This window comes from Mesorhizobium sp. M1143 (assembly GCF_040318435.1).
Lineage (GTDB): Bacteria > Pseudomonadota > Alphaproteobacteria > Rhizobiales > Rhizobiaceae > Mesorhizobium.
Genome location: NZ_JAMYMJ010000001.1, coordinates 168513 through 279006, shown reverse-complemented (window position 1 = coordinate 279006; position 110494 = coordinate 168513). Strand labels below are relative to the sequence as shown.

Annotated in this window: 110 protein-coding genes and 2 pseudogenes (2 of these 112 only partly in view); 66 read left to right on the top strand and 46 right to left on the bottom strand. The window is 63.2% G+C overall.

The window, feature by feature from the left end; genetic code table 11:
* Window positions 1-161, top strand: partial view of a hypothetical protein gene (locus NKH35_RS01410; RefSeq protein WP_023695785.1) — the 3' portion only. 106 nt of this gene lie to the left of the window's left edge; the window shows 161 of its 267 coding nt (coding positions 107-267); the start codon falls outside the window, past its left edge; the stop codon is at window positions 159-161.
* Between the two features lie 37 nt (window positions 162-198).
* Window positions 199-336 carry a hypothetical protein gene (locus NKH35_RS01405; RefSeq protein ID WP_023695786.1) on the top strand — a complete coding sequence of 46 codons (138 nt, stop codon included), beginning with the start codon at window positions 199-201 and terminating at the stop codon, window positions 334-336.
* Window positions 337-888: 552 nt separating this feature from the next.
* On the opposite strand, the gene NKH35_RS01400 is transcribed toward NKH35_RS01405, so the two are convergent.
* Window positions 889-1293 carry a Kazal-type serine protease inhibitor domain-containing protein gene (locus tag NKH35_RS01400; protein ID WP_023695788.1) on the bottom strand — a complete coding sequence of 135 codons (405 nt, stop codon included), beginning with the start codon at window positions 1291-1293 and terminating at the stop codon, window positions 889-891.
* Window positions 1294-1777: 484 nt separating this feature from the next.
* Between NKH35_RS01400 and NKH35_RS01395 the strand changes: the two genes are divergently transcribed.
* The 3 genes from NKH35_RS01395 (at window position 1778) to NKH35_RS01385 (ending at window position 3173) form a co-directional block, all read left to right on the top strand.
* Window positions 1778-1990 (top strand): cold-shock protein, encoded by a 213-nt coding sequence (locus NKH35_RS01395; protein WP_006202520.1) that lies wholly within the window; start codon window positions 1778-1780, stop codon window positions 1988-1990.
* A gap of 352 nt (window positions 1991-2342) precedes the next feature.
* Entirely contained in the window at window positions 2343-2555 is a 213-nt protein-coding gene (locus NKH35_RS01390) for a cold-shock protein (protein ID WP_023672019.1), read from the top strand.
* Between the two features lie 192 nt (window positions 2556-2747).
* On the top strand, window positions 2748-3173 hold the full coding sequence (locus NKH35_RS01385; RefSeq protein ID WP_023672020.1) for a BA14K family protein: 426 nt from the start codon (window positions 2748-2750) through the stop codon (window positions 3171-3173).
* 67 nt (window positions 3174-3240) lie between these two features.
* On the opposite strand, the gene NKH35_RS01380 is transcribed toward NKH35_RS01385, so the two are convergent.
* The 3 genes from NKH35_RS01380 to NKH35_RS01370 form a co-directional block, all read right to left on the bottom strand.
* Complete coding sequence (locus NKH35_RS01380) at window positions 3241-3879, bottom strand: MBL fold metallo-hydrolase (RefSeq protein WP_023695789.1); 639 nt, start codon at window positions 3877-3879, stop codon at window positions 3241-3243.
* A gap of 230 nt (window positions 3880-4109) precedes the next feature.
* A complete protein-coding gene (locus NKH35_RS01375) occupies window positions 4110-4424 on the bottom strand; it encodes a hypothetical protein (protein ID WP_023672022.1) in 315 nt (104 codons plus the stop codon).
* A 145-nt stretch (window positions 4425-4569) separates the two neighbouring features.
* Window positions 4570-5463 (bottom strand): branched-chain amino acid aminotransferase, encoded by an 894-nt coding sequence (locus tag NKH35_RS01370; RefSeq protein ID WP_023695790.1) that lies wholly within the window; start codon window positions 5461-5463, stop codon window positions 4570-4572.
* Window positions 5464-5706: 243 nt separating this feature from the next.
* Here NKH35_RS01370 and NKH35_RS01365 point away from each other — a divergent pair, with 243 nt between their 5' ends.
* The 4 genes from NKH35_RS01365 to NKH35_RS01350 all read left to right on the top strand — a co-directional run bounded on the left by NKH35_RS01365 (window position 5707) and on the right by NKH35_RS01350 (window position 9695).
* Window positions 5707-6240 carry a MarR family winged helix-turn-helix transcriptional regulator gene (locus NKH35_RS01365; RefSeq protein ID WP_023683723.1) on the top strand — a complete coding sequence of 178 codons (534 nt, stop codon included), beginning with the start codon at window positions 5707-5709 and terminating at the stop codon, window positions 6238-6240.
* The gene (locus NKH35_RS01360; protein ID WP_023672025.1) at window positions 6227-6946 is read left to right on the top strand and encodes a response regulator; all 720 of its coding nucleotides are present in this window, start codon (window positions 6227-6229) and stop codon (window positions 6944-6946) included. The genes NKH35_RS01365 and NKH35_RS01360 overlap by 14 nt, the downstream gene beginning before the upstream one ends.
* Before the next feature lie 88 nt (window positions 6947-7034).
* Window positions 7035-8450 carry an ATP-binding protein gene (locus NKH35_RS01355; protein WP_023672026.1) on the top strand — a complete coding sequence of 472 codons (1416 nt, stop codon included), beginning with the start codon at window positions 7035-7037 and terminating at the stop codon, window positions 8448-8450.
* A gap of 222 nt (window positions 8451-8672) precedes the next feature.
* Window positions 8673-9695, top strand: a complete 1023-nt coding sequence (locus tag NKH35_RS01350) for a glycosyltransferase family 4 protein (protein ID WP_023683722.1) — start codon at window positions 8673-8675, stop codon at window positions 9693-9695.
* Between the two features lie 10 nt (window positions 9696-9705).
* Here NKH35_RS01350 and NKH35_RS01345 read toward each other — a convergent pair whose 3' ends face one another.
* From NKH35_RS01345 to NKH35_RS01335, 3 genes are all read right to left on the bottom strand, one after another.
* Window positions 9706-10065, bottom strand: a complete 360-nt coding sequence (locus NKH35_RS01345; RefSeq protein WP_023672028.1) for a tRNA-binding protein — start codon at window positions 10063-10065, stop codon at window positions 9706-9708.
* A 6-nt stretch (window positions 10066-10071) separates the two neighbouring features.
* The gene (locus NKH35_RS01340) at window positions 10072-10572 is read right to left on the bottom strand and encodes a type III secretion system chaperone family protein (protein WP_006202532.1); all 501 of its coding nucleotides are present in this window, start codon (window positions 10570-10572) and stop codon (window positions 10072-10074) included.
* 316 nt (window positions 10573-10888) lie between these two features.
* Entirely contained in the window at window positions 10889-11191 is a 303-nt protein-coding gene (locus NKH35_RS01335; RefSeq protein ID WP_352913149.1) for an accessory factor UbiK family protein, read from the bottom strand.
* Window positions 11192-11588: 397 nt separating this feature from the next.
* Here NKH35_RS01335 and NKH35_RS01330 point away from each other — a divergent pair, with 397 nt between their 5' ends.
* The 9 genes from NKH35_RS01330 to NKH35_RS01290 all read left to right on the top strand — a co-directional run bounded on the left by NKH35_RS01330 (window position 11589) and on the right by NKH35_RS01290 (window position 19421).
* Window positions 11589-11828: a BrnA antitoxin family protein gene (locus NKH35_RS01330; protein WP_352913147.1), complete on the top strand. Its 240-nt coding sequence runs from the start codon at window positions 11589-11591 to the stop codon at window positions 11826-11828.
* A 103-nt stretch (window positions 11829-11931) separates the two neighbouring features.
* On the top strand, window positions 11932-12816 hold the full coding sequence (gene lgt, locus NKH35_RS01325; protein WP_352712019.1) for a prolipoprotein diacylglyceryl transferase: 885 nt from the start codon (window positions 11932-11934) through the stop codon (window positions 12814-12816).
* Window positions 12813-13877 (top strand): class I SAM-dependent methyltransferase, encoded by a 1065-nt coding sequence (locus tag NKH35_RS01320; RefSeq protein ID WP_352913145.1) that lies wholly within the window; start codon window positions 12813-12815, stop codon window positions 13875-13877. The genes lgt and NKH35_RS01320 overlap by 4 nt, the downstream gene beginning before the upstream one ends.
* A 151-nt stretch (window positions 13878-14028) precedes the next feature.
* Window positions 14029-14823: a peptidoglycan editing factor PgeF gene (pgeF, locus tag NKH35_RS01315; RefSeq protein ID WP_023695793.1), complete on the top strand. Its 795-nt coding sequence runs from the start codon at window positions 14029-14031 to the stop codon at window positions 14821-14823.
* A complete protein-coding gene (locus tag NKH35_RS01310; RefSeq protein WP_023672036.1) occupies window positions 14823-15974 on the top strand; it encodes a M24 family metallopeptidase in 1152 nt (383 codons plus the stop codon). Before pgeF ends, NKH35_RS01310 begins: the two co-directional genes overlap by 1 nt.
* Window positions 15975-16029: 55 nt before the next feature.
* Window positions 16030-16617, top strand: a complete 588-nt coding sequence (locus NKH35_RS01305) for a hypothetical protein (RefSeq protein WP_023737819.1) — start codon at window positions 16030-16032, stop codon at window positions 16615-16617.
* A gap of 141 nt (window positions 16618-16758) precedes the next feature.
* A complete protein-coding gene (locus NKH35_RS01300; RefSeq protein ID WP_023686119.1) occupies window positions 16759-17694 on the top strand; it encodes a ribose-phosphate pyrophosphokinase in 936 nt (311 codons plus the stop codon).
* A 93-nt stretch (window positions 17695-17787) separates the two neighbouring features.
* Window positions 17788-18303, top strand: coding sequence for a hypothetical protein (locus NKH35_RS01295; protein WP_352913143.1), 516 nt, complete (start codon window positions 17788-17790; stop codon window positions 18301-18303).
* Between the two features lie 146 nt (window positions 18304-18449).
* Window positions 18450-19421 (top strand): Bug family tripartite tricarboxylate transporter substrate binding protein, encoded by a 972-nt coding sequence (locus NKH35_RS01290; protein ID WP_352913141.1) that lies wholly within the window; start codon window positions 18450-18452, stop codon window positions 19419-19421.
* 36 nt (window positions 19422-19457) lie between these two features.
* Here the strand turns inward: NKH35_RS01290 and NKH35_RS01285 are convergent, their stop codons facing one another.
* Complete coding sequence (locus NKH35_RS01285) at window positions 19458-20330, bottom strand: AraC family transcriptional regulator (RefSeq protein ID WP_023825359.1); 873 nt, start codon at window positions 20328-20330, stop codon at window positions 19458-19460.
* 202 nt (window positions 20331-20532) lie between these two features.
* Here NKH35_RS01285 and NKH35_RS01280 point away from each other — a divergent pair, with 202 nt between their 5' ends.
* Together NKH35_RS01280 and NKH35_RS01275 are read left to right on the top strand one after the other, a co-directional pair.
* Window positions 20533-21774 (top strand): MFS transporter, encoded by a 1242-nt coding sequence (locus tag NKH35_RS01280; protein ID WP_352913139.1) that lies wholly within the window; start codon window positions 20533-20535, stop codon window positions 21772-21774.
* Window positions 21775-21916: 142 nt separating this feature from the next.
* Window positions 21917-22831: an alpha/beta fold hydrolase gene (locus tag NKH35_RS01275; RefSeq protein ID WP_023711148.1), complete on the top strand. Its 915-nt coding sequence runs from the start codon at window positions 21917-21919 to the stop codon at window positions 22829-22831.
* Window positions 22832-22929: 98 nt separating this feature from the next.
* Here the strand turns inward: NKH35_RS01275 and NKH35_RS01270 are convergent, their stop codons facing one another.
* Window positions 22930-23772 (bottom strand): alpha/beta fold hydrolase, encoded by an 843-nt coding sequence (locus tag NKH35_RS01270; RefSeq protein WP_352913137.1) that lies wholly within the window; start codon window positions 23770-23772, stop codon window positions 22930-22932.
* A 150-nt stretch (window positions 23773-23922) separates the two neighbouring features.
* Between NKH35_RS01270 and NKH35_RS01265 the strand changes: the two genes are divergently transcribed.
* Complete coding sequence (locus tag NKH35_RS01265) at window positions 23923-24354, top strand: MarR family winged helix-turn-helix transcriptional regulator (protein WP_352913135.1); 432 nt, start codon at window positions 23923-23925, stop codon at window positions 24352-24354.
* A 22-nt stretch (window positions 24355-24376) separates the two neighbouring features.
* Here the strand turns inward: NKH35_RS01265 and NKH35_RS01260 are convergent, their stop codons facing one another.
* The 4 genes from NKH35_RS01260 to NKH35_RS01245 form a co-directional block, all read right to left on the bottom strand.
* On the bottom strand, window positions 24377-25138 hold the full coding sequence (locus tag NKH35_RS01260) for a glutamine amidotransferase (protein ID WP_023831422.1): 762 nt from the start codon (window positions 25136-25138) through the stop codon (window positions 24377-24379).
* Between the two features lie 79 nt (window positions 25139-25217).
* Window positions 25218-26219: a rhamnose ABC transporter substrate-binding protein gene (locus NKH35_RS01255; RefSeq protein WP_023831423.1), complete on the bottom strand. Its 1002-nt coding sequence runs from the start codon at window positions 26217-26219 to the stop codon at window positions 25218-25220.
* Window positions 26220-26265: 46 nt separating this feature from the next.
* Window positions 26266-27255, bottom strand: a complete 990-nt coding sequence (locus NKH35_RS01250; protein WP_023831424.1) for an ABC transporter permease — start codon at window positions 27253-27255, stop codon at window positions 26266-26268.
* Window positions 27252-29813: an ATP-binding cassette domain-containing protein gene (locus tag NKH35_RS01245; protein ID WP_023831425.1), complete on the bottom strand. Its 2562-nt coding sequence runs from the start codon at window positions 29811-29813 to the stop codon at window positions 27252-27254. The genes NKH35_RS01250 and NKH35_RS01245 overlap by 4 nt, the downstream gene beginning before the upstream one ends.
* 241 nt (window positions 29814-30054) lie before the next feature.
* Here NKH35_RS01245 and NKH35_RS01240 point away from each other — a divergent pair, with 241 nt between their 5' ends.
* From NKH35_RS01240 to NKH35_RS01210, 7 genes are all read left to right on the top strand, one after another.
* Window positions 30055-31287, top strand: coding sequence for an ROK family transcriptional regulator (locus tag NKH35_RS01240; RefSeq protein WP_245266130.1), 1233 nt, complete (start codon window positions 30055-30057; stop codon window positions 31285-31287).
* 265 nt (window positions 31288-31552) lie between these two features.
* Window positions 31553-32197, top strand: a complete 645-nt coding sequence (locus tag NKH35_RS01235) for a 50S ribosomal protein L25/general stress protein Ctc (protein WP_023686131.1) — start codon at window positions 31553-31555, stop codon at window positions 32195-32197.
* Between the two features lie 21 nt (window positions 32198-32218).
* Window positions 32219-32959, top strand: coding sequence for an aminoacyl-tRNA hydrolase (pth, locus tag NKH35_RS01230; protein ID WP_023724958.1), 741 nt, complete (start codon window positions 32219-32221; stop codon window positions 32957-32959).
* 95 nt (window positions 32960-33054) lie between these two features.
* On the top strand, window positions 33055-34158 hold the full coding sequence (gene ychF / locus NKH35_RS01225; RefSeq protein ID WP_023806003.1) for a redox-regulated ATPase YchF: 1104 nt from the start codon (window positions 33055-33057) through the stop codon (window positions 34156-34158).
* A 202-nt stretch (window positions 34159-34360) separates the two neighbouring features.
* A complete protein-coding gene (gene corA, locus NKH35_RS01220; RefSeq protein ID WP_023806004.1) occupies window positions 34361-35335 on the top strand; it encodes a magnesium/cobalt transporter CorA in 975 nt (324 codons plus the stop codon).
* 77 nt (window positions 35336-35412) lie between these two features.
* Window positions 35413-35874: a MaoC family dehydratase gene (locus NKH35_RS01215; RefSeq protein ID WP_023670033.1), complete on the top strand. Its 462-nt coding sequence runs from the start codon at window positions 35413-35415 to the stop codon at window positions 35872-35874.
* On the top strand, window positions 35871-36335 hold the full coding sequence (locus tag NKH35_RS01210) for a MaoC family dehydratase (protein ID WP_352913132.1): 465 nt from the start codon (window positions 35871-35873) through the stop codon (window positions 36333-36335). The genes NKH35_RS01215 and NKH35_RS01210 overlap by 4 nt, the downstream gene beginning before the upstream one ends.
* 115 nt (window positions 36336-36450) lie before the next feature.
* Here the strand turns inward: NKH35_RS01210 and NKH35_RS01205 are convergent, their stop codons facing one another.
* The 5 genes from NKH35_RS01205 to petA all read right to left on the bottom strand — a co-directional run bounded on the left by NKH35_RS01205 (window position 36451) and on the right by petA (window position 41153).
* On the bottom strand, window positions 36451-36996 hold the full coding sequence (locus NKH35_RS01205) for an adenine phosphoribosyltransferase (protein WP_013529989.1): 546 nt from the start codon (window positions 36994-36996) through the stop codon (window positions 36451-36453).
* A gap of 9 nt (window positions 36997-37005) precedes the next feature.
* Complete coding sequence (locus NKH35_RS01200; RefSeq protein WP_023686136.1) at window positions 37006-38151, bottom strand: alpha-hydroxy acid oxidase; 1146 nt, start codon at window positions 38149-38151, stop codon at window positions 37006-37008.
* Between the two features lie 185 nt (window positions 38152-38336).
* Window positions 38337-39209, bottom strand: a complete 873-nt coding sequence (locus tag NKH35_RS01195; protein ID WP_023670029.1) for a cytochrome c1 — start codon at window positions 39207-39209, stop codon at window positions 38337-38339.
* A gap of 23 nt (window positions 39210-39232) precedes the next feature.
* A complete protein-coding gene (locus NKH35_RS01190) occupies window positions 39233-40576 on the bottom strand; it encodes a cytochrome b (RefSeq protein WP_023670028.1) in 1344 nt (447 codons plus the stop codon).
* 16 nt (window positions 40577-40592) lie between these two features.
* Complete coding sequence (gene petA, locus NKH35_RS01185; RefSeq protein WP_023670027.1) at window positions 40593-41153, bottom strand: ubiquinol-cytochrome c reductase iron-sulfur subunit; 561 nt, start codon at window positions 41151-41153, stop codon at window positions 40593-40595.
* 314 nt (window positions 41154-41467) lie between these two features.
* On the opposite strand from petA, the gene NKH35_RS01180 reads away from it, so the two are divergent.
* Window positions 41468-41812, top strand: coding sequence for a cupin domain-containing protein (locus tag NKH35_RS01180; protein ID WP_023683696.1), 345 nt, complete (start codon window positions 41468-41470; stop codon window positions 41810-41812).
* Between the two features lie 20 nt (window positions 41813-41832).
* On the opposite strand, the gene NKH35_RS01175 is transcribed toward NKH35_RS01180, so the two are convergent.
* Genes NKH35_RS01175 through NKH35_RS01155 form a run of 5 tightly spaced genes read right to left on the bottom strand, consistent with a single transcriptional unit; the run spans window position 41833 to window position 46847 of the window.
* Entirely contained in the window at window positions 41833-42141 is a 309-nt protein-coding gene (locus NKH35_RS01175) for a DUF6665 family protein (RefSeq protein ID WP_023670023.1), read from the bottom strand.
* A 1-nt stretch (window position 42142) separates the two neighbouring features.
* Entirely contained in the window at window positions 42143-42619 is a 477-nt protein-coding gene (locus NKH35_RS01170; RefSeq protein ID WP_023733361.1) for a GNAT family N-acetyltransferase, read from the bottom strand.
* Between the two features lie 3 nt (window positions 42620-42622).
* Window positions 42623-44506: an ABC transporter ATP-binding protein gene (locus NKH35_RS01165; RefSeq protein ID WP_352913130.1), complete on the bottom strand. Its 1884-nt coding sequence runs from the start codon at window positions 44504-44506 to the stop codon at window positions 42623-42625.
* Window positions 44507-44516: 10 nt separating this feature from the next.
* A complete protein-coding gene (locus tag NKH35_RS01160) occupies window positions 44517-46412 on the bottom strand; it encodes an ABC transporter ATP-binding protein (protein ID WP_023724967.1) in 1896 nt (631 codons plus the stop codon).
* A 27-nt stretch (window positions 46413-46439) separates the two neighbouring features.
* Window positions 46440-46847 (bottom strand): hypothetical protein, encoded by a 408-nt coding sequence (locus tag NKH35_RS01155; RefSeq protein WP_352913129.1) that lies wholly within the window; start codon window positions 46845-46847, stop codon window positions 46440-46442.
* Between the two features lie 445 nt (window positions 46848-47292).
* Here NKH35_RS01155 and NKH35_RS01150 point away from each other — a divergent pair, with 445 nt between their 5' ends.
* Together NKH35_RS01150 and soxR are read left to right on the top strand one after the other, a co-directional pair.
* A complete protein-coding gene (locus NKH35_RS01150; RefSeq protein WP_352757715.1) occupies window positions 47293-47751 on the top strand; it encodes a tRNA (cytidine(34)-2'-O)-methyltransferase in 459 nt (152 codons plus the stop codon).
* 144 nt (window positions 47752-47895) lie between these two features.
* On the top strand, window positions 47896-48342 hold the full coding sequence (gene soxR, locus NKH35_RS01145; RefSeq protein ID WP_023683689.1) for a redox-sensitive transcriptional activator SoxR: 447 nt from the start codon (window positions 47896-47898) through the stop codon (window positions 48340-48342).
* On the opposite strand, the gene NKH35_RS01140 is transcribed toward soxR, so the two are convergent.
* Entirely contained in the window at window positions 48339-48596 is a 258-nt protein-coding gene (locus NKH35_RS01140) for a hypothetical protein (protein WP_023683688.1), read from the bottom strand. The two genes, soxR and NKH35_RS01140, sit on opposite strands and share 4 nt — an antisense overlap.
* A 273-nt stretch (window positions 48597-48869) precedes the next feature.
* Here NKH35_RS01140 and hemF point away from each other — a divergent pair, with 273 nt between their 5' ends.
* The 3 genes from hemF (at window position 48870) to NKH35_RS01125 (ending at window position 50701) form a co-directional block, all read left to right on the top strand.
* A complete protein-coding gene (gene hemF, locus NKH35_RS01135; RefSeq protein ID WP_352887034.1) occupies window positions 48870-49784 on the top strand; it encodes an oxygen-dependent coproporphyrinogen oxidase in 915 nt (304 codons plus the stop codon).
* 238 nt (window positions 49785-50022) lie between these two features.
* Complete coding sequence (locus tag NKH35_RS01130; protein WP_352789604.1) at window positions 50023-50283, top strand: DUF1344 domain-containing protein; 261 nt, start codon at window positions 50023-50025, stop codon at window positions 50281-50283.
* Window positions 50284-50515: 232 nt separating this feature from the next.
* Window positions 50516-50701, top strand: coding sequence for a DUF1059 domain-containing protein (locus tag NKH35_RS01125; RefSeq protein WP_023670013.1), 186 nt, complete (start codon window positions 50516-50518; stop codon window positions 50699-50701).
* Between the two features lie 6 nt (window positions 50702-50707).
* On the opposite strand, the gene NKH35_RS01120 is transcribed toward NKH35_RS01125, so the two are convergent.
* From NKH35_RS01120 to NKH35_RS01110, 3 genes are read right to left on the bottom strand one after another with little or no spacing between them, the layout of a single operon-like run.
* Window positions 50708-51979 (bottom strand): CCA tRNA nucleotidyltransferase, encoded by a 1272-nt coding sequence (locus tag NKH35_RS01120; protein ID WP_352913127.1) that lies wholly within the window; start codon window positions 51977-51979, stop codon window positions 50708-50710.
* Window positions 51976-52608, bottom strand: coding sequence for a CoA pyrophosphatase (locus NKH35_RS01115; RefSeq protein ID WP_352913192.1), 633 nt, complete (start codon window positions 52606-52608; stop codon window positions 51976-51978). Before NKH35_RS01115 ends, NKH35_RS01120 begins: the two co-directional genes overlap by 4 nt.
* A complete protein-coding gene (locus NKH35_RS01110) occupies window positions 52608-53237 on the bottom strand; it encodes a DUF1285 domain-containing protein (protein ID WP_023670010.1) in 630 nt (209 codons plus the stop codon). Before NKH35_RS01110 ends, NKH35_RS01115 begins: the two co-directional genes overlap by 1 nt.
* Before the next feature lie 146 nt (window positions 53238-53383).
* Between NKH35_RS01110 and NKH35_RS01105 the strand changes: the two genes are divergently transcribed.
* Genes NKH35_RS01105 through NKH35_RS01090 form a run of 4 tightly spaced genes read left to right on the top strand, consistent with a single transcriptional unit; the run spans window position 53384 to window position 60213 of the window.
* A complete protein-coding gene (locus tag NKH35_RS01105) occupies window positions 53384-54388 on the top strand; it encodes an AAA family ATPase (RefSeq protein WP_023670009.1) in 1005 nt (334 codons plus the stop codon).
* Window positions 54388-55302: a DUF58 domain-containing protein gene (locus NKH35_RS01100; RefSeq protein ID WP_352744271.1), complete on the top strand. Its 915-nt coding sequence runs from the start codon at window positions 54388-54390 to the stop codon at window positions 55300-55302. The genes NKH35_RS01105 and NKH35_RS01100 overlap by 1 nt, the downstream gene beginning before the upstream one ends.
* A complete protein-coding gene (locus NKH35_RS01095; RefSeq protein ID WP_352913125.1) occupies window positions 55299-58124 on the top strand; it encodes a DUF4159 domain-containing protein in 2826 nt (941 codons plus the stop codon). Before NKH35_RS01100 ends, NKH35_RS01095 begins: the two co-directional genes overlap by 4 nt.
* Before the next feature lie 4 nt (window positions 58125-58128).
* On the top strand, window positions 58129-60213 hold the full coding sequence (locus NKH35_RS01090) for a hypothetical protein (protein WP_352913123.1): 2085 nt from the start codon (window positions 58129-58131) through the stop codon (window positions 60211-60213).
* A gap of 186 nt (window positions 60214-60399) precedes the next feature.
* Here NKH35_RS01090 and clpS read toward each other — a convergent pair whose 3' ends face one another.
* From clpS to NKH35_RS01070, 4 genes are all read right to left on the bottom strand, one after another.
* Window positions 60400-60705: an ATP-dependent Clp protease adapter ClpS gene (gene clpS, locus NKH35_RS01085; protein ID WP_023670006.1), complete on the bottom strand. Its 306-nt coding sequence runs from the start codon at window positions 60703-60705 to the stop codon at window positions 60400-60402.
* Window positions 60706-60838: 133 nt separating this feature from the next.
* Entirely contained in the window at window positions 60839-61186 is a 348-nt protein-coding gene (locus NKH35_RS01080; protein ID WP_023713954.1) for a hypothetical protein, read from the bottom strand.
* A 153-nt stretch (window positions 61187-61339) separates the two neighbouring features.
* Window positions 61340-61570 carry a hypothetical protein gene (locus tag NKH35_RS01075; protein WP_023670004.1) on the bottom strand — a complete coding sequence of 77 codons (231 nt, stop codon included), beginning with the start codon at window positions 61568-61570 and terminating at the stop codon, window positions 61340-61342.
* A gap of 39 nt (window positions 61571-61609) precedes the next feature.
* Complete coding sequence (locus NKH35_RS01070) at window positions 61610-61912, bottom strand: hypothetical protein (RefSeq protein ID WP_023733365.1); 303 nt, start codon at window positions 61910-61912, stop codon at window positions 61610-61612.
* A 258-nt stretch (window positions 61913-62170) separates the two neighbouring features.
* Here NKH35_RS01070 and NKH35_RS01065 point away from each other — a divergent pair, with 258 nt between their 5' ends.
* The 3 genes from NKH35_RS01065 to NKH35_RS01055 all read left to right on the top strand — a co-directional run bounded on the left by NKH35_RS01065 (window position 62171) and on the right by NKH35_RS01055 (window position 64791).
* Window positions 62171-62887, top strand: a complete 717-nt coding sequence (locus NKH35_RS01065) for a response regulator (RefSeq protein WP_023670002.1) — start codon at window positions 62171-62173, stop codon at window positions 62885-62887.
* Window positions 62884-64293 carry an ATP-binding protein gene (locus NKH35_RS01060; protein ID WP_023733366.1) on the top strand — a complete coding sequence of 470 codons (1410 nt, stop codon included), beginning with the start codon at window positions 62884-62886 and terminating at the stop codon, window positions 64291-64293. Before NKH35_RS01065 ends, NKH35_RS01060 begins: the two co-directional genes overlap by 4 nt.
* A gap of 93 nt (window positions 64294-64386) precedes the next feature.
* Window positions 64387-64791 (top strand): YciI family protein, encoded by a 405-nt coding sequence (locus tag NKH35_RS01055; protein WP_023733367.1) that lies wholly within the window; start codon window positions 64387-64389, stop codon window positions 64789-64791.
* Between the two features lie 27 nt (window positions 64792-64818).
* Here the strand turns inward: NKH35_RS01055 and NKH35_RS01050 are convergent, their stop codons facing one another.
* Together NKH35_RS01050 and NKH35_RS01045 are read right to left on the bottom strand one after the other, a co-directional pair.
* The gene (locus NKH35_RS01050; protein WP_352913121.1) at window positions 64819-66294 is read right to left on the bottom strand and encodes a pyridoxal phosphate-dependent decarboxylase family protein; all 1476 of its coding nucleotides are present in this window, start codon (window positions 66292-66294) and stop codon (window positions 64819-64821) included.
* 19 nt (window positions 66295-66313) lie between these two features.
* Window positions 66314-67399 (bottom strand): PLP-dependent cysteine synthase family protein, encoded by a 1086-nt coding sequence (locus tag NKH35_RS01045; RefSeq protein ID WP_023686154.1) that lies wholly within the window; start codon window positions 67397-67399, stop codon window positions 66314-66316.
* 202 nt (window positions 67400-67601) lie between these two features.
* Between NKH35_RS01045 and NKH35_RS01040 the strand changes: the two genes are divergently transcribed.
* The gene (locus tag NKH35_RS01040) at window positions 67602-69629 is read left to right on the top strand and encodes a transcriptional regulator (RefSeq protein WP_050588536.1); all 2028 of its coding nucleotides are present in this window, start codon (window positions 67602-67604) and stop codon (window positions 69627-69629) included.
* A gap of 97 nt (window positions 69630-69726) precedes the next feature.
* Here the strand turns inward: NKH35_RS01040 and choV are convergent, their stop codons facing one another.
* From choV to NKH35_RS01025, 3 genes are all read right to left on the bottom strand, one after another.
* Window positions 69727-70908, bottom strand: a complete 1182-nt coding sequence (gene choV, locus NKH35_RS01035) for a choline ABC transporter ATP-binding protein (protein ID WP_023669996.1) — start codon at window positions 70906-70908, stop codon at window positions 69727-69729.
* A complete protein-coding gene (gene choW, locus NKH35_RS01030) occupies window positions 70905-71759 on the bottom strand; it encodes a choline ABC transporter permease subunit (RefSeq protein ID WP_023669995.1) in 855 nt (284 codons plus the stop codon). The genes choV and choW overlap by 4 nt, the downstream gene beginning before the upstream one ends.
* A 136-nt stretch (window positions 71760-71895) precedes the next feature.
* Window positions 71896-72831: a choline ABC transporter substrate-binding protein gene (locus NKH35_RS01025; RefSeq protein ID WP_023686157.1), complete on the bottom strand. Its 936-nt coding sequence runs from the start codon at window positions 72829-72831 to the stop codon at window positions 71896-71898.
* Window positions 72832-73068: 237 nt separating this feature from the next.
* Here NKH35_RS01025 and NKH35_RS01020 point away from each other — a divergent pair, with 237 nt between their 5' ends.
* From NKH35_RS01020 to NKH35_RS00995, 6 genes are all read left to right on the top strand, one after another.
* Window positions 73069-73680 (top strand): thymidine kinase, encoded by a 612-nt coding sequence (locus NKH35_RS01020; RefSeq protein WP_023683669.1) that lies wholly within the window; start codon window positions 73069-73071, stop codon window positions 73678-73680.
* 14 nt (window positions 73681-73694) lie between these two features.
* Window positions 73695-74873, top strand: a complete 1179-nt coding sequence (locus NKH35_RS01015) for a glycosyltransferase (RefSeq protein ID WP_023695820.1) — start codon at window positions 73695-73697, stop codon at window positions 74871-74873.
* Between the two features lie 84 nt (window positions 74874-74957).
* A complete protein-coding gene (locus tag NKH35_RS01010; protein WP_023686160.1) occupies window positions 74958-75341 on the top strand; it encodes a c-type cytochrome in 384 nt (127 codons plus the stop codon).
* 299 nt (window positions 75342-75640) lie between these two features.
* Window positions 75641-76729, top strand: a complete 1089-nt coding sequence (locus tag NKH35_RS01005; RefSeq protein ID WP_023669990.1) for a hypothetical protein — start codon at window positions 75641-75643, stop codon at window positions 76727-76729.
* Between the two features lie 26 nt (window positions 76730-76755).
* Window positions 76756-77901, top strand: a complete 1146-nt coding sequence (locus tag NKH35_RS01000; RefSeq protein ID WP_352913118.1) for a hypothetical protein — start codon at window positions 76756-76758, stop codon at window positions 77899-77901.
* Window positions 77902-77925: 24 nt separating this feature from the next.
* Window positions 77926-79836: an ATP-binding protein gene (locus NKH35_RS00995; RefSeq protein ID WP_352913117.1), complete on the top strand. Its 1911-nt coding sequence runs from the start codon at window positions 77926-77928 to the stop codon at window positions 79834-79836.
* A 68-nt stretch (window positions 79837-79904) separates the two neighbouring features.
* On the opposite strand, the gene NKH35_RS00990 is transcribed toward NKH35_RS00995, so the two are convergent.
* Complete coding sequence (locus tag NKH35_RS00990; protein ID WP_023701543.1) at window positions 79905-80042, bottom strand: hypothetical protein; 138 nt, start codon at window positions 80040-80042, stop codon at window positions 79905-79907.
* Window positions 80043-80169: 127 nt separating this feature from the next.
* Between NKH35_RS00990 and NKH35_RS00985 the strand changes: the two genes are divergently transcribed.
* The 3 genes and pseudogenes from NKH35_RS00985 to NKH35_RS00975 all read left to right on the top strand — a co-directional run bounded on the left by NKH35_RS00985 (window position 80170) and on the right by NKH35_RS00975 (window position 84607).
* Window positions 80170-81474, top strand: coding sequence for a DUF6638 family protein (locus tag NKH35_RS00985; RefSeq protein WP_023737791.1), 1305 nt, complete (start codon window positions 80170-80172; stop codon window positions 81472-81474).
* Window positions 81475-81490: 16 nt separating this feature from the next.
* Window positions 81491-82615 carry a DUF2333 family protein gene (locus tag NKH35_RS00980; protein WP_023686165.1) on the top strand — a complete coding sequence of 375 codons (1125 nt, stop codon included), beginning with the start codon at window positions 81491-81493 and terminating at the stop codon, window positions 82613-82615.
* Between the two features lie 312 nt (window positions 82616-82927).
* A pseudogene (locus tag NKH35_RS00975) lies at window positions 82928-84607 on the top strand (formate--tetrahydrofolate ligase).
* Window positions 84608-84681: 74 nt separating this feature from the next.
* On the opposite strand, the gene NKH35_RS00970 reads toward NKH35_RS00975, so the two are convergent.
* Window positions 84682-85320, bottom strand: a complete 639-nt coding sequence (locus NKH35_RS00970; RefSeq protein ID WP_023823385.1) for a cysteine hydrolase family protein — start codon at window positions 85318-85320, stop codon at window positions 84682-84684.
* A 127-nt stretch (window positions 85321-85447) separates the two neighbouring features.
* Here NKH35_RS00970 and NKH35_RS00965 point away from each other — a divergent pair, with 127 nt between their 5' ends.
* Window positions 85448-86443, top strand: coding sequence for a helix-turn-helix domain-containing protein (locus NKH35_RS00965; protein ID WP_352913115.1), 996 nt, complete (start codon window positions 85448-85450; stop codon window positions 86441-86443).
* 15 nt (window positions 86444-86458) lie between these two features.
* On the opposite strand, the gene NKH35_RS00960 is transcribed toward NKH35_RS00965, so the two are convergent.
* Window positions 86459-87016 carry a sugar O-acetyltransferase gene (locus NKH35_RS00960; RefSeq protein WP_352521370.1) on the bottom strand — a complete coding sequence of 186 codons (558 nt, stop codon included), beginning with the start codon at window positions 87014-87016 and terminating at the stop codon, window positions 86459-86461.
* Between the two features lie 153 nt (window positions 87017-87169).
* On the opposite strand from NKH35_RS00960, the gene NKH35_RS00955 reads away from it, so the two are divergent.
* The 4 genes from NKH35_RS00955 to NKH35_RS00940 all read left to right on the top strand — a co-directional run bounded on the left by NKH35_RS00955 (window position 87170) and on the right by NKH35_RS00940 (window position 91460).
* Window positions 87170-87631: a membrane protein gene (locus NKH35_RS00955; RefSeq protein WP_023669981.1), complete on the top strand. Its 462-nt coding sequence runs from the start codon at window positions 87170-87172 to the stop codon at window positions 87629-87631.
* The gene (locus NKH35_RS00950) at window positions 87628-89019 is read left to right on the top strand and encodes an FAD-containing oxidoreductase (protein WP_023699692.1); all 1392 of its coding nucleotides are present in this window, start codon (window positions 87628-87630) and stop codon (window positions 89017-89019) included. Before NKH35_RS00955 ends, NKH35_RS00950 begins: the two co-directional genes overlap by 4 nt.
* Before the next feature lie 115 nt (window positions 89020-89134).
* On the top strand, window positions 89135-90313 hold the full coding sequence (locus NKH35_RS00945; protein ID WP_352913113.1) for an MFS transporter: 1179 nt from the start codon (window positions 89135-89137) through the stop codon (window positions 90311-90313).
* A 91-nt stretch (window positions 90314-90404) separates the two neighbouring features.
* On the top strand, window positions 90405-91460 hold the full coding sequence (locus tag NKH35_RS00940; RefSeq protein ID WP_352913111.1) for a succinylglutamate desuccinylase/aspartoacylase family protein: 1056 nt from the start codon (window positions 90405-90407) through the stop codon (window positions 91458-91460).
* A gap of 1 nt (window position 91461) precedes the next feature.
* Here the strand turns inward: NKH35_RS00940 and NKH35_RS00935 are convergent, their stop codons facing one another.
* Window positions 91462-92232 carry an isocitrate lyase/PEP mutase family protein gene (locus tag NKH35_RS00935; protein ID WP_352913109.1) on the bottom strand — a complete coding sequence of 257 codons (771 nt, stop codon included), beginning with the start codon at window positions 92230-92232 and terminating at the stop codon, window positions 91462-91464.
* A 321-nt stretch (window positions 92233-92553) separates the two neighbouring features.
* Between NKH35_RS00935 and NKH35_RS00930 the strand changes: the two genes are divergently transcribed.
* Entirely contained in the window at window positions 92554-94743 is a 2190-nt protein-coding gene (locus NKH35_RS00930; RefSeq protein WP_352913108.1) for an anthranilate synthase, read from the top strand.
* 23 nt (window positions 94744-94766) lie between these two features.
* Window positions 94767-95696, top strand: a complete 930-nt coding sequence (locus NKH35_RS00925; RefSeq protein WP_196813681.1) for a cation diffusion facilitator family transporter — start codon at window positions 94767-94769, stop codon at window positions 95694-95696.
* 259 nt (window positions 95697-95955) lie between these two features.
* Here the strand turns inward: NKH35_RS00925 and NKH35_RS00920 are convergent, their stop codons facing one another.
* Both NKH35_RS00920 and NKH35_RS00915 read right to left on the bottom strand, forming a co-directional pair.
* Window positions 95956-96660: a DUF4272 domain-containing protein gene (locus tag NKH35_RS00920; RefSeq protein WP_023733380.1), complete on the bottom strand. Its 705-nt coding sequence runs from the start codon at window positions 96658-96660 to the stop codon at window positions 95956-95958.
* Window positions 96661-96688: 28 nt separating this feature from the next.
* Window positions 96689-97777 (bottom strand): hypothetical protein, encoded by a 1089-nt coding sequence (locus NKH35_RS00915; RefSeq protein WP_023733381.1) that lies wholly within the window; start codon window positions 97775-97777, stop codon window positions 96689-96691.
* Window positions 97778-97877: 100 nt separating this feature from the next.
* On the opposite strand from NKH35_RS00915, the gene NKH35_RS00910 reads away from it, so the two are divergent.
* The 5 genes and pseudogenes from NKH35_RS00910 (at window position 97878) to NKH35_RS00890 (ending at window position 101510) form a co-directional block, all read left to right on the top strand.
* A complete protein-coding gene (locus NKH35_RS00910) occupies window positions 97878-98306 on the top strand; it encodes a DsrE family protein (RefSeq protein WP_023686179.1) in 429 nt (142 codons plus the stop codon).
* Between the two features lie 73 nt (window positions 98307-98379).
* The gene (locus NKH35_RS00905; protein WP_023686180.1) at window positions 98380-99159 is read left to right on the top strand and encodes an SDR family NAD(P)-dependent oxidoreductase; all 780 of its coding nucleotides are present in this window, start codon (window positions 98380-98382) and stop codon (window positions 99157-99159) included.
* A 79-nt stretch (window positions 99160-99238) separates the two neighbouring features.
* Complete coding sequence (locus NKH35_RS00900) at window positions 99239-99547, top strand: putative quinol monooxygenase (protein WP_352913106.1); 309 nt, start codon at window positions 99239-99241, stop codon at window positions 99545-99547.
* 80 nt (window positions 99548-99627) lie between these two features.
* The gene (locus NKH35_RS00895) at window positions 99628-100713 is read left to right on the top strand and encodes an AbrB family transcriptional regulator (RefSeq protein WP_352913104.1); all 1086 of its coding nucleotides are present in this window, start codon (window positions 99628-99630) and stop codon (window positions 100711-100713) included.
* Window positions 100714-100758: 45 nt separating this feature from the next.
* A pseudogene (locus tag NKH35_RS00890) lies at window positions 100759-101510 on the top strand (SDR family NAD(P)-dependent oxidoreductase).
* Between the two features lie 56 nt (window positions 101511-101566).
* On the opposite strand, the gene NKH35_RS00885 reads toward NKH35_RS00890, so the two are convergent.
* Complete coding sequence (locus NKH35_RS00885; RefSeq protein WP_023733384.1) at window positions 101567-102463, bottom strand: LysR family transcriptional regulator; 897 nt, start codon at window positions 102461-102463, stop codon at window positions 101567-101569.
* Window positions 102464-102609: 146 nt separating this feature from the next.
* Between NKH35_RS00885 and NKH35_RS00880 the strand changes: the two genes are divergently transcribed.
* Complete coding sequence (locus NKH35_RS00880; protein WP_023691628.1) at window positions 102610-104145, top strand: MFS transporter; 1536 nt, start codon at window positions 102610-102612, stop codon at window positions 104143-104145.
* Between the two features lie 10 nt (window positions 104146-104155).
* On the opposite strand, the gene NKH35_RS00875 is transcribed toward NKH35_RS00880, so the two are convergent.
* Genes NKH35_RS00875 through NKH35_RS00865 form a run of 3 tightly spaced genes read right to left on the bottom strand, consistent with a single transcriptional unit; the run spans window position 104156 to window position 106418 of the window.
* Window positions 104156-104470: a nuclear transport factor 2 family protein gene (locus NKH35_RS00875; RefSeq protein ID WP_031262101.1), complete on the bottom strand. Its 315-nt coding sequence runs from the start codon at window positions 104468-104470 to the stop codon at window positions 104156-104158.
* The gene (locus NKH35_RS00870) at window positions 104470-105246 is read right to left on the bottom strand and encodes an esterase family protein (RefSeq protein WP_023733386.1); all 777 of its coding nucleotides are present in this window, start codon (window positions 105244-105246) and stop codon (window positions 104470-104472) included. The genes NKH35_RS00875 and NKH35_RS00870 overlap by 1 nt, the downstream gene beginning before the upstream one ends.
* 5 nt (window positions 105247-105251) lie before the next feature.
* Entirely contained in the window at window positions 105252-106418 is a 1167-nt protein-coding gene (locus NKH35_RS00865) for an ATP-grasp domain-containing protein (RefSeq protein ID WP_023686186.1), read from the bottom strand.
* Window positions 106419-106900: 482 nt separating this feature from the next.
* Here NKH35_RS00865 and leuA point away from each other — a divergent pair, with 482 nt between their 5' ends.
* Both leuA and NKH35_RS00855 read left to right on the top strand, forming a co-directional pair.
* Window positions 106901-108577, top strand: a complete 1677-nt coding sequence (gene leuA, locus NKH35_RS00860; protein WP_023683640.1) for a 2-isopropylmalate synthase — start codon at window positions 106901-106903, stop codon at window positions 108575-108577.
* Window positions 108578-108770: 193 nt separating this feature from the next.
* Window positions 108771-110494: the 5' portion of a tetratricopeptide repeat protein gene (locus NKH35_RS00855; protein WP_023733388.1), read on the top strand. It continues 46 nt past the right edge of the window; 1724 of the gene's 1770 nt are visible here — the first part of the coding sequence; the start codon lies at window positions 108771-108773; its stop codon lies off the right edge, out of view.

Below are 110494 nucleotides of genomic sequence, written 5' to 3'. Positions count from 1 at the left end.
AGACCGCCGAGCTGTTTCAGATCAAGAGCAGATTGCCGGTCAAGGATGGCTCGCCGCAATATCGCATCCGCAGCGAGGAGGAGACCTATGAGCGGGTCACCACGGAAGACAACCTCGAAGTAGCGGACGCCCCGGCTGTCCCCGACAGCCCGGCCGTCTGACACCGCACCCACCCAGCACGTACGAAGGAGCAGACAGATGGCCAAGGGTCAGCAGCGCAGCAATCGCGAAACGCGCAAGCCCAGGAAAGACAAGGTGGTGGCCAAGGCCGCCTCCCCGTTCGGTTCCTCGGTCAAGCAAGCCGAGAGCAGCCTGAAGCCGAAGTCGAAGGGCTGACCAGCCAGGGGCGCGCCTGGCGCCTGCCGGCAATGGACTGACGATCTCGGACTGACGATCTCGCGCAAAACTCTGCAACGGAGGCGTGCTTGACGTTCTTCATCGAGCCGCTCGCGCGACGCCGACGAAGCCACGCTCGACAAGGTATCGCTGGACGCGCCGAACCTGCGCGCCGCCCTGCAGGGCGCCACCGCGCTGTTCCACAGCCTCGCCATGCCACAGATCCCCGACCGTCTGCGCATTTGCGACGAGGACGGCGCAGAGCTTTATGCCGGCCCGGCCGACGGGGCGTATTCGGCGTAGGCAACCACTCCGATCCGCGACCTTGCCTTCTCCCTTGGGGGTGAGAAGCGGTCCGCGCAGCAGACGAAAAGCCGATTGTTGGCTTTTCGAGTTTCGAACGCCCTGAGCCTGCGAAGGACCAAGGGTGGTCCGGTCCACCCGCCCGGTCCCCGCTGCTTCGCAGGGTCCCGGCATTCGCCGCCTTTTATCGTGCCAGTGGGACGGTGAATTCGCCTCCGGCGGACTCACCCGACAGGGGAGAAGGAAAAATCAGCAGGGGCCGTCCTCGACGACGCGGTAGTCGGCGGCACGGGCCTCGCAGGCGTTGGGAAAGGTGCGCAGCTCGCCATGGCGGCGGGCGCAGACCGGGGCGTATTCGCGCGTGCAGAATGTCGGCTCTTCGCCGCCACCACCGCCGTCGCGGCAAGGGCCGTCGCGAACGATGCGGTAGCCTTCCCGTTCGGCAAGGCAGGCATTGGCGAAGGTCTGGCGGTCACCGCCGCGCCGCGCGCAGACCGGCTCGTATTGCCTGGTGCAGAATTCCGGTTCCGGCCGTGGCGGGCGCGGACGTGGTCCCGGCCCGTCATCGACGACGACGGTGCAGGCCGCAAGAAGACCCGACAGGAAGAGAATAATAAAACCCTGGCGCGAGAAGATCGTCGCAAGAAATCTCATGAATATGCCTCCCTCGAGCCCCCCGTCCCCGGCGCAAAACGCGCCTGCCGATCCTCGCCATTCCCTTGCCAAATGCAACCCCCGTTTGCGGCGCGGGAGCCATGCGATGCCCGGCCCGCGCATTGCTTTGGCCCTGGACCAGACCGCTGGACCATGCGTGGCCGGGCTCTGGCTGATGAACTCTTAAGAACCCAGGTTTATCGAAGCGCCTTCGTTGGGATGCGTCGATGGACGCGGCCCGCGGCGCTATCTTGCAACGATCACGTTTCCGTGCGATAAATTTTGTGTTCGGGCATTTGCGACCCGGAGAGCGGAACGTTTTGGACGACCTTTCCCCGATACTGTGAATCTCTGACGGCCCCGTTTTCGGCGGGGGGTTTTACCATGCGCAAATGCAGGACTGCCGAAGCAACCACCGGGACTTGCCCACGATGCCAGGCGGCGGGCAAACCACAAGACTGACACGGGTGAAGGAGTTTCCCCAATGGCCCAGACCGGCACCGTTAAATTCTTCAACGCGACCAAAGGCTTCGGCTTCATCACGCCCGACGGCGGCGCCAAGGATGTGTTCGTCCACATTTCCGCGATCGAGGCCTCGGGCCTGCGTACCCTCGTCGACGGCCAGAAGGTCACCTTCGACGTTGAACCCGACCGCATGGGCAAGGGTCCGAAGGCGGTCAACCTCCGCGCGGCCTGAACCGGCGGTGCCCGCGCGCCCGTCAGGGCGCTCGAAAAAGCACCTAAAGCGTGTTTGAACCGGCTTTGTCAGCCGTCCAGAGTTTCGAAGGCGCGACGTTTCCCGTTGCGCCTTTTTCATGACCGCCGTCGCCGGAGGCAAAGGACGCTTTATCGGTCAATGCCGTGGCTGATCGCCGGAGCAATCGTCTGGCGCGAATTGCCTTCGGTGCCACGATCTATTTGACCAGCCTTCAGCGTTGCCGCCGTCGCCAAAACTTTCTCTTGCCGATAGCGCTAAAATAAAGGACAAATTTCCCTTCGGGCATTTGCCGGCCCGAAACTGGACTTTATGGGATCAAAGGGAGCTTCCCATGCCGCAGACCGGCACCGTCAAATTCTTCAATCATGCCAAAGGCTTCGGCTTCATTACGCCCGACGACGGGCAGAAGGATGTCTTCGTTCATATTTCGGCCGTGCAGGCTTCGGGTCTTTCCGGTCTGGAGGATGGACAGAAAGTGACATTCGACACCGAGCCGGACAAGCGCGGCAAGGGTCCGAAGGCCGTCAACCTGTCGGTCGGCTAAGCTGGCTCAAGACAGTCCGGACGGAGATTGACGAGGCGGAGCGCCTTGCGTACGCGCTTGGTTTTGCCGCAAGAACTGGATCGTATCAGCCAATTCCGTTCAGCCCCCGTTCAGCCACGGTCTTCTATTAATCGTCCCCTAGGCTGGACCGCATCCCCGAAAACTATCCGGGCCGGCACGAAGGAGACCAAAATGAATCGCATTTTCAAGACCGCCATCCTGGGCGCCGCTCTGGCCGCGACCACCCTCGCCACCTTGCCTGCCGCCAATGCCAAGGACTGGAACCGCTGGCATCATGGCCATGGTCGTCATCATAATGGCGACGCGCTTGCGGCCGGTGTCGTCGGCCTTGCGGCCGGCGCTCTGATCGCCGGTGCGCTGAGCAACCCGCAGCCGCGCTACAGCAGCTATGACGACGATTACGACTACCGCGAAGTGCGGCCGGCGCCGGTGCGCCGTTACTATGCCGAACCGCGGGTCGTCTATGCCGACCGCTATGCCGAGCCGTGGACCCGCGACTGGTACGAATACTGCTCGGACCGCTACCGGAGCTTCAATGCCCGCAGCGGCACGTTCACCGGCAATGACGGTGAGCAGCATTTCTGCGTCGCGAATTGAGCTTCCCTGTCCCACAAAAAGCGCTGACCGCAAGGCCAGCGCTTTTTTTCTTGGCAGAAAGACATCGCTAAGTCAGGAAGGGATTGGTCCGCCTTTCCTCGCCAAAGCGGCCACCCGGGCCGTGGCCGCAGATGAAGCCGATCTCGTCACCGAGCGGCAAAAGCTTGTTCTTAATCGAGGCGATCAGCGCCGCATGGTCGCCGCCCGGCAGGTCGGTGCGCCCGACCGAGCCGCGAAACAGCACGTCGCCGACATGAGCGAACTTCGCCGCGCGATTGTAGTATACGACATGGCCGGGCGCATGGCCGGGGCAGTGCAGCACCTCGAACATATGTGAGCCGAACGAAACCGTCTCGCCCTCTGCGAGAAACCGGTCGGGCACGCAGTTGCGCGCCCCGGCAATGCCGTAGCGCTGGCCCTGGTTCTCGAGATTGTCGAGCAATAGCTTGTCGGCTTCGTGCGGGCCGATGATCTCGATGCCGAGTGCTTCCTTCAGCTCCATGGCGCCGCCGGCGTGATCGATGTGGCCATGGGTGATCCAGATCGCAGCGGCGGTGATCGCATTGTCCTTCAGCACCGCCAGCACCTTGTCGATGTCGCCGCCCGGATCGACGACGACGCCATGCTTGTCATCCATGTCGAACAGGATGGTGCAGTTCTGCTGGAAAGGCGTGACCGGCACGATGCCGGCATTGAGCTGACCCATGATTGTCCTTTCGCTGTTCCAGCGTGATGTAGAGGCGCGGGCGAAGGCCGTCCACTGCTGAAAGGCAAACAGTCCGTCCTAAAACAGAAATGGGCGGCCCAACGGCCGCCCATTTGACGAAGCCTGAGTCTCGAGCAATTCCAGGAAAAGTGTAAAGCGGTTTTCCGTCCGGAATTGCGTAAAACAACAAACTAGATCATTCGCCGTGAAACGGTGAATGATCTAGAGGCTTACTTCTTCATCGCGCCCATGACCGCACCGATGATGCCGGTCAGGATGGCGCCGCCGCCGGCGCCGCCGAGCAGGTTTTTGAGGTTCAGCGTATCACCCAATCCGCCCGCTGCCGTGGCAGCCGCTGCCGGGTCGGCCGTACCGCCGAGCAGGCTGCCGAGGATCGCCGCGCCGCCGACGCCGCCAACGGCGCCGCCGAGGATTTTGGTCAGCTGGCCCATCGCCGCATTCTTCAGCGCAACGCCGACCGCCTGACCACCGACAACACCTGCAATTACCTGCACAACGAGCGCAATGAGCGTATTCGTATCCATGTACCTAGTCCCTCCATAGCTGCCAGCCTCCCGGGCCGACACCATCATGAGACGCTGAATTATACGAAAGTCAAATGCACAGATGCTGAAATAAAGGGGCCGGCCTCAAAACCGCCCCTGCTTGCGAAAAAAGCTGTGACTTTCGTTATTCTGCGGCTATCGCATGCTTAGGTTGCACCGCAGCAGAATAGTCGTTCATCAAAGTCTTGGCGATCTCGCCGACCTCGAATCGGTAGGGACCGATCTCGGAGACCGGCGTCACTTCCGCTGCCGTTCCGGTGAGGAAGCACTGTTCCAAGCCTTCGAGTTCCTCAGGCATGATGGCGCGCTCGACGACTTCAAGGCCGCGGTCCTTGGCGAGGCCGATGACGGTGCGGCGGGTGATGCCGTCGAGGAAGCAATCGGGCTTCGGCGTGTGGATCTTGCCATCCTTGACGAAGAAGATGTTGGCGCCCGTTGCTTCGGCGACCTGGCCGCGCCAGTCGAGCATCATGGCATCGGCATAGCCCTTGGCCTCGGCGGCATGCTTGGACATGGTGCAGATCATGTAGAGGCCGGCGGCCTTCGACTTCGACGGCGCGGTGCGCGGATCGGGCCGGCGCCATTCCGCCAGATCGAGACGGATGCCCTTGAGCTTCTGCGCCGGGTCGAAATAGCTCGGCCATTGCCAGATGGCGATGGCGCAGTTGATGCGGCTGTTCTGCGCCGACACGCCCATCTGTTCGCTGCCGCGCCAGGCGATCGGCCTGACATAGGCATCCTGGAAACCCTGCTTCTTCAGAAGCGTGGTCGAGGCGTCATTGAGCTCGGCCACGGAATAGGGAATATTGAAGCCGAGCAGGCGCGCCGATTCATGCAGACGCTCGGTGTGCTCATTGAGCTTGAAGATGGCACCGCCATAGGCGCGCTCGCCCTCGAAGACGGCGCTGGCATAGTGCAGGCCGTGGGTCAGCACGTGGATCTTGGCGTCGGCCCATTTGACGAACTCGCCGTTGATCCAGATGAAGCCGTCCAGTTGGTCGAAGGGAACGGATGCCATGGAAACCTCCCGCGGGCGGCGACCCGCATATCATTGGTGTTGTTTTTGTTGCGCGACAGCCGCGTCGGGCGGCCCTTGAAGCGTAAGCGGAGAATCGAACTCTGGCAAACTCAGGAAGTTCCGGAAAAACCGCACTCCCTTCCCTTTTCGTTCGCAATCCGCCCAAAAGCTTGCCAAAAATTACCATTGCAGGGGAATTACGTCAATAGTACTGACATATTTCCCTCTATGGACGGAGAAATGATGACGGATCGAAGCCCAGCTGCCGGAAAACCGATCAAGACGCCGATCACCGACGAGGACGGCATCGACTTCGCCATCATCGAACTGTTCTTCTTTGCGTATCGCGATTTCACTTCCGATCCGGACCAGATCCTGGCCGATTACGGCTTTGGCCGCGCCCATCACCGGGTGCTGCATTTCGTCAACCGCCGGCCGGGACTGACGGTCGCTGAACTGCTCGACGTGCTCAAGATCACCAAGCAGAGCCTGGCGCGGGTGCTCAAGCAGTTGATCGACACCGACCATATCGTGCAATTGCAGGGTCCGCGCGACCGCCGCCAGCGGGAGCTCTATCCGACAGCCAAGGGGCGCGCCCTGGCGCTGGCCCTGGCGCGGCCACAGTCACGCCGCATCCGTGCTGCATTGGAAGATTCCGGAGCCAGCGAGCGTCCCTTGATCGAACGATTCCTGGAAGCCATGGTCAATCCGGAACTAAGGGCGCAGATCGACATTGTGCCTGCAAACATGTCAGGGAAAAGCCATGGAGACCATTGAGAGGGTGGACCAGCCGACGGCGCCGGACGATGACGCGCCGCATCTGCTTGTGGTCGACGACGACACCCGCATTCGCAATTTGCTCAAGCAGTATCTGACCGAAAATGGTTTTCGCGTCACAGTCGCCGGAAATGCCGGCGAGGCCAGGCGAAAGCTTGCAGGACTCGACTTCGACCTCCTTGTCCTCGACGTCATGATGCCCGGAGAGACCGGCGTCGACCTCACCAAGGCGCTGCGGGCGGAGAAGAACGTACCGATCCTGATGCTCACCGCGCTATCGGAAACCGACAGCCGCATCACTGGGCTCGAGGCCGGCGCCGACGACTATCTGCCCAAGCCCTTCGACCCGCGCGAACTGATCCTGCGCATCAATAACATTCTGCGCCGCGGCGGCCCGGCGACGACGCCCAAGGTCGAGCAGCTGGTCTTCGGCCCCTACACCTTCCAGATCGCCAGGCGCGAGCTGAAGCGGGGCGGCGAGGCGCTGAAGCTGACCGACCGCGAGCAGGAGATCTTGGCGATCTTTGCCGCGCGGGCCGGCGAAACGATCCCGCGTCACGAGCTTGTCGGCGACGATTCGGAAGTCGGCGAGCGCACCATCGACGTCCAGATCAACCGCCTGCGCCGCAAGATCGAGCGCGATCCGTCCAATCCGGTATGGCTGCAGACGGTGCGCGGTATTGGGTATCGGCTCAGCGTGGAATAGAATGCCGCTGACGGCCGCCCTTGGCCATAGATGTGTGGCCATCGACCAGCGGCATCGACCAGCGGCCATTGACCCAGCGAAAGGACAAATGGCGACCACGCAACTGGAACGGCCGGAACAGGGCGGCTTTGGCGCGCGCGTATCACGCGCGCTGAAAGCAATGCCGCGTGCCTGGAAGCGGTTCTGGCGGCTGGTTGCGTTCTATATGCCCAAGCGGCTTTATGCCCGCTCGCTGATCATCGTCATCGCGCCGATGATCCTTCTGCAGTCGGTCGTCGCCTTCGACTTCATGGAACGCCACTGGGCAACCGTGACGCAGCGCCTGTCGCAGGCCACCGTGCGCGACATCGCCGCGATCATCGACATGATCGAGACCTATCCGCACGATGGCGACTACGCGAACATCATCCGCATCGCCCAGGACCGCATGCAGTTGAAGGTCGACCTCTTGCCGCCCGACCCGTTGCCGGCGCCTGGACCCAAGCCCTTCTTCTCGATCCTTGACGACGTCCTTTCCACCGAGATCACCCGCCAGATCAACCGCCCGTTCTGGATCGACACGGTCGGCAATTCCAACATCGTCGAGGTCCGCATCCAGCTCGAGGGCAAGGTGCTGCGCGTCTTCGTGCGCCGCAGCCAGGCCTATGCCTCCAACACCCACATCTTCCTGATCTGGATGGTCGGGACGTCACTGGTGCTGCTGACGATTGCCATCCCCTTCCTTCGCAACCAGATCCGGCCGATCCTGTCTCTGGCCGAGGCCGCCGAAAGCTTCGGCAAGGGCCGGCCGATGCCGCGCGATTTCCGCCCACGCGGCGCCGAGGAGGTTCGCCGGGCCGGCTTTGCCTTCATCCAGATGCGCGAGCGCATCGAACGCCAGCTGGAACAGCGCACCGCCATGCTGACCGGCGTCAGCCACGATCTCAGAACCATCCTCACCCGCTTCAAGCTGCAGCTGGCGCTGGCCGGCGGCAAGCCCGAGACCAAGGCCGCGCTCAACCAGGACATCGACGACATGCAGTCGATGCTGGAAGGCTATATCGCTTTTGCCCGCGGCGAAGCGTCGGAAGATGCCGGCCATTTCGATCTCGAGGCCTATTTCCAAAAGCTCGGCGAGGAGGCGTCGCTGCACAAGCGCAAGCTATCGACCGTGCTTGCCGGTGATCCGGACGTGCATGTGCGCCCGCACGCTTTCGCCCGGCTGTTGTCCAATGTCGCCGGCAATGCCTTGCGCTATGCCAAGACGGTGGAGATCAGCGCCGATCACGGCCGCGGCTCACTCGTCGTCACCATCGACGATGACGGTCCGGGCATCCCGCCGGAAAAGCGCGAGGACGTGTTCAAACCGTTCGTGCGGCTCGACGAGGCGCGCAACCTCGACGCCAGCGGCACCGGCCTTGGTCTCTCTATCGCCCGCGATATTGCCCGCAGCCATGGCGGCGACATCATGCTGGAAGACAGCCCGCTCGGCGGCCTGCGGGCGGTGATCAAGGTGCCCGCCTGACCAAAGCATGATCTGGAAGTCGGGCTCGGCCAAAAACCACCTTCATCCGCGCGTCATGAAACCATGGTCAAGAGCGCGCATGAAGCGCGCGACCTCAGTTGATTCGGCTCAGCCGCCTTACTTCGACCTCGTGCCTGCCCGGGTGCGGTGGAGCGAAGCGAGGGCAGCCGGGCCGTACCGCTATCGCATCAAGGCAACCGTCGACCCGAGCAAAGGACCGCCATGCGCATCCTGATGGTCACCGACGCCTGGCGGCCGCAAGTCAACGGCGTCGTCCACACGCTGGAGCGGCTCACCGAAACGCTGAAAACCTTCGACGTTGCGGTCGACTTCCTGACCCCGAACATCTTTCGCACCTTGCCGTTGCCGACCTACCCCGACATCAGGCTGGCGCTGACCACGCCCGGCCATGTCGCGCGGCTGATCGAGGCTCGCAAGGCCGACCATATCCATATCGTCACCGAAGGCCCGCTCGGCATCATGGCGCGGCGCTATTGCCGCAATGCCGGCCGTCCCTTCACCACCAGCTATCACACCCGCTTTCCCGAATATCTCAGCGCCCGCCTGCCGGTGCCGGAGAGCTGGGCCTATCGCTGGCTGCGTGATTTCCACAATTCCGGACAAGGCACGCTGGTCGCCACCCAGTCGCTGGCGGAGGACCTTGCGTCGCGAGGCTTCACCAAGCTCAGGCCGTGGACGCGGGGCGTCGACACCGATCACTTCCGCCCCGACAAGAAGAAGGACCTCGGCTTCCCTGGCCCGGTATTCCTGTGCGTCGGCCGCGTCGCCATCGAGAAGAACCTGAGCGCCTTCCTCGATCTCGACTTGCCCGGCAGCAAGGTGATCGTCGGCGAAGGACCGGAACTGGCCAGGCTCAGGGCGAAGTACCCGCAGGCGCATTTCCTCGGCCATCGCCCGAACGATGAGCTGGCCGAGATCTACGCCTCGGCTGATGTTTTCGTCTTCCCCAGCCGCACCGACACGTTCGGCAACGTCATCATCGAGGCGCTGGCCAGCGGCACGCCGGTGGCCGCCTATCCGGTCACCGGACCGATCGACATTGTCGGCGACGGCATCGGCGGCGCGGTGTCGACCGATCTGCGCGAGGCCTCGCTCGCCGCGCTCAATGTCGACCGCGCCGAGGCGCGCGAACGCGCCATGCGCTACAGTTGGAAAGCCTGCGCCGAAATGTTCATGGACACGGTCGAAGAGGCGCTGAGCACAAGGCGCAAGCTGGCCGCCTGACGCAATCTTCCTAAAACAACCTGCCGCCGTCCGGCACCTTGCGCTCGATGGCGCCAAGGACCACGGCGCCTTCCTCATCAGGGAAGCCGAGCGTGAGCACTTCCGACATGAACGGACCGATCTGGCGCGGCGGGAAATTCACCACCGCAAACACCTGCCGTCCCACCAGCGTTTCCGGCGCATAGTATTTCGTGATCTGTGCCGAGGATTTCTTCACGCCGATCTCAGGGCCGAAATCGATCTTCAGCTTGAACGCGGGTTTGCGCGCCTCGGGGAAAGGCTCGGCCTCGACGATCGTGCCGGCACGGATGTCGACACGATCAAAATCGGCAAAGCTGATCTCGGGCTTGCGCGCGCTGCTCGAACTCATGGAAGCTCAGGCGTTGCCATAGGTCTCGAACAGGACACCGGCCAGCGCATCCTTGGCCGAGGTTCCCGACCAGACAACGAACTGGAAGGCCTGGAAATAGCATTCGCAGGCTTCAAGCGCCGACGACAAAAGCACCTCGACCTGCTGGCTCGACGGTTCGACCCCGCCGGCGAGCAGCAGTGACTGGCGAAACATGATCGCGCCCTCCTGCTCCCAGAGATCGAAATGGCCAAACAGCATCTGCTCGTTGATCAGCGACAAAAGCCGCATCACTTCCAGCGCGCGGGCTTCCGGCACCTTGATGTCGAAAGCACAGGCCAGATGCAGCGCCTCGAAGTCCTCCATCCACGAGAAGGAGACGTGATAATCGGTCCAGCTGCCGGCAACCGAGATCGAGATTTCGTCATCGCCGGCCCGTTCGAAGGACCAGTCATTGTTATGGGCGACCTGCTCGATGACATCCACCGGATGGATTTCGCGGGAGAATTCGAGTTCGAGAAGTTCCATGGAATGCTTCCTGTGTTCAGGGGAGCGCCACACGCTCCGCGGGGCACACACGACGAACAATCTTGTCTTGAACTCGGACGGCCAGGACTTCACGACACAAAGACCCCGGACCGGACCCCACCGCCCGGCCGCATGACCCTGCTCCGAATCATGCAACAAATTCAGTCTATTGATCGGGAGTCGCGTGAACAGCCTAATTTTTCGCACTGCGTCATCAGCATGTGGAAAGGCGCTGTCACAAAGATTCATGCATTGCCGGTAAACGATTCACGGCAAAGCATTTTTTCGGATTGTGCTTTGTGGAAAAGTTCAAATTTTATTTTTTTGCTTTGGGCTTTGCCGCAGCCGCAGGTGCGGCCTGTCCGGTCAATTCGGCAAGCCTGGCCTCGAGCGCGTCGATGCGGGCGGCCAGCCTGGTGTTTTCTTGGCGGGCCTTGGCAGCCATGTCGCGGGCAGCCTCGAACTCCTCGCGCTGCACCACATCCATGGTGTTGAGGATGCGCTCGGCCTGCCCCTTGAAGGCAGTCTCCACCTCGCGGCGCACGCCTTGTGCGGCACCCGCGGCATCGGTCATCAGCTTGGCGAATTCATCGAGAATGCGGTTCGGTCCGGTCGACATGGCAAATCCTCGCTTGCTGGAATTGACGTAGTGGCACTGCCTGCGGAATGCAAGAACGTTGAAGCTGGTGCGGCTTCATGTCGGACGCGATTTGGCTCACGGTCCGGCCGACAGATTGCTATTATCGCAAATGGATTCTTGGAACGACGGTTGCCGTGACGGACAGTGCGGACTTGGAGAAGCGCTTTGCAGCACTCGATGCAGCACTCGCAAAGGGCATTTCGGATGCCAGTGCGGGCCGGGTCTAGCCTGGCGACGAGGTGCTGGACAGGCTTGAAGCCAAATACAGGGCAATGGCAGAGAGAACCAAGTGAAGTTACTGGTCTTCACAGACCAGCGGCCTAGTTTTCCTCACGACTTGCTCCAGGCAAGAGTCACTCTCATTCAGGATCAACCAATGGCAACGCCCCCGCGCCGACCGACCAATCCGATGGAAGCCGCTGAAGCGGCCTTCAAGCCGGTCAAGAGACCCGCGCCTCCCATTCGCGAACCCTCCGCCGCACCAAACGTTCGCGAGCTTGTCTCGATCAGGATCGATCGCGCCGTGCTCGACCATTTCCAGGAAGATGGCCCCGGCTGGCAAGACAGGATCAACGATGCGCTCAGGCAATTGGTCGCCGGCAAGCCGCAGGGTTGAGCCCGTTATCTCTGACGATCAGGCTGTCGTCACCTTGCCTTGACCCCGCCAAAACCCTGCCGCATGGTCCGCGCCCTAACGCGAGCCCTCCCGGGAGATCCTGTTGAACGACTATTTCCTGCTGCCGATGGCGTCGCTGTCCTTCCCCAACATCGACCCGATCCTGGTTCAGATCGGCCCGCTGGCGGTGCACTGGTACGGCATCGGCTATATCGTCGGCATCCTGTTCGCCTGGTGGTACGCCAAGCGGCTCATCACCAACACAAGGCTGTGGCCTGATGGCGTCTTGCCGATGAAGCCGATCGACCTCGACGATTTCATCGTCTGGGCTGCCGTCGGCGTCGTGCTTGGCGGCCGCACCGGCTATGTGCTGTTCTACGATTTAAAGCGCTATATCGACCACCCGCTCGACATCTTCGCCGTCTGGCAGGGCGGCATGTCGTTCCATGGCGGCCTGCTTGGCGTCATCCTCGCCATGACGCTGTTTTCCCTCAAGCGCGGCATCCGCACCTGGACGCTGTTCGACGTGGTGGCAGCCGGCGTGCCGGTCGGGCTCGGCCTCGTCCGCATCGCGAACTTCGTCAATGCCGAACTCTGGGGTCGCGTGACCGACGTGTCGTGGGGCGTCGTCTTCTGCAACGAGCGTCTCCAGCAGACCGTGGCGGGTTGTGTCGCGGGCCTGGAGCCTCGCCATCCGAGCCAGCTCTACGAAGCGCTGCTCGAGGGCGCGGTGCTGTTCCTGGTCCTGCGCTTCCTCACCCATTCGCGGCTGAAGCTGAAGACGTCGCGCTTTGTCGGCGGCGCCTTCATTTGCGGCTACGGCCTGTCACGCATCTTCGTCGAGTTCTTCCGCGAGCCCGACCAGCAGCTCGGCTACCTCCTCGGCGGCTGGCTCACCATGGGCATGGTGCTGTCGCTGCCGATGGTGCTGGCCGGCATCTGGGCGATGGCCACCGCCAAACCGGCGCCGCAACCACAGCCGGCATGACACGGCTGAAGACCCGCATCGTCGACCTGATCGGCGCGCTCGGGCCCCTCCCCGTCAACAAGTACATGGCGCTCTGCCTTTTCGATCCCAGCGACGGCTACTACACCACGCGCGAGCCGTTCGGCGCCGCCGGCGACTTCGTCACCGCACCCGAGATCAGCCAGATGTTCGGCGAACTCGTCGCCGTATGGCTCTATCAGGCCTGGCTGGCGATCGGCCGACCGCTGCCGGTCACCATCGCGGAGATCGGGCCTGGCCGCGGCACGCTGATGAAGGACATGCTTCGCACCCTGACGCGGCTCGATCCGGCTATCGCCGCCGGAGCGTCCTTCGCTCTGGTCGAGACCAGCCCGCGGCTAACCGAAATCCAGAAGCAGACGCTTGCCGAAAGTTCGGTTGAGCTCGGCTGGCACGAAACCATCGCCACACTACCGCAGGCGCCGTTGCTGATTGTCGGCAACGAATTGTTCGACGCTGTGCCGATCCGCCAGTTCATCCGCGCCGGCGCCGGCTGGCGCGAACGGGTGATCGGCCTCGATGTCTCAGACGAGTTGAGCTTCTTCGCCGGCGCCGGCTCGGTCGAGGCGATGCTGCTGCCGGAAGACGCCGCCGAGGCGCCACAAGGCTCTATTTTCGAAATAGCACCGGCCCGCGCGGCACTGATGGCGACCATTGTCGAACGCATAGCCGACCACGGCGGCGCCGGGCTGTTCCCTGATTACGGCCATCTCCAGCCCGGTTTCGGCGACACATTGCAGGCCGTGCGCAGGCACGCCCCCGAAGATGTGCTGGCCAATCCCGGCGAAGCCGATCTCACCGCCCATGTCGACTTCGCGGCACTGGCCGCCGTCGTGCGGGCGCATGGCCTCGATGTGGAATTGGCGACGCAGGGCGACTTTCTGCTTGGTATGGGATTGCTTGAGCGAGCTGGGCAGTTGGGCAGCCAGGCAAGCCAAGAGGCACGACAAACCATTGCCGATGCCGTCGAGCGCCTGGCCGGACCCGACGGCATGGGCACGCTGTTCAAAATCCTGAAAATCCTGCCGCATCAGCCAGTCTGACCCTCAGAGATCGTTACAAGCCGTCCCGCCATGTCGCTTGTGGTCGCATGCCTGCTTTTGGCCAATGCAAAGTCGACGCAGCAGCACTGTCGCAATCACTCGGCCGAACTTCGCCTTGACGAAAACGCCGGCGCGGACAACAAACCCATCCATGCTGAATCAGACCAAACCGGATCCTGTTCGCTCGCCGCTGCTGGAAGCGGCCAAGCCGCGAGGTATCCGCCATGGCTATTTCACCCGTATCGGCGGCGTCTCCGGCGGCATCTATCAGGGACTTAACATCGGCACCGGCTCGGATGACGATCAGATGCTGGTCGCCGAGAACCGCCGCCGCGTCGCTGCCTGGATGGGTGTGCCGGCCAGCCATCTCCTGACCGCGCATCAGGTCCACTCGCCCGATGTCGTTATTGCCAGGGAACCCTTTCCCGGCCCGCGGCCCAAGGCCGACGCCATCGTCACCGACCGGCCGGGCATCGCCATCGGCGCCTCGACGGCCGATTGCGGCCCGGTGCTGTTCGCCGATGCGCAAGCGCGCATCATTGGCGCTGCACACGCCGGCTGGAAGGGCGCTTTCACCGGTGTGCTTGAAAACACCATTGCCGCGATGGAAAGCCTCGGCGCCCGCCGTGAGCGCATCATTGCGGTTCTCGGTCCTTCGATCGGCCCCGACAATTACGAGGTCGGGCCGGAATTCGTCGCCCGTTTCGTCGAAGCCGATGCCGAAAACATCGGCTATTTCGCGCCTTCGGCCAATCCGGCGCATGCAATGTTCGATCTCAACCTCTATACGGTCGACCGGCTGAAGAAGGCTGGCGTGACCGCGCAGGGGCTTGGCCGCTGCACCTATGCCGAGGAGGATCTCTTCTTTTCCTACCGGCGCGCGACGCATCGCAAGGAACCGGACTACGGTCGGCAGGTTTCGGCAATTGTTTTGGAGAACGGATAATGGCGCTGCATTTCGAACGGTCGGAATTTGACGCCCGGCGTGACCGGTTGATGATCGAGATGACGGAAAAGAAGCTCGATGCTGTACTGCTTTTCGCCCAGGAGAGCATGTACTGGCTAACCGGCTACGACACGTTCGGCTTCTGTTTCTTCCAGTGCCTGGTTGTGAAGGCTGACGGCTCGATGGTGCTGCTCACCCGCTCGGCCGATTTGCGCCAGGCGCGCCACACCTCGATCATCGACAACATCGTGCTGTGGACCGACCGCGACGGCGCCAACCCGGCGATCGACCTGCGCAACCTGCTCAACGACCTCAATCTCCTTGGCGCCCGCATCGGCGTCGAATACGACACCCATGGCCTGACCGCCTTCAATGGCCGCCGCGTCGACGAGCAGCTGCAGACCTTCGGCCAGATCGCCGACGCCTCCGGTATTGTCGGCCGTCTGCGCCTGTTCAAGAGCCCGGCTGAAATCGCCAAGGCCGAAAAGGCGGCCAACCTTTCCGACGACGCGCTCGACGCGGCCCTGCCGCTGATCAAGCAGGGCGGCGACGAAGCGCTGATCCTTGCCGCCATGCAGGGCGCGGTGTTTGCCGGCGGCGGCGACTATCCGGCCAATGAATTCATCATCGGCTCGGGCATCGACGCGCTGCTCTGCCGCTACAAGGCCGGGCGCCGCAAGCTGACCAAGAACGATCAGCTGACGCTCGAATGGGCCGGCGTGTTCCATCACTATCACGCGCCGATGATGCGCACCGTGCTGACCGGCAAGGCGTCGAAGCGCCATCAGGAGCTGTTCGACGCCGCCCGCGCGGCTCTTCTGGCGGTCGAGAAGGCGATGACGCCTGGCAACACCTTCGGCGACGTCTTCGACGCGCATGCCCGCACGCTGGAGGCGCACAGCCTGACCAAGCATCGGTTGAACGCCTGCGGCTATTCCGTCGGCGCCCGCTTCACCCCGTCCTGGATGGATATGCCGATGTTCTACCAGGGCAATCCCGAGCCGATCGCGCCCAACATGACATTGTTCGCGCACATGATCATCATGGACTCCGAAACCGAGACGGCGATGACGCTTGGCCGCACCTACCTGACCACCGAATCCCAGCCGAAGCCGCTTTCACGCCATGATCTCGACTTGATCGTACAGTGAATCCATAATGGTTGGTCCACGCGGGGGCGTTCGCGACTAAGGAGTTTTCGGGCAGATGAGACGATCGCATGTGACGACCGTGTCATTGCTCGCAGCGCTCGTGCTGGCCGCTTGCACCAACGCCAAGGACGTCCTTGAGCCGTCCGCCATCACGCCGCCGGCAGCCTCGGCTCAGCCCTTGGCTGCCCCGGGCATTGCGCCCGCCGCCACACCAGCGCCGGCCGTCGGCGCCACGACACCCGCCAACCCCGCGCAGAGCGCCGCCGCTTTGTCGAAGACCCGGCTGCAGATCGCGCCGATCGTCGGCGCCTCGGTGGAAGCGGCAACGCCGCTGACGGCCGAACTGCAGACACGCGCCAAGCAGCGCGGCATCACCCTTGCCGGCAGCGCCGACCAAGCCGCCACCCATGTGCTGAAGGGCTACTTCTCGACGATGACGGAAGGCAAGGACACCACCGTTATCTATGTCTGGGACGTCTATGACCCCGCCGGCAACCGGCTACACCGCATCAATGGCCAGCAGAAGGCGCCCTCGGTCAATGCCGCCGAAGGCTGGCCCGCGGTTGCACCCGCTACCATGCAGGCGATCGCCGACCAGACGATCGACCAGTTCGCGGCCTGGCTCGGCGGCAGCGCCGGCTGATCCGCCTGTTACCGGCTTCCGTTCACTGTTGACGTTTTTGAGATTAGCCGGCGGATTCCCGTCAACGAGGCTTGCAATACCGGCACGGCTCGCTACAAGCCCGATTAAGAGGACCTCCCCATCCTTCGCCAGGAACGGTGCATGAAGCTTTTCGCGGGCAATTCCAACCGGGTGCTGGCCGAAGCGGTCGCCCGCTATCTCAATGTCCCGCTGGGCAAGGCCAGCGTCAGACGCTTCGCCGATCAGGAAATCTTCGTCGAAATCCAGGAAAACGTGCGCGGCGAGGATGTCTTCATCCTGCAGTCGACCTCGTTCCCGACCAACGATCATCTGATGGAACTGCTCATCATGATCGATGCCTTCATGCGCTCCTCGGCCAAGCGCATCACCGCGGTCATCCCATATTTCGGTTACGCCAGGCAGGATCGCCGGGCCTCGGGCCGCACACCGATCTCGGCGAAGCTGGTCGCCAACATGATCACCCGCGCCGGCGTGGACCGCGTCTTGACGCTCGACCTCCATGCCGGCCAGATCCAGGGTTTTTTCGACATTCCGACCGACAATCTGTTCTCGGTGCCGGTGATGGCCCGTGACGTGAAGGCAAAATACAAACAGCTTGCCAATGTCGTCGTCGTCTCGCCCGACATCGGCGGCGTGGTGCGCGCCCGCGCGCTCGCCAAACGCTTCGACGCACAACTGGCCATCGTCGACAAGCGCCGCGAACGTCCCGGTGAATCCGAAGTGATGAACATCATCGGCGCGGTCGCCGGCAAGGATTGCCTGCTGATCGACGACATCGTCGATTCCGGCGGCACGCTGTGCAATGCCGCCGATGCGCTGCTCGCCAACGGCGCTACCAGCGTCACCGCCTATATCACCCACGGCGTGCTGTCGGGCGGTGCGGTCGCCCGGATCAGCGGCTCGAAGCTGCAGGAACTGGTGATCACCGATTCCATCCAGCCGACGCAAGGCGTGCTCGACGCCCCGAATATCCGCGTCATCTCCATCGCCGACCTGATGGGCGAGGCGATTTCGCGCACAGCGACCGAAGAGTCCGTGTCGAGCCTGTTCGATTAATCCATGTTGCCCGAAAGCGTGCCCCCGGGCCTGGCTCGGGGGTAATCTCGTTTTTGGAATCTGCCCCAAACCGTCGTGAAAGGAGCGCAGCTGATGCGCAATCGAATCAAGGCTGCAGGCATCGCAGGAATGCTTCTCGCAATCGGCATCGCCAGCGCGGCCTATGCGCCGACAATCGCTCCGGTTTCGACCGCGCAGGCGCAAACGGAATATCTTCCCACCGAAAAGGATTTCATCGGCAAATGGAGCATCGCAGGGTCCGCAATCCGGCCACCGCGTGATCTGAAAGAGCCGGCGAAGCCCGACCAGGAAGCGGCTGCGACCGAATTTCAGCAGACTGTGACCGCCTTTTATGGCGCCTTCGACTATCTGGAGATCACGGCGGACGGCCGCTACAATTTTTACCAACCGGGTGACCCGGCATCGGGGCCTTGCGTCTGGTGCGGGACATGGTCGTTCAAGAACGATTCCCTGTGGCTCGAACTGGACACGGCGCCCAGGCTCGACATCTACGCCGAGGGCGGCGACATGCAGATGACCTACACGGCCGAGCCTGAAGAGACGTCACGATACAAATGGCTTGTTTTCAGCTGGACCAAGGCTGATTGAACTGAGGGGTGAGGCGTTCTCGCGCACGCCAACCGAAGCATCGGTGTCAAGCCCGATCTCCTGAGGCGGGCAGTCAGTCCATGGTTGCATTGTGCGAGGAGTTCACCATGGCCATACTGCCCCTCCAATCAACGGAGGAGTAGCAGATGCGGCGTAGGACTTTGCTCGGGCTCGCGGTTTCCATCGCAGCCACCCTTTCAGCACCGGCGGCCTGGGCCGCCGATTTTCCGGACCGGACCATCACCATGGTTGTCCCCTTTTCCGCCGGTGGCTCGACGGATCTGGTCGCGCGCCTGGTCGCCAACAAGATGTCCGAAAAGCTGGGCCAGCAGATTGTCGTCGAAAATGTCGGCGGCGCCGGGGGCAGCATCGGCGCTGCCCAGGTCGCCCGAGCCGAACCGGACGGCTACACGATCCTGATGGGCACGGTTGCCACACACGCTCTCAACCCGCTGATCCTGAAAACAAAGCCCTACGATGCGGAGAAGGATTTTGCGCCGGTATCGTTGCTCGTCCTGGTGCCGAACGTCCTGGTCGTGAACCCTGAATTCCCCGCCAAGGACGTCAAGGAACTGATCGAGCTGCTGAAGAAGGATCCGGACAAATACGCCTATGCCTCATCCGGCAACGGCACCCCGCTGCATCTCTCGGGCGAGCTTTTCAAGACGATGGCCGGCGTCAGCATGCAGCACATTCCCTACAAGGGCGCCGGACCGGCCTTGAACGACGTTATCGGCAATCAGGTGCCGATGATGTTCGACAACCTCCCCTCTTCATCGGGCCATATCAAGAGTGGGACGCTGAGGGCTCTCGGCGTTACCACCAAGGAGCGCGTCCCCTCCTTCCCCGACGTGCCGGCCATTGCCGAAACCATTCCTGGCTATGAAACCTACAGCTGGAACGCTCTGTTCGCGCCCGCAGGCACGCCGCCGGAGGTCGTCGCCGTTCTTCAGAAGGCGGCAGTTGAAGCCCTGAAAGACCCTGATGTGATCGCCCGCATGGCCCAGTTCAGCGCCTCGATCGTGGCCTCCACCCCGGAAGAGCTTGGAGCGCATGTGAAGGCCGAACTCGCCAAATGGGAACCGATCGTCAAGGCCAGCGGCGTTCAGCTGGACTAGGGCCTACGACAAAGTGGCTGCGGGCTTTTCCTGGCGCTACGGCGCCGGGGCCTCAAGCCGAGGCTGAGCCCGCCGCATGCCTTCGTCGCGGGCGCCGCGCATATAGCCGCGCGGCGAGGCGCCGAGCATGCGCTTGAACATGGTTATGAATGCCGGCACGCTGTCATAACCGAGGTCGAGCGCCACCCTGGTGATCGGCTCGCCGTCGGCGAGCCTGGGAAGTGCCGCGAACAGGCAGGCCTGCTGGCGCCATGTCGACAAGGACAGTCCGGTCTGGCGGTGGAAGGCACGGGTGAAGGAGCGCCGGCTCATGCCTGCGGCATCGGCCCACTCGTCGATCGTGGCATGCGGCGACGGCGCCGCCACGAAGCGTCGGCAGAGCGCCGCCAGCCTGGGATCAGACGGGAACGGCAGGCCGAGCGGCCGTTCCGGCAAGGTCGGGATCTCGTGCAGCAACAGGTTCATGATCAGCCCGCCGCGGCCTTCCAGTTCGCCGCCTTGCGGCAGCTTTTCCGATTCGACGATCAGGCTGTGCATCAGCTCGGTGATGCCGACGACGCGCAAACCTTCCGGCAGGCCGGGGATAGCACCCGGCATGACATAGACCGAGCGCATCGAGACATCGCCCAGCATTTCGACGGAATGCTCGGTGCCGGCCGGTATCCACATTGCGTGGTCGGGTGGCACCATCCAGCGCCCGTACCTGGTCGTCACCAGCACGACACCGACCAGCGCATGCAGCAACTGGCTGCGGCTGTGGCGGTGTTGCGGAACGTGGTAGCCGTCGGGATATTCGGTCGGCAAAGCCACCGCCGGCCCGGAAACCTCCTCCAGCCACTGCCAGCGGCTTTCGTGCAATCGGCCGAGATCGGCATTGCCGGCCCGGAAGATATCCCTGCGATGTGGCATCGGCTATGGCCCACTTGCGAAACTATTGGACCAAACCACGAAAGAAGTCGCCTCGCAAGCAGCTTATAAGGCAGCCATCCCCAAGGCGCTCCGCGGGGGCGTCGCCCATGCGCTTCAGACGAGCGTCCTTAAGGCGGTCCGCGGGAGCGGCCACCAAGCCTGCCCGCGGGCAAACACCCGCCAAAAGACCTCGGAGCCTGCCTTGACCGATACAGCCACCAGCATTGCACCGCAGCCAAGCGCCAGCCTCCCTTCAGCCCAAGCGACCGCCTTCACCGTCATTCTGGCGGTGAGCTTTTGCCACGGCATCAACGACATCATGCAATCGCTGCTGCCGGCGATCTATCCGCTGCTGAAAGAGAATTACGGTCTCGATTTCTGGCAGATCGGTCTTCTGACCTTCACCTTCCAGGTCACGGCGTCGCTGCTGCAGCCGGTCATCGGCATGATCACCGACAAGCGGCCAATGCCCTATTCGCTGCCCTACGGCATGGCGTCCTCGCTGATTGGCCTGATCGTTCTGGCCTATGCCGGCCACTATGCGCTGCTTCTGTTCGGCGCCTCGCTGATCGGCATCGGCTCGGCGATCTTCCATCCGGAATCCTCGCGCATTGCCCGCTTTGCCTCCGGCGGCCGCTTTGGCCTGGCGCAATCTTTGTTCCAGGTCGGCGGCAATTTCGGCCAGTCGATGGGGCCGCTGCTCGCTGCCTTCATCGTCGTGCCCTTCGGCCAGACCAGCATTTCATGGTTCGCCGTCGGTTCTCTGATCGGCATCATCGTTTTGTCGCGGGTCGGCGGCTGGTACAGCCGGATGCGCGCCGCGCAGGGCAATCGCAAGGCGGCAAGCTTCGTCTCGCCCTTCCCGCGCAAGAAAGTGATGGGTGCGCTCATCGTCCTGACGCTGCTGGTGCTGACCAAGAATGCCTACATCGCCTCGCTCTCCAGCTACTACACCTTCTATTCCATCCATAAGTTCGGCGTGTCGGTGCAGATGAGCCAGGTCATGCTGTTCCTGTTCCTCGGCGCCTCGGCGCTGGGCATCCTGCTCGGCGGACCGTTCGGCGACCGCTACGGCCAGAAGGCGATGATCTGGTTCTCGATCGTCGGCGTGCTGCCGTTCACGCTGGCGCTGCCCTACGCCAATTTCGAATGGACGATGGTGCTGACGGTGCTGATCGGCCTGATCCTGTCCTCGGCCTTCTCCAACATCGTCGTGTTTGCGCAGGAGTTGGTGCCGGGGCGTGTCGGCACCATCGCGGGGATCTTCTTCGGCTTCGCCTTCGGCATGGGCGGCATTGCAGCCGCCGTGCTCGGCGTCGTCGCCGACATGAAGGGCATCGATTTCGTCTTCCAGATCTGCTCGTATCTGCCGCTGCTCGGCCTGCTGACGGTATTCCTGCCCAACATGAAGGAAGCCAGGAAGGCGCAAGCGGCGGCCAGATAAAAACCGGTCGATTTTGCGGATTTGACGCAGGGCGCGGCATTGCTGCGCCCTCTGTGATTCTTTCACCATGCGCTGGTTGAAAAGCCTGCTAGAGATAGTCATCAACGAAGGCTTGGGGCCTTCGACGTCTCTGGGGGATGACATGCGCAAGATCGTATTGGCCGTATTGGGTGTGCTTCTTGTTACCTTGCCGGCGACGGCACGCATCGTTCCCTTTCCGCCGGGTTTCAAGACGCAGTCCGTCGGAACCAACGGCACCAAACTCTATGTGCGCGTTGGCGGCAAGGGTCCCGCCGTCGTGCTGCTGCACGGCTTTGCCGATACCGGAGACATGTGGGGCGCCGCGGCCATCGCCCTCGCAAAGGACCACACCGTCATCGTGCCGGACCTGCGCGGCATGGGTCTGTCGGCCCACCCGGAAGCGGGCTACGCCAAGAAGAACCAGGCCGTCGACATCGCCGGCGTGTTGGATGCCCTGAAGATCGACAAGGCAGATCTCGTCACCCACGACATCGGCAACATGGTCGGCTATGCGCTCGCCGCTCAGTATCCCAAGCGCATCACCAAATGGGTTATCATCGACGCGCCGCTGCCCGGCATAGGCGACTGGGAAAAGATCAAGCAAAGCCCGCTGCTTTGGCACTTCAACTTCCGCGGCCCGGATATGGAGCGGCTGGTCGCGGGGCGCGAGCGCATCTATCTCGACCGCTTCTACAACGAGTTGTCGGCTGACCCCAAGAAGATCGACGAGGCGACGCGCAGGCACTACGCCAAACTCTATGCCCGCCCGCATGCGATGCATGACGCCTTCGAGCAGTTCAAGGCGTTTGACCAGGACGCGATCGACAACCAGGCGATGCTTGCCGCCGGCGGCAAACTGACCATGCCGGTACTGGCTGTCGGCGGTGAAAAATCCGCTGGCACCACGCAGGCCGATCTCCTGCGGCTTGTTGCGACCGATGTCACGGGCGGCATCGTGCCCGCTTCCGGACACTGGATCATGGAGGAAAACCCCGACGACACCGTCAAACTGATCACTGGTTTTCTCGATAAATAGGCACTGTCCCGCTGACATTTCGACGAAAGCAAATGCACCCGCCCGGCGGCGGGTGCCTTGCCTATCCAACTGGACGATGTCTATTCAACTGAACGATTCTACGCCTTGAAGAACGCCAGCAGGTCGGCGTTGATCACATCGGCGTGGGTGGTCGCCATGCCGTGCGGAAAACCCTTGTAGACCTTGAGCTCGCCCTTCTTGAGGAGCTTGACAGCCAGCAGCGCGGAGTCGGTGATCGGAACGATCTGGTCGTCGTCGCCATGCATGACCAGCACCGGCACGTCGATGGCCTTCAGATCGTCGGTGAAGTCGGTTTCCGAGAACGTCTTGATGCAATCATAATGCGCCTTGGTGCCGCCCATCATGCCCTGGCGCCACCAATTCTCGACGACAGCCTGCGATACCTGGGCGCCGGGGCGGTTGAAGCCGTAGAACGGGCCGGCCGCGACGTCGTGGAAAAACTGGGCGCGGTTGGCTGCCTGGGCGGAGCGGAAACCGTCGAACACCTCGATCGGCAGGCCGCCGGGATTGGACGCCGTCTTCAGCATGATCGGCGGCACCGCGCCGAGCAATGCGGCCTTGGCGACACGGCCGCCGGAGCCGTACTTCGCGACATAACGGGCCACTTCGCCGCCACCGGTGGAATGGCCGACATGGATGGCGTTCTTGAGGTCGAGATGCGCTGCAAGCTCCGCGACATCGGCGGCGTAGGTGTCCATCTCGTTGCCGGTATCGGTCTGGGTCGAGCGGCCATGGCCGCGCCGGTCATGGGCAATGACACGGTAGCCCTTGGACAGGAAGAACAGCATCTGGGCGTCCCAGTCGTCGCTGCTCAGCGGCCAGCCGTGATGGAAGACGATGGGTTGTCCCGTTCCCCAATCCTTGTAGAAAATTTCGGTGCCATCCTTGGTGGTGATCGTGCTGCTGCCGGGCTTGGTCATCTCGCTCTCCATTGATTGCTTCCGCGATAATCAATATCGCGATAACCATACGACTAGCGCAGGTCCAAATCCTTGTCTACAGAAAATATGTATCGCGATATCATTTTTCGTGGTACATATTGATGTGCTCAGTCGGCAAAGGAATGCCTCGTGCCTCTCCCGTTGGACAACCAGCTCTGCTTCACGCTTTACGCCACCAGCATAGCAATCAATCGCACCTACAAGCCCATGCTGGACGAGATGGGCATCACTTATCCGCAATATCTCGTGCTGAACGCACTTGCCGAAGCCGGTGGGATGTCGGTCGGCTCGATTGCGCACAGGCTCGCTTTGGAATCGAGCACCATCACGCCGCTGGTGAAGCGCATGGAACAGGCCGGTCTCGTGACCCGCCAGCGCAGCCAGACGGACGAGCGCCAAGTGCAGGTCGACCTGACGCCTGCCGGCCGCGCGCTGCTCGTCCAGTGCAACTGCCTCAACGAAACCCTGATCGAACGCTCGGGCATGACGATGGCTGATCTCGATGCCTTGAATCGGCGGATCCAGGCGCTGCGCGAAGCGTTGAGCAGCAAGCCGGACTAGCTGCCCTACAAACACGCCAGGCTTAATCCTTGCCGGCCAGCCAGCGCATGATGTTGGCCATCAATATGCCGTAGAGCGGCCATCCCAAAAAGTCCTGCGACAGCCAGTGTGGGCCGATGTCGGTCGCCCACGCGACGGTGCGGCCACGGCCATGCTCACGAACCGCAAGCAGCGGCCAGTCCGTGCCACGATAATGGCAGGTCGCCAGAAGCTGGGACGAGCCGTCGCGCCTGAAATCGAGTTTGTTCATGCCGAGGATCGGCGGCAACGGACCCGCGACACCGGCAAGGATCGGATGCGACGCCTGAAGGATCGACGGCTGCAGGCCTTGCGGCACTTCCAGCCCGTCCGAGAATGGCAGGCAGCGCACGGGCAGCACGTCCTCGACCGGGGTGTCGTGGAAACGCGCCGTGCCGAACATGCCTTGGAACCCCATATAGCCGCCGGCCAGCATCAGCCCGCCGCCGCTTTCGACATAGGCCTTGAGGACGTCGAGGCGGTTGACGCCGATGCGCCCGGCGCGGGCCTCCGGCGTGACCAGCAAGGTCAGCGCGCCGACATCGGAGATCACCACCGCCTGGTATTCGGCCAGCGCGTCGAGGTCATACGGAAATTCGGCCGCGCAGCGATCGCCACCGATCTGCGTCACCGCTATGCCCTCTGCGGCAAGTGCGGCATTGAAGGCCGTCGCGCCGTTTACCCACGTCGCACTCGTCAGCACATCGCCGCCGGCGGCGACCGAGGTCGTCGCCGCGAAGGTCTCGCCTGCCAGCAAGAGTTTCATCGTCGCCCTCACGCTTTTCGACTGACAATTGAACGAGCGGGCGCCGGCTTGAACCGGCGCCCGCCGGGCCTTGGGAGGCTTAGAACTTAAACTCGGCCAGGTTTTCCGGCGTCACGATCTTGGCCGGGCCAAGGATCAGTTCGCCGCTGGCCCCGATCGTGTATTCGCCGAGCCTGCCCGCCGTGAACTTCTCACCTTCCTTGCCGGTGATCTTGCACTGCGCCAGCGCCTGGGCCGCCTGATAGGTCAGGTAGCCGAGATCGGTGACATTCCACCAGATATCCTGGGCAGAGCCATCCTTGATGTATTTCGAAATCAAAGTGGCCGGCGCAAGGCCGGTCAGCTTGACCTTGCCGATCATGCCGGCTTCCTCGAGTGCGCGCGCGGCCGCCGGAAGGCCAATGCCTGCCGGCACGATGATCACCTTGAGATCCGGAAACGCCTGCACCAGCGCCAAGGCCTGCTGCTGGTTGACCTGCTCGCTCTCCTCGCCATAGGCGACCTGCACCAGTTTCATCTTGGCGTATTTCGGCTCTGCCGCCATCTTCGCCTTCATGAAGTCGATCCAGGCGTTCTGGTTGGTCGCCGTCGGCGTCGACGACAGGATGGCGAACTCGCCTTCGCCGCCGCTGAGGTTGAATGCGCTTTCCAGCATCATTTCGGCCAGACTGTCGCCCTTCACCTGGTTCACGAACACCGCGCGCGCATCGGCCGCGACGTCGGAATCGTACGATATCACCCGGACGCCTTGCTGAACGGCGCGCTTCAGCGCAGGCGCAACCGCATTGGCGTCGTTGCCGGCGATAGCGATGACCCCGACCTTCTGCGACACAAGGCTGTTGATGAATTCGATCTGTGCCTCGGCCGTCGCCTGCGACGGGGCGACCTGGGTGGCGGTGCCGCCAATTTCCTTCGCAGCCTCCTCGGCGCCGCCGAAAGCCACCTTGAAGTAGGGATCGGTGTCGAGCTTGGGCAGGAAGCCGACCGTTACAGGTTCCTTGGCGCATTCTTGGCTGTATGCCAGCGAGGCCGGCGCAAGCAGAACCGCGGATGTGAGCAGGGCTATTCTAAACGCTTTCATTGTGTCTCCTCCGTCAGAATTCGGGCTTGAAGAAAGGGGCCCGAGATCACCCCTTGGTTTCGCGCAGGACGCGCGATCTTGACAGCCGCTCCTCCAGGGAGCGCCAGTAATTGCCGACCAGCAGCGAGCCGATCAGAAGCAGGCCGATGATCATGCCTTGAGCGTCGCCGCCGATCTGGTTGAGCGCCAGCACATTTCGGATGATGGCGATCAACAGCAGCGCCAGCATGACCCCCGTGAGCCGCCCCTTACCACCGAAGACGCTGACGCCGCCGAGCAGCACGATGGTGATGACATCGAGCTCCATGCCGAGCGCATTGTTGGCGCGGGCGTTGGAGAGGCGCGCGGTGTAGACGATGCCGGCGATGGCCGCGACGAGGCCCGAAACGACGAAAAGCTTCAGCACCATTTGGCGCGTGTCAATGCCGGAATAGCGCGCCACTTCGGGGCTGCCGCCAAGCGCATAGATGCGCTTGCCGGTCGGCGTCTTCTGCAGCACCACCGCGAAGATCGGCGCCAGCAGCAGGAACGGCACGATGGTCCACGGGATTTGTGTGCCCGGCAGATTGCTGATGCCGAAATCGACAACCGCCGGCGGCAATATGTTGACCGAACCGGTGCCGAGCAGGATGTAGCCAATGCCCCGATACAGCGCCATGGTGCCGAGCGTCACCACCAGCGACTGCAACCCGAGGCCCGACACCAGATAGCCGTTGAAGGCGCCGAGCAGGCCGCCGAAGACGAGCGTCAGCGGAATGGCGGCCAGCGTCGGCACGCCGGCCTGGACAAGCAGGCCAAAAATCACGGATGTCAACGCCAGCACCGAGGCGATCGACAGGTCGATCTCGCGGGTGATGATGAGCAGCGTCATCGGCAGGATCAGCAACGCCTTTTCCGAGGCGCTCGCCCCCAGCTGAGAAAGGTTAAAGCCGGAAACGAAATTCGGCACGAAGACCGCCGCATAGATAAAGACGGCGAGGCAGGCGGTCGCCAGCAGCAGATCCCAGAAGTCGATCGAGCGGATAAACTTTCTCATCTCGCCCTCGCCTGTCTTGCCTGTTCGGCACGCCGCACGATGAAGGTGTCGATGCCGATGGCAACCAGGATCACCAGGCCATAGACGCCCTGCAGCCAGAGCGGGTCGACACGCACCAGCGTCAGCCCGTTCTTGATGACCAAGAGAGTGAGCGCGCCAAGGATGATGCCGAGCAGCGTGCCCGAGCCGCCGCGGATGGCGACGCCGCCGACCACTGCAGAGGCGATCACCGTGAGTTCGAAGCCGAGCGCGACGCGGGCATCGATGGTGGCATAGCGCGATGCCCACAGCGCCCCGCACAGACCGCCGAGCAGGCCGGCCATGCCGAAGGCCAGCAGGATGCGCCGGTCGACCGGGATGCCGATCAGCCGTGCGCCGTCGGGATTGGAGCCGGTGGCAAACAGCTCGCGCCCGGTTGCGGTGCGATAGAGCAGCACATAGCCGGCGCACAGGATGACAATAGCGATGATGACGATCAGCGGCACGCCTGCGATCTTCAGCCCGGTCATGTCGAGCCAGGCTTGCGTGACTTCGTCGGCGCTGACCTGGTCGCCCGCCGCCCAGATCGAGTTGAAACCGCGGAAGATCGACATCGAAGCCAGCGTAACGACGATGGCCGGGATCTTTCCCCTGGTAACGACTAGGCCGTTGAGCAGTCCGGCAAAGCCGCCGACCGCGCAGGCGGTGATCAGGCCGATGCCGATGTCCAATCCGGGATAGGCCTGAACCATGCTGGCCGCCATATAGGCGGAGAGGCCGATCACAGCTGCGATCGACAGGTCGATGTTGCGGGTGATCAGCACCAGCATCTGCGCCAGTGCGGCGACAATCAGCAAGGCCGCGTCCATCGACACAGCGGTGAGGTTCGCCGCGCTCACCATGCGCGGGTTGATGATGGTGACCGGAATGGCGACGGCGAGCATCGCCGCAAGCAGGCCGAATTCCCGCCGCTTCAGAAAATCGAACGGTCCTTTTGCCTTTTCCTCCTCGGCGGCGCGTTCTATCTGCGCTGCCTGGCCGGCACGTTCATCGGTCCTGGTCGCCGCTTCCAGTACCTTTTCCTGCGTGGCTTGCCCGCGCGAAAACTCGGCAGTCTGGCGGCCTTCGCGCAGCACGATAATGCGGTCGCACATGCCGATCAGCTCGGGCATCTCTGACGAGATCAGCAGGATCGCCATGCCTTGCGCGGCAAGGTCAGCGATCATTGCATGCACTTCCGCCTTGGTACCGACATCGATGCCTTGCGTCGGCTCGTCGAGGATGAGCAAGCGCGGCTCGGTGCGCAGCCATTTGGCCAGCACCACCTTCTGCTGGTTGCCGCCGGATAACTCTTTCACCGGCTGCCCATAGCCGGAAAAGCGCAGCTTCATGCGCTTCAGCCAGTCCGCCACCAGACCGATGGCGCGGTCGGTGCCGTAGAGACCGCGAGGCGCGGCCTTGTCGAGGACCGGCAGCACCGCATTGTCGAGGATGGAAAAGTCCATCACCAGGCTCTGGCCCATGCGGTCTTCCGAGACATAGGCGATGCGCGCGTCCATGGCGTCGCGCGCCGAGGCGAAACGCACGGGCTTGCCGTCGATCAGGATTTCGCCGGTGTCGGGCCGGTCGATGCCAAACAGCACGCGTGCAATCTCGGTGCGTCCGCTGCCGACCAGACCGCCAAGGCCGAGCACCTCACCTGCGTGAAGCTTGAGGTCGATGCCGGTAAAGCCGCCGGCGCGCGAAAGTCCCTTCCCCTCCAGCACCAGCGCGTCTGAGGCATGGCGCCGTTCGGGATAGAGGTCGGTGACTTCGCGGCCGACCATCATGCTGATGGCGGCAGCGCGGCCAAGCTCGGCTTTCGGCTTGACGCCGATCAGGCGCCCGTCACGCAGCACCGCGATGCGGTCGGCGATGCGGAAGATTTCATCCATGCGGTGGCCGACGAACATCATCGCCACGCCGTGCAGCCTGAGATCGGCAACGACGGAAAACAGCCGCTCGACCTCGCGTTGCGACAATGCGGCCGTGGGCTCGTCCATGATCAGCACGCGGGCATCCAGCGACAGCGCGCGGGCGATCTCGACCAGTTGTTGTTCAGAGGTACGCAGTGTTCCCAGCCGCGTTGCCGCCGGCACGTCGAGCCCGACGGTGGCCAGCACCTTGCGGGCGCCGGCCAGCATGGCGGCATTGTCGATGCCGCCGAAGCGGTCGCGCGGCATGTGGCCGAGATAGATGTTCTCCGCCACCGACAGATCGGGAAACAGGCCAGGATGCTGGTGCATGACCGCAATGCCGGCCGCTTGCGCGTCATGCGGCGAATGGAAGACGGCTGATTTGCCGTCAACCTCGACATGACCGCTGGTGGGAGAATGCACACCGGCCAGAAGCTTCACGCAGGTGCTCTTGCCGGCGCCGTTTTCGCCAAGCAGCGCCAGCACCTCGCCGGAGCGCAATTCGAAGGAGGCGTCCTTGAGCGCAATCGTGCCGCCGAAAGCCTTCGCCGCCTGAACCAGCGCAACGGGAACAGCCCGCACCACCGCAGCGTCGGCTTCGCTTTGTGTGCCCGAGTGCAGCACGTCTCCTCCCGGTCTAGTTATTTTTTCAATTTGCTATATTAAATAGCGCAAAGGCGCAACGGCAAAAATTGACTTCCATGGTTCCGACGCGCACTGTCGCCGCCAACATAGGCACCGTAGGGTGCGCTCGGCCGCAGGTGGTTTGCGGGCTTCGCGCCGGGAGCGGGACATTTGGGGAGTGCGGGTTTTGTCAGGGAAAGGTAGCAATTCTGTCAAAGTTCGGCACTATAATGAGCGTTTCGTGCTCGACGCCATCCGCCGCCTCAAGGAAGCGTCCAAGTCCGATCTGGCGCGCGCGGCAAGCCTGACGCCGGCGGCGGTCGCTGCCATCGTCGACGGCTTGGAATCCTCCGGTTTCGTAAAGCAAGTGGGGAAAAGGTTCGGGCAACGCGGATCGCCCTCCACGCTTTACCGGCTGACGCCGGAGCGCATCTACAGCGTCGGCATCAAGATCGGCCGGCGTGCGCTTGAAGCCGTTCTGGTCGACTTCGCCGGTGAAATCCGCGCAAGAGAGTCGCACGAATACCGCTTCCCCGATCCTGATTTGGTGCTGAAGGCCGGCAACATGGCGCTGGCCACCTTCGAAAAGCTGGTGGATGGGCTTGGCGATGCCAGCATCGTCGGCGTCGGCATTGCCTCACCCTATTTCCTCGGCGGCTGGAGCGAGGAACTCGGCTTTCCCGACGATCTCGGCAGCCGCTGGGAGGCGATCGACCTGACGACATGCTTTGCCACTCCGGCGAAGACGCCGGTGTTCGTGGAAAACGACGCCACGTCGGCGGCGCTGGCCGAACTTGTCCAGGGCGCCGGCGCCCGCTTTCGCGATTTCATGCACATCTCGATCGACACTTTTGTCGGCGGCGGCCTAGTGCAAGGCGGCAGGGTCCATACCGGGCCGCATGGCAACAGCGCTGCCCTCGGACCCTTGCCGGTCTCGCCCTCAAGCCTCGATTCGGTGGCGGCGAAGCCTGCGCGCTACCAGAGCCTGCTGCATCGCGCCTCGATCTATGTGCTGGTCAATCACCTGAGGTCGCGCGGCGTGGTGATCAATCGTGTGCGGGAACTCGATCCGTTGCCACCCGAAGCGCGCGTGCCGCTGTTCGAATGGATCGACGATTGTGCGAGCGCGCTGGTCGAGGCGATCATCGCCATCACCTCCATCATCGACATCGAGGCCATCGTTCTCGACTCGATCCTGCCCAGGCCGATCCATCTCGAACTGCTGGCAAGGGTGCAGACCCAGTTCAACCAGGCCAGCGCAATCGGCATCGTGGCGCCGGAGATCGTGTCGGGGCAATTCGGCCCTGAGGCCTCCTCGATCGGCGCTGCCATGCTTCCGTTCTCGGCGCTGCTGGCGCCCGACAGCGGCGTGCTCATGATCGGCAAGGACCGGACGAAACTGCTGAGCGCTCTGTCCACGCTCGGTGGCGCCAAGGGAAACGGATCAAATCCGCCCACCGACCTGCCGGCCTGAGCGCAATGCGGCGCGCCCAACGCACGCATCGGCCGCCCTTGCCCGCCATGGCTTGCACCCTTTCCCGCCTTCCGCTATAGAGCCGCCACCCGCGTAGACACCCTTGGAGGCAACGCGGCGGAAGGCTGCCTTCCCTTGTGATCCCGAACAAAGCTCCGCGTATGCGGTTTCTGGCATTCGGACATCCAGGCCTGGCGGCTTTCGACGTTTACGGTCCAGGCACACTGCCACCGCAAACGCTCCATAAAACGCGAAAGGAAATGCCATGAGCCACGATACTTACGAGCTCAAGGCCGAAGCGCGCGAACAGGTCGGTAAGGGGTCCGCCCGTGCAGTTCGCCGCAACGGTAAAGTGCCTGCAGTTATCTACGGCGACAGACAGCCTCCCCTGGCGATTGCGCTGAACTACAAGGACGTCTTCTACAAGATCCATGGCGGCGGGTTTTTGACCACGATCGCCACGATCGATGTCGACGGCAAGAAAATCCAGGTTCTGCCCAAGGATTTCCAGCTCGACCCGGTCAAGGATTTCCCGGTCCATGTCGACTTCCTGCGCATCGGCAAGGACACCGAGGTCAACGTCGACGTGCCTGTCCACTTCATCAATGAAGACAAGTCGCCCGGCATCAAGCGCGGCGGCGTGCTCAACATCGTGCGTCACGAAGTCGAGTTCCACTGCCCGGCCAATGCGATCCCGGAATTCATCACCGTCGATCTCACCGGCGCCGACATTGGCGATTCGATCCACATCTCGGCGGTTACCTTGCCGGCCGGCGTCAAGCCGGTGATCTCCGATCGCGATTTCACCATCGCGACCATTGCCGGCTCCTCGGCGATGAAGCCGGAGACGGAAGAGACGGCGGAAGCGGCAGCCCCCGAAGCGGCGGCTCCTGCTGCCGAAGAGAAGTAATTTTCGGGCCCGGAGTTCACGATGCTTGTCTTTGCAGGCCTCGGCAATCCGGGCGCGAAATACGCTGATAACCGGCACAATGTCGGCTTCATGGCGGCGGACGCAATTGCCCGCCGCCATTCGTTTTCGCCCTGGTCGAAGAAGTTCCAGGGCCTGATCGCCGAAGGCACGATTGCCGGCGAAAAGATTCTTCTGATCAAGCCGCAGACCTTCATGAACCTGTCGGGACAGCCGGTCGGCGAAGCCCTGCGCTTCTACAAGCTCGGCCCCGAGGCGCTGACCGTCTTTTACGACGAGATCGACCTGCCGGCCGGCAAATTGCGGGTCAAGGTCGGCGGTGGCGCCGGCGGACACAACGGCATCCGTTCGCTCGACCAGCATCTCGGCAAGAACTTTCGCCGCGTGCGCATCGGCGTCGGCCATCCCGGCGTCCGGGAAATGGTGCAGTCCCATGTGCTCGGCGATTTCGCCAAGGCCGACCGCGAATGGCTGGACGTGCTGCTCGACACCATCGCCGACGATGCCGGGCTGCTGGCCAAGGGCGACGACAGTTCTTTCATGAACCGGGTGACGCTGGCCTTGCGCGACAAACTAACGCCAACCGGCGACGACGACCGGCCGCCGCCAAAGGCGCCGAAGGCTGAGGGCCCGAAAGCTCAAAGCCACATCCGCCAGGCACGGCCACAGCAGGCGCCGGCCAAGCTGCCGGAAAGCGGCCCTATGGCCGCCATGCTGAAGAAACTGTTCGGCAAGAAGGACTGAGCGTCGATAGGATCGGGACCGCGGGGCTTGACGTTGCTCACTCCTATCGCCCATAGCCCTCATCAAATTTCTAGTTTCCCGATAGGACCGGACACATGGGTTTCAAATGCGGCATCGTTGGCTTGCCCAACGTCGGCAAGTCGACGCTTTTCAACGCGTTGACCAGGACGGCGGCGGCGCAGGCCGCCAACTATCCGTTCTGCACCATCGAACCGAACACCGGCGAGGTGGCGGTGCCTGATCCGCGGCTGCAGAAGATCGCCGCAATCGCCAAGTCTAAGGAGATCATCCCGACCCGCATCTCCTTCGTCGACATCGCCGGCCTGGTGCGCGGCGCCTCCAAGGGCGAAGGGCTGGGCAACCAGTTCCTCGCCAACATCCGTGAGGTCGACGCCATCGTGCATGTGCTGCGCTGCTTCGAGGATGACGACATCACCCATGTCGAGGGCAAGATCGACCCTGTCGCCGACGCCGATACAGTCGAGACCGAGCTGATGCTCGCCGACCTCGACAGCCTCGAGCGCCGCATCGTGCAGATCCGCAAGCGCGCCGGCAGCAAGGACAAGGAAGCAACCACCGTGCTGCCGATGATGGAGGCAGCACTCGAGCTGCTGCAAGCCGGCAAGCCGACCCGCATCCTGCTCAAGGGCATTTCAGCGGAAGACCTGCGCATCCTGCAGGGACTGAACCTCTTGACCTCACACCCCGTACTCTATGTCTGCAACGTCGCCGAAGCCGACGCCGCTACCGGCAATGAGCACACCAAGGCGGTGGAGAAGATGGCGACCGCCCAAGGCGCCGGCACCGTGGTGATCTCAGCCGCGATCGAGGCCGAAGTCGCCCAGCTCTCCGACGACGAAGAGATGGAGTTCCTGTCCTCGCTCGGCCTCGACGAACCTGGCCTCAACAAGGTCATCCGCGCCGGCTACGATCTGTTGCATCTCATCACCTATTTCACCGCCGGGCCGAAGGAGACGCGCGCCTGGACGATCCACAAGGGCGACAAGGCCCCGCAGGCGGCCGGCGTCATCCACACCGATTTCGAGCGCGGCTTCATCCGCGCGCAGACCATCGCCTACAACGACTACATCACGCTAGGCGGCGAAGTGGCGGCCAAGGAAGCCGGCAAGGCGCGCGACGAAGGCAAGGAATATGTCGTCCAGGACGGCGATGTCCTGCTGTTCAAGTTCAATACCTGAGGCGCCGCGGCTGGCGCGCTGACCGCGGCCGATCACGGCTTCGTCAAGTGGAGAGCCGGCATGCCGCGTCGCTTGACTGCCCTTGGCACCGGGTCTATGGCCGTTTGCATGCGACTTGGCCGTCCCCGTGGGAGCGGCGGAGCGTGCAAGACCCATCGCTATCAAACGAAACCTCTTGGGCTCAACCAACGGAGATTCGGCGATGATCAAGGCCTTCGTCGTCGACAATGATCGCCTGCGCCTCGCCGACGATCTCGTGGCCAATGGCGATCACGTCGTCTGGGCCGACCTTCTCAACCCGACCAAGGAAGAAGAAACGACGATCGAGACCTGGCTCGGCGTTGCCATCCCGACGCGCGAGGAGATGGAGGAGATCGAGATTTCGAGCCGCCTCTACATCGAGGACGGCGCCTATTTCATGACCGCCACCCTGCCGGCGCAGACCGAAATCGATGATCCCTTGATGTCGCCGGTTACCTTTGTGCTTGCCGGCCCGAGACTGGTCACCATCCGCTATCATGAGCCGAAGGCGTTCAAGACCTTTCCGCTGCGCGCCGAGAAGGTGGCGACCGGCTGCACCACCGGCAACACCATCCTGATCGGCCTGCTGGAGGCGATCGTCGACCGGCTGGCCGACATTCTCGAACGCGCCGGCCGCGACATCGAGACGATCTCGCGCGATATCTTCGAAGCGCGCTCGACCAAGGTGAACAAGCGCAACCGCGATTTCCAGGAACTGCTCAAGGCCATCGGCCGCAAGGAGGACATCGCCTCCTCGATCCGCGACAGCCTGATCTCGTTGCAGCGCCTCACTGGCTTCCTCGCCCATGTCGCGACCCAGATCAAGATGAGCAAGGACATCCGCGCCCGCATCAAGACCGTGTCGCGCGACGTGCTGTCGCTCGCCGACCACGCCACCTTCCTGTCGCAGAAGATCTCGTTCCTTCTCGACGCCACGCTGGGCATGATCTCGATCGAGCAGAACGCCATCATCAAGATCTTCTCGGTCGCCGCCGTCATCTTCCTGCCGCCGACGCTGGTGGCCTCGATCTACGGCATGAATTTCGACATCATCCCGGAGCTGAAATGGGAGCTCGGCTATCCCTTCGCCATCGGCCTGATGATCCTGTCGGCGATCCTGCCGTTCTGGTATTTCCGCCGCCGCGGCTGGTTGTAGGCCCAATAGAATTCGCTTGACCAAACGCCGCCCGGACGGCATCCGGATGCCCGGTGATCGACAACCGGATTGGGATCATGACCGCAAAAAGCTGGGCCTACGAGGATTTCACCGAGGGCGCATCGATCGACCTCGGCGCCAAGCAGGTGAGTGCGGCCGAAATCATCGAATTCGCCACCGAATTCGACCCGCAGCCGATGCATCTCGACGAAGCCGCCGGCAAGGCCAGCATCCTTGGCGGCTTGGCCGCCTCCGGCTGGCACACCTGCGCGATCTTCATGCGCATGCTGTGCGACGCCTTCCTGCTCGACTCGACCGCGCAAGGCGCGCCCGGCATCGACCAGGTCAAATGGAAGAAGCCGGTGCTGGCCGGCGACACGCTGGCCGGCAGCACCAGCGTGCTCGCCAGACGCCTGTCGAAATCCAGGCCTCAGCTCGGCCTCGTCACCTTGCGCAGCGAACTGTTCAACCAGCGCGGTGAAAGCGTCTTCGAACTTGAGAACACTGTCATGTTCTTGACCCGCGAGGCCGGCGCATGAGCCTCGACGCGTTCTTCCGCATCGGCGATACCATCAACCTCGGTTCGCACACATTCGAAGCCCAGGCGATCAAGGCGTTCGCCTGCAAATACGATCCACAGGTCTTTCATGTCGACGAGGAGGCGGCGAAGAAAAGCGTGTTCGGCCGCCTCTGCGCCTCAGGCTGGCACACCGCGGCCACGTGGATGAAGCTCAATCTCAAAAATCCTATGGACGCTTCTCAATGGACCGGACCCGGCCCGGTACCAGAATTCGGCCCCTCCCCCGGCTTCAGGAACCTGAAATGGCCAAAGCCGGTCTATGCCGGAGAAACCGTCACCTTCATGCGCACGGCCCTGTCCCACCGCCCGCTTGCCACCCGCCCCGGCTGGCGCCTGCTGGCGCTGCGCTCGGAAGGTTCCGATTCGGCAGGCGACAAGGTGCTGGAGTTCGACAGCGCGGTGCTGGTGAAGGCTGGGTAGGGCTAGGGTTTAGGCAGTAGGGATTAGGCAGCAGTGGGTGCTGCGCCTTGCACGGAATGCGGAGCTTCCCTCCCTACTCCCTACTCCCTACTCCCTACTCCCTTCTCCCTACTCTCTAATGCCCCTCAAACCCGATCAACGTCCGCACCGGCACGCCCAGCGCTTCGAGCTTCGCCCGTCCGCCGAGATCCGGCAGGTCGATGACGAAGCACGCGGCAAGAATATCGGCGCCGATCTGCCTCAGCAGCTTGACCGCCGCCTCCGCCGTGCCGCCGGTCGCGATCAGGTCGTCAACCAGGATCACCTTCTCGCCCGGCGCAACGCCGTCCTTGTGCATCTCCATCTCGTCCAGCCCGTATTCCAGGCTGTAGGCGACGCGTACCGTCTCGTAAGGCAGCTTGCCCTTCTTGCGGATCGGCACGAAGCCGGCCGAAAGCTGGTGCGCGACCGCACCGCCGAGGATGAAGCCGCGTGCCTCGATGCCGGCGATCTTGTCGATCTTCTGCCCGGCATAGGGATGCACCAGCTCGTCGATGGCGCGGCGAAAGGCGCGCGCATTGCCGAGCAAAGTGGTGATGTCGCGAAACAGGATGCCGGGCTTGGGGTAGTCCGGAATGGTGCGGATCGCGGCGAGCAGCGTGTCTTCGAGCGAGGATTTCATGGGTCGAGATTACCTGAAACGGAGGTTGTTGCGCGACAATTGTTCGATCGAACTGCAGCCCATCAGCTTCATGCCGCGCTCGATCTCGATCCGCATCTGCTCCAGCGCCCGCTCGACGCCCGGCTGTCCGGCCGCCGCCAGGGGGAACAGATAATAGCGGCCGACGCCAACAGCCTTGGCGCCGAGCGACAGCGCCTTCAGCACATGGGTGCCGCGCTGCACGCCGCCATCCATGATGATGTCTATTCTGTCGCCGACGGCATCTACGATCTCGGCCAGCTGGTCGAACGCCGCCCGCGAGCCGTCCAGCTGCCGGCCGCCGTGGTTGGACAGCACAATGCCGCTGCAGCCGATCTCGACGGCGCGCTTGGCATCCTCCACCGACATGACGCCCTTGAGGCAGAACGGACCTCCCCACAGTCTGACCATCTCGGCAACATCGTCCCAGGTCATCGACGGATCGAGCATCTCGGTGAAGTAGCGGCTGATCGACATCGTGCCGCCGCCCATGTCGACATGCTCGTCGAGCTGCGGCAGCTTGAATCCCTCATGGGTGAAATAGTTGATCGCCCAGCCCGGCTTCAGCGCGAACTGCAGCATGCCGGCAAGGTTGAGCTTGAAGGGGATGGCAAAGCCGGTGCGCTTGTCGCGCTCGCGGTTGCCTCCGGTGATGCTGTCGACGGTCAGCATCATCACTTCGACTCCAACCGCTTTCGCCCGCTGCATCATCGCCCGGTTGAGGCCGCGATCCCGGTGGAAATAGAACTGGTAGACCTGCGGGCTGCTGCTGATCTTGCGCGCTTCCTCAAGACTGACGGTGCCGAGCGAGGACACGCCAAACATCGTGCCGAATTTGGCCGAAGCCTTGGCCACCGCGCGCTCGCCTTGATGATGGAACAGCCGCTGCAAGGCGGTCGGCGAGCAATAGACGGGCATGGCCAGCTTCTGGCCCATCACCGTCACCGACATGTCGATCTCGCTTACCCCGCGCAGCACGTTGGGAACGAGGTCGCAGCGCTCGAAACTCTCGGTGTTGCGGCGATAGGTGACCTCGTCGTCGGCCGCGCCATCGATGTAGTTGAAGATTGGGCCCGGCAACCGCTGCTGGGCCATGCGCCGGAAATCGGAAAAGTTGTGACAGTCGCGTAGCCGCATCATCGATCCAAATGCCCCTCTAGCCGGCTATCCGCCGGGCGCGCGTGCAATACCAATCGCATGGCGCCGTGCCAACGGACTTCTTACTGGACGGCTGCTGCGCCAAGATGCGAACCATGTCCGGTTTGGCAAGCAAAAAGGGCGTCCGAAGACGCCCTTTCCATTTCCGAGGAATAAGATGCGGCTTAGTGCGCCACGCCTTCCCATACCTTGCGCTTGGTCAGATACATCAGCGCCCCGAACAGAAGCAGAAACACCAGCACGCGGAAGCCGGTCTTCTTGCGGTCTTCCATATGCGGCTCGGCCGCCCACATCAGGAACGCCGAGACGTCGCGCGAATACTGGTCGATCGTCTGCGGCGAACCGTCATCATAGGTGACCTGGCCGTCGGAGAGCGGCTTGGGCATCTTCAGCGACACGCCGGACATGAAGTATGGATTGTAGTGGGTGCCTTCGGGGATCACCATGCCGGCAGGTGGCGTCTCGTCGTAGCCGGTCAGCAGCGAATGGATGTAGTCCGGGCCGCCCTGCGCATATTGCGTGAAGATGTCGAAGACGAAGCGCGGGAAGCCGCGCTCGACGCCGCGCGCCTTGGCCAGCAGCGACATATCCGGTGGGGCAGCGCCGCCGTTGGAAGCGGCAGCCGCCTCCTCATTGGCGAACGGCGCCGGGAAATGGTCTGACGGCTTGCCCGGCCGGTCGAACATGTCGCCGGCATCGTTGGGTCCATCATGGATGGTGTACTCGGCCGACAGCGACTTGATCTGCGCTTCCGAATAGCCGAGGTCCTCCAGCGTGCGGAACGCCACCAAATTCATCGAGTGGCAGGCCGAGCAGACTTCCTTGTAGACCTTCAGGCCACGCTGCAGCTGCGCCTTGTCGTAGGTGCCGAACGGACCGGCAAAAGTCCAGTCCATCTCCTTCGGCTCGTGGATCGGGAAATGCGTCGGTGCCGCCGCGTTGTGCGCCTCTTCAGCGGCGATCGCCACACTGCCGACGGCTCCGATGCCAGCGGCAAACACGCCTAGCAGGGCGAGCGAGGTGAGAATCTTTTTCATGCCAAATCCCCTTAGATTCTCACTCAGCCTTTGGTTTCCGGCGCGGCGGTCGCACCGGCCGGATGTCCTCCTCCGGCACCCTTGTTCTTCTCCAGCACCGCCTCGGTGATCGAATTCGGCAGTCTGCGTGGCGTCTCGATCAGGCCAAGCACCGGCAGGATGACGAGGAAGAACGCGAAGTAGAACAGTGTCGCCGCTTGAGCGTAGCCAACGTAGTTGCCCGAGACCTCACCTATCAGGAGGGTCAACAGACCGCCGCCTTCCGCCGGCTGCGAGCCAAGCCAGCCAAGCAGGACAGCGTCGGCGACGAACAGCCAGAAGAACAGCTTGTACCAGGGGCGGTAGACCGCCGAGCGCACCTTGGAGGTGTCGAGCCAAGGCACCAGGAACAGCATGACGATGGCGCCGAACATGCACAGCACGCCGCCGAGCTTGGAGTTGATCGGCCCGATGTTGAAGGTGATCGCGCGCAGGATCGCGTAGAACGGCAGGAAGTACCATTCCGGCACGATGTGGGCCGGCGTCTTCAGCGGGTTGGCGATCGTGTAATTGTCCGGATGACCGAGAAAGTTCGGCAGGTAGAAGACGAAATAGGCGAAGAAGAACAGGAACACGATCATGCCGAATGCATCCTTGATGGTCGCATAGGGCGTAAAGGCAACGGTGTCGGTCTTCGATTTCACCTCGATGCCGGTCGGGTTCGACTGGCCGACCACGTGCAGCGCCCAGACGTGCAGCACGACGACGCCGGCGATCATGAACGGCAGCAGGTAATGCAGCGCAAAGAAGCGGTTGAGCGTCGGGTTGTCGACGGCGAAACCGCCGAGCAGCAGTTCCTGGATCCAGTTGCCGACCAGCGGAATGGCGCTGAAGAAGCCGGTGATGACGGTGGCACCCCAGAAGCTCATCTGACCCCAGGGCAGCACATAGCCCATGAAGCCGGTCGCCATCATCAGCAGATAGATGATGCAGCCGAGGATCCACAGCAGCTCGCGCGGCGCCTTGTAGGAGCCGTAATAAAGCCCGCGGAAGATGTGGATGTAGACGGCGACGAAGAAGAACGAGGCGCCGTTGGAATGCATGTAGCGCAACAGCCAGCCCGAATTGACGTCGCGCATGATCTTCTCGACCGAATTGAAGGCGAGATTGGTGTCGGCGGTATAGTGCATGGCCAGCACGATACCGGTCAGGATCTGCGCCACCAGCATGATCGTGAGGATGCCGCCGAAGGTCCACGCATAGTTAAGGTTGCGCGGCACCGGATAGGCGATGAAGCTGTCATAGACCATGCGCGGCAGCGGCATGCGGGCGTCGAACCAGCGTTCGATACCGGTCTTGGGCGTATAGGTCGAGTGTCCCTCGCTCATCGAATTATCCCCTGCCTCAACCGATAAGGATTTTGGTATCGGAAATGAACTTGAATACCGGCACGGCCATATTTTCCGGCGCCGGGCCTTTGCGGATGCGGCCGGCGGTATCGTACACCGAACCGTGGCACGGGCAGAACCAGCCGCCGAAATCGCCTTCCTGGCCAAGCGGAATGCACCCCAGATGCGTGCAAACCTGCACCATCACCATCCAGGCTTCCTTGCCGGGCGTGGTGCGGTTGGCGTCGGTCGCCGGCGCATCGGCGGGCAGATTGGCGTTGCGGGCAATAGGATCCTTGAGGTCGGCAAGGTTCACGGCCTCGCCGTCCTTCATCTCCTGCTCGGTGCGGTTGCGCACCACGACCGGCTTGCCGCGCCATTTGACAATCAGCGACATGCCAGGCGTCAGCGAGGCGACATCAACCTCAACCGAGGCGAGCGCCAGCGTCGAGGCATCGGGGCGCATCTGGTCGATGAACGGCCAGGCAACGGCGCCTGCGCCAACGACTGCGGCCATGCCGGTGGCGACGTAGAGAAAATCACGACGGTTGGGATCCTGGGTGTCGGTTGCGCTCACGGGTGCCTGATCCTTTCGCCTCTTCCGAGCCGGCGGCCGAGCTTTGTCCCCGCTCCATCGCGCCGGCCCGACAGCGCATGGCGAACAAGCTAGCGAATTCCTCCGGCATTTGGATTTCGGTTTATGCGTGAAGCCCGTTTTTGTCCAGCGGGCTGAAGCCACAAGGGCAGATTGTCGCGGGGACAGAACAGCGCGTCAGTTGGCCAGATGCCCAAAGGTCGGCAAAGGCGGCTAAACAACAGGGAAATATCAGCAAATCCGAGGCTCCCCGCCTGTCTCGACAGGATAGGTTGCCGTGATCTAGTTTCGCCGGCATGGCACATATTATCGACCGCGAGACCTGGACCAGGACGCCCGGCCGCTGGCAGGGCGAACTGCAATGCGGCGCCTACGACTCCAACTCCTGCCTGATTTTCAACTATCAGGAAGAGATTGGCGGCGGCCCGCGCCTGCACACGCATCCCTATTGTGAAATCTTCATCATCCGGCAAGGCACCGGCCTGTTCACGATCGGCGACCAGCAGATAGAGGCCACGGCCGGCCAGATCCTGATCGTGCCGCCCGATACGCCGCACAAATTCACCAATCTTGGCCCAGGCCCGCTCGAAACGACCGACATCCACGAAAACGGCAGCTTCATCACCGAATGGCTGGAATGATTGTTGCCGGCTGGTGACCTCTAGCTTGCACCGAGCCTGACCAGCACGGCCCTTGGGATATCGTATTCGCGGATGGCCGACTCATGCCGGCGCAGGCCGCAGAGTTCACGCTGGATGAAATAGGCGTGCACCGCCGCGGCAGCCTCCTTGAGCAGCCGCGGTCGCTGCTCCTCGTCGCCGTTGTTCTGACGGAGCTTGGCCAGCGTTTCCTCGACCCGTTGGCCGGCACGGCCGAGCGCTGCGGCCTTTTCAGCCAATATCTCATGGCCGAGGGCGTCGAACGCGGCTTCGGCAGCCGAGGCGCCTAGGGATGGCGGACGCAGTGACATCTCAGCCTCCTTTTATGTCTTGAGAGAGCATCATGCGGTGCGTGACGAATTCTTCGCTCACCACCGGCTGGAAACCAAGCCGTTCATAGAACCCAAAGGCTTCTTGTGGCGCGCGGGTGTTCAGCACGGCAAAATGCTGACGTGCCCTGTCAATGACGGTCTCGACCAGCATGCGGCCAATGCCGCTGCGGCGATGACGCGCGCTGACGAACAGGTGCCTGACCCGGCCGTGGTCCCTGCCTTCGAAATAAGGATCGATGTTCAACCCGCACACACCAGCGAGTTCTCGGCCATGCCATGCACCAAACAGCGCCTCGCCTCGTTTCAGGAACTTGTTGCGGCCGCCCGCCCAGCCATCCGCCAGCCGCACCAGCATCCAGTAGCCTTCCAGCCGGCTCTCCTCCTTCAGCGCATCGAAGGCCGGCGCGGTTGGCCGCAGCCGCTTGAGGACGTAGCCGATATCAGGCGACGCTGCCATGCCCTACTCCGCCGGCCGTGTCTCTTCCAGCACGCTTTCCTCGTGGTAGAGGAAGCCGCCGGACTGCCGCTTCCACAGCCGCGCATAGAGCCCGTCGAGCGCCACCAGCTCGTCATGCGTGCCCTGTTCGACGATGCGGCCTCCGTCCAGCACCACAAGACGGTCGAGCGCGGCGATGGTCGACAGCCGGTGCGCTATGGCGATGACCGTCTTGTTCTCCATCAGCCTGGCCAGATTCTCCTGGATCGCCGCCTCGATGTCGGAATCGAGCGCCGAGGTCGCCTCGTCGAGGATCAGGATCGGCGCATCCTTGAGGAAGACGCGGGCGATCGCGACGCGCTGGCGCTGGCCGCCCGACAGTTTCACGCCGCGCTCGCCGACAAAAGCCTCGTAGCCGGTACGGTCCCGGTTGTCGCGCAGGCCCAATATGAACTCGTGCGCCTCGGCCTTCTTCGCCGCCGCGATCACCTCGGCGTCAGTTGCATCCGGCATGCCGAGCTTGATGTTGTCGCGTAGCGAGCGGTGGAACAGCGCCGTGTCCTGGCTGACCACGCCGATATTGGCGCGCAGCGAGTTCTGCGTCACCTCGGCGACGTCTTGCCCGTCGACCAGGATTTTCCCGCTCTCGAGGTCGTAGAGGCGCAAGATGAGGTTGGCGAGCGTCGTCTTGCCCGCACCGGACGGCCCGACCAGCCCGACCTTCTCGCCAGGCTTGACCACAAGGTCGATGCCATTCAGCACGCCAAAACCCTTGCCGTAGTGGAACTCGACATTCTTCACCTCGATGCGGCCGCCGGCGACGACAAGCTCTTTCGCATCCGGCGCATCGACAAGGCCAAGCGGCTGCGAGATCAGCGCCTTGGAGTTTTCCAGGACGCCGAGATTTCGCAATATGCCGTTGAGCTGCATCATCACGCGCCCGAGCAGCATGTTGAGCCGCAAGACCAGCGACAGCGTGAACGCGACGGCGCCGACGGTGATCGACCCTTCGACCCAGAGATAGACGGCAAAGCAGCCAATCGCGGTGATCATGATGCCCGACAGCGTCGTCAGCGCCATGCGCACGCCGGTCAGCCGGCGGGTGAAGGGCCGTAGTGCATCGAGATAGATGTCGAAGCCGTTCTTGATGTAGCGGTCGTCGCCGTCGGCCGAGAACAGCTTCAGCGTCTGCACGTTGGAATAGGAATCGATGATGCGCCCATTGATCATCGAGCCAGCTTCAGCCGTGGCCTCGGCATGCCTGCGGATCGAGGGCAGATAGAGCTTGGCCAGCCAGGCGAACGCGAGGATCCAGATCACCACCAGCACGGCCAGGCGCAGATCCAGCCCTGCGACCAGCGCCAAGGTCGTCACCGTATAGATGAGCATGAACCAGATGACCTCGATGAAGCTCTCCATCAGGTCGCCGGTCGCCTGCCCCGCCTGCCAGACTTTTGTCGCGATACGGCCGGCGAAATCGTTCTGGAAGAAAGTGTAGGACTGGCGCGATACGTGCCGGTGCGCCTGCCAGCGCACCAGATTGTAGAAGCCCGGCGTGATCGTCTGTTCGTTGACCAGCGCCGACAGGCCGACGACGACTGTGCGGATGACCGCCACCACGACGATCATGAACACCAGTTCAGGACCGGCGGCGGTCCACAGCGCATTCCAGCTGCGCTCGCCAGGAAGCTGGTCGAGAATATCGACCAGCCGCCCGACGAAGTAGAACAGCCCGGCCTCGATCAGCGGCGCGATGCCGCCGATGACCAGCATGGCGAAGAAGGCGAACTTCGCCTGGCCGACATAGTGCCAGAGGAAGCCGCCGACGCTTGGCGGTGGCCGAAGGTCCGCCGGCTCCCTGAACGGATAGACCCAGTCCTCGAACCAGCGATAGACGGCTGTCATCATGCTGACGTCATCACTCTGCGGCTTCACCCTTCACGCCGATGTCGTTGGCAACAGCGTCATTGGCGGCATCGACCGGACCGTCATCGAGCAGGAACCCGCCCGACTGGCGCTGCCAGAGCTGCGCGTAGAGCCCGCCGCTGGCGACGAGTTCCTCGTGCGACCCCTCCTCGATGACACGGCCCTTGTCGAGGACGACGAGCCTGTCCATCGCCGCAATGGTCGACAGCCGGTGCGCAATGGCGATGACGGTCTTGCCTTGCATGAGCTTGTAGAGATTCTCCTGGATGGCGGCCTCGGCTTCGGAATCCAGCGCCGACGTCGCTTCGTCAAGGATAAGTATCGGTGCGTCCTTCAACATAACGCGAGCAATGGCGATGCGTTGCCGCTGGCCGCCGGACAATTTGACGCCGCGGTCGCCGACATGAGCGTCGAGCCCTTTACGTCCGGTGTGATCCGAAAGCCTGCCGATAAACTCCAGCGCCTCGGCCCGCCCGGCTGCCTCGACAAGCATTTCCTCCGTCGCATCGGGCCGCCCGTAAAGAATGTTGTCGCGCACGGAACGATGCAGCAGCGAAGTGTCCTGCGTCACCATGCCGATCTGCGCGCGCAGCGAATCCTGCGTCACCGAAGCGATCTCCTGGCCGTCGATCAGGATCCGGCCGTTCTCGAGGTCGTAGAACCGCAACAGGAGATTGACCAGCGTCGACTTGCCCGCGCCCGAGCGCCCGACAATGCCGACTTTCTCGCCGGGCTTCACCGTCAGCGACAGGTTCTCGATGACGCCCTTCTGCTTGCCATAGTGGAAACGAATGTCGTCGAAGCGGATCTCGCCCTTGGTGACGGCAATGTCCTTCGCCCCCGGCCGGTCTTCGACCAGGCGCGGCAGCGAGATCGAGGCGATGCCGTCTTGCACCGTGCCGATGTTTTCGAACAGGCTCGACATTTCCCACATGATCCACTGCGACATGCCCCACATACGGAGCACGAGGCCGATGACCACGGCGACGGCGCCGATCGTCACCGCCTGGCCGAGCCACAGCCACAGCGCCGTCGCCGTCACCGAAAACAGGAGCAGCGCGTTGAGGATATAGAGCAGGCCGTAAAGCACCGTCACCAGCCGCATCGACCGGTAGACCGTGTCGAGGAAGCCTGCCATGCCTTCTTTGGCGAACGTTGCTTCGCGCCGTGCATGGGAAAACAACTTGACCGTCTGGATGTTGGTGTAGCTGTCAACGACGCGGCCGGTCATTGTCGAGCGCGCATTGGCCTGCGCCTCCCCGACCTTGCCCAGCTTCGGGATGATATAGCGCAACAACCCGATATAGCCGAGCAGCCAGACGCCGAGAGGTGCCGCCAGCCGCAAGTCGGCCGAGCCGACGATGAACAGCATGCCGAGGAAATAGACGATTACGTAATTGAGCACCTCGATCACCTTGATGACGCATTCGCGCACGGCGAGTGCCGTCTGCATCAGCTTGGTGGCGATGCGGCCGGCGAATTCGTCCTGGTAGAAGCTCATCGACTGCTTCAAGAGATAACGATGCACCTGCCATCGGATGCGCATGGGGTAGTTACCCATCAGCGTCTGCTGGTTGAGCAAAGAATGCAGCCATACTGTACCTGGCAGCGCGAACAGCACGACGAAGGCCATGCCGGCGAGCTTCCAGCTCTCGGTCTGCAGGAAGGTTTCGCGGTTCTGCCCGGACAGCCAGTCGACGATGTGGCCCATGAAGCCGAACATCCACACTTCCGCGATGGCAATCGCCGTCACCAGCACCGCGTCGAGGATGATGTATGGCCAGGCGCCGCGCGTATAATGCACGCAGAAGGCAACCAGCGTCTTCGGCGGCTCGACCGGTTCCGCTGCGGGGAACGGATCGAGCCTTCTTTCAAACCAGCTAAACATAGTGATGCTCACAAAACTTTTGTCCGCTCATGCGGCGCGGGAAAAATCCCCGGGGCGCTCCGCGTCCCCAGACCGTACGTCGGCGGGGACCGACGGCCCGGAATCACCCGGGCCATCGGTCCTGCTTCGCGCAATATAGGGACTTGCGGGCTTTTCACCGACAGAAGCCTTCGACTGAGCTGACGGCACGCCGCCGCCAGTCCGGTTTTTCGCGCCCGGCCGGATCAGCCGGATGATCCGGCGCACCAGCGACGGCCGGCTGTGGTCGGGAACCGCACGCGAGAAATCGACATCCGGCAACATGCCGCGATGCGGACGCCGGCGCGTCTGGGCGTGAACCGCCGACGAATACGTCTCGCCGACCGGCAACGCCCAGGTCGCCGTCTTGCGTTCGTGCAGGCTTCTTGAACCCGGTATCTTATAGGGATCGAACATCGGTCCGTCCTCCGTGTGAAAATAGACATAAAAAGGCGAAGCAATGTCGTGCGCCGGCCTTCGGCCGGAGGCACGGATTGCATCCGTCGGGACACGACGATAGGCCTCGGTCGCGACATGCTCAGCTGGGGCGCTTGGCCCCTTTAACGGTTTGAAAAACATCGCAGGATTCCTTCGAGAGCCGAAAATTGGGTTCGGCGGGAATCGGTGCGATCAGATCTAAGAAATCAGGTAAATCGTCGTACCGAAACCGCCGGCGGGCAGGTAAGCCCACGGGAGGGGCGCTGGATGTGCATGGTCATCATGAAATACCCCTCCATCGGTTCGGGTTGACAATGCGTGCGGTATAATCGACTTCGCAGAAAATGGCCACCCGCAGGTCCAGCAATTTCCAAAACCAGCCACCCGCTGTGGCCGATCTGCCACTTATTAGAAAGACGCGGAAATGAACCACCGTCTGCGCATCGCCCTCTACCAGCCTGACATCGCCGGCAACACCGGAACAATCCTGCGCTTCGCCGCCTGCCTCGGCCTTGGCGTCGACATCATCGAACCAGCCGGCTTTCCGCTCTCCGACAAAGCGCTTAAGCGCGCCGGGATGGACTACCTCGAAATGGCTGCCCTGACCCGGCATGTCGACTGGAACGCCTTCGAGGATTGGCGCAAGGGCGAAGCCTGCCGGCTGGTGCTGCTCACCACCAAAGCCGCGGCCCCCTATACAGGCTTCAGCTTCGCCCAACGCGACATCCTGCTGTTCGGCCGCGAATCCGCCGGCGTGCCGGATCCTGTCCATCAGGCGGCGGATGCGCGGCTGACCATCCCGATGCAGCCGGGCACGCGCAGCATCAACGTCGCGCTGTCGGTCGCCATGGTCGCCGGTGAAGCCATCCGGCAGCTCGGCTAGACCCTTCAGCGCGTTGTCGTCATCGCCAACGGCCGTTGCGTCTTGCATCATTCTCACCCAGGCACATCGCCTTCTCCTCAATTGCCCTATCGACGTTTCCTGGCTACAAGCTCAACTTAAGTTGAGGTCAAGCGGAAAATCGAGATGGCTCCGGTAAAGGAATTGACGGTCGGCCAGGTGGCGATGCGCAGCGGCGTGGCGGTGTCGGCGCTGCATTTCTACGAGGCGCGCGGGCTGATCCGCAGCCACCGCACGTCGGGCAACCAGCGGCGCTATGGCCGCGACGTGCTGCGGCGGGTGGCGATCATCCGGATCGCCCAGGAGGTCGGCATCTCGCTGGCCGAGATCGGCGCCGCACTTGAATCGCTGCCAGAAGGCCGCACCCCGACGCGCGAGGACTGGAACCTGTTGTCGACCGGCTGGCGCGACGACCTCGATCGCAAGATCACTCAGCTAAAGAAGCTGCGCGACGGCCTGACCGACTGCATCGGCTGCGGCTGCATGTCGATCGACAAATGCCCGCTGCGAAACAGGGAAGATCGCTTGAGTGCGCAAGGGCCGGGCGCAAGGCGACTGCTGGTGGGATCCTAATCCGCCGCCGGCAGCCGCCGTATCGTGAATTCTATGACATCGCCCGGCCGTTCGAACCAGCTTTCGATCTCGGTCCAGTAGGCCTGCTTGGGAAAGCGTTCGAACCATTCCTTGGCTTTGAGCCGCGCATCGGGGCGCGGCAAGACAAAGGTCTCCCGCAAAAACCCGTCACGCGGCATGCGCTCGCGCTCGGCGCGTGAACGATCGAGCCTTTTCTTCAGGCCATGCAGCGGCGGTCTTGCCGGCGTGCGCATGAAAGAACTCCTGGGCCGAACAGATGACACTTGACCCTTGCCCCTAAGAGATTAGGGATCGCGCCCGGAAAAGGCTAGTGGTCCGATTCCAACATTCGCCTCCCTAATCCCCAGCGCCGTTGCGAATGTTGGAATCACAAGGACCACTAGCAAGTTTATGTTTCTAGTAGAGTTTTCGAATTTGACATTTGCGTCGTGCCCTGCGCCACGCTGTCTGCAAATGTCAAATTCACTCCACTAGGTCCTTTGTCGGCTGCGACCGGAGACAGCATTTTGGAACGACCAGAAATACCGGCAGGCCTGCCAGCCGACATCGAACAGAAGAAGATGAAGGCCAGGCTCTGGTTCGAGACGCTGCGTGAGCGCGTTTGCACAACCTTCGAGCAGATCGAACAGGAACTGCAGGGACCACTGGCCGAATGGTCGCCCGGCCGCTTCGAAAAGACGCCGTGGGAACGCGACAATGGAAAGGGCGGCGGCGGCACCATGTCTATGATGCGGGGCCGCGTCTTCGAGAAGGTCGGCGTCCATACTTCGACCGTCTATGGCGAATTCTCGCCCGAATTCAGGAAGCAGATGCCCGGCGCCGAGGAAGACCCGAGCTTCTGGGCATCAGGCATTTCGCTGATTGCGCATCCCTGGAACCCCAACGTGCCGGCCGTGCACATGAACACCCGCATGGTCGTGACGTCGCGCCACTGGTTTGGCGGCGGCGCTGACCTGACACCGGTGCTTGATCGCCATCGCACCGAAGACGACCCCGATACCATCGCCTTCCACCGCGCCATGCAGTTCGCCTGCGAGAAGAATGCCGGTGTCGCCGACCACCCGAAGTTCAAGGCCTGGTGCGACGAGTATTTCTATCTGCCGCACCGCCACGAGCCGCGCGGCGTCGGCGGCATCTTTTTCGACTGGCTGCATTCGGGGGAGGAGAAAGGCGGCTGGAATGCCGATTTGAACTTCGTCCAGGATGTCGGGCGTTCTTTCCTTGTCGTCTACGGCCACCTGGTTCGCGCCCATTTCAACGAGAACTGGACCGACGACGACCGCGACGAGCAGCTCATTCGCCGCGGCCGTTACGTAGAATTCAACTTGCTTCACGATCGCGGCACCATTTTCGGCCTGAAGACCGGGGGCAATGTCGCCTCGATCCTGTCCAGCCTGCCGCCGGAGGTCAGGTGGCCGTAAACTATCGGTGAGCGCAACGTGAGCCGCATTGACGTCCCATTCGCCGAATCTGGGCGGCCAATGTGGCATCGCCATTATCTTTTTCGTCTAATAGGCAATTGAAATAAAATGACTATTTGTCGTTTCGGGCCGGGAAGCGCCGGCGGTTCAGTCCCGAACCGCGACACGACGCTACCGGACGGCCCTGAACAAGGCGGAGCATTTTCCAAACGGATGCCCGCATTTCCAGGAGTATTACATGCGAAAGCTCATTGTTTCGGCAGCCGCCGCTGCCCTTCTCGCTTCCGGTTCGGTCGCCTTTGCCGCGGTCAAGCACACCACCGGTACGGTCAAGACCTATGATGGCACGGCCATGAGCCTTGTTCTGGACGATGGATCCACCTTCACGCTGCCCCAGACCTTCAAGGATCCAGGCTTGAAGGCCGGCGAAAAGGTCCGCGTTTCCTGGGACATGAGCGGCAAGAACAAGGTTGCCGAGTCCGTCAAGATCGTGAAGTGATGGGGACAAGACCGAACGGTCTCGCCTTGGCTTAGCCTGACAAGAGGGGGAGGGGCAGCGCTGCTCCGCCTTTTTCGCACCCACGGCAACTAAAATGGTCGAACCGTGTTATGCTAGCTCCCCCGTGCGCGCCCCCGAAACCGACTGCTGTGACAGGGCGCGGAACAGGAGATGGCGGAGCTTCGTGTGCCCATGAGAGGCACATGCTCCAAGGAGGAAAGGAGAAAATCCCATGAAGGAATTCCATTGCGGCTCGCTGGTTCCCGGCTGTGAGTGGCACACGCGTGCCGGTGAGGAAGCCGAGGTCATGCGCCGCGCCGTCGACCATATGCGCGAGACACATGGCGAAACGGTCATTCGAGAGACGATGATCGAGGCGATCCGCTCGCGCATCGAGAAAGTTCGCGACGCGGCCTGAGCAGTCCTATCTGGCCTTCAAGGCTTCCGCGGCGCGCTCCAGCAGCGCGTCGCGATCGAGCGCAAAGCCGGACCCGATCCATTCCTTTTCCAGGTTTTTCAGGATCGCACCGAGTATTGGCCCCGGCGACGCGCCAAGCGCCGTCAGATCGCCGCCCTTGACTGGGAACACCGGTTTTTCCCATTTCAGCGCAAAAGCGAGCAGGCGCGAAAACCCGCCGGCCTGAACCAGCGCGTCATTGTCCTCGAGAGCCCGCGCTCGCGCCGACGCCAGCGACAGCCGCAGGCGATCGAGAAAACCCTGGCGCTCGCCGGAATAGAGTTTCTTGGCCAGTTCCGCTTCGCTTGTCTTGGGCTCGACGGCAGCCGTCAGCGCCCAGTGGCGCAGGCGCTCCGCCTCAGTGGTCGAAAGTTTCAGCCGCTCGGCCAGTGTCTTCATCCGCGCCGCATCGGGCGGCACGATCGCCTCCAGCCTGAGCAGCGGGTCCGGCGCCCAGCCCAGATCCTTCTCTGTCTTGGTCAGCCCATGAATGGCATCGATGCCCCATTTCTCGCTTTCCGGCAGGGCGCTGGTGAGCACGCCGGCCTGGCGCATCCACAGCAAGGCGCGCGACGGATCTGGGGCCGATAACAACTTCTTCAGCTCGGACCAGATGCGTTGAGCCGAGAGATGGGCGAGACCGTCCTTGAGCCGGGCGCAGGCCTTCAATCCCTCGGCATCGGGCCGACCCTCGCCATACCAGGCGAAAAAGCGGAAGAAACGCAGGATGCGCAGATAGTCTTCGCGGATCCGCTGCTCGGCATCGCCAATGAAGCGCAGCCTTCGTGCCTCGATATCGCCGACGCCGCCGACCAGGTCCACGACCGTCCCGTCAGCCTCCGCATAGAGCGCGTTGATGGTGAAATCGCGCCGTTCGGCGTCGGCCTTCCAGTCGCGGCCGAACGACACTTTGGCGCGGCGGCCATCGGTCTCGATGTCGGCGCGCAGCGTGGTGACCTCATAGGGCGCGCCGCCGGCAATCACCGTGATCGTGCCGTGCTCGATGCCGGTCGGCACCGCCTTGAAGCCCGCCGCCTCGGCGCGGCGAACGGTTTCCTCGGGCAGGCAAGTGGTAGCAACGTCGATATCGGCGACCGGCTGCCCAATCAGCGCATTGCGCACCGCGCCGCCCGCGATGCGGGCTTCCTCGCCGCCCTGCGCCAGCACGGCAAGCAGCCGCTGCAGATGCTTTTCACCCAGCCAGTCGGCTCTGCCCGCCAGCGATACCGGATCACTCAAGCATAGAGCCTTTCATAGAGGGTGCGGATGATGCCGGCGGTGACGCCCCAGATGCGCTGGCCGCCATAGGGCATATCGTAGAAGAACCATTCCAGATCGTTCCACATGCGGCTGTCCCTGGTGTGGTTGGCCGGATCCATCAGGAACGAGAGCGGCACTTCGAAGGCGGCATCGACCTCGTCGGCATTGAGCGACAGCGTAAAACCGGGCTGCACGACCGCCAGCACCGGGGCGATGCGATAGCCGCTGCCGGCGACATAATCGGGCATGCGGCCGATGATCTCAATGCGGTCCTGGCCGAGCCCGATCTCCTCGAAGGTTTCGCGCAAGGCCGCTGCTTCCGGGGTCGCATCGGTGGGATCAATGGTGCCGCCGGGAAAAGCCACCTGCCCGGAATGGCTGCGCAGTTTTTCCGCCCGCTTGGTCAAAAGCACGGTCGCATCGCGTCCATGATCGACGACCGGGATCAGCACCGCGGCGTCGCGCAGCGCTTTGAGCTGCGTCAACCGTGGATGGCCGGGGTTGAAGCGATGATCGCCATAATCGTCGCCGGCATGGACTTCAGCTTGCGCCGCGACCCGCGCGCGAAAATCCGCTGTGGAAAACGGCGGCGGCCTCACCTGATCCATCATGCGCTCAGCCGCTTCAGTTTTTCCGCCGGCATGATCGGATAGATTTCGCCTTTCGAGCGCACGGCAAACATCGTCTTGCCGCCGATATCGATCTCCTCGCCATGCTCGACCAGTTCGTACATCACCGGCCGCGCCACCAGCGCTTCCAGCCGCCCGCGCACCAGCACATAGGGTTTCAGGCCGCCGGTCTCGTTCTCGTCGACGAAGCGCAGCGGATGGCCAGGCCCGGCCTCGACGACATCGCCGACATTGGTGCGGAAGGTGATGGTCTGCTCGGCGCCGGCGCCGGAAACATCCATTTCAACCGCGATGAAAGGCGCGTCCACGACGCGGATGCCGACCCGTTCGACCGGCGTCACCAGATAGGTCCTGCCATCCTCGTCCTTGCGCAGCACGCTGGAAAACAGCTGCACCAGCGGCATGCGGCCGATCGGCGTGCCGAGATAGAACCACGTTCCGTCTTGTTTGATCTCCATGTCGAGATCGCCGCAGAAGTCGGGATTCCAGCGCTCCACCGGCGCCGCGCCCTTGCCGGCGCGAGCCGCACGCGAGATCAACGCTTCGAGACCGCGCGCCTCGGTTGCGGCAGCAAGGCTGTGTTCGCGATGTTCGGAGCGTTCCGTCATGGTCACGAAATAGTCACTGTTGTTCCGCTTGTCAGCCTAAGTCTGTGATTTAAATTCATTCGTAGGCGCCAGGCGAAGCCGAATCGCGGCATTCTAAGGCACACTGCAGTGCAAGCCGGTACTTCCAGCACAAGGATCGATGCGGCATGAGCGTAATGGTCAAGGAAAGCCCAATCAGCGAAAAGGACATGATCGCCCAGGCCGAGACTGCGCTGGCCGATATTTCCAGGGTGCGCGACGGCGTCGGCCGCGTCATTTTCGGCCAGGAAGTGGTGGTCGAGCGCACGCTGGTGGCGCTGCTTGCCGGCGGCCATGCGCTGCTGGTCGGCGTGCCCGGCCTTGCCAAGACCAAGCTGGTCGAAACGCTCGGTGTCGTGCTCGGCCTCGATTCGCGCCGCATCCAGTTCACACCCGACCTGATGCCGTCGGACATTCTCGGCTCAGAGGTGATGGAACAGGACGAGGCCGGCAAGCGCTCCTTCCGCTTCATCTCCGGCCCGATCTTCGCGCAATTGCTGATGGCCGACGAGATCAACCGCGCCTCGCCGCGCACCCAGTCGGCGCTGCTGCAGGCGATGCAGGAATATCACGTCACCATCGCCGGCATTCGCCACGACCTGCCCGCGCCCTTCCATGTACTGGCGACGCAAAACCCGCTGGAGCAGGAAGGCACCTATCCCCTGCCCGAAGCGCAGCTCGACCGCTTCCTGATGCAGGTCGACATCCTTTATCCCGAAATCGAGGCCGAGCGGCGCATCCTGCTCGAAACCACCGGCATCGAGGACGCCAAGGCGCAAAACGTCCTGCAGCCGGCGCGGCTGAGGGAAATCCAGACGCTGATCCGCCGTATGCCGGTGCCCGAAAGCGTCGTCGACGCCATCCTCAAACTGGTGCGTTCGGCGCGTCCCGGCCAGGGCAATGCCGAGACCGACAAGCATGTCGCCTGGGGTCCCGGCCCGCGCGCCAGCCAGGCGCTGACGCTGTGCGCCCGTGCGCGCGCGCTTTATGACGGGCGGCTGGCGCCGTCGGTGGACGACATCCGCGCGCTGGCCGAACCGGTGCTGCAGCACCGCATGGCGCTGACCTTTGCCGCCCGCGCCGAGGGCACGACCGTGCGCGACGTGGTAGCGAAACTGGCCAAAGGAATCTGATGGCGCGTATCGGCGAAGTCCAGGCACCGGCAGCGACGCGCGACGCGCTCGCCAGGGGCCGGTTGCGGGCTTCGCTGGTGCCGGACCTGCTGGTCGAGGCACGCCGTATCGTCAATACGGTAATTGCCGGCTGGCATGGCCGCCGCAAGCGCGGCATCGGCGAGAATTTCTGGCAGTTCCGCCCCTATGTCGAAGGCGATTCCTCGCGCATCGACTGGCGCCGTTCGGCCCGGGACGACCACACCTATGTGCGCGACCGCGAATGGGAAGCAGCCCACACGGTGTGGCTTTGGGCCGACCCATCGCCCTCCATGCTCTACAAATCGACTGGCGCCAGCGTTTCCAAGGAATCGCGCGCGCTGGTGCTGGCACTGGCCATGGCCGAATTACTATCTCGCAGCGGCGAGCGCATCGCCTGGCCCGGCCTGACCGATCCGTTCACCGCCCGCAACGGCGCCGAGCGCATCGCGGCGCAATTGATGCACGCCGCCGACCCGCCGGCAAAGCCTGACCTGTCCGCCATCCGCCGCTTCTGCGACATCGTCGTCGTCAGCGATTTCCTCGACCCGGTCGAGGAGACCATGGAATGGCTCGATGTGCTGGCGCGGCATGGCGTGCGTGCGCATCTGATCGAGGTTGCCGATCCGGCGGAGGAGACCTTTCCCTATGCCGGCCGCACCGAATTCACCGATCCCGAGACCGGCGACAAGCTGACCGCCGGCCGCGCCGAAATGCTCGGCGACGAATACCGCCTGCTCTACACCGCCCGCCGCCAGGAGTTGGCCAGCTGGTGCAAGCGCCTCGGCTGGAGCTACACCGTCAACCACACCGACCGCCTCGCTTCCGAGGCGTTGGTGCGCATCCACATGGCGATGACCGCCGATGGCGCATTCGTGGGAAAGGCCGGCGCATGAGCTGGCTGCCGCTCTCCTTTGGCGCTCCCATGGTGTTGTGGGGCCTGCTGGCGCTGCCGGTGATCTGGTGGCTGCTCAGGCTCACACCGCCCAAGCCGCAGTCCGAAATATTTCCGCCGCTGAAGATCCTCGCTCGCGTGCTGAAGCGCGAGGAAACGCCGCAGCAGAGCCCGTGGTGGCTGACGCTGCTGCGGCTGTTGATGGCAGCCCTTGTCGTCGCGGCATTAGCCGAACCCGTTTTCAATCCGCGCGAAAAATTGCCGGCCGAGGGCGCCGCCCTGGCGCTCGTCATCGACAATGACTGGGCGAGTGCCGCCGACTGGGGCAAGCGCGTCGCCACCGCCCAGCGGCTGATCGCCGATGCCGGTTCGAACGGCGTACCGGTCGTCATCGCCTTCACCGCCGAAAAGCCGAACGCCGAAATCGGCCCCTTCGATGCGGCGGCTGCCCTCGACCGGCTGCGCGCCGCCAAGCCGAGGCCGATTCCGGCCGACCGACCCGCTGTCTATGCCCGCGTCGCCGGCGTGCTGGAAACTTTGCCCGGCGCCAGCGTTGCCGTTCTCGCCGACGGCCTTGCGGCAAAGGGCGACGAGGCCGCCTTCAACACACTGCTGTCGAAAAACGCCGCCCGTGTCGTCTGGGCCGATTCCGACCGGCTGGCGCTGACTGGGCTCACCGGCGCCGATAACGAGGTCGACGGCTTCGCCCTGACCGCCATCCGCGCGCCCGGCGACCCGGCGCCGGCACAAGTCCCCGCCGGCGCCTTCGACGACAAGGGCCGCCGCATCGCCGACGCGACGCTGACCTTCGCGCCGGGTCAGACCACCGCCACCGGCACGATGGCGGTGCCGTTCGAACTGCGCAACGACTTCGCCTCGATCGCGCTCGACGGCGAACGCCAGGCAGGTGCGGTGCGCGTGCTCGACGAAAGCTCCAAGCGCCGCCGCGTCGGACTTTTATCGCAGGCCGAGGCCGACCAGGCGCAGCCGCTCCTGTCGCCGCTCTATTACATCAGGCGCGCGCTGCAGCCTTTCGCCGATCTGGTCGAACCGTCGAGCGTCGATCTCGCCGACGCCATCCCGCAGCTTCTCGACCAGAAGCCGGCGATGATCGTCATGGCCGATATCGGTACCATTCCGCCGCAGGTCCATCAGCGGCTGGTCGACTGGGTCGACAATGGCGGCACGCTGGTGCGCTTTGCCGGTTCGCGGCTGGCCGCCGCCGGCAATGACGATGATCTGTTGCCGGTCAGGCTGCGCACCGGCGAGCGCTCGCTTGGCGGCGCGCTGTCATGGACGACGCCGCAAGCGGTGACCGAATTCCCGAAGAACGGCCCGTTCGCCGACCTCGCACCGCCGGCCGAGGTCACAGTGAGCCGGCAGGTGTTGGCCGAACCGACGCCGGACATCGTCGAGCGCACCTGGGCAACCCTTGCCGATGGCACCCCGCTGGTGACCGGGTTGAAGAAGGGCAAGGGCACGCTGGTGCTGTTCCATATCACCCCGGAAGCGACATGGTCGACGCTGCCGATCTCCGGCAGCTTCGTCGAGATGCTGCGGCGCATCGTGCAGCTGTCGCGCAACCAGGGTGCGGCGGTTGCCAACGCCGAAGCCGCTGCTACGTCGCTGGCGCCTTATCGCATGATAGCCGCCGACGGCACTTTGGTGCCGCCGACGCCGGACGCACGACCGCTGGTCCCTGGCGCCGGCTCGCTGCCGGTGACGTTCGAGAACCCGCCCGGCCTCTATGGCTCGGAAACCGGCGTTTTCGCCCACAATCTGCTCGACCCGGCCACCGCCTTCGCGCCGCTGGTGCGCCCGCAATTCACAGTGCCGGTGACCAATATCCAGTACGCTTTCGATGAATCGCGCGACCTCAAGGGATCGCTGGTCACAGCGGCACTTGTGCTTATGCTGCTCGACACGCTGGCGGTGTTCTGGATGGGCGGGCTGATGTCGCGCCGACCGCGCCGCGCCCGATCGGCCGCGGCAACGACGGCTGCGCTGCTGCTTGGCCTCGGCATGCTGTTTGGCCATGCCGACCTCGCCCGCGCCGACGACGCCAAGCCCGGCGATGCCGCCGCTATCGAGGACATTGCCAAGACCCGCATCGCCTATGTGCTGACCGGTGTGCCCGGTGACGATTCGATCAGCCGCGCAGGGCTCGAAGGCTTGACCCGCTTCCTGATCGAGAAGACCGCGCTCGAGCCGGGCGCGCCGGCGGGCGTCGATATCTCGAAGGACGAGCTTTCCTTCTATCCGCTGATCTACTGGCCGATCGATCCCTCCGCGCCGATGCCGAGTCAAGCCGCGATCGCCCGCATCGACGCCTATATGCAGCAGGGCGGCACGGTGCTGTTCGACACGCGCGACCAGTTCGCCAACGGCATCGGTGCGGATTCGGCGAGCCCGGCGACGGAACGGTTGCGCGACATTCTCGGCAATCTCAACGTGCCGCCGCTGGAGCCGGTGCCCGCCGACCATGTGCTGACCAAATCCTTCTTCATCCTGCCCGAATTTCCCGGCCGCTTCTCCGGCAGCCCGCTCTGGGTGGAAGCCTCGCTCGAGGCCAGCAATGCCGAGAATCGGCCGGTACGCGTCGGCGACGGCGTCTCGCCGATCCTGATCACCGCCAATGATTTTGCCGGCGCCTGGGCCGTCGACGAGAATGGTGACCCGCTTTTGCCGACCGTGCCATCGGATCCGATGCAGCGCATCTATGCGCTGCGCGCCGGCGTCAACATCATGATGTACATGCTGACCGGCAACTACAAATCCGACCAGGTGCACGTGCCGATCCTGCTCGAACGGCTGGGGCAGTAAGCCTATGAACTGGTCGATTTCCTTCGAACCGCTGCTGTCCTGGCCCTTGCTGGCTTTGGTGCTCGCACCGCTGCTGGTGCTGGCGGCTGTCGGCTTGTGGTTTCGCCAGCGCGGCGCGATCTTCCGCTTCGCGGCGCTGATTGCGCTGGGCGCAGCACTCCTCAATCCGGTCTTCCTCGATGAGGAGCGCGAGGCGCTGAAGAGCGTCGTTGCCGTCATCGTCGACCGCAGCCAGAGCCAGGATATCGGCGACCGGACCAAACAGACCGACGAAGCGCTTGCCGGTTTGCAGCAGCGCCTTGGCCGCTTCAAGCAGTTCGACGTCCGCGTCGTCGAGGCCGGCAAGTCGGAAGCCGCCGACGAGCGCACCGAGACCAAGCTTTTTGCAGCGCTTGAAGGCGCCTTCCGCGACGTGCCGCCCTCGCGCATCGGTGGCGCCATCATGATCACCGATGGCGAGGTGCATGACGCACCGGCCGCCCCCGACTTCAATGCGCCGCTGCACGCGCTGATCACCGGCAACGAGCACGAGAAGGACCGCCGCATCCGCTTCGAGAACGCGCCGCGCTTCGGCCTCGTCGGCAAGCCGCTCGACATGACCTACCGCGTCATCGCCACCGACGGCGAAACCGGCCCGGTCGATGTCCGCGTCTCGGTCAATGGCGAGCAGGTCGCGGTCGAAGAGGCGACCATCGGCCAGGCGATGCCGCTGCAGGTGACCATCCCCGGCGCCGGCCGGAACATCGTTGAACTCTCCATCGACCGCGAGCCGGGCGAACTGACCGACGCCAACAACCGCGCCATCGCGCTGATCGACGGCATCCGCGAGAACTTGCGCGTGCTTTTGGTTTCCGGCGAACCGCATGCCGGCGAGCGCACCTGGCGCAATCTGCTGAAATCCGACGCCTCGGTCGATCTCGTCCATTTCACCATTTTGCGGCCGCCGGAAAAGCAGGACGGCACGCCGATCAACGAACTGTCGCTGATCGCCTTCCCGACCCGCGAGTTGTTCGTCGAGAAGATCAAGGATTTCGATCTCATCATCTTCGACCGCTACCAGCACCGCGACGTGCTGCCGATCCTCTATTACGACTACATCTCCGAATATGTCGAAAAGGGCGGCGCGCTGCTGATTGCCGCCGGGCCGGAATATGCCGGCGACGCCTCGATCGCCCGCACCCCGCTAATGTCATCGCTGCCGGCAATGCCGACCGGCGAAGTCATCGACAAGGCCTTCTATCCGCGCCTCACCGATCTCGGCCAGCGCCATCCGGTGACGCGCGGCCTCGACGGCTCGGCGACCGAGCCGCCGCGCTGGAGCCGCTGGTTCCGCACCATCGGCGTGCAGAACCCCGAAGGCGAAGTGGTGATGAAGGGCGCCGACAACCGCCCGCTGCTTCTGCTCGATCATAAGGGCGAAGGCCGCGTCGGCATGCTTCTGTCCGATCAGGGCTGGCTATGGGCGCGCGGCTTCGAGGGTGGCGGGCCGCATGTCCAGCTTTACCGCCGCATCGCCCACTGGCTGATGAAGGAACCTGAACTTGAGGAAGAGCGGCTGACCGCCGGCGGCCGCGGCATGATGCTGGAAATCCGCCGCCAGACGATGAGCGACGATCCCGGCCCGGCGCAGGTGATCACCCCTTCGGGCAAGGCGCTGATCGTCAAGCTGGAGAAGTCCGAACCCGGCGTTTTCCTGGGCAGCATCGAGACCAAGGAGATCGGCCTCTACCAGATCGGCAATGGTGACCTGACCGCACTCGCCCATGTCGGCCCGGTCAACGCGCCGGAATTCTCCGACGTCGTCTCTACCGAGGACCGCTTGAAGGCTCCGACTGAGGCCACCGGCGGCAGCGTGCGCCGGCTGGCGGCCTCCTCCACCCTTGGCCAGCTCACCGGCAGCGTCGCCCTGCCCTCCATCGTCCCGGTCCGCGCCTCCGGTGCGGCCTCGGGCGCAGACTGGATCGGCCTGCGCAGCAGCGACGACAGCGTGCTCAAAGCCGTCTCGCGCGTACCCCTGTTCGGCGGCTTCCTCGGCCTTTGCCTGCTGCTGCTGGCCATGGGCGCGATGTGGTACAGAGAGGGAAGGTAAGGATCCCTTCTCCCCGTCACTATACGGGGAGAAGGTGCCGGCAGGCGGATGAGGGGCAGCGCGAGCCTGAGATTGTTGGCAATCTCCTCGGCCCGCGCAAGCGAACTGTCATCGACCTCGGCGCTGCCCCTCATTGTCCTGCCGGACATTTCTCCCCGTATAATGACGGGGAGAAAGACGCTCAACCTACTCCTCCGGCTCCGTCGTAAACAGCAGCGGGTACCCCTTGGCCTTGGCCGCGTCGACGGCCCGTGTCGCCTTGGTCTCGGCGACATCCCTGGTGAAGACGGCAACGACGCAAACGCCGAGCCGGTGCGCGGTGATCATCACCCGGTTAGCCTGGTCTTCGCTGAGCTTGAACTCGCCCTTCAGCACCGTCACCACGAATTCGCGCGGCGTAAAATCGTCATTGATGAGGATGACCTTGTAGAGCTTCGGCCGCTCGGTCCGCGGCTTGGTCTTGGTGCGGGGTTTGGAACTGATTTCAGGCATCGGGAACCGGTATCGCGCGAGGGGTCGCTCTCACTTTGTCATGGGGGAAAGCCGTCGTCCATTTTGATCGGCGCGCCAAACCGGCTTCCCGGAAGTGCTGCCGTTCACAAATTTAGGAAGTGTATGCTGCGGTTCAACGGCCCTGGCGATTGGCGACGCGACGAGCCTGGAATTGCCGTGCGCTGGATGCCGCATCCGGCCTTGATCCGGCCGCCTTGTATTCGACCCAGGCGACCGCGAGCCAGCCGAAGAAGCAGGCCAGCGCCGCGCCGGTGATCACGGTAAGCAGCAGGCTTTGCCATGGTGTGATGTATTGCCAGCTGCTGGAGATTGCCGGTGCAAACAGCGACGGCTCTGTGCGCCCGCTCACCGGATCGGGCACCGGGCTGGCGGTGAACTGGATCAGCACCCTGACCATTGCCGAGGCCACAAGGCCGCCGATGGCCATCGAGCGCAGAATGGATGAAAGCCGCTTCTTCATGCGGGCTATCCTACCGGATCTGCATTGCAAACGGGTTAAAGTCCTGGGTGGCCGGCACCCATCAACGGGTAATCATGCTCACACGACAAGGCCGCTCCAGCCGGGGGGGTGCTGGAGCGGCCTTGTTACAGACAAGCCTGTTGGCTGTCTGGATCAGGCCTTCGGGGCGTCCGTCTTGACGACCTTCTTCGCCTTCTTGTGCTTCTTGACGGGCTTCTTGGCGACGACCTTCTTCACCGGGGGCTTGGCGGTCGTGGTCGCCGGAGCGGTGGTCGTGGAAGCAGCCGGAGCAGCGGTCGTGGTGGCAGCGGCATTGCCCAGAGCCGGCATTGCGAAAGCGAGAGCGACGGCGAGACCGGTGGCGGAGAGGATGGACTTTTTCATGGCTTCATTTCCTTCTTTGTGCGGGTCGTGTTTCGAGTGTCACTGAACCGGGTCGATCGGTGTCACTCCAAGCAGCTTCAAAGCGTTCGCGAGCATCCGGATACCCTGTGCCTGTTTCTTGTTGGCGCAGAACCGGTTTCCCTTTCTTTGCAGTGCTTTCGCCGCGGTGACCTGCGTTGCCGCGGCATGGGTTTCAAGGGCTTCGTCTACCTGGCGATTGAGATCGATGCAGCGCTCGCTCCTTGTGATCGGCGTCACCTTTACGGTTGTGGCTCCGACCGCGGCTGTGACGAGCGGAATGCTGAGCAGCGCACCCATCAAGCTGATCGTGAACCTGTGCATTGGTGATGTCCGTTACTCCGGAGACTTCGCGTCGCAGCCGATGTCCTGACCGCCACGGCACCCTTTATGCCCTTGATTTTTTTCGGGAGTTTTTCCGGACTATAGAATTTTGTTTCTGAATTGTTTCTGGCAAATCGGCTTTGCGGGCGATCATCGCCGCTGGCCAACATGTGGCCAGAATTCTATCGTGTGGGTGACGCCACAGAAGCAGACTCAGAAGGCAGCCGCCGACCGGCCGCCAGCAATGACAGGATCGCCGTGAAATCCGATGCGCACATACTGATCGTCGACGACGACAAGGGCATTCGCGACCTGCTGCAGGAATTCTTCCAGAAGCGCGGCCTGCGCACCACGGTTGCCGCCGACGGCGTCGAGATGGAAGACATACTGCGCCGCACGCAGGTAGACCTGATCGTGCTTGATGTGATGCTGCCAGGAAAGAGCGGGCTGGAGCTCTGCCGCGACCTGCGCGCCAGCTACTCGACGCCGATCATCATGCTGACGGCGGTCACCGAGACCACCGACCGCGTCGTCGGCCTGGAAATGGGCGCCGACGATTATGTGCCCAAACCCTTCGATCCGCGCGAGCTGCTGGCCCGCATCCGCGCCGTTTTGAGGCGCAATGGTGCTGCTGAGCCGAAGCGCGCCACCACCAAGCAGATCTATCATTTCGCCGGCTGGACGATGGACTGCTCGCGCCGCCGGCTGATGGCGCCGGGCGACGTCAGGGTCGAGCTGACGATGGCGGAGTTCAACCTGTTGCAGACCTTCGTCAAAAGCGCGCAGCGCGTGCTCACCCGCGACCAGCTCATCGAGCTTTCCGGCGGCGACAGCGACTATTCCTTCGATCGCAGTATCGACATCCTGGTCAGCCGTCTCAGGCGCAAGATGGAAGACGACCCCAAGACGCCGAAACTGATCCTGACCGTGCGCAGCGGCGGCTACCAGTTCCTGCCCGAGACCACCTCCGAATGAGACGGTTCCTGCCGCAAACCCTGCCGGTCTGGGTTTTGCTCATCGTCATTGCCGGCCTGCTGATCAGCCAGGTCGCTACGCTCTATATCGTCTCGCGCGATCGCGCCGTCGCCAATGACGAGGTCGATCTCTACCGGCTTAACGACCGCGCCTATTCGCTGGTGCAGCTGATGCATGACGACACGCCGGAGCAGCGCAAGCTGACGGCCTCCGGTCTGTTCAACGCCACCTATGCGCTCACCGTTTCGGACACGCCCGCGATCACCTCGTCGATCGCCGGCGACGACGAACTGGCCGAACTCGAGGACATCCTGGTCGGGCGGCTGTCGAAATTCGGCATCACCGACGCCCGCGTCCGGCGCGATCCGGCAACCCAGGCAGCCAACGCGCCTGGCGGTGTGGCCGTGACCAAGGATGTCGGCGCGGTGGAGCGCGACCTGTTATCGCTGGCGGCCAGCTTCGCCCAGAGCGACAAGCTGACGGCATCTGTCCGCTTCGCCGACGGCCAATGGCTGAATTTCACCGAACCCAACACGCCGGTCGGACCGATATTGAGCTTCGACAGCCTGCCGCTCTATTCGCTGATCGCGGCCCTGGTGGTGATCATGTCGATCTGGTCGCTACGCCGGCTGACGGCGCCCTATCGGATGATGGAAACGGCGGTCAACCGGATCGGCACGGACCTGAAGAGCCCGCCGATCGCCGAGACCGGCAGCCGCGAAATCCGCGCCGCGGCCAAAGCCGTCAACGCCATGCAGGTGAGGCTGCGCGACTATGTCGAGGACCGCGAACATCTGGCCGCCGCGCTCGCCCACGATCTGCGCACTCCGCTGACCCGCATGCGGCTGCGCCTCGAGCTGTTGCGCAGATCGACGGCGCGCGAGGCGCTCGCCCACGACCTCGCCGACATCGAGAGCATCGCCAGCTCCGTCATCGACTTCGCCACCTTCGAAGTCACCGAGGAGAAGAGCGAGCGGATCGATTTCTGGTCGCTGGTGGAATCGATCGCCGACAGTTTCGAGGACGTCACGTTCGACCATGACGGCGCCAGGCCGCGTGGCATGATCTGCATGGCGCGGCCGGTGGCGCTCAAGCGCTGCGTCAACAATCTGGTCCAGAATGCCGTGACCTACGGCAAGAAAGCCCATGTCAGCCTGCGGCAGTCGGACGGCACGGTCACGCTGGTTATCCGCGACGAGGGGCCGGGCATACCGCAGGCGCAGCTCGACCAGGTGTTCGGTTCCTTCGTGCGGCTGGAGCAATCGCGCAACCGCCAGACCGGCGGTCTCGGGCTAGGCCTGACCATTGCCCGCAACATTGCGCGTGCCGCCGGCGGCGATGTCAACCTGTCCAACCATCCTCGCGGCGGCCTGCTGACGGAGCTCAGCCTGCCGCTGGCGGCATAAGGCAGCAGACTAGCGTCTCGATGGGCACCGGGGGTGGATCAACCAACCCAACCTTGCAATAGTGCGGCCGCTCGAACAGGAGGAGATCGCCGCATGCTTTACGCCATCCTGGCCTATCACGTCGAACAGACCATCCAGTCCCTGACGCCGCAGCAGGACGCGGCGCTGATGCACGACCTGCTCGAGGTCAATGCCAGATTGACCCGCGAAGGCAAGCTCGGGCCGGCGGCAAGACTGGGCGCGACCGCCGACGCCGTCACGCTGCGTGGTCCGGGAGACGGCATCGTCATCGACGGGCCGTTTGCCGAGACCAAGGAACAATTGCTGGGTCTTTATGTCCTCGACTGCGCCACGCAGGAGGCGGCGATTGCGGCTGCGCGCGACTTGCGCCGCGTGAACCCCTCGGCGGTGTACGAGATCCGGCCGATCACATTTTACCTTCCCGGCCTGGCGTTCCCCGTGACGAAGGGCGATTTCCAGGAGGCCGCCAGCGGCTGAGAGCCGCTTGCCCTACCCCATGGCCGGTCAGGCAGAAGCGATCTCGTTGCCCAGGCGGACCGTTTCGGCGACGAGAAGGTCGAGATCCTCGCGCCGGGTCCGGTGGTTGTTGATCGCCACCCTCAGGCAATGCTGGCCTTGCACCGTGGTATCGGAAATGGCGGCGATGCCTTCTTCCTGCAGCCTCAGCATGATCTCGGTGTTGAGCGCCTTCGAGCGCTCGCCATCGAGCCCTTCCGCGCGATAGCGGAAGCAGACGATGTTGATGCTGGTCGGCGCTGTCAGTTCGAGCGCCGGTTGAGCCTCGATCAGGCCTGAGAGATACTGCCCCTGCGCAATGTTCTGGTCGATCAGACGGCCGAATTTTTCGACGCCGTGTTCCCGCAGCGCCATCCACACTTTCAGCGCCTTGAAGCCGCGTGTCGTCTGCAGACCGTAATCGTGCAGCCATTGGCCGGAGGCGAGGCCGCGCGGTGTCGATTCCAGATATTCCGGCGTCACCGCGAAGGTCTTGCGATGCGCCGAGGCATCCCTGACCAGCGCGCAGCCTGCCTCGAACGGAGCGTGCAGCCATTTGTGGGGGTCGAGCGCGATGGAATCGGCCCATTCGATGCCGGCGACGCGATGTGCATTCTCAGGCGCGATCGCGATCAGCGCGCCGATGCAGCCGTCGACATGGAACCAGAGGTCCTCCTCATGCGCCAGCTTGGCCAGCGCCTGCAGATCGTCGATGGCGCCGGTGTTGACAGTGCCGGCGTTGCCGATGATGCAGGCCGGCTTGAACCCGGCCGCGCGATCTTCCGATATCGCAGTCCTCAAACCTTCAATGTCGATGCGCAGGCCGGCGTCGCTGGCAATGCGGCGCAGCGCCTTGTTGCCGAGACCGAGCGCTTCCATCCCCTTGCGGTGACAGGAATGGACCTGGTCCGAGCCATAGAAACGCAAAGGCTTTTCGATTGCTCCAACGCCGTGCTCGCGCACGCCGATGCCGGCCTTGGTGTTGCGCGCCACGGTGAGCCCGATGATGTTGGCCATCGAGCCGCCGCTGACCAGCGTGCCGCTGGCCGAAGCCGGCATGCCCATCATCTGCTTGCACCAGTCGACCACCTGGCCGTCCATCAGGGCGGCGGCATGGTTGCCGCCGCCGAGATTGGAGCCCTGGATTGCCGCCAGGAAATCGCCGATCGCGCCGGTAAAATTGCTCGACCCCATATACCAGGACCAGAAGCGCGGATGGATGTTGCCCATCGGATAGGGCATCACCTTGTCCACGACATCGCCATAGATGTCGGCAAGCGCGGTCGGCGATTGCGGCAGCGAGGCGGTGAAGAAATCCCTCACATCTCCAGGCATCTCCTGCCACACCGGCCGTTGCCTGACATCGCGCAGGTAAGCGACGGCATCGTCAACGATCCGATGCGACAGGCTTTGCACATCGGCCCAGTCCGAGGGGTCAAGCGTTTCCTCGGTACTGGTAGCCGAGTGTCCAGGCATCGCGTCCATGCAATTTGCTCCCGCGTCATCATGCCGGGAACTGGCAACCGGGCGTCGAGCGCGAGAGAGCAAGCTCTTCCGCATTCATCTCGGCCTCGATGCCGTCGAACAAAGGCGTGGTCATGTAGCGTTCACCGGTATCGGGAAGCATGCACAGGATCACCGATCCGGCCGGCGCTGTGCCGGCGATCTGGCGCGCCACGGCAAAAGCCGAACCGCCGGAAATGCCGGTGAAGATGCCTTCCTGCTGCGCCAGCGCCTTGGCCCATTTCATGCCCTCCGGCCCGGCGATCGGCATCACCTCGTCATAGAAGTTGCCATCGATGGCCTCCTGCAGGACGTGCGGGATGAAATCCGGCGTCCAGCCCTGGATCGGGTGCGGTTCGAAAGCCGGATGGCTGGCGGCCGGCGCTCCGCCGGCGCCACGCATCTGCCGCTTGCCGCTGCCGACAAGCTGCGCGTTGGCCGGTTCGGTGAGCACGATCCGGGTCTCAGGCCGCTCGCGGCGCAGCACCCGCGCCACGCCGGCGACGGTGCCGCCGGTGCCGTAGCCGGTGACGAAATAGTCGAGCCGCGAGCCGGCGAAATCGTTGACGATCTCGCGTCCCGTGGTAGCTTCATGAATGTCGGCGTTGGCCTTGGTCTCGAACTGGCGGGCCAGGAACCAGCCATTGGCTTCGGCCAGTTCCACCGCCTTCTTGTACATGCCGAAGCCTTTCTCGGCGCGCGGCGTCAGCACCACCTTGGCGCCCAGCATCCGCATCAGCTTGCGGCGCTCGACCGAGAAACTGTCGGCCATCGTCACCACCAGCTTGTAGCCCTTCTGCGCACAGACCATGGCAAGACCGATGCCGGTGTTGCCGCTGGTCGCCTCGACAATGGTCTGTCCAGGCTTGAGCGCGCCGGTGCGTTCACCTTCCTCGATGATGTTGAGCGCCAGCCGGTCCTTCACCGACGCCGCCGGATTGAAGAACTCGGCCTTGACGTAGATGGTGGCGTGCGCCGGTCCGAGATTGTTGACGCGGATGACCGGCGTGTCGCCGATGGTGTCGAGAATGCTGTCGAACAGGCGGCCGCGGCCGGCCGTGGTTCTGATTTTCTGCTGATGCAACATGGTAGACTCCTGGTTCTTGCTCACGGGCCGGTTACACACCGGCGGTTTGGGCGGCGAGATTTCGACACCTTGCCGCACTACAGGTCCTTGACGTGCGGCAGTGTGGTAAACACCACATTCGGCGCACAAATTTTGCGAGCCGGGTGCACTTTGTCGTGCTCGGTGGTAAAGCAGGGGCCGGCAGGTCAGCGTGGGAGCAGGCGTGGTATCTGGCGTGGAATCGAGCCTGGCGAGCAGCCATCAAGGTGTTGTCGTGCGCCTGTTTGGGCCGCCGACAATTGCGCGCGACGGCGTCCCGGTGGTCTTGCCGGCATCGCGCAAGCTGCGCGCGCTGCTGGCCTATCTGGCGCTGGCGCCCCATCCGGTCGGACGTGGCAAGCTCTGCGAGTTGCTGTGGGATGTTCCAAATGATCCCAGGGGTGAGCTGCGCTGGTGCCTGAGCAAGCTGCGGGCCGCGCTCGACGAACCGGGCCGCCGCAGGATCGAAACATCGGGCGATACGATCGCGCTCGATCTCGACGGCATCTCAGTCGACGTTCTGGATGTCGCGGCGGCGGCTGCCGCAGGCATCGAAACGCTCGAGCCGACGCGACTGCAGTTGCTCTCCGACCTGTTCGTCGGCGACTTCCTCGAAGGGCTGGAGATCGACCGCAGCCCTCTCTTCAACAGCTGGCTGACCGCGCAGCGCCGCCGTTTCGGTTCCTGCCAAGCTGCTATACTGGAACATCTGGTCAAGACGCTGCCGGCCGATTCCGAAGACGTCTCCGCCCATCTCGAAAAATGGCTGGAATTGACCCCGTTCGACAGCAGCGCCCATGTCGCACTCCTGGTGAGGCTGGCGCGGCGCGGCCAGTTCGGTGCCTGCGAGGACCATCTTGCCGCAGCAGCATCGCTCTTCCAATCGGAAGAGCTGGATTTTGGCCCTGTGCGCCAGGCGTGGCTTGCCATTCGCGCGGAACGTCACTGCGCGACTTTGCCGGCACAGCCTGCGGTAGCGCCGGTGGCGGGCCACAGCCCGATCGCGCGTGCCCCCACCGAAGCCGCGGCGCCCCACAAAGCTTCGCTTGCCGTGATGCCATTTGCCGAAGATGCCGGCGGCGTTTGTGGTGGGCTGGCCGACGGCTTGACCCACGACATCATTACCCGCCTCGCCAAGCTCAGGGACTTCTTTGTAATCGCCCGGGGCTCGGTCTTTGCGCTGGCAGAAAAGAACATCGCGCCGGAAGATGCCGGCCGCAGGCTGGATGTCGACTATGTCGCCACCGGCACGGTGCGCAGCCTGACCGGCCGCCTGATCGTCACCGTCGAGCTTGTCGAGGTGCGCACGGCCAGGATCGTCTGGGCCGAGACCTTCGAGCGCAAGCCCGAGGACATCTTCATTGTCCTCGACGATATCGGCAACAGCATCGTGGCCTTCATCTCATCCGAGATAGAGATGGTCGAGCGCAACCGCGCCATGCTGAAGGCGCCCAATTCGCTCAATGCCTGGGAGGCCTACCATCGAGGACTCTGGCATATGTATCGCTTCACCCGCAGCGAAAACGAGCAGGCCAGGCATTTCTTCGGCATCGCACTGCAGCAGGATCCGACCTTTACCCGCGCCTATGCCGGCCTGTCCTTCACCCATTGGCAGAGCGCCTTCCAGCGCTGGGGCGACCGCGACCAGGACAGCGCGCTTGCCTTTGAGGCGGCCGGCCAGAGCGTTTTGGTCGACGATCATAATCCCGCCGCGCACTGGGCGATGGGCCGGGCGCTGTGGCTGCGCGGCGAGGGTGATGCGTCCGTGCTAGAACTGCAAAGAGCCGTCGACCTCAGCCCGAACTTCGCGCTTGGCCACTATGCGCTGTCCTTCGTGCATTCGCAGTCGGGCGACCCGCACGCGGCGATCGGATCGTCGGATCATTCGCGCCATCTGTCGCCGTTCGACCCGATGCTGTTCGGCATGCTGGGCGCACGCGCCATGGCGCATGTCCGCCTCGGCCAGTTCGACGAGGCGGCCGAATGGGCGCTGAAGGCGGCCGCCCGCCCCAACGCACATGTCATCATCCTGTCGATCGCCGCCCACTGCCTGGCGTTGGCTGGGCGGCTGGACGAGGCGAAAAACTTCGCCGCCGCCATCCGCAAGACGCTTCCGGATTACCGAGCCGACGACTTCATCGACACCTTCCGCTTCGACCGGGATGCCACAGCCCTGTTCAAGCTCGGCGCCACGCGCATCGGGCTGGCTTAGAGCATGATCCCAAAAAGTGGGTACCGGTTTTTGGAAAAGATCATGCTCCAACAAAGGGTTAGATCATGATGAGATTTCAACCAAATCTCATCATGATCTAGCGCCGCAACACCGCGCTCAGCACATCGCGTATCCCGATCGCGCCGACAAAGCGCGACTGGTCGTCGAACAGCGCCACGGGTGCCGTCTGCGAGCGGTGCATGGCCAGCATCACCGTCTTCAGCGAGGTCCCGGGGTTGGCCCAGAACACTTGCGCCGTCTCCTCCGGCTGCGCCTCGACATCGGCGCACGACACCCATACCGCCGGTTTGCCGTCGCGTTCCGCCGCCGCCACCAGCCCGTGCTCGTCGATCTTGAAACGCGTCGTCTTGCGCCGGTCGAGCCACACCCAGCCATTATCGCCGTGCTCGAGGTCGCGGCTGTCGCGCATGACGTTCCAGGCGGTCAGCACCGACAACGGATTCACATTGGCGATGAAGTCGCGGACATAGTCATTGGCGGGCTTGAGCACGATGTCTTCCGGCGCCCCGGTCTGCACGATGCGACCGCCCTCCATGATGGTGATGTGGGTGCCGATCTTCAGCGCCTCTTCCAGATCATGGCTGACGAAGATGATGGTCTTCTTCAGCTCCGCCTGCAGCTGCAGCAATTCGTCCTGCAGCTTGGTGCGGATCAGCGGATCGAGCGCCGAGAACGGCTCGTCCATCAGCAGGATCGGCGCCTCGGTGGCGAAGGCACGGGCCAGGCCGACGCGCTGCTGCATGCCGCCGGACAGCTCATGCGCGTATTTCTTCGACCACTGGTCGAGATTGACCAGTTTCAGCTGGCGTTGCACGCGCTCCTTGCGCTCTTGCTCCGGCACGCCGGCGAGTTCGAGGCCGAGGCCGACATTCTCCTCCACCGTACGCCAAGGCAGCAGGCCGAACTGCTGGAACACCATCGCCACCTGCTTCTGCCGCAGCCGCCGCAGCGTCGCCTGATCGCAGGTCACGACATCGACGATATTGTCGCCGTCCTTGACCAGCACCTGGCCGCGCGACACCACGTTGAGCCGGTTGACCGCCCGCAGCAGCGTCGACTTGCCGGAGCCGGACAGGCCCATCAGCACCGAGATTTCGCCCTCATGCACGGTCAGGCTGGCGCCGGCGCAACCCAGCACATTGCCGGTCTTTTCAAGGATTTCGGCGCGCGTGGCGCCGCCGTCGATCAGAGCCAGCGAACCGGCCTGGTCGGAGCCGAAGACGATATCGACATTTTTGAAATCGACGGCGACGGTCATTTCTTGCCTCCAACGCCGATACGCGTCATCCGGTCGAGCACGATGGCGAGTACGACAATCGCCAGGCCCGCCTCGAGCCCGAGATCGATGCGGCGCGAGCCGAGCGCGCGGTTGATTTCAGTGCCGAGGCCGCCGGCGCCGATCAGTGCTGCAAACACCACCATCGACAGCGACAGCATGATCGATTGCGTCAGCCCGGCCATGATGGTCGGCAAGGCCGAGGGCAGCTCGACCTTCCACAGCAGCTGCTGCTTGGTGGCGCCGAACGCCTCGCCGGCCTCGATGATCGACTTCGGCACCGAGACGACGCCGAGATGGGTGAGCCGGACCGCGGTCGGGATGACAAAGATGATGGTGACGATGAGGCCGGGCGCGTTGCCGAGACCGAACAGGGTCAGAACCGGGATCAGGTAGACGAAGGTCGGCAGCGTTTGCATCAGGTCGAGCACCGGCAGCATGATGCGGTAGACCTTCGGCTTGTGCGCGGCCCAGATGCCGAGCGGCACGCCGATGGCCATCGCCATGGCGGCGGCGGCCACGACCAGCACCAGCGTCTGCACCGTCTGCTTCCAGAGGTTCTGGTTGATGATGAAGATCAGGCCGAGAAAGACGCCTATGGCCAGCGGGCGCGAGCGCTGCAGCAGCCAGGCGATGATGGCGATGATCAGCGCCAGCAGCACCGGCGGCACCATCAAAAGGATGCCAACCAGCCCGTCGAGCAGGAAATTGAGGCCATTCGAGAAGGCCCTGAACACGGTGTCGAAATTGTCGGTGAGGAAACCGAAGAACGCCTTTCCCCAGGCGCCGATCGGTATCTTGTGATCGACCATGAATTTCGAAATCGGATCCATATCGCCCCTCTCATGCGAGAGACCGCCTGCTTCCGGCCTCCGCTCTCATTAGGTCATCTTCTCACAGGATATGAAAAAGGGCAGCCTTTTCTAGATTGGCTGCCCTTCCTGGTTCGGCTTGGCCGAATTAGTCGGCTCAGCTTCCGAGCGCGGTCTTGACCGCCGCTGCCGCATCGCCGCCATCGAAGGTGGTGACGCCGGCAATCCACGGCGCAACCGCGTCAGGGTGCTTCTTCAGCCAGTCGGCTGCGACCGTGTTGGCGTCGCCGCCCTTCAGGATCGCGTCCATCATCTCGCCTTCCATGTCCAGGTTGAACTTCAGGTTGGCGATGAACTTGCCGGCATTCGGGCATTCGGTGGTGTAGCCCTTGCGCACATTGGTGTAGACGGTGGCGGCGCCGAAGCCGCTGTCGCCCATGCCGTCGAGATAGGTGAGCTTCATGGCGCCCATCACCGGATGCGGCGTCCAGCCGAGGAACGCGATCCACTCATTGTTCTTGATCGACTGCTCGGCCTGCGTCAGCATGCCGGCTTCCGAGGACTCGACCAGCTCGAAGCCTTCGAGATTGTCCTTCGGGTTCTTGATCATGTCGAGGATGATGCGGTTGCCGTCATTGCCCGCCTCGATGCCGTAAATCTTGCCGTTGAACTTGTCCTTGAACTTGCCGATGTCGGTCAGCGACTTGACGCCGGCCTCCGCGACATAGGTCGGTACGACGATGCCGTAGCCGGCGCCGGTCAGGTTGGTGCCGATCGTCTCGACCGAACCATCGGCGGTGTAGTCCTTGATGTCGTTGGTCATCGACGGCATCCAGTTGCCGAGGAAGACGTCGAGATCCTTGTTTTTCAGCGACGCCATGGTCACCGGTACCGATAGCTGGATCGTCTGCGGCTCGTAGCCGAGCGCGGTGAGCAGCACCGAAGCGACGCCGGTGGTTGCCTGGATGTCGGTCCAGCCGACATCGGAAAGGCGCACCGCCTTGCAGCTCTCCGGATCGCCGGCAAGTGCAGCGCTCGTGGACAGAAAAGTCGCCAGGCCGAGGCCGGCGACGAAGGTGTTCATACGCGACATTGGCAGTCTCCCATTGTGATTCTTTGGCGAAGCGTAGTTACGGTTTCTCTGCCCGCCTTGTTTCGTCAGCCAAACACCATTCTGGTGTGGTTTCAAGCGCTAAGACAATCACGATCAACGGCGCGGACTGGCCAAACAGCGACACGCCCGCCGCTTTTTCGATTGCAGACGGCTTTTCCCATCAAATGCAGCGGTGCCCTCTCCCCGCGCCGCGCCAACTCGGCTTAAAAGGACGGCATGGCCAAGCTCTACTTCCACTATGCGACGATGAATGCCGGCAAAACGACAATGCTGCTGCAGGCGTCCTACAATTATCGCGAACGCGGTATGACGACGATGCTGTTCGTCGCCGGCCACTACAGAAAGGGCGACACCGGGCTGATCTCGTCGCGCATCGGCCTGGAGACGGAGGCCGAGATGTTCCGCGACGGCGACGATCTCTACGCTCGCGTCGCCGAGCATCACGAACATACGACGGTGCATTGCATCTTTGTCGACGAGGCGCAATTTCTCGAGGAAGAGCAGGTCTGGCAGCTCGCCCGTATCGCCGACCGGCTGAACATCCCGGTGATGTGCTACGGCCTGCGCACCGATTTCCAGGGCAATCTGTTTTCCGGTTCGCGAGCGCTTCTCGCCATCGCAGACGATCTGCGCGAAGTGCGCACCATCTGCCGCTGCGGCCGCAAGGCGACGATGGTCGTGCGTCTCGGCGCTGACGGCAAGGTGGCCAGACAAGGCGAACAGGTGGCGATCGGCAAGGACGTCTATATCTCGCTCTGCCGCCGCCACTGGGAAGAGGAAATGGGCCGCGCCGCGCCTGACGATTTCATTGGCTTCACCAGAGGCTGAACGGCCGGGACAACATGAAAATTCTGCAGTTCACAGTCGATTGCCCGTTTCCGCCGGTCTCCGGCGGAGAGATCCGGAACGCCGCCAATGCACGCGCCCTGGCATCGATGGGCGAGGTCCTGACGGTAAGCCTGACTGGCGCCCCGGCACCCTCCACACCGCCGAACATCCGTCACCGGATCATCGAGGCAGCGCGCGGCAGGGCGCCGTGGGGCAGGCGCGGCCCGCACCCGACCGTGCATATGATGCCGGACGACGAGCTGGCCGAGGCCGACGCCATCTGGAGGGAATTCGCGCCCGATCTCGTGGTAATCGAGGAGATCGTGCTTTCGCAGCTGCTGACGCTGGCGCCGAAGCATCGCGCGCGCACCGTCCTTGACCAGCACAACATTGATTCCCGGACGGTGTCCGACCGGATCGCCGGCCTGACGCTGTGGCAGCAAATTCGAGACTGGCGCCAAAACAGGCGAAGGAAGGCAGAGGCGCGCGAAGCCGACAGGTGTGCGGCTGCCCTGGCCGACCAGGTCTGGGTTTGTTCGCGGGCCGACGAAGCGCTTCTGTCCGCTCTCGGCCCCGTCAACGACGTCAGGTTCGTCGCCAACCCCATTCCAGACGAGAGCGTGCTTTCCCTGCCGATTGCTGCCGAGCGCTTCAGTGAACTCAGCCTGTGTTTCATAGGCCATCTCGGCTATTTCCCCAACATCGATGCCGTCAAGCAGATCGGCCGCGCGATGGCGCCGCGCCTCGCCGCCTCCGGCCGGCCCTGGTCGATCACCGTCGCCGGCAGAAACCCGCGCGATGTCGTGCGCGGTCTATGCACCAGGCATGGTCTGCGGTTGATCGAGAACCCGCCGCATCTGCCGGAATTGCTTGGCCGCGCCGGCTATGCGCCGATCCCGCTGCACTTCGGCGGCGGAACCCGCATCAAGGTGCTGGAGGCGATGGCGGCGGGCCTTGTCGTCGCCGCTACCGAAAAGGCCGTCGAAGGGCTTGGCCTGCAGGCGGGCAGGCATTTCCTGTCCAGCGACGATGCCGGCAAGTTGGCATTGAAAATCATCGATCTCGCGACACGCCCGCAAGCGGCCGCCGAGATGGCGGAGATCGGCCGCGCTTTCGTGCGCGACAATCATTCGTCGGCGGCGATTGAAAAGCAGGTCAAGCAGGCGGTCGCGGCGATCCCGCGCACGGATTGAGCCCGGCTGCTATCCACCGGCATACGGCGTTTGTTAAGGCCTGCAGCCTATTTTGCCCTCAGCCAGAGCCAGCCGGGAACCGCCATGCTTCGAGCCATTTCATCAGCCCTTGTCATTTACTTGGCCGGTATCCTCGCCGCGCTGGCCGACGGCGATGCAGCACTTGGCAAGAAAGTGTTCTACCGCTGCATGGCCTGTCACGAGGCGGCAAGCGACCGCGACAAGGTCGGCCCGCATCTCCTCGGTATCGTCGGCCGCACCGCCGGCACCGCCCAGAATTTCAACTATTCGCAGGCCATGAAGGACGCCGGCGCGGCCGGCCTGGTCTGGGACGAAGCCAACCTCAAAGCCTATCTTGGCGCTCCCAAGCTGAAAGTACCCGGCAACAGGATGGGCTTCTCCGGCCTGAGCAGCGACGAGGACATCGCCAACGTCATCGCCTATCTGAAGGCCGATCCGAAGCCTTGAACGGCGCGATGCGTAGCGTGATCTCGCGCTTGCAACTCATTGGGCCCTCTATCGAATTCGGGACACCTACACTGTCCGAGATCGACTGCTTCGCAGACGCCAAAGTTCAATGACGGTTGAACGACACTTGGCCGGCTGGTTAATCACGCCATGACCCCGCCTTCATTGCCTTTCAAGACGCCCGCGTATGTTTTTGTTTTCGGGGCGGGTCTTGTCTTGCGTCTTTCAATCCCCTGATACCCCACATATATTCGCCGCTGTTCGCAGCCAGCGACCGGAAGCCGAAGCGGGAGGCCCCTATGGCGACATTGCAGAATTTCGATGCCGAAATTGCCAAGACCAGGCAGGTCGTGCAGGACATGCGCTCCAAGATCGAGCAGTCCGGCACCGTGCTTGATACGCTGGCCACCGCCGACAAGAAGATCGGAGACGCCAATTTCGACATCGAGAATGCCCGCATCGAGGACGTGCTGAAGCAGCAGAAGGTGATGGAAGGCAACATCGCCGACCTGATCATCGGGCTGGAAGACGCCACCAACGTCTTCGGCACTGAATTCGAGAGCATGAAGAACTACACCGGCTGGGAAAGCTTCGTCGGTGTCTTCTCGGCGCAACGCAAGCAGCGCATGCGCACCGACCGCGTCCGCAACATGTCGCTGGCCGGCAATCTGCAGGAGCTTCTGGTCAAGTCCGACACCATCGTCGGCATCCTGAAAGCGCAGAAAGAGGTCCTCGACCAGCGCTACAAGACCTCGGAAAACAGCCTGTCGCAGGTGATCGAGCGCCGCAAGGTCACCATGACCAACCTCGAGGCGGTGCAGAAGCGCATCGAGGAGGTCAATCCGCTGCTGCTCGACATCGAAAACAAGATCGCCGCTTCTACCAGTCAGAAGGAGCGCACGCAGCTTGAGGGCGAGCGCTCGAAACTGGCGACCGAATACAATGAAAAGCAAGCCAAGGAGCAGGAGCTTCTGGCCGAGAGCCAGACGCTGGAACGCTACACCTCGATGTTCCAGACCTTCGTCGATTCGCTTAACAATCAGATCGCAGCCCAGTCGACGCTTATCAACAAGCTGACCATCGATACCGAGCAGCGCATCGTGCTCTACAAGGCACTGGAAGATTCCTTGAAGACCGCCGCCCAGCAGGATGTCGCCCACAAGATCAACACGCTGGGCAGCCAGGTTGACAACACCGCCGAAGAGACCATGGCCGGCATTGGCGCCGCCTCGCAAAAGCACATCGGCGATCTTCTCGAAATGCACGAGAAGAACATGGTCGCCAGCTCCGACATCCAGCGCCGCAAGAAGCTCGCCGACGACGCCTTCGCCCGCCGTTTCGACGACGTGATGAAGAAGCACAATTCGGCCAACTACGTGCAGTCGTAGGAGCGGCTGCACGCGGGCACACCGGCATGACTCCCGAAAACGAAGCGGCGGCGCGCTATTTTTCCGCCATCACGGCGGCACTCAGCGGCCTCGAAGTGTTCATGCGCGACGACCGCTCGCCGCTTTACCGGCACGGCATCGTCGCCAAGATTGTCGCCGAATACATTGCCCGGCTGGACAAATCGTTTTCCTGCTGGCGCAACCGGCTCGGCTTCATGGACACGTTCCGCATTTCGCGCGCCGACAGCGGCTATCCCGTCTTCCAGAACCTGCTCGAACTGGAAAACGACCGCCGCCAGGCCGAGGCGCGGCTGGCCAACATTCCGCTGGCCGGCGAATTGCGCGAGGAAATGGCCGACTTCATCCTGCGCCACAAGGAATTCCCCGAAGCGCTGCAGAAGTCGATGGCCGAGCGGCTCTATCTCGAGGACGTCAAGAGCGAACAGACTTTTGGCCCGTTCTCGCTGGCGCAGACGGCCAAGGTCTCGGTCAATCCAAAGACCGGGCGCCCCTATTACCTCGTGCACTGGGCGAGCTTCGACGGCAGCGCCAACCTGCCGCTGATCTACATGGTGACGGTGGAGGATTCCTCCGAAAGCATGATCCGGCAGCTCGTTGACAGCAGCGGCAAGCTCAATGAACGGGTCGACATCCCGCTGCCGGTGGACGGCCTGCTCAACCCCGAACTCGCCCATCGCTTCGACGATTTCACCGAGAAGAATTCCGCCTACACGCTTTCGCCCGCAACGATTGCGGTCAATCTCGACAAGGATTTCGAGCCGCTGCACCCTAAGCAGCTGCGCCGCGTCGTGCTCGGCCCCTTTTATTCCGCAGGCATTACGGACAACAATTCGACCGTGACCGAGGTGCTGGCCAAGGTGCGCAAACCGGAAAATGCCTGGCTGCTCACCTGGACCATCCAGGAGGTCTACTCCAAGGGCGAGAAACCCGGCCGCAAGGGCCTGTTTTCGAGCGAGAAGACCACGCAGGAATTCTTTATCAACACCGACGATCTCGAAGCCGCGCGCCAGGGTGTGTCGAGCTACGAGAACCACGCCCTGATCCCGCACGAAGCCTATCAAGCACTCTACGCCGCCGGCGAAGCTCAAAAGATCTTTTCCGGCTACAAGGTTCACATCCTGTCAAATGGGCAGGTGATTTCAGATGTCTGACCGTCACATCGCGGAGCATCCTTCATGGACACCGGCCTGACCACCATTCCGGAAGCGGCTATCGAAAAGCACCGCGCAACCGCGCAAAGCTTCATCACTCGCCTCGTCGTGCTGGAGGATCCTTCACGCGAATCCGGCACCGCCCTTGCCGGCACCAATCGCCGCTTTGTCTCGACAGTCTCGGTCGGCTCGGTGCGCCGTACCCGCGAGGTCGAGCTTACCAAGACCGTCGCCGCGATCCATCCCGACGACCAGTTGATGAGCATCCCGCAGCACACGCTTTTGTTTCGCGCCCGCCGCGGCCTGGCGATTGCGCTCGCCATTTCCGATGTCTTCGCCGAAGGCTCCGACCTTGAAAGCCTGCAGGCCAAGAACACCCGCGCACCGCTCGAAGGCGATGAAGCCGCGACCTTCAAGAAGCTTCTGTCAGCCTCTGCTTACGTTTCGGCCTTCAGCCTTGCCTCCTATCTGTTCCAGCTGATCGACAGCGATGGCGAGGCGCCCAACGATATCCCCGAACCCGACTTCCTGTTCGACACGCCGCAGGACGCGGTGAAGTCGATCGTGGCTGGGTTGGACAAGGCGATCACCGGGTCGAAGGACGATGGCGACCTGACGACCCGGGCGCGTGCTTTCGCCCGTGTTGCCATTGACGGGCTCTTGGCCCGTAAAGGCCGCTTCGACGGCATCGGCCCGTTCGAGAACGCCCATATCCGCATCGACGCCGACGATTTCACCCTCGACGGCTTCGACGTCGCGCCCGGCAAGCGCTCCAAGCCGCTGGTGATGACCTTCAAGAAGCCGGAAGAGGTCGTCGGCAACCACATTGCCAAATACCAGTCGGTCAAGCTCGCCAAGATGCTGATGGCCTACGATTTCGAGCGCGAGTTGAACCCGTTCGTCGAACTCGGGGGCTTCCTCTTCACCTTCATCGGCGACGGCGCGCCGGGCACCGGCAAGACGACGCTGATCCAGATGATCGCCGGCCTCGTCAACAATTATTGTCAGGTTGCCGGCTATCCCTTCGCCTATGAGAATTTCGGCGTCGACCAGATCTCGTCCTACCAGGGCAAATCTGGCCAGAATTGCCGCCAGTTCATCAACAATGTCTTGAACCCACGCGTCATCGGTTTCGGCACCGTCGACGACATCGACCAGGTGGCGGCCCGCCGCTCCGACGACCGCGCCTCGGCCGGCCAACAGGAAATCACCGGCGTCTTGATGGACGCCTTTGCCGGCGCCGGCACGGTGGTGCGCGGCAATTGCTCGTTCGGCATGTTTTCCAACTATCCCGAAAATGTCGACGATGCGCTGCGCCAGCGCGCCGGGGCCCGCTGGCTGGTCGACGGCCCACAGAGCCGCGACGACTATATCGACATCTTCGTCCTGCTTGCCGGCAAGAACCACAAGATCCCACTCGGCGACCACAAGCTCTACGCCGCGCAGGAGATCCAGCGCGCGGTGACCGAAGCCTATGAGGAGCACGAGAAGCCTCAGGAAGACGGGCTGATGAAGGTCTATGAGCGCTACATGAAGGAGAATGGCGCGCCGAAATCGATGGCCGACATCGGCACTTATCTGCACCTGATCAAGGATGCCGAGCCGCGCTTCACCGGCCGAGCCATCAAGAACGTCACCGACGCCATCAAGATGCGCGCCATGGACATCGAGCTGCCCGACGACTGGTTCGAGAAGCCGGAAGTCTTCATGCACAAGGGCTACGACGAAAAGAAGGCCATGATCGAGGAACTGCGGGGGCCGTTCTCGATGGACATGGTCATGCAGGAGATCAACCGCTACGCCGACTCGGAGTTCCGCTATTCCGACAAATCCGACGACGCCGCGGTGGAGAAGCTGCTGCGCGACGCACGCCTGCGCGAACGGGCGGGGCGCGAGATGGAGGAGATGAAGAAGAAGGGGCTCTGGAATGCGTGAACTTCCTTCGCTGCCCGCGGGTGCTGAAAGGCTTGGCGCTAACGGTGACGCCCCCCTCTCCCCGTCCTTCACGCGGCGAGGGCAAGGGTGAGGGGCGGCGCATGCGTGGACCAGAGATCGCTCCGACCATACTGGCAGCTATCGAACAGCGCCTCGATCGGGACATCCGGACCAATGATCTTCGATTTATTGACGCCAAAGGCCATGGGGAGACATGTCCTTGAATGCTAGCGCTGCCCCTCACCCTTACCCTCTCCCCGTGAAGAACGGGGAGAGGGAGGCGTCAGCGTTGGCGCTTCGCCACAACAGGCAACGCCGCTCGGAACGTTCTGCATGAGCCACGCCAAAAAACCCGACCTTCTCCGCGACAATGAGCTGATCTACGGCCGCTTGCTCACCGTCGACGAGTCGCACCTCATCCAGCGCTACAACAAGGCGCTTGTTGCCTTCGGCCTCAAGCCCACCAAGCTGAAGAGCTTCCAGATCGACCGCACCGGCTTCTCGCCCGAAGTGGCCGAGGAATGCGGCGATTACGATTATCTCGACCCCAATGAGGTCAACCGCCGCTTCATCATCCTGACGCCTTCGCAGATCGATCTGCCGGTGGTGCACACCGCCTTTTCCAACACCTCGCAGCTGATGTTCGAGTTCATGTCCAAGAACCAGCGCGCCATCGATGCGCTGACCATCAAGGATGTCATCTACGGCGAGATCGAGGATTCCGTTCCCCTGGTCAACGACATCGAGGATCTGCTGTCGATCAGCCAGGTCGAGTTCCGGGTGCTTTCGGCCGAGGACGTGCTGGGCAAGGCCGCCGAACTCGGCAAGCTGGTCGACCGGCTGAAGCAGGAGCCCGATGCCTGGCGCGACAACACCATGCTGAGCCGTATGGTGGAGCTGGCGAAGGTCTGCGGCGATATCCGTGAGAATGCGCTGGTGCCCGACCAGGTGATCTTCCGCCACAACGCCTACTGGACCAGCCATTTCGGCGGCGTCTACGTCTTCGTCGATCCTGATATGACCACCGTCATCGGCGACCCGGCCGCCCCCGGCTTTCGCCGTTCGCGGCCCTGGCAGGTCAGCTATCTCTCGATCAACGATGCCGACAAGGTGTTCAAGTTCCTGGCCAGCACCGGCCGCATCGAACTGCCGCGCGCGTCATGGGTCGAAAGCTCGGGCTATCTCGAGCATCGCGCCGAGATGGTGGTGCGCGCTCTCATCCGCGACACAGAGCCGAACCGCAATTTGACCGAGGTCGACAAGGTCTGGCTACAGACCTGGATCCATGGCCATGCCGATCTGATCACCAAGGACGGCAATTTCCCCTTTCTCAACGCCGCCAAGCGTGAGATCGCCCAGCTCGGCCATCTCAAGATCGAGGATGTGTTTCCGCAACAGCGCTTCCTGGTCGTGCGTGGCAAGCCCGACCATCCCGACGCCTGGCTGACCAACCAGCTGATCTCGGATTTCGTGCCGCAGGACTTTGTCTCGCGTTACGTCTTCAACAAGCCGGGCTTCTACAAGGACTATGACGGCTACAGCGACGCCTGGCGGTCGCATGTTGTGGACGTTCTGAAAACCACATATTTGAAAGACAAAGTGGCGTTTCGCACGCGCCTTTACGGCCTGACTGACTGAGGGGTGAACGAGAGCCATGCTTGATCCGATCGTGAATTTCTTCACCCGCATCTTCCAATGGATAGGCCGCGGCATCGGCCTCGTCATCGGCGCGATCCTGTGGCCGTTCCTCTGGGCTGGGCGCTGGTATACGCAGCGCGGCTGGATCCTGAAGGCTGTGGTCGGCCTCGCGCTTCTGGTGTTGATCGGCCTCTACGCCAATTTCTTCTACGCCACCCAGTGGTGGAACAAGTTCGATCCCAACTACGTCGACAAATACACCTTCGAGAACCGCAACATTTCCGCCGGCGAACAGGTCGCGGCCGGCGCCGGCACCGACACCGCCAAGACCTGCGGCAATTCGGGCATCGCCCAGGTGGCGGCCGACCTGACGGACTTCAACGTCAACCAGAATGCCTGGATCTCGTCGATGATCCTCTACAAACTCGGCCTGTTCGGCATCGACTGGGACAACACGCCGTTCATGGACAACAAGGCCTCGTTCCAGCGCGGCATCAACCAGGCGGTGCGGCGCACCGCCACCGAGCTTGCCGACAATCTCGGCCGTGTCCGCACCACATCGCAGATCGACGGCGACCTGCAGGATGCGCGCGGCAATCTGCAGTTCGACGAGGAGACCTGGTATTTCGGCCTCAACCCGTTCGGCCCCAAGACGCCGACGCCGAGCTATTATCGCGATGCCGTCACCAAGCTGCGCTCCTTCAACGCCCGCCTCGGCAGCTGCCAGGCGACGTTCGATGCCCGCGCCGACAATCTGAAGCAGTATATCGACCGCATCTCTTCCGACATCGGTTCGACATCGGCGATCCTCAAGGAGCGCGCCGAAAACCATAACAATGGCTGGTTCGACTTCCGCGCCGACGACCGCTTCTGGTTCGCCTATGGCCAGCTCTATGCCTATTACGGCCTGATGAAGGGCGCCCAGGCCGACTTCGAGGACGTCATCAAGGAAAAGCATCTCGGCAATCTGTGGGACACGATGGATGCGCAATTCGTCTCGGCCCTGCGCATCCAGCCCTTCATCATCGCCAATGGCCGCGAGGATGGCTGGATCATGCCGACGCACCTGACGACGATGGGTTTCTACGTGCTTCGCGTGCGCTCCAACATGGTCGAGATCAGCAACGTCCTGACTCAGTAGCGTTCACTGCTTTCCCGGCGAGCGATGGCGAATTTGCGCCGTCGCCTCTGTCGCATTCCGTGCATTGGGCGGCTGTTTTGAGACGGCGGAACGTCGCGTCCTCTGGCTTCTATACGGCGCGGCAACGGAGCCAGGAAGAACCGGCGACAGGTCGGCCGGCCGCGGAGACACTTTCTTCATAGGAAACATAGTTGCATGCAAGTTGACGCCGCGGGAGCGACAGGGTTAGAACATGCCCGCGCCCGGGTTCAACATGCCTGCGAGTGAGATCAAACCCGTCCCCTCCACCGTCCAATCCGAAGGAAAGCCGTCATGGCCGAAGTGAAGTCCGACATCGAGATCGCGCGCGGCGCCAAGAAAAAGCAAATCCAGGAGATCGGCGCCAAGATCGGCATCCCGACCGAGCACCTTTTGCCCTACGGCCACGACAATGCGAAGATTTCGGCCGAATTCATCAAATCGGTGAAGGGCAACAAGGACGGCAAGCTGATCCTCGTCACCGCCATCAACCCGACGCCGGCCGGCGAAGGCAAGACGACCACCACCGTCGGCCTTGGTGACGGTCTGAACCGCATCGGCAAGAAGGCGATCGTCTGCATCCGCGAGGCTTCGCTCGGCCCGAATTTCGGCGTCAAGGGCGGTGCCGCCGGCGGCGGCTACGCGCAGGTCGTGCCGATGGAGGACATGAACCTCCACTTCACCGGCGACTTCCACGCCATCACCACGGCGCACAATCTTTTGTCGGCGCTGATCGACAACCACATCTACTGGGGCAATGAGCTCGGCATCGACACCCGCCGCGTCGCCTGGCGCCGCGTCATGGACATGAACGACCGGGCGCTGCGCGAAATCATCTGCTCGCTCGGCGGCGTCGCCAACGGTTATCCGCGCGAGGCAGGCTTCGACATCACCGTCGCCTCTGAAGTGATGGCGATCTTGTGCCTTTCCACCGACCTCAAGGATCTGGAAAAGCGCCTCGGCGACATCATCGTCGCCTACCGCCGCGACAAGAGCCCGGTCTATGCCCGCGACTTGAAGGCCGACGGCGCCATGGCGGTGCTGCTGAAGGACGCCATGCAGCCAAACCTGGTGCAGACGCTGGAGAACAACCCTGCCTTCGTGCATGGCGGCCCGTTCGCCAACATCGCGCATGGCTGCAACTCGGTGGTCGCCACCACCCCGGCGCTTAAGCTCGCCGACTACGTCGTCACCTAAGCCGGCTTCGGCGCCGACCTCGGAGCCGAAAAATTCTTCGACATCAAGTGCCGCAAGGCGGGTTTGAAGCCGGCGGCTGCCGTCATCGTCGCCACCGTGCGCGCCATGAAGATGAATGGCGGCGTCAAGAAGGAAGACCTCGGCAAGGAAAACATCGAGGCAGTCAAGAAGGGCTGCCTCAATCTGGGCCGCCACATCGAGAATGTGAAACAGTTCGGCGTGCCTGCGATCGTGGCGATCAATCATTTCACCACCGATACCGAGGTGGAAATCCAGGCGATGAAGGATTTCGTCGCCTCGCTCGGCGCCGAGGCGATCCTGTGCAAGCATTGGGCCAATGGCTCTGCCGGCATTGAGGAGTTGGCGCGCAAGGTCGTCGAGATCGCCGAATCCGGCGCCTCGCAGTTCGCGCCGCTCTATCCCGACGCAATGCCGCTGTTCGAGAAGATCAACACCATCGTCCAGCGCATCTATCGCGGCGACGAGGCGATCGCCGACAAGTCGGTGCGCGACCAGCTGCATGCCTGGGAGCAGGCCGGCTACGGGCACCTGCCGGTCTGCATGGCCAAGACCCAATATTCCTTCTCGACCGACCCGAACCTGCGTGGCGCGCCGACCGGCCACACCGTGCCGGTGCGCGAGGTCAGGCTTTCGGCGGGCGCCGGCTTCGTCGTCGTCATCTGCGGTGAGGTCATGACCATGCCCGGCCTGCCCAAGGCGCCGTCCTCGGAAAAAATCTTCCTCAACGAGATCGGCCAGATCGAAGGCCTGTTTTGAAAATTTCGAGATCGTTGCGAGATCCAAGGAGGGCGGCCACTGGCCGCCCTTTTGCTTTTCGGGGACAGATTTGCCTATGCAGCGTTGCGCGCCAGCGCGCGCTGGTTTGACGCATAGGGCGTGTCGCGTTCGGGCAAAGCACCGGTCTTCAGGCAATCGATCCATTCGGCGGTCTTGAGCACGGCCGCAAAGCGCGACTGCAGGATGATGGACACCACGCGGTGGATCTCCTCGGCCGAGGCGTAGCCGGCGCTGTTGGCGTAAGGCAGCGAACCGGTGGCGTCGGACAGGAACTCGACCGCAAAGCCGACATGCGCGGCGTGGATGATGGTCGACAGGTCGCAATTATGCGTCATGTAGCCGATCACCGTTATCGTATCGATAGTATTGGCGCGCAGCCACGCCTCGAGGTCGGTGCCGGCAAAGGCGCTAGGCAGTGACTTCTCGACATAGTGGTCGCGGCTTCGCCGGGCGATATCGGGATGCAGTTCGCCGCCATGGCTGCCCTTGGCGAAGACTGGCGAGGTCTCGGGCGCCATCTGCTTGACGACCACCACCTTCACGCCGGCCGCAGCGGCGGCATCCATAGCGCGCGCGACATTGACGACGCTGTCGCGGAACGGCGGACACTGGATGGCGAGGTTGCCGCCATCATAATCATTCTGGACATCGATGACGATGAGTGCGCGGCGCGGCGTGATATTGGCGGACATGGTGTTCTCCTTCGGGCTTGAATGGGACAGGTCGAAAATAGGCGAATCTCCCGACTGCCAAAAGTGGCCCGATTGACATCATTCGAAAGAATTGGGACAATCCGCTTTTCGCTTGCTGGAAACACGCATGGCCGACCCGATCATTGCCGCTCTCGCCTTTGACGGCATCAGCCCGTTCCACCTCTCCGTGCCGTGCGTGGTGTTCGGCACCGACCGCACCAAGCTTGGCCTGCCGCGTTTCGACTTTCGCGTCTGCGCGCTCGACGATGGAGCGATCCACACCGATGCCGGGCTGACCATCGCGGTGCCGTATGGCCTTTCCGCATTCGACGATGCCGACATTGTCATCATTCCGAGCTGGAAGGATCTCGAGGCCCCACTTCCGCCGCCGCTCCTGGCAGCGCTCACCCACGCGCACCGGCGCGGTGCGGTGATCGTGGGCCTCTGTCTCGGCACCTTCGCCATTGCCGCCGCCGGGCTGCTTGCGGGCCGGCGGGCGACGACACACTGGGCCTCCACCGACCGGTTGCAGGCATTGTACCCGGACATCGAAGTCGACGCCGACGTGCTCTATGTCGACGACGGCGACATCGTCACCTCGGCCGGCGTCGCCGCCGGGCTCGACTGCTGCCTGCACATTGTGCGCGCGCGCTATGGCGCAGAGGTAGCGCTGCGGCTGGCAAGGCACATCGTGCTGTCGCCGCACCGGCAGGGTGGGCAAGCGCAGTTCATCGAGCGCCCGCTGGCGAAAACCCCGGCCACCGACCGCTTCACCCTGGCGCTCGACACGGTGCGGGCAACGCTCGGACAAACGCACAACCTCGACCGCGTCGCGGAGGCCGCGGGCCTGACCCGGCGCACTTTCACCCGCCGTTTCCAGAAATCGAACGGCACCAGCTTTGGCGAATGGTTGGCCGGCCAACGCATCGAACTGGCGCAACGGCTGCTGGAGGCGACGGAAAAATCGATGGACATGGTGGCCTTCGAAGCCGGCTTCGGCAGCGCCACCTCGCTGCGCCAGCATTTCGCCGCACGGCTCAAGACGTCACCGGCCCAATACCGGCGTGAATTCTCGCGGCGAGCCGGTCCGGACGAGCGCATGGCACGCACGGCTTCATACTGACCGCCCACGACGAGTTCAGCCCCGCTTGACGGCCCGCGCCGGATTGCCGACCACCGTGGTGTTGTCAGGGACGTCGCGCGTCACCACCGCGCCGGCGCCGACTATGGCGCCATCGCCGATGCTGATGCCGCCGAGGATGATGGCGCTGCCGCCGATCCAGGCGTCATTGCCGATGGTGACCGGCCGGGCAATCTCCAGTCCCGCCTCACGGCCCGCGGCCTCCTTGTGGTGCTCGGCGCAGTAGATCTGCACATTGGGGCCGAGAAGCGTCCGCCTGCCGATACGCACCGGCGCGGGGTCGAGGATGGTGCAGCCGGCATTGAGGAAGGCGCCGTCGCCGAGATGGATGTTGAAACCGTAGGCGCAGTGGAACGGCGCCTCGATCCGGGAGCCTGCGCCCGCGCTGCCGAGCAGCGCCAATAGCGTCGGGCCGATATTGCCGCGTTGCTGGGGCGGCAGCGCATTGTGCTCGAACACCGCATCTCGCGCGATCACGCGGAGCGCCTCCAGTTCGTCGTCGATGCAGGTGTACCATTCGCCTGCAATCATCCTTGTGCGTTCGCTTCCGGCCATCACAGCGACTCCGTCCCTTCGTCGTGTTCGACTGGTTACCAAAGTACAATGCTCACTGATGGAAGAAGCACCATCGCCTACTCTCGTCAAACGTAGGACCTATGCTAGCTTGCCTCGTGGGCCAGTCCCGGGCCTGCTTTCGAGGGGATCTAAATGCTCTATTTGCTTGCACTTCTGATCGGCGTCATTGCCGGTCTTCGCGCCATGACCGCGCCGGGCGCGATCGCCTGGGGCGCGTATCTCGGATGGCTGCCGGTGGCCGGCACCTGGGCAAGTTTCATGGGCCATTGGGCCGCCGTCGGTATCTTCACCATCCTCGCCATCGTCGAACTGGTCACCGACCAGCTGCCCTCGACGCCGAGCCGCAAGGTGCCGCAGCAATTCGGCGCCCGCATCCTGCTTGGCGCCTTCAGCGGCGCGGTGATCGGCGCCACTGCCGGTTCCACCATTGGCGGCCTGATTGCCGGCGCCATCGGTGCCGTCATCGGCACCTATGGCGGCGCCGAAGCGCGCGGCCGGTTGGCCGCCGCCTTCGGCAAGGATTTGCCTGCCGCCCTCATCGAGGACGCGGTGGCGATCATCGGCGGCCTGCTGATCGTGGCGGCGGTGGTATGACTGCCCAAGCCTCAGACGCCAAGACATACGACGCCATCATCATCGGCGCCGGACAGGCCGGCCCTCCTCTCGCCGGCCGGCTGACGTCAGCCGGCATGAGCGTGGCGCTGATCGAGCGCAAGCTGGTCGGCGGCACCTGCGTCAACACCGGCTGCATGCCGACGAAGACCATGGTCGCCAGCGCCTATGCCGCGCATCTGGCGCGGCGTGCCGCGGACTATGGCGTGACGTTCTCAGGCCCTGTCGGCGTGGACTACAAGAGGATCAAGGCGCGCAAGGACAAGGTCACCAATGACTCCCGCACCAATCTGGAGACCTGGATCGCCGGCATGAAGGGCTGCACGCTCTATCGCGGCCATGCCCGCTTCGAATCCGCCAACACGGTGCGCGTCGGCGACGAGCTTCTGACTGCCGAAAAGATCTTCCTCAACACCGGCGGCCGCGCCTCGGTGCCCGACCTGCCCGGCGTCAACGACGTCGACTACCTCACCAACTCCTCAATGATGGACCTCGAAATTCTGCCGCGCCACCTCGTCATCGTCGGCGGCAGCTATATCTCGCTCGAATTCGCGCAGATGTTCCGCCGCTTCGGCTCTGAAGTCACCGTCATCGAGAAGAGTTCGCGCCTGACCGGCCGCGAGGACGAGGACGTGTCGGCGGCCATCCTATCGATCCTCGAAAACGAAGCCATAGAAGTCCATGTCGGCGCCGACGACATCCGCTTTGCCAGACAGGGCAAGGACATCGCCGTGACCTTCTCATCCGGCAAGCCGCCGGCGGTCGGCTCGCATGTGCTTCTGGCACTCGGCCGCACCCCCAACACCGACGACCTCGGCCTCGACAAGGCCGGCATCACGGTCGATCTGCGCGGCTTCGTCACCGTCGACGACCAGTTGCGCACCAGCGTGCCCGGCATCTGGGCGATGGGCGACTGCAACGGCAAGGGCGCCTTCACCCACACCTCCTACAACGACTATGAGATCGTCGCCGCCAATCTGCTCGACGACGATCCGCGCAAGGTCAGCGACCGCATCGAGGCCTATGCGCTCTACATCGATCCGCCGCTCGGCCGCTGCGGCATGACCGAGGCGGCGGTGAAGAAATCCGGGCGCAAGGCGCTGGTCGGCCAGCGACCAATGACCCGCGTCGGCCGCGCCATCGAAAAGGGCGAGACGCAAGGTTTCATGAAGATCCTGGTCGATGCCGACACCAGGGAAATCCTCGGCTGCTCCGTGCTCGGCCCCGGCGGCGACGAGGCAGTGCACTGCGTGCTCGACCTGATGTACGCCAAGGCGTCGGTCGATACGCTGGCGCGCGCCGTGCATATCCACCCCAACGTCTCGGAGCTGTTGCCAACCATCGCCCAGGAGCTGAAGCCGCTCGCCTGACATAGCCCCGCGTCAAGCTCAGCGCTTTCTGCATTGGTGCGTTGCAGCAATGTGCATTGCGCGCGGCAAGGCTTCTCGTTCAGTCTGAATTGAACCGATTCAGTCTGGATTTTCCATGCCTTTGCCGATCCTTGCGCTTGCCATTGCGTCCTTCTGCATTGGCACCACCGAATTCGTCATCATGGGCCTGTTGCCGGAGGTTGCGGCCGATCTCGGCGTGTCGATCCCCTCGGCCGGCCTGCTGGTCACCGGCTATGCGCTGGGCGTCGTCTTCGGCGCACCCATCGTCGCCATGGCCACCGCGCATCTGCCGCGCAAGCCAGTGCTGGTCGCGCTGACGGCGATGTTCGTCGTCGGCAATCTGCTCTGCGCCATTGCGCCCAATTACTGGCTCCTGATGGCCGCGCGCGTCTTCACCGCGTTCGGTCATGGCGCCTTTTTCGGCATCGGTTCCGTCGTTGCCGCCAGCCTGGTGCCGCGCAACAAGCGCGCCAGCGCCATGGCGATGATGTTCGCGGGATTGACGCTCTCCAACATTCTCGGCGTTCCTGCCGGCACCGCGCTTGGCGAAGCCTTCGGCTGGCGCTCCACCTTCTTTGCCGTCGTCGGCATCGGCCTGATCTCTGTTGCCGCCATCGCCTGGCTGGTGCCATCCAATGTCGTCGAACCGAGCGGCGGCGGCCTGCGCAGCGAACTGCGCGTGCTGGGCAAGCTGCAGGTCTGGCTCGCCATGCTGATCGCCTCGCTGGCCTCGGCCAGCCTGTTTGCCGTCTTCACCTACATCAAGCCCTACCTTACCGATGTCTCCGGCCTGTCGACCTCCGCGGTCACCTGGGTCCTGCTGCTGTTCGGCGCCGGCATGACCATAGGCAACATCATCGGCGGCCGGCTGGCCGACTGGAAATTGATGCCGACGGTCATCGGCACGCTGCTTTTGATGGCAGTTCTGTTTGTCGGCTTCATGCAGTTCGGCGCTATCGCCAGCGTCGCCATCGGCGTCGTCTTCTTGTGGGGACTGCTGATCTTCGTCGTCGTGCCGCCGCTGCAGATCCGCGTCGTCGAAGCGGCTTCGGAAGGCCCGAACCTCGCCGCCACGCTCAACCAGGGCGCATTCAATATCGGCAATGCCAGCGGCGCCTGGATCGGCGGCGTGGCTCTGTCGGCCGGCGTTTCCTATGCTCATTTGCCGCTGGTCGGCGCGGTGCTGGCCCTGCTGGCGGTCAGCGTAGCCGTTGTCTCGCAGGCGATCGAAGGATCGGCGCCGATAACGACGGTTCCGGCCGCCGCCAAATAATTCCATTGCGCCCATGGCGGCGCGAACTGGACCAATCGACAGCCCTTCGGCAAAAGTGCATGTGTTCTGCCTCTTATCCTGGAGGCATCCCATGCAGAAATCGATTGAACGCATCGCCGGCGATACCGAAGGCGTTTCCTACGAATTCCCGGTGTTCCGCTTCGACGGCGCCGACAAGGCAGCACCTTCGGCCTATCTGCAGGCAGCACTCCACGCCGGTGAATTGCCTGGTGTCGTCGCCATCGACGCGCTGATGCCGGCGCTGAACAAGGCCGAAGCGGAAGGCCGCATCAAGGGCAGCATCACGGTCGTGCCCTGGGCCAATCCGATCGGCCGCGCGCAATATCATTTCGGCGAGCACCAGGGCCGCTTTCATCTCGGCACCCGCAACAATTTCAACCGCGGCTTTCCGTTGCTCGCAGCACCGGACGCCAAGCTTTTGCCCGACACCACGCTTGGCACCCCCGACCAGCGATTGAAGACCCGTCTGGTGCAGCTGTCGCTCGGCCACGACATCGTGCTCGACCTGCATTGCGACGACGAGGGCCTTGCCTATCTCTACGTCCACGCCAGCCTGTGGCCGGCGATGGCCGATTGCGCCGCCGCCATGGGTATCGACGCCGTGGTGTTGTGGAGCGAGGACACCGACGGCACCTTCGAGGGCGCCACGATCATGCCCTACCAGAACGTCCCCGCCAACGTGGCGAAGCTCGACCGCCGCGTTGCCACCACGGTAGAATACCGTGGCATGCTGGATGTTGACGGCGCGCTGGCAAGTTCCGATGCCGAAGGCCTTTACCGGCTGCTGGCGGCGCGCGGCGTCATCGCCGATACCGCCCTTCCCGCACCCGGCGCGTTCAAGGGCCTCGTCGCGCCGCTGGAGAACATCGACATGATGCCGGCGCCCCGGGCCGGCGCCATCCTCTACGACGTCAAGCCCGGCGACCGAGTCGCCAAGGGCGCGCGCCTCGCCACCATCGTCCACACACCGGGCGAGGCCGGCGGCCGCACCGAAGTGCTGGCGCCGCAGGACGGCGTCATCCTGACCCGCCGCTCGCGCCGCATCATCCGCGCCGGCGAGGATCTCTTGAAGCTGGTCGGCGACAAGAAGAGCGCCGACGCGAGGTCAGGCACGCTGGAGGACTGAGCTAACCCGAAATCGCCAGCCGCGCCTTGGCCTCCAGCCATTCGGCCATCTGCCGGTACGGCACCGGGCCGTGGCTGACACGGGCGACACCAAGCTCGGCCAGGCGCTGGCGCGGCGGCACATGCGCCAGCGCGATGATGTTGACCGGCAATGCCGTCGCCTTGCACAGCGCCTCGATCAGACCCTCGTCGCCGAGCCCCGGCGCAAAGAAGCCGCTCGCTCCTGCCTTTTCATAAGCGTGCGCCCGCTCGATGGCCTGGTCGAGCAGCACGCTGTCATGCGCATCCGGCTTGGCCTTGAGGAAAATGTCGGTACGGGCGTTGATAAAGGCGGGAATGCCGGAAGCCTTCACCGCCGCCGCTGCCGCCTCGATGCGCTTCACCTGTATGGCGATGTCGTGCAGACCGGCGCCGCCGACGATCTGGTCCTCGAAATTGAAACCGATGGCGCCGGCCTGCAGGGCACGTGTCACCGTCTGGGCGACAGTCACCGGCTCGACGCCGTAGCCGCCTTCGAGGTCCATGGTCACCGGCAGGTCGACTGCCGCCACGATGCGCTTGATGTTGTCCAGCGCTAGCTCCAGCGGAATTTTCTCGCCATCGGCATAACCAAAAGCAGCCGCGACCGGCCAGCTTCCGGTGGCGATCGCCTTGGCGCCCGCCCTCTCGACGATCTTGGCCGAGCCCGGATCCCAGGCATTGTAGAGAACGATCGGGTTGCCCTTGACATGAAGGGCATGGAACGTGCGTGCGCGCTCGATCTGCTCGGTCATTGCTGTCTTCCCGTCTTTCCGATGTTGGACGAACAGTCTAGGCAGGACCCCAAGCCTTGGCGATGTGCCATGGGCTGCAGAAGCGGCGGCCACAAACAGGCCTTTCAAACCTGTTGCGCATCCGGCTATTCGCCGCTATGGATTTCGCCCATGAACATGCGCTCGATCAAGACCATTTGGTGGTGGGCTCGCTGACAGCGGCCTGTTCGAACGCGTGCGCGTGAAAATAGAGGGTGGCCGCAACGGAATGTCCGGGCGGCCATTTGTTTTTTCAAAGCCATTCCCGGGTCCGTTGCCCCAACAAGCCATATGGAGACGGCAATGACGATGAAGGCTCTGGAAAACGGCGCGGAAAGCTTCGTGACCGCAGGTGGTGTCACCATCACCCGCGAACGCCACGACAAGCCTTACGCCGGTGCGATCGACGCTTATGTCGATGGCTTGAACTCGCGCCGTGGTGCGGTGTTTTCCTCGAATTACGAATATCCGGGCCGCTACACACGCTGGGATACGGCCATCATCGATCCGCCGCTGGTGATTTCCGCGCGTGGCCGCGCCATGCGCATCGAGGCGCTGAACGGCCGTGGCGAAGTGCTGCTGCCGGTGATCGGCAAGACGCTGGCCGGCATTACCGAGGTGACGATTGCTGAAACCTCGAAAAAGCTGATCCGCCTCGATGTCGCCAAGCCCGGCCGCGTCTTCACCGAGGAAGAGCGCAGCCGCGTCCCCTCTGTGTTTACTGTGCTGCGCGCCATCACCGCTTTGTTCAAGACCGATGAAGACGCCAATCTCGGCCTTTACGGCGCCTTCGGTTACGACCTCGCCTTCCAGTTCGATCCAGTCGACTACAAGCTCGAGCGCAAACAGAGCCAGCGCGATCTCGTGCTGTTCCTGCCTGACGAGATCCTGGTCGTCGACCATTATTCGACCAAGGCCTGGACCGACCGCTACGACTATTCCGGCGACGGTTTTTCAACCGAGGGGCTGCCGCGGGACGAAATTACCGAACCGTTCAAGACCGCCGACCGCATCCCGCCGCGCGGCGACCATGAGCCGGGCGAATATGCCAATCTGGTGCGCAAGGCGATGGACAGTTTCAAGCGCGGCGACCTGTTCGAGGTCGTGCCCGGGCAGATGTTCTACGAACGCTGCGAGACGCAGCCTTCCGAAATCTCGCGCAAGCTGAAGTCGATCAACCCGTCGCCCTATTCCTTCTTCATCAATCTCGGCGAAAACGAGTATCTGATCGGCGCCTCGCCCGAAATGTTCGTGCGCGTCAACGGCCGCCGCGTAGAGACCTGCCCGATCTCCGGCACCATCAAGCGCGGCGACGACGCCATTTCCGACAGCGAGCAGATCCTGAAGCTGCTCAATTCCAAGAAGGATGAATCCGAGCTGACCATGTGCTCGGACGTCGACCGCAACGACAAGTCCAGGGTCTGCGATCCGGGCTCGGTGCGCGTCATCGGCCGCCGCCAGATCGAGATGTATTCACGCCTGATCCACACCGTCGATCACATCGAAGGGCGCCTGCGCGAAGGCATGGATGCCTTCGACGCCTTCCTGTCGCATGCCTGGGCGGTCACCGTCACCGGTGCGCCGAAACTGTGGGCGATGCGCTTCATCGAGCAGAACGAAAAGAGCCCGCGTGCCTGGTATGGCGGCGCCATCGGCATGGTCAATTTCAACGGCGACATGAACACCGGCCTGACGCTCCGCACCATCCGCATCAAGGACGGCATTGCCGAGGTGCGAGCCGGCGCCACATTGCTCTTCGACAGCATCCCCGAGGAAGAAGAAGCCGAAACCGAACTGAAGGCATCCGCCATGCTCTCCGCCATTCGCGACGCCAAATTGGGCAATGCCGCAGGCGCCGAACGCACCACCGCGCGCGTCGGCGACGGCGTCAACATCCTGCTCGTCGACCACGAAGACTCCTTTGTCCACACACTGGCCAACTATTTCCGCCAGACCGGTGCCAATGTCTCGACCGTGCGTTCGCCGGTGCCGGAAGAAGTCTTCGAACGGCTGAAGCCCGATCTCGTCGTGCTGTCGCCCGGACCGGGCACGCCGAAGGATTTCGACTGCGCCGCGACCATCAAGAACGCCCGCGCCCGCGACCTGCCGATCTTCGGTGTCTGCCTTGGCCTGCAGGCGCTGGCCGAGGCCTATGGCGGCGAACTCAGGCAGTTGCACGTGCCGATGCACGGCAAGCCGTCGCGCATCCGCGTCTCCAAGCCCGGAATCATCTTCTCCGGCCTGCCCAAGGAAGTGACCGTCGGCCGCTACCACTCGATCTTTGCCGATCCGGTGCGGCTGCCCGACGATTTCATCGTCACCGCCGAGACCGAGGATGGCATCATCATGGCCTTCGAACACCGCAAGGAGCCGATCGCCGCCGTCCAGTTCCATCCGGAATCGATCATGACGCTCGGCCACAATGCCGGCATGCGCATCATCGAAAACATCGTTGCGCATCTGCCGCGCAAGGCCAAGGAAAAGGCCGCTTAGAAACGATGGCGGCGACGGACAACATGGCGGCGATCGCAGCGAAGGCAGCGGCCAGGCAAAGGATCGCCAGCCTTGCCTTCTGGTCGATTGTCATCGCCTGCGTGGTGCTCGCGCTCAAGCTTGCCGCATGGTACGTCACCGGCTCCGTTGCGCTCTATTCGGATGCGCTGGAGTCGATCGTCAACGTCATAGCCTCGGCCGCCGCCTATTGGGCGGTCCTGGTCAGCTACAAGCCGGCCGACCAGGACCATCCGTTCGGCCACCACAAGGCCGAGTATTTTTCGGCGGTGCTGGAAGGCGTGCTGATCGTGCTCGCCGCGCTTTTGATCCTCAACGAGGTCTGGCGCTCCTGGCAGACGCCGACCCCGCTCGAACAACCCTGGGAGGGCCTGGCGATCAACGGCGTCGCCACCGTCATCAACGCCTTCTGGGCCTGGACGCTGATCCGCGCCGGGCGCAGCGCAAAATCACCGGCGCTGGTCGCCGACGGCCGGCACATCATGACCGACGTCGTGACCTCGGTCGGCGTCTTCGGCGGCCTCGTCGGCGCTATCCTGACCGGTTGGCAGATCCTTGATCCGGCGCTTGCCGTCATCGTCGCGCTCAACATCCTGTGGCAGGGCTGGCACGTCATCGGCTCGTCGATGAACGGGCTGATGGACCGCGCAGTGGACACGACCGAACACATGCACATTCGCGACATCATCTCGGCCAATTGCAAGGGCGCGCTGGAGGTTCATGACCTCAAGACCCGCATCGCCGGCCGCGCCACCTTCATCGAGTTCCACCTGGTCGTCGACGCCGACATGACGGTCGGCGCCAGCCACGTCATTTGCGACCGCATCGAGGACGCGCTGAAGGCCGAAATCCCCTCGGTGCGCGTCACCATCCATGTCGAGCCCGACGACGAGGCGAAGCTGCCGAAAGGCACCACTGCTGTGCCGTTTGCTTGAGGAAAAACTCAGGGCATCATCCTCGGGCGAGGATCTGCCGACCTCGCCGGATCGATTGCGCCATTACCGCCATGTGGGGTAGCCCGCCAATGGCTACATCCAGGCGTTGATTGCCTCCAAATCGGGCAGCGCCTGCTGCTCAAGCGCGCGCCAGCTCGGCCTCGGCAAAAGCGTAGTCAGGCGAACCGTCTAAGTTCGTCGAATCCAAACTCGGCAAGCGAAGTCCGATCCAAGGTAGCACCCGCTTGCGATCGGCTCATCATGTGTCGGTCGAGATGTCATCCCATTCCTGCCCCATATACCCAATCAGCCAATTGAGCGCGTAATGACGTTCGACAACCACGTCTCGTTCCAATCCTGCCGGCGCGGCTTTCCCATTCACCCGCGCATCCATCACAGCCCAATTGTACCGATAGATCAGATCGGCAGCATCGAGAAGCTCGCTTTGCGGGCGCAAATTGGCCCGCTTGAGCAGCCCTTCCGTGTCGAGGTCACGCAACACCGAAACCATACGCGACACATCGCAAGGCTTGTCTGGACGCCCAAGGTTTTTGAAGACTTGCAACGCCCACAACATTACGAAAGCCCCTTCATAGCGCCAGCTAAAATTTGCGCGATCTTGCTCGGTTGCAACGGGGTTACCGACAAACGCTTGCTCTTTGGGCGTAAAAAACCCTTCGGCTCCAAACTGGCTGATCAAGTTGCTTAAAAGATTTCGATCATTGGTCTCCGCTGTGACGGCCACGATCACCAGTGCGATGGCGCGTTTAACCACCTCGTCCTTCGTTCGTCGCCGACTTTCGGCTTCGGTTTCGATCGTCGGCAAATGGTCGATGAACGGCACGCCCTCCTTCTTCAACTGTGCTGTTGAGGCCGCCTTGCGAGCCTCAGCCTCGCCTTCAGCGTTGGCGGAACCGATGAAAGCCAAGGAAGTCAGAAAACCAAGAAAGCTGCGACGCATCATATTCATTTCCAAATGGCTGCTAAAGTGACTAAGGCGCACACGCCGACTGCGGCATAGCCTCCAAACGGTAGACCTTGTCATCGGACTTGGTCTTGCCATCCGCCGAGCACAGATCGACAATCGCCAGGCTGCTATTAGGGTTGGCCAGCATCAGGGTGCCGTTGGCGCCGCGCTTGAGGAAGATTTCCTTTTGCGCGATATCGCAGGAAAAGTTGCTCATCTTCGAACTGGCCGCGCAGCGCCATTGATCCGCTTCGCCCTGGCAGGAATAGGTCTGCCTGACCTTCGTCCCGTTCTTCCTGGTGGTCACCGAAACGGCGACATCGGAGCCGTCGGGCCAGTTGGCGACATCGCCTGAGGCAAAGGAGGCGAGTTCGACCGGCCCGCGGAAGACCCGGATCGACTGCGTCACCTGGTCGGGATGCGAGGAGAGATGCGCGGGATCGTAGTCTCGCCCGAAACAGAAAGGCTGGTCCGGCTTCAGTCGCTCGCGCAAGGGAGCCCCAAGCGCCGGAGCGATCGGGTCGATCTTGGCGAATTCAGCCTGGCAGGTTGCGGCCGGCATCGGGTCGAGGCGGAAATTGTTGTCCTCCGAGCCCAGAGCCTGCCGGTCATATTCGGCTTCGCCCAGTTCGTCTTCCGATCCGGCGTCGAGATAGAGATCGGACGAGACGTCGGTGAGGATCAGGCGGCCTTTGTCATCGAGCTTCAGCGACGCCATGGTGCGGTCGCAGTCCATGCCGCAGCGGATCGGACCTGACTTGCCGTCCTCGGACTCGTGATTGCACCAGCCGCCGGCCCATTGCGGCGCCTTGGCGCCGCGCACCATGGTGGTGAGAAAACCGTTGTAGGAGGTGTCGGCGTTTGCCATCGGCTCCTCGTTCGGATGGCTCACCGGATCATGGCCATAGAGGAAGAAGATCCGCGCCACCTTCTGCTTTGGATGCGCCTTGAGGTGCGCCGCATCATAGACGCGGCCGAAACAGGCATCGGCGCCATTCGGGCTGAGTTCGGGTAATTTAAGCACATCGTCGGCCGCGGCCGAACCCGCAAGCGCGCCGAGCAGCACGGCGCCAAATCCAGCGCTGGCAACAACCTTCCACTTCCTGAACGCCATGTGACCCCCTCCTCGCATCGACAGGACGTAACGTGAATCTATGCTAGTATCATGGCCGCAGCCACGCAATTTGCGGGGAGCGCCAAGCCGAGAGGATGCCATGCGTCGACGCGACATGTTCCGGGCCAGCCTTGCCGGTGCCGCCGGCCTGTTCGGGCTGAGCCGGGCCGCCGCCGCTGAAGACAGACCGAAGGTCGCCTATCACCTCAGCGACCTCGATAAGGTCAACTTCGTGCTCGGCAACATCAAGAACCACTATGAAGGCACCGGCGGCAATGTCGACATCGTGTTGGTCGTGCATGGTCCGGCCCTCGCCGGCTTCAAGTCGAAAGGCATATCGGCGGCGATCTCGGGACGCTTTGCCGGCCTTGTCCAGCAGGGCCTTGAGCCGCATGCCTGCGGCAACACCATGCAAGGCATGGAGATCACGCTTGCCGACCTGCTCGAGGGCTTCCACGCCGCCGACAAGGGCGGCGTGGTCAAGCTCGCCGAACTGCAGCGCCAGGGCTACGCCTATCTCCGGCCCTGAGCCGCCACGGGCTTGAACGTGAAGGCCATGAGAGCCTACGAAGGGTGGCCAAACAGCCCGAAGGAAAGTGCTCATGACCGCGACCACCCTCGTCATCCCCGATCTTGCCGGCAAGGCGGTGCTGGTCACCGGCGCTTCGACCGGCATCGGTGCCGCCCTTGCACTGGCCTACGCCGCCCAGAAATGCCGGGTCGCCCTGCACTACAATTCGAGCCGGGAGGCCGCAGAAACGCTGGCCAAAAACATCCGCGACAGCGGCGGTGAGGTGTTCCTGACACAGGGCGACTTCTCACAGGCAGCCGATGTCGAGCGGGTAGTCGAGGAGAGCGCCGAAACATTCGGGCGGCTCGACGGGCTGATCAACAATGCCGGCGGCATGCTCGGCCGCGTACCTTATGCGGAGCAGACCGAGGCGCACTACGACGCGGTGATGGACCTCAACGCCCGCTCGGTGCTGACGGCCTCGCGCAAGGCGATGCCATGGCTGAAGAAGCAGGGCGGCTTCATCGTCAACACCTCGTCGATCGCGGCGCGCAATGGCGCTGGCGGCGGCGCCGGGCTGTACGGTTCGGCCAAGGCCTTTGTCTCCAATGTGACGCGCGGCATGGCCAAGGAACTGATCGGCTTCGGCATCCGCGTCAACGCGGTGGCGCCGGGCACCATCGCGACACCCTTCCATGAGCGCTATTCCACCGACGAGCAGATGAAGGGCATGGTCGCCACCATTCCTCAAGGGCGTGCCGGCACGGCCGAAGACTGCGTCGGCGCCTATCTATTCCTGTCCTCCGATCTCCTGAGTGGTTACATCACGGGCCAGGTGATCGAGGTGAACGGTGGCCAGTTGATGCCGTGAGCCGGCAATTGCATACTGCGTCTCGCAACCATGCATGTCGTGCGCACGTTTGCTGAGGTTGGAAGAAAGGGGAGAGGCAATGTACGGATTGATCGGAAAGATGCGGGCGTCGCGCGGCCCGCGCCCCGCGATCATGGATGTGCTGCTCGCCTCGACCGGCGCCATGCCGGGTTGCCTGAGTTATGTCATCGCCCGCGACCCGGCCGATGCCGACGCGATCTGGGTGACCGAAGTGTGGACCGACGCCGCAAGCCACAAGGCTTCGCTGCAGCTGCCGGAGGTCCAGGCAGCGATCGCCAAGGCCCGGCCGATCATCGCCGGCTTCGAATTCCAGGTCGAGACCCATCCGGCCGGCGGTTTCGGCCTGCCCGCCATCAAGAACGAGTGACATCCCAACGCGGGGTCGGGGTCGTGAATTTCGTCCGAGACAGCGTTCGCATTTTTCTCTTCCAGGTCTAAGACCCAAACATGGACTCTTCGCCAGACCAACCGGCCGTCGAACGCATGGCACGCATGCGTCCGGTTCGGCAGTGGCTGGTGCTGCTGATCGTCTCGCTGCTGTTCGCCGGCGCGCTGGAATACGCCGCACTGCCGGCGGCGCTGCTGATCGGCCCGATGTTGGCGGCGATCCTTGCCGGCACCAATGGCACGGTGCGCGTGCCGCGGCCGCTGTTCGCCGCCGCCCAGGCCTTGGTCGGCTGTCTGGTCGCGGCGTCGATCTCCACCGACATTTTTGCGGTGTTCTACAAGGAATGGCCGCTGGTCCTTGTCGTGGTGCTGGCGACCCTTGCGGCGTCCAGCCTGCTTGGCTGGTTGATCAGCCGCTGGCGCATCCTGCCCGGCACCACCGCGGTCTGGGGCTCGTCGCCGGGTGCTGCCACTGCCATGGTGCTGATGGCCGGTGCCTTCGGCGCCGATCAGCGCCTCGTCGCCTTCATGCAGTATCTGCGCGTCATCTTCGTCTCGATGACGGCAGCACTCGTCGCCAAGATGTGGGTCGACACTTCGGGCATCGAGGTACCAGCCATCGTCTGGTTCCCGCCGATCGAACCGGCAGCCTTTGCCGCCACGCTCGGCGTGGCGCTGGTCGGCGGCCTGCTCGGCCGGTTGTGCCGGCTGCCGTCACCCTTCTTCCTCGGCACCTTCATCATCGGCACCATCGTCCATCTCGGCTTCGGCGCGGCGATGCAATTGCCGCCATGGCTGCTGGCGCTCTCCTATGCGATGGTCGGCTGGTCGATAGGGCTGAATTTTACCCGGGCGATCCTGCGTCATGCGACACGGGCGCTGCCGCAGATCGTCGGCTCTATCGTCGTGCTGATCGCCTTTTGCGGCGGGCTAGCCTGGCTGATCAGCCACGTCCTTGGTATCGATCCGCTGACCGCCTATCTCGCGACGAGCCCCGGCGGCATGGACAGCGTCGCCATCATTGCCGCCGCCGCCCAGAACGTCGACATATCCTTCGTCATGGCCTTGCAGTCGGCCCGCTTCCTGGTCGTGCTCATCGCCGGGCCGAGCATAGCGCGGCTGGTGGCGAGAGCCGTCAGGGACTGAGATTCAAATATGCAGGGAAGAGGAAAAGTGCCCATGAACCGTCGTGTGAATGCCGTCGATCTCTCAGGCCGGGTCGCCGTGGTGACCGGCGGCGCGCAAGGCATCGGCCTTGCCGTCGCCCGGCGACTGCTGTCATCGGGTGCCAGCGTCGCCATCTGGGATGTGGACGAGACCGCCATGGCGAAGGCCGTTTCCGAACTCGCCCCGCTCGGCCGGGTCGAGGGTTTGCTGTGCGATCAATCGCTGATCGAGGCCGTCGACAGCGCCGCGACGGAAACCGAGCGCTCGCTTGGTCCGGTCGATCTGCTGGTAAACAATGCCGGCATCGCCGGACCGGCAGCGACGGTGGCGGATTATGATCCTGCCGCCTGGCGCCAGATAATCGACATCGACCTCAACGGCGTCTTCTACTGCTGCAAGCGCCTGGTGCCCGGCATGATCGCGCGCAGCTACGGCCGCATCGTCAACATCGCCTCGGTCGCAGGCAAGGAAGGCAATCCGAATGCCGCCGCCTATTCCGCCGCCAAGGCCGGCGTGCTCGCGCTGACAAAATCGCTCGGTAAGGAACTGGCGGCCACGACATCGCCGTCAACGCGCTGACCCCATCGCCCGCCCGCACCCGCATCCTCGAACAACTCACTGAGGCCCAGGTCGCCTACATGCTGGGCAAGGTGCCGCGAGGCCGGTTCGTCGAAGTCGAAGAGGCGGCTGCGATGATCGCCTTCATGCTATCGGACGAAAATTCCTTCACCACCGGCGCGACCTTCGACCTGTCCGGCGGCCGCGCCACCTACTGAGAAGCAGAGCTATTCCTCGCTGTCTTCGTTATCGCCGTCGGCCGCGAAGGACTAATTCAAGAGCCGCCCAGCGTCGCGGCAAGCCGGTCGGGAAGGAAATCGACGAAGGCGCGAACCTTCGGCGACAAATGACGATTGGACGGCCACAGCAACCGGAACTGGCCGCGGCCGTCGACATGGTCGTCCAGCACCGTGCGCAGCAGGCCGTCACGCAGCGCCTCGCGGACCAGGAAATCGGGCATCGAGCTGATGCCGAGCCCGGCCATCGTGGCGCCCTTCAGCGCCTCCGTGTTGTTGCAGGTCAGCATCGAGCGGACCTGCGGCTCGGCGCTGCCGCCGATGAACGGCCAGCCTTGCAGCTTGCCGCTGTTGGGAAAGCGGAAGCGGATGCCGTAATGGTTCACGAGATCGTCCGGACCGCTCGGGTTGCCGTGCTGCTCGATATAGGAGGGTGCCGCACACAACAGCAGCCGGAAGGGTGCAAGCGGCCGCGCCACCAGGCGCGAATCCGGCAGGTCGCCGCTCCGGATCGCGATGTCGACGCCTTCGTCGATGAGGTCGACGATGCGGTCATTGAAGTCAATGTCGAGTTCGATTTCGGGATAGCGCGCCATGAACTCCGACAGCACCGGGAACAGCAGGTGATAGGTCACGATCGGCGTCGAAACGCGCAGCCGCCCATGCGGCGTTTCGCGGCTCCGCGACAGCATCGCCTCGGCATCGTCGATGTCGTCGAGGATGCGCCGCACCCGCTCGTTGAACAGCTTGCCCTCTTCGGTCAGGCCGATGCGGCGCGTGCTGCGCTGAAGCAACCTTACGCCGAGATCCTGCTCGAGCCTGGCGACGCTCTTGCCGACGGCCGATGCCGAGATGCCGAGCGTGCGGCCCGCAGCGATGAAGCTGCCGAACTCAGCCGTGCGGGCAAAGGCCAGGAGCCCATTGAGGCGTTCCATCGGATCTCTCCATTCGAGCGTCTTGGTCCGATATATCTGGAGATTTAACACTATTTTTCTCGAAGTGTCGCGGGCCTATCTTCGCATTACGACCGGCGCAGCAAGTTTGCGGCAGGCCGGCGGATCCTGGTTCAGATAGGAAATCCATGACCTCGAAGACCACAAACGGCGCGGTCGCGCCATGGCTTGTCCTGTTGTCGGTATGCCTTGCCGCCATGACAATGCCCTTGACCTTCACCGGCCCGGCCGTCGCGCTTTCCCGCATTGCGGCCGACCTCGGCGGCAGCCCGATCGCGCTCAACTGGGTGACCAACGCCTTCATGCTGACCTTCGCCGCCACCTTGATGGCATCAGGCGCGCTGGCCGACAATCATGGCCGCAAGCGGCTCTTCCTTGTTGGCCTCGCCACCTATGTGCTGGCATCGCTGGGATCGATGTTTGCCCCTGATATCGTCTGGTTCGATGTGCTCAGGGCTGCGCAAGGGCTCGGCAGTGCCGCCGCCTTTGCCGGCGGCGCCTCCGCTCTTGCCCAGGAATTCGATGGGCCATTGCGGCTGCGCGCCTTCTCCTTCCTCGGCACCAGTTTCGGCATCGGCCTCGCTTTTGGGCCGATAGCGTCGGGCCTGCTCATAGATGCTTTCGGCTGGCGATCGATCTTCGTCTTGGTGGCAGTGCTCGCGATTGCAGCCGCTTTGCTCGGCCTGCGCACCATCAGGGAATCGCGCGATCCGGATGCGACCGGCCTCGACTGGGCGGGAGCCGGCACCTTTACGATCGCGCTGGCATCGCTGACCTACGGCATGCTGCAAGCGCCGCAGAGCGGCTGGACCGATCCCCTGGTGATCGCGCTTCTCGTGGCGGCCGCCCTTTGCTTTGCCGCTTTCGTCGTCGTCGAGCGGCGCGTGCGCCGGCCGATGCTCGATCTCTCGCTGTTCCGCTTTCCCCGCTTCGTCGGCGTCCAGTTCCTGGCGGCCGCTCCCGCCTATGGCTTCGTCGTCCTGCTGGTGCTGTTGCCTATCCGCTTCATCGGCATCGAGGGGATGAGCGAGATCAAGGCGGGGCAGTTGATGATCTGCCTGTCGGGACCGCTGTTGATCCTGCCACTGCTCGCCGGCCAGGTAGCGCGCTGGATCGCTCCGGCAACGATCTGCGGTGTCGGCCTGCTTGTGGCCGCCGGCGGCCTTGTCTGGCTGAGCCTGACACCGCCTGTCGTCGCAGCGCTGGTGGCGCCGCTGATCCTCATCGGCGTCGGCATCGCCTTGCCCTGGGGGCTGATGGACGGACTTGCCGTCGGCGTCGTGCCGAAAGAGCGTGCCGGCATGGCGGTCGGCATCTTCAACACCACCCGCGTCGCTTGCGAAGGCGTGGCGCTGGCGATCGTCATGGCAGTCCTGTCGGGTTTCACGGCAGCCCAACTGGCGGCTCAGGGAACGGCGTCTTCCCTGGATGCAACCGCCGCCGCGCAGCTGCTGGTGACCGGCAACATCGGCGAAGCGGCAGCCCGCTTGCCGGGTGCCGGAGCCACGGTCCTGGTCCAGGCCTATGAGATCGCGTTCGACAGGCTGCTGATCGTGCTGGCGGCAATCACCATCGTCACCGCCCTTGTCGTCTTTCTCGGCTTGCGCCGTGGATCGGCGGTGGAACACGAGACCATTGCTCTGCCGGTTTGCCAGGAAGGGTAGCTGAGCCGCGTCAGGAGATGACGAGGCTCGCTATGCGGTGGCCGTCGAGCACGAAGGTCATGTCACCCTCACCGTTGAAGCCAAAGCCTTTCACGGCAATGCGGACGCGGTAGCTGCCCTCGACCTCGGCGATGCGGACAATGCGAAGATTGGACTTCACGCCGATATTATCCGACTGGTTCCAGCGCTCGATCTGCTGGCGGCCTTGGAAGGACCGCCCCCAGTCGGTCAGGGACGCGTCGGCTGTGAACGTGTGGAGAACGGCTTCGCTATCACCCGCATTGGTGGCCTCGATAAAGCGGCGGATAGGTTCGGGTGTGGTCATCAATCGAGCCGGTGCATCAGATCATCATCCAGCCAGCGGCCGAAGAAATAGACCAGCTGTTTGTGCCACCATGGCCAGTCATGACTGACATCGCCGCCCCAAAAGTCGACCCAGGCGGGAATGGATTTGTCGCGCAGGATCTGTTCCAGCCTGCGGGTCTCGACCAGCATCCGCTCTTCCCAGGCGCCCTGCCCGCAGCAGAAGATCATCCTCAGCGCCTTCAGCCGGGCAAGCAGTTTTGGGTCTACGATGCCGGGCAGATAGTCGAGCGGCGAATTGTAGAAGATATCGCCTTCCAGCGCCTTGCCGAAGAAGTCGCCCGCCGAATAGACGCCCGACAGCGCGATGACGCCGCTGGCGAGTTCGGGAAAGCGAAAGACGAAATTCGTGGAATGATAACCGCCCATCGAACAGCCGGTGAACAGCGGCTTTAATTTGCGCCCGCCGTTGGCTTGCTCAGCGGTCGCCAGAAACTCCGGCAGCGCCTCCTCGCGCACATATCGGAAATAAGCCTCATGGCGACCGATGCGGTGCGCGGCGCCGGCATGCTTGTTGAAGAACGATTCCGAATCGATGCCGTCGACCGCGAACAGCTGGATGCGGCCGGTATCGATGAATTCGGCCAGCGCTCCAACCCCCCCGGAATCCTCGAACTGGTAGAACCGCCCCTGCGACGTCGGGAACACCACCACCGGCCGGCCGGCATGGCCGTAGCGCTTGTATTCCATGTCGCGGCCGAGATTGCCGGAGAAACCCTTGTGATAGGAGATGTCCATCGCGTTCAAGCCTTTTCCGCGTGGATGTAGGCGACGGCCGCGCGCAGTGCTGCTTCGTCTTTCGAGCGCATCTGGTAGGCATAATTTCCCATGGCGCGGCTGAAAACCTCTTCAATTGGCTGATGATGGACGATCTTGTCGCGATGCGCGGCTATCACGTCCTCATGGCTGTGCAAATAGTCGAGGCGCCGCTTGCGGCTGGCATAGGCGGTGAAATATTTGCCCTCGTAAGGCCCGCCGGCGGCATCCTTCACCACCATGTCCGCCCAGGCCGCGTAGACGTCGATGTCGAACGTGTAGTTGATCGCATCGGTCATCCAGGCGCCGGGCGGCCGCATGTTGACCTCAAGCGCGATGACGCGGTCGTCCTTGGTTTCGAACAGCTCGATGTGGAAGAAGCGCTCGCGCACGTCGAACGCTTTGAGGATCTTGCGGCCGGCTTCTTCGATCGCCGGTCGGACCTTGGGAAAGCAGGTGTAGCTCATGTGGCGGTCCTTGTTGACCACTTCCATGATGCTCTGGTCGTAGCGGTGGCTGGCCGCCAGCACCACCTCGCCGTCACGGTTGACCAGCCCATCGAAGGTCACCACCAGCCCCTCGATGAACTGCTCCATGACGAAGGTCACGTCCTCGGGCTTGTCTCTGAAGAACTGGTCAAGCTCCCTGGCGTTGGAAATCTTGAAGGTGTTCGAGGCGCCGGAACCGGAATCGGGCTTCACCACCACGGGATAGCCGACGCGGCGGATGAAGGTCATGGCACCGGCCCGGTCGGAGCATTTGCGCTGGGCGATGGTGTCGACGCCGCTCTTGCGAAAGAATGCACGCATGCGGCTCTTGCGCTTCAAATTCTTCACGAAATCGAGCTTGGTTCCGTAGATGTTGAAGTCGGTGCGGATGTTGGCCTCCAGCTCCAGCCAATGCTCGTTGAGTGACTCGAAGCGCTCGATCCGGCCCCATTTGTGGATGAAATGACCCATGGCCCGGAACACCGGATCGTAGTCCTCCATGTCGGCGATGCGGTAATATTCCGACAGGGCCACCTTCAGCTTGCCGTCCAGCGCCTCATAAGGCGCATCGCCAATGCCCAGCACCGTAGCGCCGGCCTTTTTCAGCCGGTCGCAGAAATCGGCGCCGTTGGCGGGAAAATGCGGCGAGAAGAAAACAAAATTCACGGATGATCCCTCCGACGGCGAAGCATTGCGGGCTCGGCTACACGCAAGTCTGGCGCATTTGCCGCGCATGGGGAAGAGTGCTCGCGAGTGGTGGAATGGCAGCCCACTTGCCTGTACATGGCGGCTCCTGTATGAAACCCGCCATGAACACGCGCGTCTCCTCCGTCGCTTCCCGTCCGACCGGCTTTGCCGGCGAGACCGTGCGCGCGCTGGCATCGACCCTGCTTCTTCTCGGCCTTATCGGCGATCGCCGGGTTCGCTGAAGGAGCGCCCGGCGGTCGAACCGCCGCTTACGCGCACGCTCCTTGGCCAGTTCAGAAATTGGCAATTCACATCAAGCGAACGAAAATCTGATAAGGCGCTGCTCGCCCTGGAATCCGTCCGAAGACCGATCCGCGAGCCGCCGGGAGAACAAGACGATGAACGCACGAGAAGACATCCGCGCCGGCGAAGCCGAAAGCGTAAAACGCGCGGCCGGCCACATGCCGGGCGCGGCCCGAAAATACCAGCCCTACCCGACGGTCGGTCTCACCGACCGCACCTGGCCCAACAAGGTCATCGACAAGGCACCGGTCTGGTGCTCGGTCGATTTGCGCGACGGCAACCAGGCGCTGATCGATCCGATGGGTCATGAGCGCAAGGCGCGCATGTTCGCCCTGCTGCTCGACATGGGTTTCAAGGAGATCGAGATCGGTTTCCCCTCGGCCTCGCAGACCGATTTCGATTTCGCCCGCTGGTGCATCGAGGAAGGCAATGTGCCGGCTGATGTTTCGCTACAGGTGCTGGTGCAGTGCCGTCCCGAACTCATCACCCGCACCTTCGAATCTCTGAAGGGCGCCACCAACCCGATCGTGCATTTCTACAATTCGACCAGCGAGTTGCAGCGTCGCGTCGTCTTCGAGAAGGATGTCGGCGGTATCAAGCGCATCGCCACCGACGCGGCCAAGATGATCACCGACATGGCGGCCAAGGCCGGCGGCGGTTATCGCTTCGAATATTCGCCCGAAAGCTTTACCGGCACCGAGCTCGAAGTCGCGCTGGAGATATGCAACGCCGTCACCGAGATCGTGAAGCCGACAGCCGACAACAGACTGATCATCAACCTGCCGTCGACGGTCGAGATGTCGACGCCCAACATCTATGCCGACCGGATCGAATGGATGTGCCGCAACCTGGACGACCGCGAGAACCTGCTGATCTCGCTGCACCCCCACAACGATCGCGGCACCGGCATCGCCACCACCGAGCTCGGCCTGATGGCGGGTGCGGACCGCGTCGAAGGCACGCTGTTCGGCAATGGCGAGCGCACCGGAAATGTCGACATCGTGACGCTGGCGCTCAACATGTACACGCAAGGCGTCGATCCCCATCTGGATTGCTCCGACATCAACCGGATGAAGGACGTCTACGAATATTCCAACCAGCTGAAGATCTCCGAGCGCCATCCCTATGTCGGCGAACTCGTCTACACCGCCTTTTCCGGCTCGCACCAGGACGCCATCAACAAGGGCATGAAGGCCTTGAAGAAGGCCAACACGCCGGTCTGGGAAGTGCCCTATCTGCCGATCGATCCGGCCGATGTCGGACGCAGCTACGAGGCGATCATCCGCATCAACTCGCAGTCGGGCAAAGGCGGCATCGCCTATGTACTGCAGGCCGATTACGGCCTCAATCTGCCGCGCAACCTGCAGATCGAGTTCAGCCAGGAGATCCAGGCGATCACCGACGCCGAAGGCAAGGAAGTGCCGGCAAAACGCATCCATGACCGCTTTATTGAAACCTATGTCGACCAGCCCGGCGCACGACTGAAGTTCCTCGACCATCACACCTATCCCGATACCGAGAAAAAGGGCCGGCGCGTGGTCGAGGCGGTGATCCTCGACAACGGCAAGGAGACGACAATCGCCGGCTCCGGCACCGGCCCGATCGACGGCTTCGTCGATGCGCTGTCGCGTCATGTTGGCGTCGACATGTCGGTGCTTGATTATTCCGAACATTCGCTCCAGCGCGGCTCGAACGCCTCGGCGATTTCCTATGTCGAGATGGAATATCCCGGCGGCAAGCTGTTCGGCGCCGGCATCAACACCAACATCGTCGCCGCCTCGCTGGAAGCCGTTGTTTCGGCCGCCAACCGGATAATCGGCCGCAAGGCCGGCTGATATTTTCCCGGGCGCCGAATGTCCGCGGCGCCCGGAAATCCCCCATTTGCCGAGGGAAATTCCGGTCTTTTGTGTCAACCACCGGCAACTATCCGGTGTGTTACGCGATCGCATAACATAAGCATGCTTGTATGGAAGTGCAGGCTCTATATGATTGCGCCTCAACCTGTGCCGACTTCGAGAGGATCGACACTTGCAGCATGCCACGCCTGCCGCCCCCGCAGTGCGCGAGACACTGGAGCGACTGCTCGCCAGCGAAACGTTCGGACGTTCCGAGCGCGCGCGCAAGTTGCTGCGCTATCTTGTTGAGCGCGAGCAGGCCGGCGAAGCCGACAGGCTCAAGGGTTTCTCCATCGCCATGGACGTCTTCGGCAAGGACGGCGATTTCGATTCGTCGACCGACGCCGTTGTCCGGGTGCAGGCAGGCCGGCTGCGCGAACTTCTCCAGCATTATTTCGCCAATGAAGGCATAGCCGAACCGGTTCGCATTGCCATTCCGCGCGGCGGCTACGTGCCGTCCTATGAGCTCAACGCCATACGCCTGCCGGTTGGGCAGGAGCCGCTTGCGGCGGCGGTAGCCGCCTTGCCCGGATCGCCCGACCAGGCGGCTCTTGACGCCGTTCCCGCTGCCGCGACAGCTTCGGGGGTTACAGAACCTGGGCCTTCGCTGGCGCGCCATCTCCAGTTCTTCTGGGTCGCCATGACGCTGGTCATTCTCATGCTGGGCGTGCTCATCCTGCGCCAGGGCAGCGGCGCATTGCTTGCCAGCAGCGATCCTACCGCGGTGGTCGAGACCGCGGGCGCAACGAGCAGCATCGCATCGCCGTCGATGGAGGCCCTGCCCCTCGTCTTCATCGCGGTGAAGGCCACCGGACCCGAGGCCGGCCGCGTCGCCGCTTCGCTGCGCGCCGGCCTTGCCGGTTTCGACACGATCGACTTCATCGGCCGCGACGCCGACAGCAAGCGCGATCCGAGCACCGACCCGACCAGCTTCGTTTTCGATGTCCTGCCGGGACCAATGGCAGGTGACGTGACGCTCGAACTGCAGAGCGTGGCGACCGGCCGCGTGCTTTTGTCCCGCAGTCTGACGGTCGCCGACAGCGCACCTGGCACCGTCGAGGATCGTATCGCCGCCATCCTCAGCTCGACCATTCCCGCCTCCGGCCCGCTCTACAGCTACATCGAACAGAACGGCATTCAGACCGGGCTGACGAGCTGCCTGATCCTCAACGACAGATACTATCTCGACCAGAGCACCAGGACGCACGAGGCTGCCTATCGCTGCCTGGACAACCTCGCCGGCCAGGGTGCGAAATCGTCCTTGGTCTATTCGGAACTGGCCTCCCTGACCCTTGAGGCCGCCACCGATCATTACGCCTATCCGCCTGGCGCGACGGTCGATCAGGCAATGTCTTTCGCCCATCGCGCCATCCAGATGGGACCGACCAGCCCTTATGCGCACCGCGCCTATGGCTACCTCAACTCGCGCCTCGGCAACACCGAGGAATCGATCCGCTGGATGCGCAAGGCCTATGAGCTCAACCCCTACGACCTCGGCATGGCTGCCGCTTACGGCTATGGCCTGATCTTTGCCGGCAAATATGCCGAGGGAACACCGATCCTGACCCATGCCGTCGAGACGTTCAGCGGCCATCCGACATGGTGGGATTTTGGGCTTTTCGCCGGACAGTTCATGCTGGGCGACATGAACAAGGCCGCGATAGCCAGCGAGTCGCTGCGCACGACGGCGATGAAATCGCATTATCTGGCGGCGCGGCTGATCGGCGCCAAGGCTGCCGGCCGCGAACAGCTGGCAGCCAAGCTTCTGGATGAGCTGACCACCAAATTCCCGAAATTCGCCGCCGATCCGCGCGCGGCCTTCGCCGAGCGCAAATATCCCGCCGATCTGACCGACCG

What these genes read in the sequence shown, in the direction of transcription:
- NKH35_RS01055 (WP_023733367.1), top strand. Translation starts at nt 64,387, where the DNA reads ATGCTTTACGCCATCCTGGCCTATCACGTCGAACAGACCATCCAGTCC.
- NKH35_RS01060 (WP_023733366.1), top strand. Translation starts at nt 62,884, where the DNA reads ATGAGACGGTTCCTGCCGCAAACCCTGCCGGTCTGGGTTTTGCTCATC.
- NKH35_RS01150 (WP_352757715.1), top strand. Translation starts at nt 47,293, where the DNA reads ATGAACCACCGTCTGCGCATCGCCCTCTACCAGCCTGACATCGCCGGC.
- NKH35_RS01375 (WP_023672022.1), bottom strand. Translation starts at nt 4,424, where the DNA reads ATGGATACGAATACGCTCATTGCGCTCGTTGTGCAGGTAATTGCAGGT.
- NKH35_RS01095 (WP_352913125.1), top strand. Translation starts at nt 55,299, where the DNA reads ATGAGCTGGCTGCCGCTCTCCTTTGGCGCTCCCATGGTGTTGTGGGGC.
- NKH35_RS01320 (WP_352913145.1), top strand. Translation starts at nt 12,813, where the DNA reads ATGACACGGCTGAAGACCCGCATCGTCGACCTGATCGGCGCGCTCGGG.
- NKH35_RS01020 (WP_023683669.1), top strand. Translation starts at nt 73,069, where the DNA reads ATGGCCAAGCTCTACTTCCACTATGCGACGATGAATGCCGGCAAAACG.
- NKH35_RS01400 (WP_023695788.1), bottom strand. Translation starts at nt 1,293, where the DNA reads ATGAGATTTCTTGCGACGATCTTCTCGCGCCAGGGTTTTATTATTCTC.
- NKH35_RS01175 (WP_023670023.1), bottom strand. Translation starts at nt 42,141, where the DNA reads ATGTCACTGCGTCCGCCATCCCTAGGCGCCTCGGCTGCCGAAGCCGCG.
- NKH35_RS01205 (WP_013529989.1), bottom strand. Translation starts at nt 36,996, where the DNA reads ATGAAATCCTCGCTCGAAGACACGCTGCTCGCCGCGATCCGCACCATT.
- choV (WP_023669996.1), bottom strand. Translation starts at nt 70,908, where the DNA reads ATGACCGTCGCCGTCGATTTCAAAAATGTCGATATCGTCTTCGGCTCC.
- NKH35_RS00990 (WP_023701543.1), bottom strand. Translation starts at nt 80,042, where the DNA reads ATGGCCTTTGGCGTCAATAAATCGAAGATCATTGGTCCGGATGTCCCG.
- NKH35_RS01330 (WP_352913147.1), top strand. Translation starts at nt 11,589, where the DNA reads ATGGCAACGCCCCCGCGCCGACCGACCAATCCGATGGAAGCCGCTGAA.
- NKH35_RS01190 (WP_023670028.1), bottom strand. Translation starts at nt 40,576, where the DNA reads ATGAGCGAGGGACACTCGACCTATACGCCCAAGACCGGTATCGAACGC.
- NKH35_RS00935 (WP_352913109.1), bottom strand. Translation starts at nt 92,232, where the DNA reads ATGACCGAGCAGATCGAGCGCGCACGCACGTTCCATGCCCTTCATGTC.
- NKH35_RS01165 (WP_352913130.1), bottom strand. Translation starts at nt 44,506, where the DNA reads ATGATGACAGCCGTCTATCGCTGGTTCGAGGACTGGGTCTATCCGTTC.
- NKH35_RS01355 (WP_023672026.1), top strand. Translation starts at nt 7,035, where the DNA reads ATGGCGACCACGCAACTGGAACGGCCGGAACAGGGCGGCTTTGGCGCG.
- NKH35_RS00940 (WP_352913111.1), top strand. Translation starts at nt 90,405, where the DNA reads ATGCAGAAATCGATTGAACGCATCGCCGGCGATACCGAAGGCGTTTCC.
- pth (WP_023724958.1), top strand. Translation starts at nt 32,219, where the DNA reads ATGCTTGTCTTTGCAGGCCTCGGCAATCCGGGCGCGAAATACGCTGAT.
- NKH35_RS01215 (WP_023670033.1), top strand. Translation starts at nt 35,413, where the DNA reads ATGACCGCAAAAAGCTGGGCCTACGAGGATTTCACCGAGGGCGCATCG.
- NKH35_RS01210 (WP_352913132.1), top strand. Translation starts at nt 35,871, where the DNA reads ATGAGCCTCGACGCGTTCTTCCGCATCGGCGATACCATCAACCTCGGT.
- NKH35_RS01195 (WP_023670029.1), bottom strand. Translation starts at nt 39,209, where the DNA reads ATGAAAAAGATTCTCACCTCGCTCGCCCTGCTAGGCGTGTTTGCCGCT.
- NKH35_RS00885 (WP_023733384.1), bottom strand. Translation starts at nt 102,463, where the DNA reads ATGGAACGCCTCAATGGGCTCCTGGCCTTTGCCCGCACGGCTGAGTTC.
- NKH35_RS01105 (WP_023670009.1), top strand. Translation starts at nt 53,384, where the DNA reads ATGAGCGTAATGGTCAAGGAAAGCCCAATCAGCGAAAAGGACATGATC.
- NKH35_RS01385 (WP_023672020.1), top strand. Translation starts at nt 2,748, where the DNA reads ATGAATCGCATTTTCAAGACCGCCATCCTGGGCGCCGCTCTGGCCGCG.
- NKH35_RS01050 (WP_352913121.1), bottom strand. Translation starts at nt 66,294, where the DNA reads ATGGACGCGATGCCTGGACACTCGGCTACCAGTACCGAGGAAACGCTT.
- NKH35_RS01130 (WP_352789604.1), top strand. Translation starts at nt 50,023, where the DNA reads ATGCGAAAGCTCATTGTTTCGGCAGCCGCCGCTGCCCTTCTCGCTTCC.
- NKH35_RS01110 (WP_023670010.1), bottom strand. Translation starts at nt 53,237, where the DNA reads ATGACGGAACGCTCCGAACATCGCGAACACAGCCTTGCTGCCGCAACC.
- NKH35_RS01005 (WP_023669990.1), top strand. Translation starts at nt 75,641, where the DNA reads ATGGCGACATTGCAGAATTTCGATGCCGAAATTGCCAAGACCAGGCAG.
- NKH35_RS01070 (WP_023733365.1), bottom strand. Translation starts at nt 61,912, where the DNA reads ATGCACAGGTTCACGATCAGCTTGATGGGTGCGCTGCTCAGCATTCCG.
- NKH35_RS01080 (WP_023713954.1), bottom strand. Translation starts at nt 61,186, where the DNA reads ATGAAGAAGCGGCTTTCATCCATTCTGCGCTCGATGGCCATCGGCGGC.
- NKH35_RS01000 (WP_352913118.1), top strand. Translation starts at nt 76,756, where the DNA reads ATGACTCCCGAAAACGAAGCGGCGGCGCGCTATTTTTCCGCCATCACG.
- NKH35_RS01345 (WP_023672028.1), bottom strand. Translation starts at nt 10,065, where the DNA reads ATGAGTTCGAGCAGCGCGCGCAAGCCCGAGATCAGCTTTGCCGATTTT.
- NKH35_RS01390 (WP_023672019.1), top strand. Translation starts at nt 2,343, where the DNA reads ATGCCGCAGACCGGCACCGTCAAATTCTTCAATCATGCCAAAGGCTTC.
- NKH35_RS00955 (WP_023669981.1), top strand. Translation starts at nt 87,170, where the DNA reads ATGCTCTATTTGCTTGCACTTCTGATCGGCGTCATTGCCGGTCTTCGC.
- NKH35_RS01200 (WP_023686136.1), bottom strand. Translation starts at nt 38,151, where the DNA reads ATGCGGCTACGCGACTGTCACAACTTTTCCGATTTCCGGCGCATGGCC.
- NKH35_RS00995 (WP_352913117.1), top strand. Translation starts at nt 77,926, where the DNA reads ATGGACACCGGCCTGACCACCATTCCGGAAGCGGCTATCGAAAAGCAC.
- NKH35_RS01370 (WP_023695790.1), bottom strand. Translation starts at nt 5,463, where the DNA reads ATGGCATCCGTTCCCTTCGACCAACTGGACGGCTTCATCTGGATCAAC.
- NKH35_RS00950 (WP_023699692.1), top strand. Translation starts at nt 87,628, where the DNA reads ATGACTGCCCAAGCCTCAGACGCCAAGACATACGACGCCATCATCATC.
- NKH35_RS00925 (WP_196813681.1), top strand. Translation starts at nt 94,767, where the DNA reads ATGGCGGCGATCGCAGCGAAGGCAGCGGCCAGGCAAAGGATCGCCAGC.
- NKH35_RS01350 (WP_023683722.1), top strand. Translation starts at nt 8,673, where the DNA reads ATGCGCATCCTGATGGTCACCGACGCCTGGCGGCCGCAAGTCAACGGC.
- NKH35_RS00870 (WP_023733386.1), bottom strand. Translation starts at nt 105,246, where the DNA reads ATGGACATCTCCTATCACAAGGGTTTCTCCGGCAATCTCGGCCGCGAC.
- NKH35_RS00980 (WP_023686165.1), top strand. Translation starts at nt 81,491, where the DNA reads ATGCTTGATCCGATCGTGAATTTCTTCACCCGCATCTTCCAATGGATA.
- NKH35_RS01340 (WP_006202532.1), bottom strand. Translation starts at nt 10,572, where the DNA reads ATGGAACTTCTCGAACTCGAATTCTCCCGCGAAATCCATCCGGTGGAT.
- NKH35_RS01405 (WP_023695786.1), top strand. Translation starts at nt 199, where the DNA reads ATGGCCAAGGGTCAGCAGCGCAGCAATCGCGAAACGCGCAAGCCCAGG.
- NKH35_RS01295 (WP_352913143.1), top strand. Translation starts at nt 17,788, where the DNA reads ATGCGCAATCGAATCAAGGCTGCAGGCATCGCAGGAATGCTTCTCGCA.
- NKH35_RS01310 (WP_023672036.1), top strand. Translation starts at nt 14,823, where the DNA reads ATGGCGCTGCATTTCGAACGGTCGGAATTTGACGCCCGGCGTGACCGG.
- NKH35_RS01300 (WP_023686119.1), top strand. Translation starts at nt 16,759, where the DNA reads ATGAAGCTTTTCGCGGGCAATTCCAACCGGGTGCTGGCCGAAGCGGTC.
- NKH35_RS01395 (WP_006202520.1), top strand. Translation starts at nt 1,778, where the DNA reads ATGGCCCAGACCGGCACCGTTAAATTCTTCAACGCGACCAAAGGCTTC.
- NKH35_RS01140 (WP_023683688.1), bottom strand. Translation starts at nt 48,596, where the DNA reads ATGCGCACGCCGGCAAGACCGCCGCTGCATGGCCTGAAGAAAAGGCTC.
- NKH35_RS00880 (WP_023691628.1), top strand. Translation starts at nt 102,610, where the DNA reads ATGACCTCGAAGACCACAAACGGCGCGGTCGCGCCATGGCTTGTCCTG.
- NKH35_RS01380 (WP_023695789.1), bottom strand. Translation starts at nt 3,879, where the DNA reads ATGGGTCAGCTCAATGCCGGCATCGTGCCGGTCACGCCTTTCCAGCAG.
- NKH35_RS01170 (WP_023733361.1), bottom strand. Translation starts at nt 42,619, where the DNA reads ATGGCAGCGTCGCCTGATATCGGCTACGTCCTCAAGCGGCTGCGGCCA.
- NKH35_RS00965 (WP_352913115.1), top strand. Translation starts at nt 85,448, where the DNA reads ATGGCCGACCCGATCATTGCCGCTCTCGCCTTTGACGGCATCAGCCCG.
- NKH35_RS01025 (WP_023686157.1), bottom strand. Translation starts at nt 72,831, where the DNA reads ATGTCGCGTATGAACACCTTCGTCGCCGGCCTCGGCCTGGCGACTTTT.
- NKH35_RS01290 (WP_352913141.1), top strand. Translation starts at nt 18,450, where the DNA reads ATGCGGCGTAGGACTTTGCTCGGGCTCGCGGTTTCCATCGCAGCCACC.
- NKH35_RS01090 (WP_352913123.1), top strand. Translation starts at nt 58,129, where the DNA reads ATGAACTGGTCGATTTCCTTCGAACCGCTGCTGTCCTGGCCCTTGCTG.
- NKH35_RS01125 (WP_023670013.1), top strand. Translation starts at nt 50,516, where the DNA reads ATGAAGGAATTCCATTGCGGCTCGCTGGTTCCCGGCTGTGAGTGGCAC.
- NKH35_RS01100 (WP_352744271.1), top strand. Translation starts at nt 54,388, where the DNA reads ATGGCGCGTATCGGCGAAGTCCAGGCACCGGCAGCGACGCGCGACGCG.
- NKH35_RS01275 (WP_023711148.1), top strand. Translation starts at nt 21,917, where the DNA reads ATGCGCAAGATCGTATTGGCCGTATTGGGTGTGCTTCTTGTTACCTTG.
- NKH35_RS01270 (WP_352913137.1), bottom strand. Translation starts at nt 23,772, where the DNA reads ATGACCAAGCCCGGCAGCAGCACGATCACCACCAAGGATGGCACCGAA.
- NKH35_RS00985 (WP_023737791.1), top strand. Translation starts at nt 80,170, where the DNA reads ATGAGCCACGCCAAAAAACCCGACCTTCTCCGCGACAATGAGCTGATC.
- NKH35_RS01015 (WP_023695820.1), top strand. Translation starts at nt 73,695, where the DNA reads ATGAAAATTCTGCAGTTCACAGTCGATTGCCCGTTTCCGCCGGTCTCC.
- NKH35_RS01260 (WP_023831422.1), bottom strand. Translation starts at nt 25,138, where the DNA reads ATGAAACTCTTGCTGGCAGGCGAGACCTTCGCGGCGACGACCTCGGTC.
- NKH35_RS00915 (WP_023733381.1), bottom strand. Translation starts at nt 97,777, where the DNA reads ATGGCGTTCAGGAAGTGGAAGGTTGTTGCCAGCGCTGGATTTGGCGCC.
- NKH35_RS01155 (WP_352913129.1), bottom strand. Translation starts at nt 46,847, where the DNA reads ATGTTCGATCCCTATAAGATACCGGGTTCAAGAAGCCTGCACGAACGC.
- NKH35_RS00945 (WP_352913113.1), top strand. Translation starts at nt 89,135, where the DNA reads ATGCCTTTGCCGATCCTTGCGCTTGCCATTGCGTCCTTCTGCATTGGC.
- NKH35_RS01180 (WP_023683696.1), top strand. Translation starts at nt 41,468, where the DNA reads ATGGCACATATTATCGACCGCGAGACCTGGACCAGGACGCCCGGCCGC.
- NKH35_RS01335 (WP_352913149.1), bottom strand. Translation starts at nt 11,191, where the DNA reads ATGTCGACCGGACCGAACCGCATTCTCGATGAATTCGCCAAGCTGATG.
- corA (WP_023806004.1), top strand. Translation starts at nt 34,361, where the DNA reads ATGATCAAGGCCTTCGTCGTCGACAATGATCGCCTGCGCCTCGCCGAC.
- ychF (WP_023806003.1), top strand. Translation starts at nt 33,055, where the DNA reads ATGGGTTTCAAATGCGGCATCGTTGGCTTGCCCAACGTCGGCAAGTCG.
- NKH35_RS00930 (WP_352913108.1), top strand. Translation starts at nt 92,554, where the DNA reads ATGACGATGAAGGCTCTGGAAAACGGCGCGGAAAGCTTCGTGACCGCA.
- clpS (WP_023670006.1), bottom strand. Translation starts at nt 60,705, where the DNA reads ATGCCTGAAATCAGTTCCAAACCCCGCACCAAGACCAAGCCGCGGACC.
- NKH35_RS01160 (WP_023724967.1), bottom strand. Translation starts at nt 46,412, where the DNA reads ATGTTTAGCTGGTTTGAAAGAAGGCTCGATCCGTTCCCCGCAGCGGAA.
- leuA (WP_023683640.1), top strand. Translation starts at nt 106,901, where the DNA reads ATGCCGGGCGCGGCCCGAAAATACCAGCCCTACCCGACGGTCGGTCTC.
- NKH35_RS01235 (WP_023686131.1), top strand. Translation starts at nt 31,553, where the DNA reads ATGAGCCACGATACTTACGAGCTCAAGGCCGAAGCGCGCGAACAGGTC.
- NKH35_RS01250 (WP_023831424.1), bottom strand. Translation starts at nt 27,255, where the DNA reads ATGAGAAAGTTTATCCGCTCGATCGACTTCTGGGATCTGCTGCTGGCG.
- soxR (WP_023683689.1), top strand. Translation starts at nt 47,896, where the DNA reads ATGGCTCCGGTAAAGGAATTGACGGTCGGCCAGGTGGCGATGCGCAGC.
- NKH35_RS01115 (WP_352913192.1), bottom strand. Translation starts at nt 52,608, where the DNA reads ATGGATCAGGTGAGGCCGCCGCCGTTTTCCACAGCGGATTTTCGCGCG.
- NKH35_RS01305 (WP_023737819.1), top strand. Translation starts at nt 16,030, where the DNA reads ATGAGACGATCGCATGTGACGACCGTGTCATTGCTCGCAGCGCTCGTG.
- NKH35_RS00970 (WP_023823385.1), bottom strand. Translation starts at nt 85,320, where the DNA reads ATGTCCGCCAATATCACGCCGCGCCGCGCACTCATCGTCATCGATGTC.
- NKH35_RS01255 (WP_023831423.1), bottom strand. Translation starts at nt 26,219, where the DNA reads ATGAAAGCGTTTAGAATAGCCCTGCTCACATCCGCGGTTCTGCTTGCG.
- NKH35_RS01045 (WP_023686154.1), bottom strand. Translation starts at nt 67,399, where the DNA reads ATGTTGCATCAGCAGAAAATCAGAACCACGGCCGGCCGCGGCCGCCTG.
- NKH35_RS00900 (WP_352913106.1), top strand. Translation starts at nt 99,239, where the DNA reads ATGTACGGATTGATCGGAAAGATGCGGGCGTCGCGCGGCCCGCGCCCC.
- NKH35_RS01360 (WP_023672025.1), top strand. Translation starts at nt 6,227, where the DNA reads ATGGAGACCATTGAGAGGGTGGACCAGCCGACGGCGCCGGACGATGAC.
- NKH35_RS01285 (WP_023825359.1), bottom strand. Translation starts at nt 20,330, where the DNA reads ATGCCACATCGCAGGGATATCTTCCGGGCCGGCAATGCCGATCTCGGC.
- NKH35_RS01365 (WP_023683723.1), top strand. Translation starts at nt 5,707, where the DNA reads ATGACGGATCGAAGCCCAGCTGCCGGAAAACCGATCAAGACGCCGATC.
- NKH35_RS00875 (WP_031262101.1), bottom strand. Translation starts at nt 104,470, where the DNA reads ATGACCACACCCGAACCTATCCGCCGCTTTATCGAGGCCACCAATGCG.
- NKH35_RS00905 (WP_023686180.1), top strand. Translation starts at nt 98,380, where the DNA reads ATGACCGCGACCACCCTCGTCATCCCCGATCTTGCCGGCAAGGCGGTG.
- NKH35_RS01010 (WP_023686160.1), top strand. Translation starts at nt 74,958, where the DNA reads ATGCTTCGAGCCATTTCATCAGCCCTTGTCATTTACTTGGCCGGTATC.
- NKH35_RS00960 (WP_352521370.1), bottom strand. Translation starts at nt 87,016, where the DNA reads ATGGCCGGAAGCGAACGCACAAGGATGATTGCAGGCGAATGGTACACC.
- choW (WP_023669995.1), bottom strand. Translation starts at nt 71,759, where the DNA reads ATGGATCCGATTTCGAAATTCATGGTCGATCACAAGATACCGATCGGC.
- pgeF (WP_023695793.1), top strand. Translation starts at nt 14,029, where the DNA reads ATGCTGAATCAGACCAAACCGGATCCTGTTCGCTCGCCGCTGCTGGAA.
- NKH35_RS00895 (WP_352913104.1), top strand. Translation starts at nt 99,628, where the DNA reads ATGGACTCTTCGCCAGACCAACCGGCCGTCGAACGCATGGCACGCATG.
- NKH35_RS01075 (WP_023670004.1), bottom strand. Translation starts at nt 61,570, where the DNA reads ATGAAAAAGTCCATCCTCTCCGCCACCGGTCTCGCCGTCGCTCTCGCT.
- NKH35_RS00910 (WP_023686179.1), top strand. Translation starts at nt 97,878, where the DNA reads ATGCGTCGACGCGACATGTTCCGGGCCAGCCTTGCCGGTGCCGCCGGC.
- NKH35_RS00920 (WP_023733380.1), bottom strand. Translation starts at nt 96,660, where the DNA reads ATGATGCGTCGCAGCTTTCTTGGTTTTCTGACTTCCTTGGCTTTCATC.